Raw genomic sequence first — 115,343 nt, 5'->3', positions numbered from 1 at the left:
TCCGACCGGTGTGAACCCGGCGTCGAACATCGCGGGGCCCGTGTAGTAATCGGCGCTGACCACCCGTTGCGGGTTGGTGGGCACTTCCACCTGCCCCAGAGCCGTGTTGATGGTGCGCATCGAACCCTCGGCCGATTCACCGGAGCTGGTTCCGCAGGCCGTGAGCAATCCGATCCCCGCCAAGGCACCGGCTCCGAGGAAACCGCGTCGGGTAAGTGCTGCGGTAATGCGAGCGAATTCGGCATCGGTGTCAGCGGTGGGCAATAGAAGTGATGTCATGAAAGTGCCTCCAAGGCGCCGGTTTCGAGTTCGTTGAGCCAGTTGATTGCAGTGCCGTAGTCGGTGACCTGAGTGCTGATTCCGAATACCCGGCCCGAAGCTGCTGCCGGAATGCGGCTCCACAGCGGGCTGGCGAAGACGGATTTCATTCCTGCAGAATCAGTTCCGTTCGGCTGCTTCGGGTAGATGACGACGGTGACGTCCCGCAGCATTTCGAGTTGTTCGAGCGGGAAGGCTTCGAAGCCGGTGGCTGGGCGCAGGTCCGGGATGAATTCGCCGCGGGTCACGTTCAGGTCGGCGAGCATCGCGCCGGTCACTCCGGTTGGATACAAGATGGAGAAGTGCCCTTCCGAACCACCGATAGCAACCTGGGCCCACCGATTCTCGCCAAGCTGCGCGGCGTATTCGGTGCGGATTCGCTCTTGCATCGCCTGATACTTCTCGCGATTCGACGTCAATGCCGAACCCTTGTTGACCGCGTCTGCGACACCCTCGGCGACAGCGCGCCAATCCGATCGGTTCGCGCCCGAATACACCGCTGTCGGAGCAATTTTCGAGAGCTCGCGGAACATGTCCTCGTCGATCTCGTACGCATCGCCGACGATGAGATCAGGCGCGGCAGCCACGACGGCTTCGCGGTTGACCTCGAGGAAAACCCCCACCGTGGACAAGCCGTCGATGAACTTCTGCTGTGTTGGGGTGAACTGGTCGATGTACGCGCTGTAGTCGAGCGTCGCGACGGGTCGGGCGCCGACGGCTTGCAACTGCCACGGGGTGTTGTAGGAGACGGCGACGATGCGCTGCGGATCAACGGGAACATCCACGGATCCGTAGTGCGTCTGCACCGTCCGAGTTTCGCCTTCCGCACCGTCACCGCCGTCCTCACTGCTGCATCCGGCAAGGGCGAGCATGGACAGTGCGGCGGCACTTCCGCCGAGAAAGCCGCGTCGAGTCAGGGCAGCGGTGATGCGAGCGAACTCTGCATCGGTATCTGGAGTCGGTAACAGGAGTGATGTCATGGGTTTCCTGACGGTTATCCGAATTAGGGCTACCTAAAATTACTCTCACCTGCGCCGTTACGGTGAAGCCTCTTGGCCAAGACGTATCTCTTTCGCGCCAAGCCGCCAATCGTTGAACTGGTATTACCACTTGACCTCTTACCGATAAGCGCGTTACGGTCGGTACATGTTTCAACCCGTTGCACGTACCTCGGCCTCCGGCGCAGTCTTCGACCAGATTTCGGTGAAAGTGCTGGCCGGAGAGCTGGCTGCGGGTGAGGCACTACCCAGCGAGCGCAAGCTCGCCGAGGCATTCGGCGTCTCGCGGCCCGCAGTCCGCGAGGCAATTCAGAAGCTCGCCCAGGCCGGGCTCGTCGAGGTCCGCCAGGGCGAGTCCACGTCGGTGCGCGATTTTCGACGCCAGGCCGGACCCGAACTTCTCCCCCAGCTGCTGGTGCGCGACGGCGTCCCCGACCTGAGCGTGGTGCGCAGCGTCCTGGAAACTCGCGAGTTGATGGGACCGCAGATCGCTGTGCTGGCCGCCCGTCGCATCTCCGCGGAATCCGCCCGAGAACTCGACGCGGCCGTTGATCAACTAGGCGCCACCGAAGATCCAGTGGAGCTGCAGGACCGCGCTCTGGCGTTCTGGGACGTCGTCGTCGACAGCGCAGATTCCATTGCCTTCCGTTTGATCTTCAACAGCCTTCGGGCTGCATACGAGCCGGCTATGACTGCACTTGCATCCGTCATGGTCGCCGAAGTCGGCCAGACCGACCTGTATCGAAAACTGGCCTCCGCCATCACTTCACACGACGAGCCAACTGCCGAGACGTCAGCCGCACAGCTCCTTCACACCGGCACGACGGCAATCGGCGACGCTCTCACCTTCCTGGAAGGACTGAAACCATGAGCAAGCCTCTCACTCTCGCCGATGCGGCACGGACGTTCCGCAAGTCACCGACGCCGTGGATGATCGGCACCATGCTGCTGGCCGCCGCGGCGGCGCGCATCGCAGTGGGCAACTGGCAGATCACCGACGCCCTCGTTCCGCTCGTGATGCTTGCCGCATTCCCCTTCGTGGAGTGGATCATTCACGTCTTCGTTCTCCATTGGAAGCCGCGAACCATTGCCGGCGTCACACTCGATTCACGGCTGGCGCGCAGCCATCGGGAACACCACTTTGCGCCGCGAACCGTCTCACTCATCTTCATCCCGTGGCAGACGCTCCTGATCGTGATTCCCGTTCTGACAGCCGTCGCCCTCCTGGCATTTCCCCGCGTCGAACTCGGTCTGACGTTCCTGACCTGCATTTCCGTGCTCGGCCTCGGTTACGAGTGGACACATTTCCTCATCCACAGTGACTACAAGCCGAAAACTGCTCTCTACCGGTCGGTTTGGCGCAATCACCGCAACCACCACTTCAAGAACGAGCACTACTGGTTCACCGTCACCACCGCGGGAACTGCCGATCGCGTACTGGGCACGTACCCCGATCCCAAATCCGTCGAGACCTCCCCGACAGCCAAGAACCTGCACGGCGCAGCGTCCAAGCTGTGAAGGAAGACCGATTCCTGGCCCCCAGCTGGCAATGAACTTGAACTTGCCTGTGTATCAGCAATTTTCGTTGAAACTCGTCAGAACCGTGCTTAGTGTCGATGGAGTCAGAAGTTCGAAAACGCTGTAACCGAAGGACACAACACATGTTCAACGATGTATTCAACAACGTCATCCACCCGATGGTCACGAACTTCCAGCAGTTAGGCCCCCAGCAGTTCATTCCGCAGCAGTTCATCCCACAGGGAGTGTTCCAGCAGGCGCCGCAGGCAGCAGAGCAGGCAGTGACGATCTTCGGTAGCTGATACCGCAATCCACAGATAGCGCCACTCAGGGGTCGTCCGTCCAATATGCTGGACGGACGACCTGAGTGCCTCCGCCTGACAAGGATCCCCATGACCGCGAACACCCCCATCCACGCTTTCACCGACGACGCCATGGGCGACCTCGACGCCACCGGCGTCGCCGCCCGGATCGAATCAGGCGAGGTGACCGCACGGGAAGTCATGGAGGCATCGATCGCCCGCGCCGAGGCAGTGCAGGGGCAATTGAACGGTCTGGCCTGCACTGATTTCGATCGTGCCCTCGCCAGGAGCAACCGGCCCGCCAAGGGCGTCTTTGCCGGTGTCCCCACCGCGATCAAGGACAACACCGACAGCGCCGGCCTTCCCACCCAGCAGGGCAGTACCGCCTTCACCGCGATCCCCGCCAAAGCCGACAGCGATTTCGCGAAGCAGTTCCTCTCCACCGGGGCCATTTCGATCGGCAAGACCCGACTGCCCGAGTTCGGGTTCAGTGCGTCCACCGAATACATGACGGAAGAACCCGTCCACAACCCGTGGAATACGGCGTACTCGTCGGGCGCTTCCTCGGGAGGCGCAGCCGCGCTTGTTGCTGCCGGCGTACTCCCGATCGCGCACGCCAACGACGGCGGTGGATCGATTCGCATTCCCGCCGCTGCCTGCGGACTCGTCGGACTCAAACCCACTCGCGGACGCACCATCGCCGATCCGGCCGACAAGTCGATGCCGATCCGGTTGATCGCCCAGGGCGCCGTTACTCGCACTGTTCGCGACACTGCACGATGGATGTCTGCGGCTGAGAACTACTACCGCAATCCGCGACTCGCACCGGTTCGCTTGATCGAAGGACCCAGCTCAACCCGCCTGCGCGTCGGCGTGATCGCCGATTCCGTCACCGTCACCAAGACGGACGACGAGACGCGCAAGTCCGTCGAAGCTACGGCCGAACTCCTTGCAAGCCTTGGCCATCATGTCGAGGACGCAGCACTGCCCGTCGGCCCCGAATTCATCGACGACTTCAGCATTTACTGGGGCTTTCTGTCGTTTGCCATCTCCACCGGTGGCAAACAAATGCTCGGACCCGACTTCGACAAGTCCGGCACCGACAATCTCACCAAGGGCCTCTACACGCTGTACCGGAAGAACCTGGTGAAGACGCCGCGCGTGCTCTATCGTCTGCGACGGCTCCAGCAGCAGTACAGCGCCATGTTCTTGAAGTACGACGTCGTGCTCTCGCCGGCTCTGGGGCACACCACCCCCGAGCTTGGATACCTCTCTCCCGCTCAGCCTTTCGAGGAGCTTTTCGACAAGCTGATCGCGTACACATCGTTCACGCCACTGAACAACATTTCCGGAGGTCCCGCGATTTCGCTACCGATGCATCAGACCAGCAATGGTTTGCCGTTGGCTGCGCATTTCTCCGCCGATCTCGGCGACGAGCGCACGCTCCTCGAATTGGCCTTCGAACTGGAAGAGGCTCAGCCCTGGAGAAGAATCCAGGACTGAGCCCCACCCGATAAATACCCTCAGTCTCGCGGTAATCCGAGCATGCGCTCTCCGATCACGTTGAGCTGCACCTCGGTTGTGCCACCGTAGATGGTGGTGGCACGGCCCGAAATGAGTTGCTCCATCGCCTTGTCGCTTGGCTGACCTGGGATGCTGACCGCTCCGGCAGCACCCAGTTCGGCGACGACGAACTCGGCGATCGACTGGCTGATCTTCATCGCCAACAGCTTGCCGACGCTCGACGTCGTACTCACGTCGATTCCCGAAAGTTGCTTGAGCACAACGCGGGAACCGATGAGATCGATCGCCTGACTCTCCGCAACCAGCTCGCCGACACGGTAGCGTCCGATCGGGCTCAGGTCTGCCGACTTCGCGAACTTCAGCAGATCGGAGTCCGAGGCGTACGCCTCCATCTTCTGGCTGAGCGCGACGCGCTCGCCGGCCAGCGTCGTCCGGGCGACGTTCCAACCGTCGTTGACCTCACCGACCACGTTCTCGTCGGGGATGAACACGTCGTCGAGGAACACCTCGTTGAACAGCGCCGAGCCCGTCATCTCACGCAGCGGGCGGACGGTGATGCCCGGTGTCGACATATCGAGCACGAAGTAGGTGATGCCCTGATGCTTCGGCTTGCCGGCGTCCGTGCGGGCGATCAGCATTGCCCAGTCGGAGAACTGAGCAACCGTGGTCCAGATCTTCTGACCGGTGATCTTCCAACCGCCGTCGACCTTTTCGGCCTTCGTCGACAGTGATGCGAGGTCGGAACCAGCACCGGGCTCACTGAAGAGCTGGCACCACACCAGCTCACCCTGCAGGGTCGGTACTGCCAATTCCTGCTTCTGCTTGTCCGAACCATGCGCTACGACGGCCTGCACGGCCCAGGTGCCCATCAGGAGCTGCGGCATCGAGATACCGGCAGCCTTGATCTCCTGGGAGATGACGATCTGCTCGAGCGGAGCGGCGCTGCGCCCGTACGGCTTCGGCAGGTGCGGCTGAACCCAGCCGCCGTCGCCGAGCGCGATCAGCTGGTCGTCCTCGTCGAGCTCGACCAACTTGGCAAGCTCGGCCGCGATGCCGCCGCGGATCTCCTCTGCCTCCGGCGGCAGTTCGAGAACCGAAGCCCGGCTGACACCGTCAAGTGCTTGCTGCGCAACACGATTGGCTCGATCCTCGCGGGTGCCGAGAATGCCGCGGATCGAGAGCGCGCGCCGGTAGTACAGGTGGGCGTCGTGCTCCCACGTGAAGCCGATGCCGCCGTGGACCTGCACACAATCCTGCGCTACCTGCACTGCGGCGTCCGGCACGATGACTGCTGCGATATCGGCGGCAAAATCTGCCGTGTCGTCGCCCTTGTCCAATGCGCTTGCCGCATCCCACACAACGGCGCGTGCCTGCTCGAGCGCAATGCCCATCTGCGCACACTTGTGCTTGACGCCCTGGAACTGGCCGATGGGTCGCCCGAACTGCACGCGTGTCTTGGCGTACTCCGACGCAGTGGAAACGCACCAGGACATGACGCCGACGTCTTCGGCGCCGAGAACGACTGCGGCAATGGACCGTACCCGCGCCTCGGTGAGACCGTCGAGTATCCGTTCGGCGCTGATCTGAACATTGTCAGCTTCGATCCGCGCACTACCGCGCAGCACGTCGATGCTGTCCTGAACGGTGATCGCGACTGCGCTGCTCTCGAGCACCGCGTAGCGAACGCCCTCGGGCAACTGGATCGGAACCAGCAGTACGTCGGCGTGCTCACCACCGAGCACACCGTCGAGTGCGCCCGTGATCTTGTACCCACCGTCCGACGACTCGGCCGCCAACGGTGCACCCAAGGCGACTGCTGCCGTACGACTTCCGTCGATCAGACCGGGCAGGAACTCGGGTCCCGCCTTGGAATCGGCGACACCGAGAACGGCACTTGCCAATACCGTCGGAACGAACGGGCCGGGAGAGACTGTGCGGCCCAATGCTTCCAGTGCCACTGCCAAGGTCAGCAGGCCGGCGCCGTGACCACCTTGCTCTTCCGGAACCGCGAGCCCGAGAAGGTCCTGCCCGACGAGCGCCGTCCAGAACTGGGGGAACTTGTCCTCGGTCCGCGACTCCACGGCCGCGCGCACCTGCTCGGTGGTGATGGTGCGCTCGGCGAAGGAGCGCACCGAATCTGCAAGCGCGGTGTGCTCCTCACTCAGCCCGAGACCGAGTTCGTATGCGTTGCGTGCCATGCGCTTACAGTCGTTCTGCGAGGTCGGCGGTGGTCCAGGGACCCTCGCTCTCGATGGTGTTCACACCGTGCCAGCCGGCGAGTTCCGTGATGGCCCCACCCTGAACGGCATACACCTTGCCGGTCAGCTTGCAGTCCGCTGCCGCTAGATAGGCCACCAGCGGGGAGATGTTGGACGGCGCAAACGCGTCGAACTCACCCTCGGGGACCTCGGCGGCGAACAACGCGCCCATACCGGGTGTCGCCAGCGTCAGCCGAGTACGCGCGATCGGCGCAATAGCGTTGACACGCACGCCGTATCGATCGAGCTCGTCAGCGGCCACCAGAGTCAGGGCTGCGATGCCCGCCTTGGCGGCGCCGTAGTTGCCCTGGCCCGCGTTGGGCATGAAGGTACCCGAAGCCGAAGCGGTGTTGATGACCGAAGCGTTGACGGTCTCGCCTGCCTTGCTCTGGTCCTTCCAGTACGCGGCAGCGTGGTGCAGCGTCGCTGCGTGCCCCTTGAGGTGCACGGCAATGACTGCATCCCACTGGCTCTCGTCCATACCCGCGATGAAGGCGTCACGAAGAATGCCAGCGTTGTTGACCAGGACGTCGAGTCGGCCGAACTCACTGACGGCCTGCTTGACGAGGCCCTCGGCACCGTCCCAGGTGGCGATGTTGTCGGTGTTGGCAACGGCCTTGCCGCCTGCGGCAACGATCTCGTCGACTACCTGCTGCGCGGGGCCGGCATCTGCACCGGAACCGTCGTTTGCGCCGCCGAGGTCGTTGACCACGACGCTCGCACCCTCACGAGCGAAGAGCAGCGCATGCTCACGGCCGATGCCGCGTCCTGCTCCGGTGATGATCGCTACGCGACCGTCGAGACTTCCCATCAGTTCAAATTCCCATCAGTTCAGTTGTCGGACATGAAGACTCATTTGTCGGCGATGACCGCGAGGCCGTCCTTGATGACCAGGTCACCGACCGCGCTGGTTTCGTACGAGTACGACGTGGCTCCGTCTGCCGAACCCGACTTGTAGAACACCGTCTCGATGTCCTGGGTCGGGAGCACAGGCTTCGCGAATCGCACTGCGAGACGGCGCAACCGCTCGGTCTCGCCGCCTGCCAGTTCGGTCAGGGCTCCCCACGACGTGAACGCCATCGTGCACAGTCCGTGGTTGATGATTCCGGGGAGCCCGGACATCCGAGCGATCTCCTCGTCAAGGTGGATCGGCATCGGATCGCCGGAAGCCGGTGAGTACCGGAACGTCTGGTCCTCGTCGATGTGCTGATTCACCACCGCTGCGGGACTACCAGCGCGAAGAGCGTCGTCGAATCGGTGTTCGGGAGCCTTCTCGCCCAGTCCGGGGCCCGCGTCGACCTTGCGGAAGAACGCTGTCATCCATTGCTCGTTGACCAATTCACCCTTGTCGGTTTTGGTTTCGACGTAGATGACGACGGTGGACCCGTTGTCCCGGCCCTCGAATCCGATGGGCTTGGCGCGAGCGACCAGATGGTCGCCAGGGTAGATCGGACGGTGGAACAGGAAGTCCTGCTCACCGTGAACGAGCTTCATCAGCAGTTCGACCGGCGCCACCGACAGCGCAGCGGGTGCCATCGACATGAAGACGGGAACCACCGCGAAGACCGGCGGAGCGATCTCGCCCTTCAGATGTCGCTCGATGGGATCGTTGGTGGCAGCGGCGTATTCGGCGATACGCTCGGCTGTCACCTCGAAGTGCTCCGGATCAGTCCATACATCCAGTCCGGAAGTATCGAATTCGACCGCGTTGATCTTCGGTGTCGTCATCGAGCGTTATCCGACCAGCTCGGCGAACTTCGCCAGCGAGGCCTCGAGATCAGCCTTGGCGTTCTTGGCGACTGCCTTGCCGATCGGCCCGACGATCATGGTGCCCTTGAAGCTGGCGTCGACGGTTGCCTTCGAGCCCGCACCGTCGGCCTCGACCGAGAGGATGAATTCGACGGTGACGCCGGCCATTCCGGTTCCGGCGATCTTCACCATCTTCGGAACCTCGACCTCTTCGACGGTCCACTCGATCTTGTTGGCCATACCCATCACGGAGACGACCTCGGTGAACTTGGCGCCCAACGCGACCTCGGTGGGGAGTTCACTCTTCCAGCCCTGGTGAATGGTGAGCCACTCTTCCCAGCGCGACAGGTCGGAGAGCGCATCCCAGGTCTTCTCGGGGGATGCGGGCAGTACAGCGGAGACGGAAACGGAAGCCATGATGAAACTCCTAGTGGGTAGCTAGCGGGTTGAGGGTGTGATTCAGCGTGCGTAGGGCTTGTATGCGGTCACGACAACTGCACCGCCGAGTCCGATGTTGTGCTGGAGGGCGACCTTCGCGCCGTCGACCTGACGCTTGTCCGCGGTTCCGCGGAGCTGCCAGGTGAGTTCGGCGCACTGCGCGAGGCCTGTTGCTCCGAGGGGGTGGCCCTTCGAGATAAGGCCGCCGGACGGGTTGACCACCCAGCGTCCGCCGTAGGTGGTGTCGTCGGCGTCGACGAGCTTGCCGCCGTCACCTTCGGCGCACAGTCCGAGCGCCTCGTAGGTCAGCAACTCGTTGGTGGAGAAGCAGTCGTGGAGTTCGATGACGTCGACGTCGTCGGCGGTGATCCCGGCCTGGGCGTATACCTTCTCGGCGGCCTTGCGGGTCATGTCTGCGCCGACGAGGCTGATGGCGCTCTTGTCCTCGAAAGTGCTGTTCATGTCGGTGACCATGGCCTGCCCGACGATCTCGATCGCCTGAGCAGCGAGGCCGTGCTTCTCGACGAATGCTTCGCTGGCGATGATCGCCGCGCCGGATCCGTCCGAGGTGGGCGAGCACTGGAGCTTGGTGAGCGGCCCGTGAATTTGGCGCGCTTCGAGGATCTGCTCGAGGGTGTACTCGTCCTGGAACTGGGCGTACGGGTTGTTGAGCGAGTGCTTGTGGTTCTTGACGGCGATCTTCGCGAACTGCTCGGCAGTGGTTCCGAAGCGTTCCATGTGCTCGACGCCCGCGGCGCCGAACATGTACGGAGCGGGCGGCATCGCGAACTCCTGAAGCTCGGCCAGAGCGAGGAGGTGCCGCATGAGTGGCTGTTCGCGGTCGTCGTAGGTGGATCCGAGGGACCCGGACTGCATCTTCTCGAAGCCCAGCGCGAGTGCGCAGTCGGCCTGGCCACTCTTGACCGCCTGCGTGGCGAGGTAGAGCGCGGTCGATCCCGTCGAACAGTTGTTGTTGACGTTGACGATGGCGATGCCCGTCAGACCCAGCTCATAGACAGCCCGCTGACCTGCGGTGGACTCGCCGTAGACATAGCCGACATATGCCTGCTCGACCTCGGTGTAGTCGATACCCGCGTCTTCGAGCGCCTTGGTACCCGACTCGCGTGCCATATCCGGGTAGTCCCACTCGCGGGCTCCCGGCTTCTCGAACTTCGTCATGCCGACGCCGACGACAAAAACCCTGTTACTCATTGCCACTCCTGAAGAGAACGGTATCTGTGTGTGACACGCTGTCCCACCAAAGTATGTGAGACATCTTGTCCAGTCAATGGCGGGGTGAGTATCGTTCGATTTATGACAAAAACAGCCGAGTCGGCGCAGCCCGACGGGCGCAGCACTCGCTGGAACGATCACAAGGAGCAGCGCAAAGCGCGGATCCTCGACGCAGCACTCGATGCAGTCAACGAAGGTGGCGCCGACGTCGGCGTCCAGCAGATCGCCGAGCGCGCCGACGTCCCCCGCTCTGTTGTCTACCGGATTTTCAAGGATCGAGCCGACCTCGACGAGCAGCTGCGAGTCCGCATCCTCGAGATGATGATGACCGACCTGGCCCCCACTCTCACGCCGCAGGGCACCGTCGGCGAGGCCATCTCACGGGCCGTCGAGACCTACCTCCAGTGGATTGTGAAATATCCACGACTGCACCACTTTTTAGGCAAGGGCTCGCCGAGTACGCGGGCCACCGGTTCGAAAGTGGTGACCGGAACCAAGACGGCAATCGCCGTCCAATTGGGAAATTTGTTGGGCACGATCCTCACCAGCCGTGGCAAACCGTCGAAGATGGCTGAGCCCTTGGCTTTCGGCGTCATCGGATTGGTCGACGTCAGCGTCAACCGTTGGCTCAGCCAGCCGGGTTCCGATGTGACCAGTGCGGAATTGGCCGAATTCCTCGAACGCTCCATCTGGCAAGTCCTCGACGGCAATCTCCGGAGCATCGGTGTCGACATAACGCTGTCGACCCCCATCGCCGACCTGTGACAGTCACCGAACTACCCTGGACACTCGACGGACGGGGACTTCAACTGATCCAGGTTCCATCACTCGCCCTGCACGCACTGGGTGAAGACAACGCCACTCTTGCAATGGAACTCGCACCCAACCTCCTGACCCCGTATCTCCTCGGCGAAGAATGCCAGGGCTTGTGGCGCTACCGGAGCAAGCAGATAGCAGAGAATCCCCTCGACAGCGCGTGGATCACCCGCATCGCAGTCGATGCCCGCACCTCGACGCCGGTGGGGTTGGCCGGATTCCACGGTCGCCCCGATGCGCGCGGGATGGTGGAGGTCGGATATCGCATCGACCCGGCGTTCCGGCGTCAGGGCTACGCACGAACCGCCCTCGAGATACTTCTCGACGTCGCAAGTCGCGAATCCGAAGTACACACCGTTCGAGCGACCATCAGTCCGGACAACATCGCATCACGAAATCTGATCAGCCAGTACGGTTTCAACGAAGTCGGTGAGCAGTGGGACGAAGAAGACGGTCTGGAGACCATCTTCGAAGTCAGTGCCTCTCCGGAACCGTGACAGCCGTCAACCCGCTGGTTTTATCCGTCCAGTGAATGGCACGGTCCTCCAGCATCACCGGCGTCCACAACCTGTATGTCTTCACCTGATGGTGATGACGACACAGGCATTGGAGGTTGCTCGCAATGGTCCACCCACCACGTCTCGGATCGGAAGGATCGAACTCGGTGATGTGGTCGAGTTGGCACCTGTTCGCGGGCACCGAACAACCAGGGAACCGGCAGTGACCGTCGACGGCCCGCACCAATGCGGCCAGAGCCGCTCCCGGAGCATAGGTCAGCGCGCCGGGAGGTGGATCGTGCTGGGCGCCGTGCCCATCCGATCTTCGAACGATGTCCGGGGATCGCGCGACCAACCGTTGCATTGCCCGAATCCGATCCCCGCAGCCGTTCGGTTCGCGACTTGGGCGATCACGTCGGGTGACAAGCGGCAGGACAGTGGGAGCATGCTGCCGACGCGGTCGATTCCCCGCGACCTGGGCGCGGAAATCGACGAACAAGGCCTGCCAGGTGGAATCAGCGGAGAGCTCGCGAGCAAAATCAGGATCGATCGGCCCGTATCCGTCGATGCTCGCGGGATCTGACGTCAATCCGAGGAGCGTCGCCAGATCACACACGATGTGCAACAACGGCTTCCGACGTGAGGATGCAGTCGATCGAGCTGCTGGGGATACTGCCTCGCACGTTTCGCTGCCACACTGGCAAGTCAGCCCCTGTTCGCCGTGCAGGAGAGCTACCAGTGCGTCGGCCCTACGGGTCGAGACATTTCGTGGATCGTGGTTGCAGACGCTTCCGGCGGCCTCGTTGATCAGGCCAAGCGCTTCGACGGCCTCGGTCGCACTGAGTGTTGCCTGCAACTGGGCGAGTCCGTGACGGTCTGCACGCGTGCGAACATCGCGGTGTTCCAGCATCTTCCGGCGACGTTCGGCGGCAGCATCCGGATCGTAGGCAAAAAGCTGGCGCTCGATGTCGCGCTCCAGTTGCCCGGGCGGAAGACGGTGCGCCGAGGCAAGTACCCGGCGCTCGAGTGCTGCGATCGCCTCCGGATCGGCCCCGGTGAGTCCGTCGACAATCTTGCGCACACGCGCATAGTCCAGCTCGCCGGCAGCGAAGGCGGCCTTGGTGAGCGGAAGGAACTCCCGTAGGGCATCACCGATCTCGATGTGGACTTCGGCAGTACGACGCGAGCACGTGAGCATGACCGCGATCTCGTTGCACGCGATCCGCCACGCCTTGTCGACATCACCGGACACGTCGAGTTCGGCGTTGAATCTCGACTCCGACAACATGGATGCACCGAGCACCTTTTGCGCGGCTAGCATGTTCTCGCTCTGCGCCGTCGCAAAGAGCATGTCCGGTAACACGAGTGGGTCGACGACAGGACGGCCGTCATCGACGGATGTCCCCACACCGCTCGTCAATCCATCATCGAACATACATTCGATAATAGACCCACCCACCGACAAGAAAGCTAGAGTGCCGGTTTGTATCCCTTACCCTGCATCCACGCCAGCACGTCCAACACCCTGATGACCGGAACGGATTCGTCGAGACCTGCTCGTGCACGTAGATCGAGGAGTCGACTCTGCAACTCGTCTTCCCGTATGGCTACGCGAACGGGTTCCAGGTGGGCCGACTTCGTTCCCAACTCCCGCCCGATGACGTCGTCGTAGATCGGGAAGAGTCGCGGACGCTTGCGCGCGATCAGTTTGGACGCCATGGTTCGCCCGACGCCGTGAATCTCTCGAAGCGCCGTCTCCAACCGCCACACCGGAGATTCCGGAGTGAAGGGATCGGCTTCGTTCGACAGATCGCGATCCGGGCCCACGTCCGCCAGGAGTCGGTTCAGTTCGGCATTGTTCTCCCCGAGCAGGAAGAAGGCTCCTTGCGCCGGAACCTGAACCGACAGAAGCGTCACCGCAACAAGATCTTCCGCGGTGAAGATGTTCGCATCACGATCGCGATTGCCACTGGGATCCCAGGAATCCCACAACGCACCGGTTCGGAGATAACCGGTCTTTCGGAGCGGCCTCGTGAAATATTCCTGCAGCACGTCGACCGCGCCGGCATCGTCCCCGTCTCGCAGCACACGCGGGAGTCGGATGGGCAACTGATCAACCATGGTCGAGCGACCTTTCCAGTACATATTTGGCGAACCCGGCGTTGTGATACTGCCGAAATGGGCCCTTGCCCTTGGCAACAAGATGCTCCGCGAGCGGACGAACCGTCGTCATGTCGACGGGCAGTTGAGCAAACTGTTCCAACGCATCCGAGTCCTCGAGACTGCAGTCGATCACGGTCCCGTCGCTGTCGGCGGACGCCAACTCGGTGCGTCTGATGGCGACCAGATCGTGCTTGGCGTCGAGTTCTTCGATGCTGCAGCCGGTTCGCGATTCCAGTGCCGAACTGGATACGTACACGGACATGACGTGCTCGATCGGCTTACCGCCGACCAGATGGCACTCGACGCTCAGAATCTCCATCGGACCGATATTGAGCGTGAACAAGCGATGGCGCTCCGCGGATCGGTTGGTCGACGGCAGGCAACTGATCGTCCACTGTTCGATCTCGACGGCGGCCGGAGCGTCGAACGCGTAGGAGAGAACCTCGGCAATCAGCTCGGCAAGATCTTCGAAGAGAGGGTCGCGCTGCAACCGCTCGAAATTCTCGACAGAAGCGGCGGGACGCACAGGCGCCTTGCTCACGCAGGTCCCCTCTCGTCCGGTGCTTTGCTCTCAGACCTCGCGTCCAAGGTACTCAGCCCTACGCGGGTCTCGCGCGTTCGCCCTCACATACACCCTCGCGTTATGGTTCTCGACACGTACCACCGCCTTACCGATCGCTAACTCGAGGAGCACACGAAGTGGAAATCAAGGGAACCGCAGCACTGGTCACCGGAGCGGCATCAGGCCTCGGCGCCGCAACAGCCAAGCGCCTCGCCGACGCCGGCGCTACCGTCTTCGGCCTGGATCTGCCCGCGTCGATCGAGCGCGCAGGCGACAACGTCCCCGCCGGCGTCACCCTCATCCCCACCGACGTGACCAGCGGCGAAGAGGTCGAAGCAGCGATCAACCAGATCGTCGAGTCGGGCTCCCCGCTGCGCATCGTCGTCAACTGTGCCGGTGTCGGCTGGGCCGGACGCATCCTGTCCAAGAAGGGTCCGCACGACCTCGAGCTGTTCCGCACGGTCATCACCGTCAACCTGCTCGGCACCTTCAACGTCATGCGCCTGGCCGCCGACGCCATCGCCAAGACCGAGGCCGTCGACGAGTCGGGCCAGCGCGGCGTCGTCATCAACACCGCTTCCGTTGCTGCCTTCGAAGGCCAGATCGGCCAGATCGCGTACTCCGCCTCCAAGGGCGGCGTGCACGGCATGACGGTTCCGGCTGCCCGTGACCTTGCGCAGTTCGGCATCCGCGTCAACACGATCGCTCCCGGCATCATCGACACCCCGATGCTCGCAGGCGTCACCGACGAGTACCGCAAGGGCCTCGAGGCCGGCGTTCCGTTCCCGTCGCGCCTGGGCCAGCCGTCCGAGTACGCGCAGCTCGCGCAGATGATCGTCGAGCACGACTACCTCAACGGCGAGACCATCCGCATGGACGGCGCACTGCGCATGGCGCCGCGCTAACCTCCCTGCTGTGCGCCTTTATTAACCGCCCGCGGTTAATAAAGGCGCACAGTTGTCAGAACGAATGAAAATACCCACCGTTGGAGTGGGCAGTTGCGCTGAGGTACTCGGCCACTTCCTTCGCCGGCATCGGTCGGCTGATGTAGTAACCCTGAACCAATTCGCAACCGGCGGTAAGCAAGAGCCTCAGCTGGTCGGCCGTCTCCACGCCTTCCGCCAATGACTGCATACCGAGCGCCTTCGCCACCTCGACCACCGAAGTGACAACTGCCGAATCACCCTCGCTCAGTTCGGTGATGAACGACCGGTCGATCTTGAGGATGTCCAACGGCAGTTTCTTCAGACTCTCGAAAGACGAATAGCCGGTTCCGAAGTCGTCCAGGGCAATCGCAATTCCGGTGGCACGCAGGCGATCCAACTCGGCGACGGCAAGCTCCTCCACTGCTCCCGTCTCTGTGATTTCCAGCTGAAGCCGTTTGCCGGAAAGACCGCTTGCCTCCAGCGCATCGTTCACGGCCGATCCGAACCCGGACGACATCAGTTGCACCGGAGAGACGTTCACCGTCACGTAAGTGTCGTCGGGCCACGTCGCGGCTTCGGCGCACGCCATGTTCAGTACCTGAAGCCCCAGAGGGACTATCAGGCCGGTCTCCTCCGCGACATCGATGAAAATGTGCGGTGCAAGCACGCCCCGCACCGGGTGATTCCAGCGAAGCAGTGCCTCGAAACCCTCGACGCGGCCGGTGTCCGCACGAACCTGCGGTTGGTAGTACAGCTCGAACTGCCGAGACTCGATCGCAAGCCCAAGTTCTTGCAGGGCCGATGCTCGCTCCCTGGCCCGCGCCCGCAGCACCGGTGAGTATCTTCCTACCCGGTTCTTGCCGGCGGATTTTGCCGCATACAGCGCCAGGTCGGCGGACATGACAAGCGTGTCCGCGTCTTCGGAATCTGCGGGTGCGCCGGCATAGCCGATCGATGCACGAACCTCGATGCGATTCCCCCGCACGTAAAACGGCTCACGCAATGCATCCAGATAGCGAGCGAACACCTCTCCGCCGTCCCCTGTTCCCCGCAAGACGACGCCGAATTCGTCACCACCGATTCGCGCACACATGGCGCCGTCGACCACCCGATTGAGCCGTGCAGCAACGGAAATCAACAATTTGTCACCGACAGGGTGCCCTAACGTGTCGTTCACCGACTTGAAATTGTCCAGGTCGAGGATTCCGACAAGGACTTCCTCGCCGGTTCGGACGGTGCCGAGCGCGTCGGACAGCTCCGAGCCGAACGTCCGGCGATTCGGGAGCCCGGTCAGTCCGTCGGTTGCAGCAAGCCACAAAATTCGCCGCTCGTAGTTGTACTTCTCGGTGATGTCCGAGCCCACGCCTCGCCAACCCACGAACTCCGTGGCCTCGGATAGCCTGGGATGACCCGACAGAGACCACCATCGGTCGACGCCGTCGACACGAACGGGAATGACGACCTCTCGAAACGGCATGAGGCGGTCGAGGTGATCTCCGATGACCTGGACCGCGGCTCGGCCACTCTTCGTCGAACCCACGTCGAGCCGATCCAACAATCCGCGCAGCGACAGGGTTCGCAAGTCGGAGACGGGAACTCCCGAGATCTGCGACAGCCGAGCGGAGGTGTGCGACAACGTCCCGGTGGTGTCGACTTCCCACAGCCAGTCGCGTGACCCACCCTCGAAATCGTCGAGAAGCAAACTGACCGTCTGGCGCTCGGCAGCAGCCTCGAACTCGGCAAGACAACGACTTCGGAACGACGCCCAGAGGTACACGACGCCGATAATCAGTGTCACCGAGTACACGACCAACTGGAACGAGAGGACAGCGTATTCCGTGGTTCTCTTGGGCAGGATAACGACGAGCAATCCGATGCTGTGCACCAGAATCCACGCTACCGCTATCGACCGAACCGTCGACAATGCTACGGCGCCGGCGCCCATGACTCCGGCGAATGTCGCTATAAGCACAAGCTTTCGCGAGTTGTCCGTCACGGGAAGCATCGCGGCGGCGAGAACGACAAGCAGAAGCCCAAGGAGGATCACCTCGAGCATGAGCGCCCAGTAGTCGTACCTCGTCGTATGTTTGGGCGTGTACCGGCCCTTCAGGACGACTCGCGGTATCCAGACGCGCACCGAATTGAGGACGACCAAGAAGGCCGCAGAACCCCAGATCACCCGAAACTCGTTGTGACCGGGGGGTACGACATACACAAGCAAAGCGCACACGCTGAGTACATTGACCATGTTGGCCAGTGGCGCGACCGTCGTCACCTGCAGTATCTGGCGTGCGAAGAGGTCGCGCCGCTCGACGTCAGACAGTTCGGCGTCGCTCGCACTCGAAGTCAGCCTGCTCAGCATGCAACACCCTCCATCGTGGAGCCGACCAGATGAAGGTAGCGCGGATGCGGGTTCCGGACACACGATGACGAGAAACTACGAGTTGAAACATACTGTTCAATAGGATGTTTCAGACAATCGCGACAGAACGGATCAGCACTACAACTCGGAAGCCAGCGGAATTTCCTTCTCCGCGCGGTCCGTCATCCACTCACGGAGGACCTTGGTGGCAATGACGTCGTCCTCGTTGTACTGCAGGATGCGTGTCCGCTGCGTCTCGTCCGGCTCACCGTCGTAGCCGACCGCCTCGCGGTACCACGCCATCGACGCTTCACCCCCGGCCTCGGCGTCACGCCAGTTGAAGCCGGCGACGGGCGCAATCTTCTTGAGCCCCTTGCCGTTCGGGCAGATGAACTGATCACTCACTGCTTGATAAATGTCGACCCACTGCGGACTGTCGATGAACTCGCGAATCTCGTCCTTACTCGGAATCCCGGGTTCACCGGCAAACCTGCGCGCCGAGTCCAACAACCACTTGTCCTCGGCTGAACGCGAATAACAGTATGCGGCAAAGGTTTTACCCGAAGCAGCGGCCGCGGCACGCTCCGCCATCAGCCAGCCCCAGAACTCTGCGAACGACCGCGCCTCGTCACGCGTCGGCAGCGGATCCCACGTCGCAAATCCTCGATACATCGAGAAGCCACCGACATTGAGCAACGTCCCCCACAGGTACGCGCCGTGCTCCTGATAGCTCTCCATGTCGACGTCGATCTCGATGTCCGCCCGAGTCACCGAGATCTTCTCGAACCGCCGCACCAACGGAGCATCTGCCAACCACGCCTTGGCGATCACGACTGCGTCGTCGAAATTTCCGTGCGGCCAATCCTCGAGCGGCTCACCGTCCCAGGCGGCCAGCTGATCGATCGTGTTGCAGCCGACGTCGCGCAGAAGCTCGGCCCGCGATCCGACAGCCACCAGGCTGACGTCGCGGTTGCGAACCAACTCCTGCTTGCATTCGGTCCACCACGGGCACGACTTGCACTCGCTCACCTGTGACGGAGACGTCAGCACCTCACCGCGGGCCACAGCGATACGGTCGGCGAAACGCTTGTCGTAATCGTCGAGAATCGCGCTGAGGTCGTGGACGAGGATGCAGTCTCCGTTGTATCCGATCGCGCCTGCCGTCAGCGACGGGCTCGCCAGCCCACGACGCTCGAGCATCCGATAGACCTGCGCGACGCGCATCTGATCGCGGACCTGACTGCGGACCTTGCGTTTGGGATCGGCCGCTGGCTCCCATTCGAAGAGCCCCGAGGTGATCGCGCCCTGGCCGGGATCGGTCACCTTGTGATTGACGACAATGACGGGGATGTACCCGCCACCCTCGTCGTCACGGATCAGCATTTCGCAGCGGCCCTTGCGTCCGGTGTCGCGCTCGACCGGCAAGACCGCGCCCCAGATCCGGTCTGCGCCGGCCTCACAGGCAGCCAAGGTGTCGCGAGCCTGAGCCGACGCCGATTGATCAGGGTTGATCTTCACCCAACGCTCGGGAGCAGCGCCGATCACGAGTTCGGCGATCTCCGCGCGCTTCGCGATCGCGGCATCCTGGCGCTGCTTGACGCCGGTGTCGACGGGCTCCGAAGCCGATTTCCCGGGAAACAACCCGTCCAGACGCACCCGATGACGGCATCGGGTCAACGCCCCCGAATCGATGATCGGGAGCTGGGGCGCGGGGTTGTTAACGGAACACACGATGACGAAGATTATGTGCTCCCCTAGGCTGAAGCCGAAGCGCAGGTACCTGGCAACACACAAACACCTGGAAACGGGGTCCTTTTCGATGGGGTTGTTCAAGAAGCGAAAGTCTCGTGCCACCCGCAAGGCGGAGGCAAAGGCTCTCAAGCACAAGGCTGAGGTCGAGGCGAAGCTCAACGCCAAGAGCCAGCGTAAGCGCGACAAGGTCGAGACCAAGTCGCTCAAGAAGCTGGAGAAAGCCGAGATCGAGTCACAGCACAAGATCGAAAAGGCGCAGATCGCGACCCTGAAGGCGCAGGAGAAGGCCGCTGCGAATCAGGGCCTGACCGTCGCCAAGGTGCGTAAGTACCTGGGAGTGGCACGTCTGCTTGCCCCCGTTCTCCTGCCGATCGCTTACCGCGCAGCCACGGCGGTGCGCGCCCAGCTCGACACCACGCGTGCACAGAAGATGGGCATCGCCGTCGACCAGCTCGGTGACTACACCGGTCACGGCGCGAAGTTGAGCGCTCGTATCGCCGGCGCCGAGAGCTCGGTCACCGAGATCCTCAGCCGCAAGCCCGACGACGCGGAGACGCAGCGTTTCGCCGCCGCCATCCGTGAGCGCCTCGGCGACCTCAGCACGGCAGTTCGCGCTGCCGAGCAGATGCCGCAGGCTCGCCGTAAAGCAGCTCACCAGGCGATTTCTTCCGAACTCGACGGCGTCGAAGCAGATCTGCTCGCACGTCTCGGCGTGCGCTAGACCTGAGAACGCCAGTGAGAGCAGCCGAGCAGACCGCGACCCTCCGGGGGACAGCTGTCGGTTCCGCTTCGGCTGCTCTCGCTGTCGCCGCGCACGGGATCGGCGGAGGCGAGCTGCCACAGTCGTCGTCGCTGACCCTGCTGCTCGCCGTCTGCGCAACCGTCGGCGCCGTGACGGCCACCCTTCCCGCCCTCTCACGGGGGCCCGCTGCCTTGATCGTTGCTCTGGGTCTGGGTCAGTTGGCCGCGCACACCACCATGACGCTCTCCGAGCACGCTCATTCGCCCGCTCCGGGATTGGTGATGCTCGGTGCTCACGCCGGTGCCACCGTCGCTTGTGCGGTGGCGGTCCTGGCCGCCGAGCGCCTCTACCGAGTTGTCACCCACGCTCTCCACGTCGTCCTGGCGTCTCTGGCTCCCGCCGCTGTCACTTCCCGCGGCCACACCGTCTCGACCGGAATCCATCACGGACCTGTCGACGCTCTACTTCGCGCCAGCATCTCGCGGCGCGGTCCTCCTGCCCTGGTCTGAAGATTCGTAGAATGCCCCCCTTCACCAGACCAAGAGGACACTTCCCGACATGAAGAACACCTTGATTTCGCGCGCGGTTGTCACGACCGTCGCTACCGGCAGCGCCGTGCTGCTGGCCGCCGGAATTGCTTCAGCACACGTCAGCGTCGTCGCACCAGGAGCTGCGCAGGGCGGATACTCCGTTCTCACGTTCCGCGTGCCCACCGAATCCGACACCGCTTCGACCACCAAGCTGACGGTGGCGCTCCCCGACCTCAAGTCGGCACGCACCGAACCGATGCCCGGCTGGACCGCCGTCGTGGAGAAGGACCCCACCTCGTTGGTCGCCAAGTCAGTGACGTGGACCGCCGACCCCGGCGTCGGAATCGCCCCCGGCCAGTTCCAGCAGTTCGTCCTTTCTGCCGGCCCGCTGCCGGAGCAGGACGAGGTCGAGTTCAAGGCCGTCCAGACGTACAGCGACGGCAACGTCGTCAACTGGGATCAGGAAGAGCTTGCCGACGGCAGCGAGCCGGACAAGCCCGCCCCGACGCTGACTCTCGCCGCGTCCACCGGCGATGCCCACGGAGCCCCCTCTGCCGATAACACTGCCGAGACGTCCGCCGCATCCGAAGCCTCTGACTCTTCGTCGGACAACACCGCCCGCTGGCTCGGCGGCGTCGGCCTGGTGCTCGGCGCGTTGGGCGCTGCACTCGGCCTCGGCGCACTGGTCAGGAGCAAGCGCTGATGAGTACCCGGATCAAGGTCATCGCCGTCGGCATGCTCGCGATGCTGGCCACGATGCTCGGAATGGGCACGGCCAGTGCACACTCCGCGGTGGTCGGCTCCAACCCGGAAAACGGTGCGTCCATTCAGGTTGCGCCTGACACGGTTTCGGTCACGTTCAACGAGGCTCTGCAGGCACAGTTCGCGGCGCTGACCGTCACCGGTCCCGACGGCAACCTCTGGACCAAGAGCGATCCGTCCGTCGAAGGACCCACTGTCAGTGCAGACCTCGGCGATCTCGGGCCGACCGGCGTCTACACCATCGCGTACCGAGTCACTTCCGCCGACGGTCACCCCGTCAACGGAACTCTGACCTTCACCCTCACCGAGGCGGGGTCGGGCACTCCCGGCGCTGCTGCTGCGTCGAGTACGGGTGAGTCGGAGTCCGGCAGCATGCCGGTGTGGATCTTCATCGTCGCCGGCGTCGTCGTGTTCGGCGGTGCGCTGTTCTTCGTGCTCCGTAAGCCGAAGTCGAGCTGATCGCGTGACGGGTACGGCAAACAGGTGGTGGTTGCTGTTTGCCGTACCCACAGCTCTGCTAGGAGTCCTGATCGCCTGGGCCCTCGCCAGCCCGTCGGGACCCGAATCGTCGAGCACGGTCCGCGTTCTCGCGATCGGATGTGGTTCGTTGACGCTCGGCATCGCGACGCTCGCCTGGATGGGCCGCAGCGAACGCCGCCCGGCAACAACCCCCGCCGTCATGTGGACTCAGCTCACCGCGGTGGCAGCAGTGTGGCTCGTCGCCGAGATCACGCTCCTCGTGCTCAATGCCGCAGCGGCCGACGGCGCCCCGGTCACCTCGCTGACCATCGGGCACTTCGGCGCATTCGTCTCCGAGGTCAACGTCGGCCGCGTCGGCGTCGCGATCATCGCGTGCGCGTTTGCCGTCGTCTGTTACGGCATCTACGGATTCACCAATCCCGAGACGGTGCCCGTCGCACCGGCATTGGTCGTCTCCGCGTTGGCGCTCGCTGCCCGCCCGATCACCGGGCACATGGCGCAGCAGAGCTTCGGATCGATCCTCGACGCCGTTCACGTCCTCGCTGCGGCCTTGTGGTTCGGCGTGCTCGCCGCACTCGCGCTTGCCGTACCGTCGCGCGGTGCCTGGGCGATCTGGTTGCCCAAGTACTCCGCTCTCGCCTGGCGATGCGTCCTCGCGCTGGTCGTCACCGGTATCGTCAACGCCGTCGTGCGACTCGACTCACTCTCCGCCTTCTACGACACCGCATACGGCCGGGTGATCCTCGCCAAGATCGTGGCGATCGGACTGCTCGTCGCCCTGGGATGGTGGTGGCGCCGGACATGGGTGGTCGCGAGCGCTGCACACCGCATGAGTTCGGACGGATCTCTGCGTCGCGCCATCGGTGAAGTTGTCTTCATGGCCATCGCATTCGGGCTTGCCGCGGCCCTTGCGACAACTGCGTAAGACGTGCCTCAGCGCGACATTTCGTGACCCGCACATTTAACGTTTCACGTCGAGATTTAACCTCTACGTGAGTTTATTTTCCCAGCTTGCGGCGGTTTCCGGCCCCCCTTAGCGTTGCTCGCATGACGGAGGCCCAACGCTCGTTTCTCGTCTGCGCTTCGCAGCGCAGCGGCAGTACTTTGCTGGTCGAATCCCTGCGAGCAACCGGGGTCGCGGGTGAGCCGGAAGAGTTCTTCCAGTACCTCCCCGAGACCTCGCGATCACCGCAACCGAGGCAGTGGTTCGAAGACGTCACGGACGAGTCCGTCCTGGGTCTGCTCGCCCCGTTCCACCCGGGCACGCCGGACACTCGCACCTCCGAACAGTGGCGCACACAACTTCTCGAACTCGGCCGAACCCCCAACGGAGTCTGGGGTGGCAAGCTGATGTGGAACCAGACGCCGCTCCTACTCGATCGCGCGGCCGGATTGCCCTGGCGCAGTGGGACGGACCTACGTTCCGCACTCCACGACACCCTCGATCACGACCTGCAGTTCATCCACGTCTATCGAGAAGATGTCGTCGCTCAAGCTGTGTCGATGTGGCGCGCCGTGCAGACACAGGTTTGGCGCGACGACGCGACTCCACCGAATCTCTCGGACGGTGCGCAGTACAACGCAGTCGGAATCGCGCACCTGGTGACGATTCTCGGTGAGCAGGAACGCCAATGGAAGCGCTGGTTCGAGGAAGAGGACATCTCTCCCATCGAAGTCGGGTTCCGCGATCTCACCGAAGACCCGCAATCCGTGGTCGCAAAAACCCTCATCTCCCTCGGCCTCGACGGACAACTGGCCCCGCCACCGCCGCTGCGTCGTCAGAGCGACGGACGATCCCGCGAATGGGTGCAGCGTTATCGCATCGACGCCGAACAGAACGGATATCCCGTCACATGAGCACCGTCACCGATGTCGTCGACGAACTCCGAGTTCTCGAATCCGAAGCGGTTCACATCATTCGAGAGGTGGTGGCAGAACTCGAGAGACCGGTCCTGCTCTTCTCGGCCGGCAAGGACTCGATAGTCCTGCTTCGTCTGGCCGAGAAGGCGTTTCGGCCCTCCCCACTCCCTTTCCCGGTCCTGCACGTCGACACCGGTCACAATTTCGAGGAGGTCATCGAATTTCGCGACCGCCGAATCAAGGAGGGCGGGCACACACTTCTGGTTGCTTCCGTTCAGGATTCGATCGACCAGGGCAGAGTGCAGGAGTCGACCGAGACCAGCGGATCGCGAAACCGCCTGCAGACCAGAACCCTGCTCGACGCTCTCGAAGCTGGAAGGTTCGACGCCGCGTTCGGCGGCGCCCGCCGGGACGAGGAACGTGCGCGCGCCAAGGAAAGAGTCCTCAGCTTCCGTGACGAGTTCGGCCAGTGGGACCCGCGAGCGCAACGGGCCGAACCGTGGTCGCTCTACAACGGTCGGATCAGACGCGGCGAGTCCGTTCGTGTCTTCCCGCTGAGCAACTGGACCGAGCTCGACATCTGGCGCTACATAGCCCAGGAGGAACTGGAACTGCCGTCCATCTATTTCGCGCACCAGCGGAGGGTATTCGAGCGCGACGGAATGCTCCTCGCTGCTTCCGAATTCAGCACCGACGCCGAGAACGCCGCGGCAACGACCGAGTGGGTGCGATATCGAACCGTCGGCGATCTGACCATCACCGGCGCCGTTCGATCGCACGCCACCACTATCGACGACGTCGTCACCGAAATCTCGGCCGCGACGGTTTCCGAACGAGGCGAGACTCGCGCAGACGACCGAACGTCGGTCGCCGCGATGGAAGACCGAAAGCGTGAGGGCTACTTCTGATGACGACCACCATCACTCGCCAACTCCTGCGACTGGCCACGGCGGGTAGCGTCGACGACGGCAAGAGCACGCTGATCGGCCGACTGTTGCATGACACCGACAGTCTGCCAACCGATCACCTCGATTCCGTCACCGACGAGTACGGTGTCGCCGACCTGGCTGCACTCTCCGACGGACTACGTGCCGAGCGTGAACAGGGCATCACGATCGACGTCGCGTACCGATTCTTCTCCACTCCGACCAGAAGTTACGTACTCGCCGACACCCCGGGGCACGAACGCTACACGCGCAACATGTTCACCGGAGCATCCAACGCTCACGTAGCGGTCCTGCTGGTCGACGCGAGGACCGGCGTGCTGCGTCAGACGCGTCGGCACGCCAGAATCGCCGCACTGCTCGGTGTTCCGAACCTTGTAGCCGTGGTGAACAAGATCGATCTGGTGGACTTCGACGAAGCGAGATTCGCTCAGGTGCAGGAAGAATTACGGGCCTTGGCGCGGCAAGTCGGACGCGAGGACGTACTCGCCATACCGGTCTCCGCGAAAGCCGGCGACAATGTCGTGACGCGGTCCGAGAACACCGCGTGGTACGAGGGGCCGACACTCCTCGAGTACCTCGAAGGCGTCGAACTCCATGCGCCCGCGACCCACATCGAGGAGCTTCGACTTCCCGTGCAATGGGTTTCGCGCCCCGATCCGCAGAATCGTCGCCGGTACACCGGCCGGATCTCGGCAGGCACACTGAGCGTCGGAGACGAGGTAGTGGTCCTGCCGTCCGGATCGAAGAGCACCGTGATCAGTCTGGACACTCTCGACGACAACCGCAGTACTGCCGTTGCACCACTGTCGGTTTCGGTGGAACTGGCCGACGACATCGACGTCGGACGTGGCGACGTTCTGGTCAGTGGCGGTGCGCAGGCTCATTTGCCGGTTCTGGCCCGAGAACTCGAAGCCACCATCTGCTGGTTGTCCAACACACCGTTGCGCGCGGGCGATCGGATAGCGCTCAAACACACGTCCCGGACCGTGCGAGCGACCGTCCAAGAACTGCACACCCGTCTCGATCCTGAAACGCTCGACGAGCAGGACAGCCCAGTCGAACTGGGACTCAACGACATCGGAACGGTCACGCTCCGAACCAGTTCCGTGGTGGTCGCCGACACCTACGACCACAATCGGGACTCTGGCGCCTTCATCCTGATCGACGAGCAGAGCAACGACACCGTCGGCGCCGGCACCATTCTCGAACCACGCGTCGTCGTTCCCGGCGAGCAGACCCGCAACGACATCAAGTGGCATCCGTCCTCACTCGAACGTCAACGGCGATGGGCGTCTACCACCCAGAGGGGCGCGACGATCTGGTTGACCGGCCTACCTGCATCCGGAAAATCCACCGTCGCAGTCGCTGTCGAACGTGCGCTCGTCGACGCGGGACGCACCGCGTATCTGCTGGACGGTGACAACGTCCGCCACGGTATCTCCGACGATCTCGGGTTCTCGCCGGGAGACCGAGCCGAGAACATCCGACGCGTCGGGCATCTCACTCGACTGTTCGCCGACGCCGGCGTGGTGGCGATCGCGTCGATGGTCTCGCCACTGCGTTCGGATCGAGCAATTGCGCGCGCGCTCAACGAAGCTGCCGGGCTCACCTTCCTCGAAATTGCCGTCACCACTCCCGTCGAAGAATGCGAACGTCGAGATCCCAAGGGCCTGTACGCTCGTGCGCGGGCGGGTGAACTGAAGGGGCTCACCGGAATCGACGCGCCTTACGAGACGCCGGAGGAGCCGGACCTGGCATTCGACACAACCGGCGCTGACATCAACGAGCTGGTCGAGCGGGTCATCGCATTGTTGGAAGAGCGCGAAGCCGCAAGGCCCTAGGGGTTTTCGGTGTCCGACTCGAGGTAACCGCGGTCCGCACTGTAGGCGGACCGCACGTTGGGTCGGACACCGATCTTCTCGAGGTACGCCGCCATGCGGTGCACCGCCATCGCGCTTCCCAATGCCTCGTCCGGGAGACGATCGTCGGTTTCGGCGCGCCACGTGTGAAGCTGCGAGGACAATTCCGCCTGTATTGCCGAGACTTCCGGTCGATCGATCAGATTGATCTTCTCGTCCGGGTCGGCACGGAGGTCGTACAGCTCCCGGGGTGCGCGTACCGCAAGATGCTCGGTGCCGAGCGCTTTTCCGGAAAGACTGTCCTCGATGTCGAGCGGTAGATCCAGAGCCGGGCGGACGGCGTAGTTCTCGATGTAGCTGTAGTCCTTGGTTCGCACCGCACGAATGGGATCGAAGCTGTCGTGAAAGGTCTTCTCCGTGAACAGGGAAGTACGAACGGGTTCGGACGGCTCGGTTCCGCGGTCGACGAGGGCATCGGCGTGCGAGCGCCCTTCCACCTCGGTGGGGACGTCGATTCCGAGCAGATCGAGAATGGTCGGAACGAGGTCCACACCGCTGAACAGTGTCTCGTATTCCTTTCCGCCACTGCGATACCGCGCGGGAGGCCGAGCGATCAAGGCAATACCGGTGCCCGGGGCGTAGAGCGTCGACTTGGCGCGCGGGAACGCCGCGCCGTGATCAGTGAGGAAGAAGACCCAGGTGTTCTCGTCGAGCCCCTCGTCCTCGAGGGTCGCGAGCAGTTCCCCCACCGCGGCGTCGGCCACCTCTACGCTGCCGTGGAATTCGGCCAGATCCTCGCGCACCTGTGGCACGTCCGGAAGGTATCCGGGGACCTCCAGGGCTGCGGTGTCCGCCGGGGTATAGCGATCGGCGGGGTACGGGCGATGCGTTTCGAAGAATCCCGTGGTGAGCAGGAACGGCTCGGGCGGGAAGCGTCGTAGCCAGTTCTGGGCACGCGGAACCACGTAGTCGCAGAACGAGTTGGTGACGTCGTACTCGTGATAGCCCAGTCGCTTCGGATACGCAGTCTCGTGCTGCATGCCGAACAGCGAGGTGTACCAACCGTTGTCGGAGAGGATCTGCGGGAGCGTCTGCACCTCCGCGTGGTACTCCCAGCCGTGGTGCGCCAACCCGATCAGACCGTTGTTGTGCGGATACCTGCCCGAGAAGAGCGATCCGCGCGAAGGCGAGCACAGCGGCGCCGTCGCGTGTGCGTCGGTGAACCGGATGCCTTCTGCCGCCAGCCGGTCGAGATGGGGGCTGTTGACCCCGGCGACACCGTAACTCGCGAGGTGCCGCCCCAGGTCGTGCCAATGAATGATCAGGACGTTATCTCGCGCAGCCGACACGTGGGCAAGGCTAGTTGCCCCGCCCACGTGCGGCAACAGCTCGAATCAGCAGGATCTCAACTGTTTCTGCAGAGTTGTCTGATCCATCCGCGGGTATCGGCCGGATCGATGACGTCGTCCAGTTCGAACGTGGTCGCCGCCATCAGCGCCTTGCCCTGTGCGTAGGCCAGTTCCACGAACTGACCGAACAGCGTTTCCCGAGCCACCGGATCTTCGACGGACTCGAGTTCCTTGCGGAAACCGAGACGCACAGCACCTTCCAGACCCATCGGCCCGATCTCGCCCGTCGGCCACGCGACCGTGAACTCGGGGGCGTGGAAGGAACCACCGGCCATTGCCATGGCGCCCAACCCGTAACCCTTGCGCAGGATGATCGTTCCGAACGGCACGGTGAGGCGAGCACCGGCAATGAAGAACCTGCCGAACCTTCGAACCGTCGCCTCCTCCTCCGAATCCGGGCCCACCATGAATCCCGGTGTGTCGCACAGCGTCACCAGAGGGATGCGGTGCGCTTCGAGCAGTTCCAGGAAATCCGAAGCCTTGTCCGAGGCTTCCGCGTCGATCGCGCCGCCGAGATGCTCGCTGCTGTTCGCCAGCACACCGTACGGAACTCCTTCGACACGAACGAGTGCGGTTACTACACCGCGTCCGTAGTCTCGACGCAGTTCCAGGACGCTGTCGACGTCCGCGATTGCGTCGATCGCTCCACGAACGTCGTACGAGCGCAGGCGATTCTCCGGCACCACATGCCGCGAGAGCCGCGGATCCGGAGCGGTCCACTCTCCGCTCGCACCCTGGAAGTAGCCGAGGTACTGCTTGGCCAGCGCCACCGCATGAGCGTCGTCGTCAGCGACCAGGTGTACGACGCCGTTGCGGCGCTGCACGTCGATGGGGCCGATGTCCTCGGGGCGAAAGTTTCCGAGCCCGCCGCCCTCGACCATGGCAGGACCACCCATCCCGATGTTGGCGTCCGGTGTCGCGATCAGGACGTCGCACGCGCCGGCCAGGGCCGCGTTGCCTGCGAAACAGCGCCCGGACACGACGGCGACCATGGGCACCCGCCCGCTCAGCGCCGCCATGGCGCGGAAGGTTCCCAGCTCGAGGCCCGCCCCGGCGCCGGCGTCGGTGTCACCGGGGCGACCGCCGCCACCTTCCGCGAACAGCACCACCGGAACTCGCTTGCGATCGGCGATCTCGAGTAGGCGGTCGGTCTTGGCGTGATTACGCATGCCCTGGGTACCGGCAAGCACCGAGTAGTCGTACGAGATCACGACACTCTCGCCGCCGCTGATGGTCGCCACTCCGCCGATCAACCCGTCGGCAGGAGTGTTGGCGATCAGGTCTTCCTCGCTGCGTCGACTGCGCTGCGCCGCCAGCGCGAGAGCGCCGTACTCGACCAGGCTGTCGTCGTCGACCAGATCGTAGACGTTCTCGCGAGCAGTCCGGCGTCCCAGCTTGTGGCGCTTCGCCACGGCTGCGGGCCGGGCCGGGTCCAGGGTCACCTCGTGGCGAGCGATGATTTCGGCGAGGTCGGGACGGACGTCGTCGAGGTCCACCTCGTCGACCTCGGCGAGCTTCGATCCCGCGCTTGCGCTACGAACGACGAGCAACGGTTCGCCAGCACCCACCGACCTCCCCGGTGACGACAGGACCCGGACCACTTCGAGATCACCGGGCGCCGAGAGTACATGCTGCATCTTCATCGCCTCGAGGACGGCAACCTGTCCACCCGCATGGACGCCGTCACCGACTGCGGCGAGTTCGACGACGATGCCCGCCATCTGTGCACGGACCACATCCTCGTCCGGTGCCACGTCCACGTTCGAGGAAGGCGTTTGTGGGCCGGTTTCGGGAACGAGGTCCGCCAACCGCGAACCCAACCAGTCGACGTCGACCAAGCCGTCACGGAAGTCCTTGTCCGACAGTATCGCCTGCAGGAACTCGATGTTGGTCGCCACGCCGTCGATGGCGAACTCATTCAAAGCAGCAATCGACTTACGCACCGCGGCAGGGAAATCCGATCGACGCGTGTGGGTGATCACCTTCGCCAGCAGCGAATCGTAACGTGCACTCGGCGAGAGCCCGACCGCACCGAAGGTGTCCACTCGCACACCGGGCCCGCCCGGAGGAGTGAAGGTGTCGAGCGTGCCCGACGACGGCAACGCATTGCCGTCCGGCGTCATGGTTTCCATGTTGACGCGAGCCTGGATCGCGATTCCCGACGCGTTTGCCACGGATCCGACTGTCGCCGAATCCTTCTCGACAGCGGTGATTCCGGTTGGCAGGTCCAGGCTCTCGAACGGGACTCCGTCCGCGATCGCGAGCTGCACGGCGACGAGGTCGACTCCGGTGACCTCCTCGGTCACCGTGTGCTCCACCTGAATTCGGGGATTGACCTCGAGGAAGACGAATCCGCGTTCCTCGACGAGGAACTCGACCGTCGCGATGCCGCGGTAGCCGACCTCGGCGCACAGCCTCGCGGCCGCAGCGTGAAGACGCTCGCGCAGGGCCCCCGACAGCCCCTGCGCGGGCGCAACCTCGATCAACTTCTGATGCCGACGTTGGACGCTGCAATCACGGTCACCCAGAGCGAGCGCGTGGGTTCCGCCTTGCCCCGGTGCCGCCACGATCTGCACTTCGATGTGCCGAGCGTGCTCACTGAGTACCTCGGCGAACAGTGCCGAACTGCCGAATCCCGACTGGGCTTCGGTCGCACACACACGGTACGCGTCGTCGAGAGCTTTCGGGTCGCGCACCGCGCGCATGCCGCGGCCACCGCCGCCGCTGAGTGCCTTGATCATGATGCCGCGCGGGTTGCGCTCGAAGAATTCGCGCACCTCGTCGAGGTCGGCGTCCGCCGATGTCGACGGCAGAACCGGCACGCCGGAGTCAACGGCCGCGGTGCGGGCACTGGCCTTGTCGCCGAAAGTCCGGAGAACCTGGGCGTCCGGGCCGACGAAGGCGATGCCGGCCTCTGTGCACGCCTGCGCGAATTCGGCGTTCTCACTGAGGAACCCGTAACCCGGGTGCACGTGCGTGGCGCCCGTTTCGGCCGCGATCTTCAGCAGTGCGCTCTGATCGAGATACGCGGAGGCACCGGACGCTCCGAGCGGCACCGACTCCGTGGCCGCCGCGACGTGCGGACTGGACGCGTCGTCCTCGGCGTACACCGATACCGTCTCGATCCCGAGTTCCCGGGCAGTTCGAATGATCCGCAGCGCAATCTCGCCGCGGTTCGCAATCAGCAGTCTCACTTGTCCCCCTGAGTGCGCTCGAACAGATCGCCCTTGCGCACCTTTCCTGTCGCAGTCATCGGAAGCGCCTCGAGCACTTCCACTTCGGGCACCTTGTACGTGGCCATGTTCTCCTTCGCCCACGAGACGATCTCGTCGGCCGCGGTGTCGGAACCCTCGACCAGCTGGACAAACGCAAATGCCACCTGTCCCTTGTCCGGGTCCGGTTTCGGCACCACCGCAGCCTTTTCGATCGCGGGATGCAGCATCAGCAGCGCCTCCACCTCGGAGGGAAAGACACTCATGCCGTTGGTCTTGATCATTTCCTTGTTTCGCGCCAGATAGTGCAAACCGCCACGCTCACTGAACTTTCCGACGTCGCCGGTCTGCAGCCAGCCGTCACGGATGGCGTCGGCGGTGGCCGCCTCGTTGTGGTAGTACGCGGAAAGGATCGACGGGCTGCGCACGATGATCTGCCCGTGCTCGCCGACGGGAACCGGCCGGCCGTCGTGATCGACGATCAGAACGTCGGTGCCGGGCACCGGAATTCCGCAGAACACCGGCTCGCTTTTCAGGTCGTAGTCGCCGTCCTGGAAGCCGAGGGTGATCGTGTCCGCGGTGTGGGTTTCGGTCATGCCGTAGCTCGCTTCGCGCAGAACGCCGCCTGTAGCCTCGCGCCACCGCTGGCGCGTGGCCGGATCGAGTTTGAGAACGAACGAAACTGCCATGACGTTCCGGAGTGTCGAGAGATTTCGCTCCGCGAATCCTGGCGTGTCCATCAGTTCGACGTAATTGTCGACAGTTCCGACCAGCGAGGTCACGCCGTAAGCCTCGACAGCGTTGAGCGTGGTCTCCGCATCCCAACGATTCAGCAGGACCACGGTTCCGCCGTTGACGAGCGGAACCAGGATGCCGAAGTCCTCACCTGCGATCCAGAAGATCGGCAAGAACACCAGGGACACCGGCGGATTGGCACCCACCTGGTCACCGCCCGCAAGCGTCGCGGTGGCCGCGGTGTAAACCATGTGGCGCTGAGTGTGCTCACAGCCCTTGGGCATTCCCGTCGTTCCGCCCGTGTAGTTCAGGGCGGCGAGGGAATCGAGTTCGGTGGCGACAGGAGTCGCCCGCTCACTGGTGATGATCGACTGCCAGTCGCTCAGGCGCGGATCGTCGACCTCGAAGGGCAGTTCGACGGTCGGGATCGCCGTCAGCATGTCCGACACTGCAGTCTTCGCGACGTGTTCGAGTGGAGTCTGTGAGCGAACCTTCTTCACCAACTTCGAGAAGGTGTTCTGCGTCAGTAGGACCTTGACGCCGGCATCGTTGAGTTCGTGAATCAATTCGTGTTCACGGAAGAGTGGATTGATCGGCACGTGAACCGCACCGACCTTGAGAATGCCGAGAATCGCGATATGGAACTGAGGGCAATTGACCAGGTGAACGCCGACGCGATCGCCGCGTTCGACTCCGAGTGACAGCAGCCATCCGGCAAAACGATCCGAAAGCTCGTCGTATTCGGAATACGTGATGACCCGACCGTAGAAGACGATGGCAGGAGTATCCGGCCGCTCGATCGCCCAATGCCGCAAGTAATCGACAAGTCCCCCACCTTCGAGCGGATACTCGACGGCGCGGGGAATGCCGGCGGGCCAATGCGCTTGTTGCAGCGCAGAGATCTCCGCCAGAGCCGCTTCGAGCACGTCTTGTTCTGCCACCGATCACTCCATTCGTAAAAGAAATCTATTTCGACTCTTCGAACCCGATCAACCGCTCGGACATCGTCGTCATATCTGCAATGAACTGGTTCTGCTCTTCGACACTCGCCTTACTCAGTCGTGCTCCACCGGCCATCTGTGCATCCGAGATCATCTGAACGAGCACCGGGGGCGAAACGCAGGGATCTACGTCGTGAACCTGTCGAATCCGTTCGACAAAGCGGACGTAGCGGCTCACGAGCTTTTCGCGAACCGCCGACCAACTGCGCTCGACCTCGGAATCCACCCGCGCCCGATGCTCGATCACCGCGAGCAGGTCACCGTAGGTGTACACGGCCGTGATGAACGCCGACGTGGTCGTTCGGAGAACTTCGCGTAGATCCTCGGCCGCCGGGCCCTCCATGTGCTGAGCGTCGAGGAAGCGTCGGCACATCATCTCGGCGACGGCGCGGAAGACCTCGTCCTTCGACGAGAAGTACGCGTAGAAGGTCGCCCGGGACACATCAGACCTGGTCGTGATCGTCTCGACCGTCACGGCGTCGTATCCGAGTTCGCCGAAGCAGAGGGCAGCGGTGTCGAGCAGTCCGGCACGGCGTGGACCGTCGCCGAGTTTGCGGGCTGTCCGCGCTCGCTCCTGCGTTTCGCTGGTGGTCACCGTCACAGTGTGTGTTGACGTTGACGTCAATGTCAAGAATCGCGGGCCCGACGCCCCACTTCGGCTTTTTGTTCGGGTCACCCTTTCACACCCCGCATATCGGGTGTAAGACTCTGCCTCTAATGTTTTTCGCCTTTCCCAGAAGGAGTCAATTCCGTGCCGGAAGAATCCGCCTCGCCCTCCTATTCCACAATCAAGGAAACAGTTGCAGCTTTGATGCCGGCACTGGAGTCGGAACTCGTCGAACTTGTTCGTATTCCGTCGATAGCAACAGAAGGTTTCCCCAGCGAGCCCCTGTTCGAGGCTCACGACCTGATCGTTTCTCTATTGGAGAAGTCCGGAGTCACGAAGATAGAGAAACTCGAAATAACAGGTAAAACTGCGCCGGTCATCATTGCAACAGTTCCCGGTCCAGAGGGAGCCCCGACCGTATTGATGTATTCGCATTACGACGTCGTTCCCGCCGACGACGTCGAACTCTGGGATTCACCGCCTTTCGAACCGAGCAAGCGTGACGGCGCGATTTACGGCCGCGGTACGGCAGATTCGAAGGCAAACGTCATCGGCATGATCGGCGCGCTTCGCGTCTTCGACGGAAAGCCGCCAGTGACGGTCAAGCTCGTCATCGAAGGCCAGGAAGAATTCGGCAGCCCCTTCGACAACTATCCGCCGGAAGCCCCCGAATTGTTTGCGGCCGACGCAATGGTCATCGCCGACGTCGGGAGCGTTCGACCCGGATCACCGACCCTGACCGTCGCACTGCGCGGATCGGCCCAGGTGATCGTCGAACTCACCACTCTCGGAGCCGACAAGCACAACGGCCTCTACGGCGGCGCCGCACCGGACGCCCGCCTCGCGCTCATCCGCGCACTGGCGTCGCTGCACGACGACAACGGTGACGTGGCGGTCGACGGCCTCATGCGCGAACCGTGGACCGGCAGTTCATACACCGAGGACGAGTTCCGCACCCTCGCCGAGATCCGTGACGGGCTTCCGCTGCTCGGAACCGGCGGCATCGGCGAACGCATCTGGTCGGGCCCGGCCATCACCGTGACGGGAATCGACGCTCCCCCTGTGGACGGTGCGGTCAACGCCGTCGCAAGCACGGCCCGCGCCGTGATCAATCTGCGCGTACACCCGCGCCAACCTGCCACCGAGGCGCAGGCTGCTCTGGTCCGGCACCTGGAAGCCCTGCGCCCCTTCGGTTTGCAACTGACCGTCACCGCGGGAGAAACCGGCGACGGGTTTGCGGCAGCCGAAGGTGGACCGGCCTTCGACGCGGCATTGTCTGCACTATCGCAGTCGTGGGGTGAGCCGGCCGGGCTGATGGCAGGCGGCGGCTCGATCCCCCTCGTGATGGCCTTGGATACAGCAGTGCCCACCGCCGAGAAGCTGTTGTTCGGCGCCACCGACGGTTACGCGAACATCCACGGCCCCAACGAACGCGTCCTGCTCGACGAGCTCGAGAAGGCCGTCGTCGCCAAAGCACTGTTCTTCCAGGAGTACGCCGACACCTTCGAGGGGAAGAAATGAGCACCGAAACCGACACGGGGTCCGCACCTACTCCGGCCAAGAAGAAGTTCGAGTTCCCCGGCGCGGTCACGATGCTCGCGATCGTCACCGTCCTGGTATGGATTGCAGCACTGTTCATTCCGGCCGGACGCTTCGGCGTCGACGTGGACGGCTCACCCGTTCCCGGCAGCTTCGAAACCGTCACGTCTCCGCTGTCGTTCTGGGAACGAATCCAGCAACTGATCCTCTCCCCCGTCAACGGCCTCTACGGCGTCCAGGATTCGATCACCGGGTTCGTCGACACCGACAACATCGGACGGCTCTTCGGTTCGGTCGGCGTAGTCCTCTTCATCATGGCGCTCGGTGCGTTCATCTCGGTCAGCTTTGCCACCCGCAGTCTCGAAACCGCTGTCTCCCAACTCGCTACCAAGCTCAGCGACAAGGGCTGGTTGCTCATCACCGTCATCATGGTGCTGTTCTCGCTGCTCGGTTCGACGATGGGCTTCTCGGTCGAGACGTTCGGCTTCTACGCCCTGCTCATACCGCTGATGACGGCACTGGGTTACGACCGCATGGTCGCGGCCACCATGATCATCCTCGGCGCTCTGGTCGGAAACATGGCGTCGACCGTCAATCCGTTCTCGATCGGCGTCGCCTCCGGTGAGGCAGGCGTCTCCATCGGTGACGGCATCGTGCTGCGCGTGATCCTGTGGATCGTATTGACCGCTGTGGCAGTGGTATTCGTTCTCCGCTACGCCGCAAAGGTGAAGAAGGATCCGTCCAAGTCGCTTGTCGGTTTCGACATCGCGGACGACGAAGACGAAGAGTCGGCCGAGCCGGTGGACATCGACGGCAAGCTCACCGGAACTCAGAAGCTGGTACTGCTCATCACCGGACTCACCTTCGGACTGATGATCTTCTCCGTCATCCCGTGGTCGAGCATCTTCGGCGCCACCGCCGGTCCGGCCGAGTACGACGCGTACCACGTCACGGCAACCGAGCCCTACTGGTTCGAGTTGAACTGGTGGTTCCCGCAATTGGCGATGTTGTTCATCCTCGCCGCCGTTCTCGTCGGCATAGTCGCGAAGATGGGTGAGAAGAAGATCGTCTCCCTGATCACGCGTGGAGCCGGCGACATGGTCGGACCGGCGATCGTCATCCTGCTCGCTCGCGGCGTTTCGGTGATCATGACCAACACCGAAACCCTCGACACCATCCTCAACGCGATGGAGCAATTGGTCAGCGGCGCTTCGGCGGGGGTCTTCGCGATCCTGGTGATGCTCGTCAACATCCCGCTGGCGTTCCTGATCCCGTCCAGTTCCGGTCACGCCACCCTGGCGATGCCGCTGCTCGCGCCGCTGGGCGACTTCGCCGGAGTCAGCCGAGCACTCGTCATCACCGCCTTCCAGATGGGCCACGGCCTGATGCTGATGGTTGCCCCGACCAACGTCGTCGTTGTCGGCGGGTTGGCCATGGCGAAGGTCGGCTACGACAAGTTCCTGCGCTTCGTCTGGCCACTGCTACTGATCAACTTCGTGATCGTTGTCGTGGTGATCGGCGCGGCAGCGGTATTCGAGTAGTTCAAGCGTGGTGGGCCTCGCGTGCCGCCGTCTCCAGACGGTCGGTGTACTCGGCCCACCACGCCTCATCGCCGGGAGCCAGATTGTTGTCGCCCGCCTTCATCCCAGCGGCGCCGTCGATCAGCTCCCGCACGATGTCCGCGTGGCCGGCGTGCCGATGGATCTCGGTGACAACGTGAACGAGTATCCGGTGCAGTGTGACGTCGCGACGATCCTCCGGCCAGTGCTTCACGAAGCCGGGGGCGTCCAGATCGTGCTCCTCGATCGTGGCGTCGGCGAAAGCCCAGGTGCGGCGATAGGTTTCGACGATGTCGGCAGTGGACTCGTCGGCGCGGGCCCACATGTCGACGTTGAGTTCCTCCGAACGCAACCACGCGGGGAGATCGGGAACCCTACGGCCGAACGTCGGACCGAAATACCCGAGCTCGACGCCGATCATGTGTTTGACCAGACCCAACAAGTTGGTCCCTGTCCGGGTCATCGGGCGCCGAATGTCATACTCCGACAGCCCGTCGAGCTTCCAGACGAGCGCATCACGTGCTGCCTGCAGGTACCGCTGGAGATCTTCCTTTTCCGAGTTGGTGGTCATGAAACCAACCTAAACCGAGTGGAGCAGACATTGACAGCGGTCGAGGATCTGACCGAGGTTGCCTCCCGGGCCGTCGCCGCCGAGCGTGACGCCCGGTCGGTGCGCTGGCACAACCCGGCAGCCGTCCGCAAGGCTGCCGCGGCCGTCCGTGATTCGCTCGACGACGAACGATCAGCGCTGAGCCGACCGTCGTACAGCGGGTTGTCACCGTCGCCGCACATGGCGCGCCAACTCGAACTGATCACGACGTTGCAGCCGCCACTGCCCGCCGACGCCGGCATCGGCACCGCCGCGCAGGCCGAGGCCGACGCCGTCGCCGCGGTGACCACCGCACGGATAGCCTTGCGCGCCGCCCACCTTGCGGTTCTCGAAGCACGCGTCGCCGCGCTCGATGCCGGTGACACCGATACCGTCGCCGCCGCGATCCGTGGTTACGTCCCGCTGAACTCGGGCAACCCCGTCGTCCGGCATGTGCAGGATCTCGGCTCCCGGATCCGTGAGGAAGCACGGCACGTGGTGAGTGGTAAGCCTCGGTCGATCGCTTTTCGGCTGGGGCTGAGCCTCGGAATGGGCTTGGCGTACCTGGCATTCATTCGCCTCTTCCAGTGGGACACCAAGGAAGATCGACTGCCTTACCTTGCGCTGTATGCACTCTCGGGTGTGGTCGGAAGCGTCGTGTGCACCAATGCGCTCAGCTTCGACGCCGGCCGCGTCCGTGCTGCGTTGTCCGGTGGAACCAGACTCTGGCACGTACTGGTCGCGAAAAACGCGGTGATGCTGCTTCTCGTCGGCAGCGCCGGGTTCCTGCTCAGCGCCGTCCTCGCGTGGCGCTCCGGAAGCAGTGCCGACCTGGTGAAGGCGTGCGGCCAGGTGCTGACCATGATCCTGCTCTGGTTGGGCGTCGCGAACGTGATGTCGGTGAGCTTGCCGCTGCGAGCAGAACCGATGACGGCGCGGCGCCACGACAGCACGTGGAAGCAGTTCCTGCTGTCCTTCGTCATCTCGTACGGTGTCGGACTGATCGTCAATCTGATGCTCTACTGGCGCGTCTGGGCAAAGACGACGCTGCTCGAGCAGATGGGCGGTCCGTGGATTCCGGTCCTGCTGCTCCTCGCGAGCGCGGCCGCGACGTGGCTGTTGCTGACCGTGCTGGCCGTACTCCTGGCCGAGCAACCGCGCTTCCGGCGCGCCTTGCACCGGGAGATGGTGGTCTACCGCGAAGAAACCAACCACTTGCAGGCGACCATTCAGCACAATTCCGGCTAATGTAGCCGTGCGTGGCTGATCCGGGCACGTCGCGAGTACACGCAGTGTCGAGGAAGGCGTGACCCATCATGTCCGTAAAGCCTGGCGCGGCCGCCACAACGGCCGCCGTGAGCACCGCCTCCTGGCTACCACTCATCGTGGTGGTCCTCACCCAGATTCAGGCGTCGTTCGCCGTCAACGCCCTGACCGTCTCGATGGCCGGCATCACCACCGATCTCGACACGCCCGCAACAAGTGTCGGCACCGCGATCACCGCGGGCACCTTCGCCATGGCTGCCTTCATTCTGTTGGGGGCCAAGATCGGCGCCCGTTACGGAACGCGTCTGGTCTTCCAGATTGCCGTCGCGATTCACGGCCTCGCAATGGCCGCGGTCGCCCTGAGTCAGAGCCCGGCAATGCTGTTCGTGGCGCAAGCTGCATCCGGCGCCGTGATCGCCCTCATCGCTCCCGCATTGACGGTCTTCATCGCCACGAACTTCAGTGGCGATCAGCAGGCAAAGGCCATCGGTTACCTGGCAGCAGCAATCCCGGCGGCCGGTGTGCTGGCGCTGCTCATCGCCGGTTCCTTCGCGACGACGATCGGGTGGCGATACTCGTTCGCCCTCGTCGTGGCTCTCGCGGTGGTCAACCTGATCCTGAGCTTCCGGGTCAAACCTGTTCCCCCGCAGAAGGACATCACCATCGACTGGGCCGGCGCCGCCATTGCTGCCGTTGCCGTCATCCTGCTCAGCTTCGGTTTCAGCGGCCTGAACTCGTGGGGCGTCATCCTGGCCACCGACGCTGCGCCGTTCTCGGTCATCGGTGTTTCACCCGCGGCCATCCTGATCGTCCTCGGCACCATCTGCGCGCAGGGATTCTTCCAGTGGACGCGAAGCCGCAAGGCGCAGAACAAGCCTCAGCTCTTCAACCTCGACGTCCTCAAGACCGGCGCCGAGCGCGCCACCACGATCTGCATGGCGACGATGATGTTCGTGGGAACCGCGGCCAACTTCCTCATTCCGCTGTACATGCAGATCATCCAGGGCCGCAGCAGCTTGCAGACGTCGTTCTCGATCATCCCGTACACACTTTCGATCTTCATCGCGAGTACCGTCGTCGCGCGTCTGTACAAGACGTACTCCCCGCGTCTGATCGCACGAGCCGGGTTCGTCGTCGTTGCCGCTGGACTCATCTTGTTGGCCTTCACCATTCGTGGCGACTGGCATCAGATCTTTGTCGTCATCGGACTGATCACCCTCGGCCTCGGGCAGGGCGCCATCGTTGCGCTGGTGTTCAACACCCTCCTCACCGCAGCCCCCAAGGAACTGGCCGGCGACGTCGGTGCCTGGCGGGGACTGGTACACAACATGTCCGGCAGCGTCGGCATCGCGGTGGCCAGCGTGTTCGCCGTCGGAATCCTGGGTACCCTCGTCAGCTCGCAGCTGATCGACAACCCCACCATCCCGGCATCACTCAAGGTCGAGTCCGGGATCAATCTCGACCAGGTCAACTTCGTCCCCAACGATCAACTCGTCGTGACGCTCGAAAACACCTCGGCGACACAAGCACAGATCGACGAAGCCATCCGGATCAACACCGAAGCGCGCTTGCGCGCCCTGCGAACCTCGCTACTCGTCCTCGCCGGACTCTCCCTGCTCGCCATCATTCCGGCCGGCCGCATGCCCGACGAAGTACCTGCTCTGGAAGAACCGCAACCCACGAAGGGCAAGAAGTAACCGATGTCCAACCAAGACCAATTCGGTCCGATCGAATACGTTGCCGTCGAGTTTCCCGGCGGTGCACCGACCTCCGCAGGATTCGAGCAGCTGCTCATTCTCGTCGACTCCGGCGTGATCCGCATCCTCGACCTCGAGTTCGTCACCAAAGCCGCCGATGGATCAGTGGCCGTCGTACCGGCATCGACCTTCGAACTCGCAGATTTCGATCTGGCGCAGTTCGACGGCGCAGCCTCCGGACTGCTCGACGCCGGCGACATCGCCGCCGTTGGTGACGAGTTGGCCACCGGTAGCGTTGCCGCCGTGCTCGTTTACGAGGAACTGGCCATACTGCCGGTGATCGACGCGTGGACACGCAGCGGCGCAAAGATTGTCACCGAAGGTCACCTGAGCTTGGACGAACTTGCCACCGCACTCGACAACACCGCACCAGGCAATACGGAGAAGGACGCATGAGTTTCTTGAGGCGAGCCGGCCGGGTAGCCGTCGCAAGCTCCATTCACGGCAATGTTCAGCGCCGTCAGCGGACCCGTTGGGCCGCCGAAGATCAGGCTCGCGCAGCGCAGGCCCAGCCGGTGCCTCCGATTCCCGATCTACCACCCCTGCCACCGCAGGCAGCTCCGGCAGCTCCGGCAGCTCCGGCAGCATCGATGGACTTGAAGCTCGAACAGCTCACCAAGCTGGGCGAACTCAAGAATGCGGGAGTATTGACCAAGGCCGAGTTCGAGACCCAGAAGGCGCGCATCCTCGCCTGACCTAGCTGGGCCGCCCGAGTGCAAAAGCCATGACGGGAAGCTGCGTCGTCGCGAGATTCAACAGAGATGCCACTCGCGCATCCGTGAATCCTGCGATGGCGCAGCCCACAAGTCCCATCGCCTCGGTCACGAGGTACAGATTCTGAACCAGCACACCGGCATCCACGTGCATCGTGCGGTAGTGCCGCATCGCGTACTTCTCGAGCGGCGCTTCCACGTCGGCAACCACAAACAGAAGAACCGGGAACACGTCGACGAACTCGGGTTGGAGAAGGCTCGCTCGAAGGTGCTCTCGCACGTCGCCTGGCCGGACAGCTTCGGCACGGCCTCGGGCATATCGGTATACCCCGGCTCCGAGCTCGTCTCCGGGTCGGCTGAGAACAAACGACAGCGTCAGTTCGCGCATCCCGCCCGCCGTCGGGCTGCTGACAACACTGTGGTGCAACACGTTTGACAGCTCGCCTGCTCGGAGTGCCGTCTGTGCGGGGTCGTAGCGGCTCCGCCGTGCCTGCAAGACGTCCGCGAACCCGCAGGCCGGCAGTGGCGTCGCGGCCGGCAGTTCCACGGATTCACACGTCACCGGCGGCAGTCCGTGCTCGTCGAACGGTAGCTCCGACGGACTCACCGTCCGGTCCAACACTGCATGCAGCGATACGACGGCCTCGATGCGATCGAGTGCGGTCACGAACCCGGGTGCAGCAGGCGAGACACCTCGCCGGCCCCGTCGATCGAGACCAACTCGCCGGCGAACCACGCCTCCGGAACGGCAAAGATCGCATTCGACGCCGCGGCGGGGGTTCCGGCAAATGCCGTCCGCGCAGCATCCAGGGTGGATTCCCGAGCCGACTCGGTGGAGTAGACGACGAGGACAGCCTTCGGCGACTTCGCGAGCACCGATTCCGTGGCTACCTGGCCGAAGTACTTTCCGTCGGGAAGGTCGTTCTCGAAAAGATTGCTTCCCCCGGCGGCCTCGAGCACACTGCTGTAGAGGCCCCTGGCCAGAGCATAGGACTGTCCCTCCGAAACCTGAACCATCACAGTGGGAACCGGCTCCTGCCCGGCGACAGATGCCTCGGTTGCTGCGAGGGACTTCTTGCCGTCGGCCAGGAGGGTTGCTGCCGCGTCACTAGTTCCGGTCAAGGCGCCGAGACCGTCGAGGTCGGACCAGACGTCGTCGATCCGCCCCTCGGTGACGGCCTTGTGGCAGTAGCCGCTGTTCACGAAGATCGGGATGCCGAGGTCACGCAATTCGTCCATGGTCTGCAATCGGTCACCGTCGAACCAGTATTCCCCGTCGGAGACGATCAGATCCGGACGGGCGTCGAGCAATGCTTCTTTCGCGGGAACTCCGGTGCTCAGTACCGGCACGGCCGCGAACTGATCAGCGAGTTCGGGGCTGGGAGGAGAGAGGTCGGTATTCGATTGTCCGACAATGCGGTCGGCGGCGCCGAGCTGAATGAGAAGTTCCGTCATCGACGGATACAGCGAGACAATCCGCTCCACCGTCTTGGGCACCGTGACCTCGCGATCACAATTGGTGACGGTGATCTTCTCGGACGACGACGCCGCCGAATCCGCCGTGGAGTTTCCGCATGCGGTCAGTACTGCGGTGGCGGTAACGGCCGAGCACAACAGCGCGGCAGTACGTATCGAGGATTTCAAGACACTGCTTCTTTCGTGTGTAGGAGCGGAGGGGCGAACGAAAGCAGGGGGCGCCCGGTCAACGGATGAGTGCCGAGATGCACCTGAACCCCGAATACTTCGGACAGCAGGTCCTCGGTGAGGACCTCGGCCGTTGGTCCTGTCGCGACAACTACCCCGCCGGAGAGCAGACAGACGTAGTCGCAATACGCTGCGGCCAAGGCGAGTTCATGGATCGCGACAATCGTCGTGGTACCGAGTTCGGCGACCAATTCCATCAATTCGAGTTGAGCACGGATGTCGAGGTGGTTGGTGGGCTCGTCCAGGACCAGCAGCGACGGTTGTTGAGCGATCGCCCGGGCCAACATCACACGCTGCTTTTCTCCGCCGGACAGTTCGGCGAAGAGACGTGATCCAAAGCCCTGCATGCCGGTTCGCACCAGTGCTGCGCTGACGATGTCTCGGTCGATCTCACCGAGTCGAGAGAACGCGCTGTGATGCGGCGTCCGACCCGTTGCAACCACCTCGCGGACACTGAACGAGAAATCGGATGAATGCTCCTGCCCCACAACACCGATGATGCGTGCCGCCGATCGAGGCGAGAGATCGTCCCAAACATTCACCTCGTCCACCTTCACGATTCCGCTTCGAGGCTTCATCGAGCGATACAACGCGCGCAGGAGGGAGGACTTTCCACTGCCGTTCGGTCCGACGAGTCCGACCACGCTTCCCTCGGGCGCTTCGAGGTCTACACCCGAAACCACGAGGCGTCCGCCCCGAACGACGTGAATTCCGCTGGCCGACAATCTCATGACTGCGCACCGCCGTCCCGTCGAAGCAACCAGAGGAAGAACGGTGCACCCAATCCGGCGGTGATGATCCCGAGTGGTAATTCGTTGGGCGCATCCAACATCCGAGCCGCAAGATCGACGATCACCAGGAAGGTGGCACCAACCAACGCGGTCGCGGGGAGCAGCTTGCCGTGATCGGAACCGACCAGAAGTCGTACGGCGTGCGGCACGAGCAGCCCCACGAAACCGATTCCCCCGGCGACGGATACGACAACCGCGGTCAGCAACGACGCGATCACCAGTAGTAGCAACCTGGTACGGCGCACGTCCACGCCGACCGATTGCGCGCTCTCGTCTCCCATGGCCAACGCGTTGAGTTGGCGCGATTGTGTCAACAGAATTGCCGCACAGACGGTGATCACCGCGGCGGGCACACCGAGATCCGACCAACTGGCCCCGCTCACCGAGCCCAGCAACCAGAAGAGCACTCCCGAAAGCTGACTCGGATCGGCGCGCAACTGCACAAAACTTGTTGCAGCCGAGAGCAGATAGCCGATGGCAACTCCGGCCAGGACCATGCGCAGCGGGACGAGCATTCCCTCTCGCCGACCCAGTACGAGAACCGCGATCAGGGAGATCATGGCCCCCAGGAAGGCTGCCACCGGGACACCGATCGACAGGCCGGTGCCGATGCCGGTCGTCATGATCAGTACTGCACCGAAGGATGCTCCGGAACCCACGCCCAGAATGTACGGATCGGCAATCGGGTTGCGCACCAACGCTTGCAGCACGGCGCCGGCCAACGACAATCCGGCGCCCGCCAATGCCGCAATCAGAATGCGCGGTACCCGCAATCCCCACACGATCCGATCGAGCAGCGGGTCGACCGGCGGACCGCCGACGTGTGCGTACAACACCGCGAACACGTCGGCAAAGGACACCGACGCGGCACCCGACCACACCGCGACGGTGGAGACCGCGACAAGCACAACCGCCGTGGCCAACAGAAACGGGACGTACCCGCGCTCACCGACGGGATGTGGACACGACGGCACTCGTGGTGCTGCCTCGCTGGTCAGCGTCATCGCACTCCTGAGTCGGTGGGGTTCGCAGTCATGAACAGGTGGATCTAACCATAACGACAGTCGTTTTCATTAATAGTCACATGCTCATTTGTGCGGATAAGGGTCGGTCCGCAGCGCGCTCGCCCACGCGAAGAGCGCCCCGACCAGCGCAAAGATGCACGCAACGAGGTAGGCGGTGCCGATGTCCCAGCGTCCTGCGATTGCCCCGGCAATCAAGGCGCCGACCGGCGAACCACCCCAGGCGACCATCCTCGCCGTGGTGTTCACGCGCCCCTGCAGACGATCTGGAGTCAGGCGCTGACGTGCACCGATGCCATTGAGGATGGTGACGGTCGCACAGCCGGAGTAGACGACGAGCGCCGTGATCGCGGCGCCGGTATTGCCGGTTGTCGCAACGACGAACAGCACCACCGGGCCGATGGTCAGCGCCCCGACCGTGATCGCCCCGACCGGCCACTGCGCCGGTAGGCGTGGGAGCAAGACTGCCCCGACCACTCCACCCACGGAGACGGCCGTCCACACGGCGCCGATCATCGGACTCGACGTCGAAATCCCAAGCCTCTCGGATGCGTACACCACCAGGAGCGCCGTAACCGCACCCTGCGTCAGCGAATTGACGAAGCCGACGCCGGTCAAGGCCCGCAGAAGCGGCGACTGCCAGAGGAAGTTGAGGCCTTCGCGTATGTCACGCGCAATTCCGGTTCCCGACTTCTTCGGCGCCGCAGGAGTCATCGAAAACGAGGCTCCGATCGAGGCCATGGCCAGCCCGGCCAGTACGTAAGCCAGTGCATCAGCACCCAATGCGTAGGCCGGGCCGATCGAGGCCACAAGCACGCCGGCTATCGCCGGAAAGACAACATCGATCAGCGTGCTGGACGTCCACAGCGCGCTGTTGGCCGCCGGTATCCTCTGCCGACCGACCAGAGCAGGCAGCGCTCCGAAAGCAGCGGCGTCGAACCACACGAAACACGTTCCGATGCACATCGATACGCCGACGGCATGCCACGCCGTCAATACGCCGAGTGCCTGCGCTGCCGGAATACTCGCCAAAGCAAGTGCAGCTAGGGCCTGCGCACACAGGATGACCGTCCGCCGGTTGACTCGGTCTGCCACGGCGCCGGCGAACAAGCCGAACACGAGATACGGCAGAACCGTCCCCGCAGCCGCGAGCGAGGTGAGAAACGGAGACCGGCTGATGTCGAACACCAGGATCGGCATGGCCACTCCGGTGACCGCCGCACCGGCTACGGCAATCGTACGAGCCGTGAAGAACAATCGAAACGATCTGTCCCGAAAGACATGTGGTTGCGCTTCGACGGATCCCGTCGTCGGGGTCTCGCTCATGTATGCACTCTCTTGTACCTGTTGCTCTCCGTGGCGATCTTTCGTACGGTGGCATCGTAATGGAAATGGTTTCCATTACGGAAGGGATGACAATGAGCAACATTTCGTTCGACAGCATCTCCAACTCGGCTCCGGCCAATGCACTCCAGGGCGTCGGCACCAACGCTCTCGTCGACAACCCGTTCACCTTCGAGCCGGTTGCCGAGGCAACGTCCGCACACGCCCTGCAGGGTGTGGGCACCAACGCCCTCGTCGACAACCCGTTCAGCTTCCAGAGCTGAAACCTCCCCTGATCCAGACTGTTTCGACAGTCTGATCTGCCGATGACCCCGCCCGCATCCGACTCGTCGGGTGCGGGCACCGACAAGGAGATCCGTGTACGCCCTCGCCGACGGACACCAGCTGTATCCGACCACGGACGGTGTTTGGCATTACCTGACACCGGACGAGAACGCGGTCACGATCGGCGCGCCGGCCGAAGACCTCGCGGAACTCGACAACTTTCTCAGGCGCTCTGGTTCGGTGCTCGGCCCGGGAGCTATCGAGATCGCCGACGCCCTCGTCTCTCGCGGCGTGCTGGCTGTTCCAGGTCAAGTGCCAGAGATTCCGCGCCCACAGCGTGTGCTGATGGACGGGATCGGGCCCGTTGCCGATGCTTGCATCGCCCTGCTCTCCAAGGCTCTTCCGCATCTCGAGGTCGTATCCACTACTGCGCCAATCGAAGACGACGTTGCGTCGTCGGACCTCGTACTGTCGGTTGCCGGTGATCCTCCTCACGACGAGTGGTCGGAACTCGATACCTGGTGCCGCCGAAACCAAACACCGTGGCAACGCGTCCACGCGGAGCTGGGTGAGATCTGCATCGGACCCTTCTTCGACGGTATCGGCAGCGCAAGCTACCGGGACATCTGCGGTCGACGGCTTGCCGCGTCGCGCGTCCCGGATCATCTGCAGGCACTGTGGAATCACCTCGCCGGCAGCGAACCTCGCCCGCTCGAACTTGAACCCACCGCAGCCGCAATGGCCAGTGCGCTTGCATGTTCGGACGTCGTGGCTGGTGTACATGGCGCACCGCCATCACACCTTCACCACCAGATCCGGATGAATCCGCGAACCCTCATGATGACTCGCCATCCCGTGCTACCACTGCCCGGCGGCGTTCTCGAACCCGCGCCGACGCTCCGGTGATCTCACTCGGCGTGAAGATCCCGGCAGCAGACGGTTCTTCGTTGGCTACGGATGTGCTTCTCCCACCGGATTCTTCACCGCGGGGACTGATCGTGATCCGCACCCCGTACGGGCGTGGATGGCATCTGGCGGAGGGGCTCGAATGGCGATCACGAGGAATTGCCTTCATCTGTCAGGACGTACGTGGACGGCACGATTCCACCGGATCTTGGGTACCGTACGTCCACGAGCGCGAGGACAGCGCCGCCCTTGCCGAGTGGCTGCAGGATCAGCCGTGGACACCGGAGTGCGTCATCGCAAGCGGGGCTTCGTATGCGGCCGGAACCGCCTGGGCATTTGCTGCCGAGACCAACAGCGCCGATCGGTCATTTCGTGTAGACGGCGTCGTCTCCAAGGTGCCGACCATCGGAAGCGACCGCGTCAAACGTGATCCCTCGGGGATACTTCTCCTCGCCGAGCATCTGGCGTGGTGGGGCGAGCACGGAGATTCGTCTTCCTCTCGTGAGGGTTTCATCCCTGAACTGATGCGTTCGGATTCGTCTTTGCTGGAACATCTCCCGGTGCAGTCGATGATCGAGGAGGTCGGCCTGACCTCCGATTCACCGGGCTGGTTGACGCCGATCCTTCGCGCTCGTAAACGCGAAGACTTCGGTGGCGATGATCTGGTGTCCGCGGACGAACTCTCCGAACTCGACATCGCCGGGCTGCACATCGGCGGTTGGGACGATGCGATGATTCGGGAGACACTGCGGCACTTCACGTCCGTTGGGCGCGGGCCGCAGAGTTTGATCGTGGGCCCCTGGGCGCACGACCTCCGCCCTGGAATGGTCGGCGAGACAAGTTTCGGCCGCCTTCAGGTCGAGTGGATGGAATCGGTATTCGCTGCGCGGCCCCTGACCATCAATCGGGTATTCGACCGGGGTGTCGGCGAATGGTCGACCGAACCGTTTGTCACGGGTGCGAATCGCGTTCATCTCGAACCAGATCGGAAGGATGCGGCCTGCAGCTTCCTGTATGACGCCTCACGGGACCGAAACAACTGTGTTGTCTTGACTTTCGATATCAAGCACGACTCCGTACTCTCCGGAACACCATCGGTGGAGCTGAAAGTGTATTCACCCGAGGGCGAAGCCGATTGGATCGCCGAACTGAGCGTCGTCGATCCCGCTGGAGTTACCAGATCGATCGCACGGGGCGCGGGTGTCAGCCTGCAGCCGACGATGGTGACAATCGATCTGGATCCCGTGTTGCACACTGTGCGCGCGGGTGATGTCTTGACGCTGCGGATCGCCGGCTCGGACTTCCCACGACTCGCACGCAATCTCGGAGACGGTGATCGCTATCGAGGAACACGCAGTACCGCACTGCACCAATCATTTTCCGGGTCGTTGACCCTGCCGATACGCGGAGGAACTGCCGGTGGATGACTTGCTGGTCGACGACCGGAGCGGCGTGCTGACCTCACTGGAACCTCACATTCGCTCGGACATGCCGACAGGCTGGGTCGGTTGGGCCGCGAGGGTGGCCGACACCAGAAACTTCGGCGGCAGCGGTTCACTGTTTCGCGCGGACCCTTACGGATTCGGGGCTTCGATACGCAACGACGCAGCGGCCCGCGGGGCGGCAACCGGTGAGGCCGTCGAAAGATATTGCGGCAACGTGGTCCCCGAAGATCTGGTCCGCAGCAGTGCGTCAGCGCTGGAACTGGCCGGCTCACGGGTCGTCGATCCGGCGAAATTTGCGTTGTACAGCGAGGATCAGTACCGCCTTCCCGGATTCCCCTTTGTTCCCTTCACCTCTGATCTGAACATTCGCTGGGCATTGGGTCACACCATGGACGAAAAGGTGCCCACCTACGTGCCTGCGGCCCTGACTTATCTCGGGTACTACACAGGCACCCGTCGCTACGAGCCACCGATCGCGTCGTTGCAGTACGCCGGAATCGCAGCGGGACGCTCACGCGACGAGGCCGAGATGTCAGCTCTGCTGGAACTTCTCGAACGCGATGCCACCGCGCTGTGGTGGTGCGGGGACCGGTCACAGCCGGCGATCGAGCTTTCCGACTGGGAGCGGTTGCCTGCGCACCGCCAACTCGGGGATCTGGAGAGCCAGACCCGGAGCGTTCGAGTGCTGCTGCTTCCCTCCCCCTTCGGCATTCCCGTCGCCGCAGCGTGGATCCGCGATGACCGACGTGGACTGGTCGCGCTGGGCACAGCTTGTCGACCGACGGTGGAGGCGGCAGTCTCGAAGGCGCTTGTCGAGGCGTATGCCGTACTTGCCATCACGATCGACCTCGCCGACCCCGACGGGCCGACCTGGCGCAGCGTGGCGGACGGAACGCTGCCGGCGCACCTGTACAAACCCTTTCGGGCCGACCGTCGTTACCGGGACGAGTTCGATCCGCAATGGAAAGACATCGTCGATCTGCCGACCGTCGCCCAACTTTATCTCGATCCCGTGATGGCCCTGGCCGCAGAGGAACATCTCTTCGACTACACCGAAACACTCTCGGTATCAGAGATTCCCGACGAAGCGCCGTTGGATCTGGCTTCTCTCGTAGCGCTTCTGATGTCACGGGGACACCAGCCGATTTCCGTCGATCTCACCACCGGCGACATCTCGATTGCCGGGTTGCACGTCGTCCGCATCCTGACTCCGGGCCTGTACAACAACGCCCCGGCAGCCTTTCCCCTTCTTGGAGGTAGCAGATTGACCAGCGCATCGACCACCCATCTGCATCTGCCGGTCCCTCTCGCATGAGATCTTCGCTCGTCGACCGCCGAACTGGGATCATTCGAGAGTTGGTCGACGCCGTTGTTCCCCAGCACTTTCCGCCCGAGTTCAAGCTGATTCACTCGTATGTCAGTGATTCAGCACGCTTTACACCCTGGTCCAGCGACTCGGCGGGCGCCGGATATTGCTTCGATCTGGGTGACCGTGCGCGGCCTACCCCAGCTGCGATAGGCGAAGCGGTGGAACGGTATTGCGGCAACATCGTCGCCAAACCGATCGTCCGCGGGTCGGCCGATGCGTTGATCGGAGCAAGCATCGACCTGTCACAACTCGCGCGTTTCGACGCCGCCCAGTACGCGCGGCCACAGTTCCCGTTCGTCGAACCAACCGACGATCTGGAGATGGACTGGACTCGCGGAGCCGACCTGATCACGGGTTCGGATATCTGGGTACCGGCCGAACTCGTCTGGGGTTCGTATCCTCATTTCGTCGCCCGGACGGGTCCGGCGATCTCTCCGGTAGCTCAGGCGGGTCTCGCCGCCGGTCCCACGACGGAATTCGCGATACGGAATGCACTGCGCGAGATAGTCGAGCGCGACGCGATGACGTTGTCCTGGAACGGAAGACGCGGCGTTCGGATCGTCACCGGCATTCCCGAGGTGCTTCGGCGACTGGGGAATCACGACAGCCTCTCGACCAGGTGGATTTCATTCGAGAGTGATTTCGAGATCCCCGTCCTGGGCGCCCTGGTTTGCGACGGACTCACCGGATACTCGACCATCGGTACCGCCTGCCACGAAGACGCGCAGACGGCTGCGTTCAAGTCACTCGGCGAAGCGCTTCAGCTGCAACTTCTTTCCGCCGACTACGACAACCCGCAGAGCGGCATCGGTCGAGCCGCGGCATCCCCGACCAGTCCGCTTGCGCCTTGGCGAGCTGACCGAAGCTATGCAGGCGCCTACCGATCGGATTTTGCCGACGTGATGGACTACGGATGCCACTTGCAACTTCACCTGGACCCGGAGATCCAAGCACGATTCGAGAGTGAGCTGGTCGGTGCCGTCGTCGGCGAGGTGGGACTCGACTCTCTGACGTCACCCATCGACACCGAAAGCGCACTGACAGGCTCGGGTTTCAGGCCGGCATGGGTCGACCTCACCACAACTGATGTTCTCCGCGCCGGCCTGCATGTCGTCCGCGTCGTCGTACCCGGTTGTCTCACCAATGCGGCCGCCGGATTGCCGTTTCTCGGCTCGCCCCGACTAGTGGACAGTCTTGCCGGACGATCGGCTCGCACCATCCCATTGCCGCACTGACAGTTCGGGAACCGCCGCTTGCAACGACTCGGTGGTTTCCACCGCGTGGAACCACGTCGGCTTCGAGATCGCGGCATCCCGAATCACCTGCACGGCGCGCGCGGCGATAGCTGCCGTCGCGACCGACTGGCTACGCCCCGAAACCCACAGCGCCGGGCCGGTATCCGCTCGGGCCATCGCTACCCAACGATCCGAGCCCCACAGCTTCTTCGGCACGACCTTCTGTAGCGCGGGTGCCCACGTCATGGCCGCAAGTCCGAGCGTCGCGGTGGACGTGTCCAATCGCAGGTACGTCCTGACCGGAACACCGAGGTCTCGCGTCAACGCATGCTGGTCCGAAAAGTCGGCCCGCACAGCAGGACCGGTGCGGTAGCCGGTCGCATCGGCCGGTATTCGAAACGTCTTCATCCCGGTGTAGTTGCGGACCGATCGTCCGTCGGGATCAGAAAACCTCGTGCCCAACATCCCGTACGTCCACGCCGTTGCGGCCGGCCCGTGTAGTTCTCCACCGCCGAGACCGATCAGGATGTCCACGGGTCCGTCGCCGAGTCGATGCGCCTCGGTTGCAAGGACACTGGTCAATCCCGGCGCCAACCCGACGCCCATCAGAACGGGTCCGTCGACCGCTTCCAATTCTTCGCAGTAGCTCGAGGTCGCCGTGATGTCGACGAATGCCGCCCCACCGCGTGCCGCTTCGTCGGCCAGGCGAACATCCTCGAAACCCGACGCATTCACCACGACATCGAAGTCTCGAACCACAGTCGAATACGCGCCTGGTTCTTTAAGATCAACGACGACGTCCGCGCGGGCAGGGTCACGGCCGGCGGAGTACGCGGAGATTTCGGGGACCTTCGCGAGTTGTTTCATCAGGGGAATCCCGACGGCACCGTAGCCACCGAGTACAAGAACCTTCGTCATTACTTCGCCTCCCGAGTCGCTAGAGTTCGACTCTAGAGTTAGACTCTAATCATGACTGAGGTTCTTCGGGAAGACACGTCGGCGCGGCGCAAGATCATCGAGGCAGCGCGTGAGGTTTTTGTCGATCCCGGCTACGCGGCCGCCACGATCAAGCAGCTTGCCGCGGCGGCGGGCGTGTCGGTGCAGAGTGTCTATTTCGTGTTCGGCAACAAGCCGAGCGTGCTGTCAGCACTGCTCGACGTGGCCGTTGCGGGCGACGAGGAAAAGACGGCAACTCTCGACCGTCCGTGGGTGGCGGCAGCACTAGGCGCCCCACATCCACTCGGGCAACTCCGGATTCAGGTTCACCACGGACGGCTCATTCTGGAGCGCACCGCAGACATCCTGTTGGCACTGCGGGCTGCCGCTTCCGCCGACGAGGACGCCGCCCGTCTGTGGCAAATCAACCGCACTCAGAGACGCACGGTGCAGGAACATCTGATGGTCGGCATCGTCGAAAAAGCGCCAACCGTCGACCTCGAAACAGCCGTGAACGTCGCACTCACGCTGCTCAGTCCCGAGACCTACACAGACCTCGTGGTCGGCGCGGGTTGGACCGGCCAACAGTACGAAGAATGGGTGGTCAACACCCTTGCCGCCACCCTCGGCCTGGACCGAACCGTCAAATCCCGGAAGTAGCTGGGATTACTTGGTGGGCTTGTCGTCGATGTGCCGTGGGTTGTTCCACAGGCGCTCCGTCAGATCGTGGAGGACGGCAAGGGTGATCGTGTCGTCGTCCCGTCGGAGCAGAGACTGGCTGACCGTCGCGCGCACCAACGTGGAGTCGGAGTGCACGAACTCCTTGACCGAGCCCGGCTCGGAACTCAGTTCACGATGGGCCTGCTCTGCACTGACGTCGTCGGCATCCTTGTCGTAGAGGATGTCCTGCAAACGCAACGCCGAGACGGCCTTCTTGGGATATCCCAGCATGTCAGCGAAGGACGGATTGGCAAAAACGATGCTGCCGTCGCGGTGAACGGCCATGACCGGCACCGGAAGCCTGTCGAGGAGAATCAGGGCAGGCATCTGCTCCAGATCCGCAATCGGCGATTGTGGCGGCTGCGCAACGTTGCGGCGGCGTTCCATAACACGTCCTCTCAAGTTGCCCGAGTCGACAACAGTCTAACTGCCCAGCAAATCGCGGGTTGACTTCCCGCCCGGATGCAGTGACGAATGCCCGAATCGTGCCCGCCTGAGTCACGCCGCGAGCGCCTCCTGATCCTCCGCCAAGGAACCGTCAACAACACGATAGACAGTATCCATCCGAGACAGGTGACTTCGGTCGTGTGTCACGAGAAGGGTTGCCGCCTCGCGTTCCCGCACCACCCCGATGATCAGATCCATGACAGCGGCACCGCGCTCCTGATCGAGCGCACTCGTGGGCTCGTCGACCACGAGAAGCTGCGGATCGTTCATCAATGCTCGCGCGAGATTGACGCGCTGTCGCTGCCCGCCCGACAGCTGGGACGGCCGTTTTCCGCTCTGATCCGCGAGCCCGACAGCGTCCAGCAAATCCATCGCTTTTGATTTCACGGCCTTGCGACGGGCCCGTGACGTGAACACGGACTGCCCCAGATGCGCCATCACCTCGAGCTGCTCCAGTGCAGTCAGCGAAGACACCAGGTTCGACTGTTGGAAGACGATGCCGATCGACGAGCGTCGCAGCTCCGACGCCGCCCGCCGACTCAGCGCAGCGATGTCGGTGCTGCCTTCCGGCGTCCGGAGATAGACGTGCCCGGAATCCGGACGGATCAGCGTCGACGCCACCGCCAACAGGCTGGACTTGCCCGAACCCGAGGGCCCGGTGATCGCGGCGATCTCGCCGCGGTGCAGTCGCAGAGACACGTCGTCCAGCGCCGTCACCCGCGATTGCCCATCGGGAAACGTCAGATCGACGTTCTGGATGTCGAGAACTGTGGTGCCGGTTGTCATGGTCATCGTGCGCTCCCCAATGCTGTGAGTGGATCGGTGGTCGAGAGGAATCGAAGTGCAAAGGCCGCGCCGAGCAGACCGAGCCCAATCAATGCCACGGCAGGTACGACGGTGGTGGATGCGTCCAGGACGAACGGCATGGCGTCACCGATCAGCGATCCGGCCACGGCCGTCAGCCCGATTCCGACGGTGACGCCGGCGATCAGAACGATGAGCGCCTGACCCAGTGCGTCGCGCACCAGCGAACCGGTAGTCGCACCGAGCGCTTTCAGCGTCGCGATGTCCGGAGTTCGCTGGATCGTCCACACCGTGAAGAACGCACCGATCACCAGGGCTGAGATCGCGAACAACATGAGCGTCATCAACGTCAACGACCCGTTCTCCGACTTGTACGAACCGATCGCGTCGAGCGAACCGCTGACCGTCGTCGACGTCGTCGCAGCCGCCTTGTCCGTTGCGGAAGCGTCAGAGGCTCCGGTGACAGCCAGTACTGTCGCAACTCCGCCGCGTGGATTGGCCGCCTGCCAGTCGTCGAGCGTCATCCAGACGACGGGCGAATGGCTGTACCAGTCGTCACCGCGAACGGCGCTGACGGTGAACTGCTTCGTACCGACGCTCACCTGATCGCCGGCGCCCGCCCCCAGTTCGCGGGCGGCACCTTCGCTCAACACCACAGTGCCTGACGCCGACGGCGTCACGTCACCGAAACCGCCATCAGCGCCGAACAGGGCCACCGACTTCTGATTTCCGTCGGCCAATCCCGCTTTCCCGCGACCGATTCCGATGGGATCGACGTCCTTCGACGTGGAGGTCCAAGCGTTGACCTGGTCCTGCGTGAGCGCCGACTCGTCGAACGACGCCCCGGCTCCGGTGTCGGCGAACACCACCGTGTCGGCATTCATGGCCTCGATGGCCGACACGTTCTGATGGCGAAGTCCTGCAGTCAACCCGCTGAGAAAACTGACCAGAAGTGCAACCAACAGAACCACGACGGAGATCAGCGCGAAACGACCTCGCGCTGCCCGTAAGTCCCTCATTGCGACAAACACTGTGAATTCCTTTCCTGTGCTTGCCTCTACGCTCTCGCGGATGCAGACTCTTTCCATCGCACCTCGGATCGACATTCCAGCGCTCGAAAGAACCATCCCGGTTTACAACTTTTGATGGATGAACCAGGCCCGAACCTCGCTAAGCTGGGCGAGATGCACCGATCGCCGCTCACGCCTGTCTTCGCCGGCCTACAACTGGGCCTGCATGTCCTTGTCATGGCGCTGGCCGGTGTGGTGTTTCTTCGAGCGCTGATCGACGAATCCGACCTGACCGCAACAATCATCGCGTTGGCCGTGATCTTTGTTGCCGTCTATCTTTTCGGGGTCGCCAAAAGGCTGCGCGGCAACGCTGCCCGCTGGTGGCTGGCCGTGCTGACCCTCGTCTGGATCGCGACGATGGCGGTATCCGCCGACGCCGCCTACCTCGCGTTCGGACTCTTCTTCCTCTATCTCCATATTCTGCGACGCCCCTGGAGTCTTCTCGCCGTCACCGCGGCAACGGCTGTCGCCGTGGTCGGCACCGGCCTGCATCGTGGATGGACGATTGCCGGCGCCGTCGGCCCGATCATCGGCGCTGCCGTAGCGGTTGCAATCGGCCTCGGATATCAAGCGCTGTACCGCGAGGCAGCCGAGCGCGGTCGTCTCATCGACGAGTTGATGAATACTCGTGAAGAATTGGCGTCGACGTCCCGCGATGCCGGAAAATTCGCGGAACGTGAAAGACTCGCCGCCGAGATTCACGACACCGTGGCCCAAGGACTTTCGAGCATCCAGATGCTCCTTCACGCTGCCGAACGCGCCGATCCGGACAGCCCGGCCATCCGTCAGATCAGCCTCGCACGGGAAACTGCCGCGGACAGTCTTGCCGAAACCCGCCAACTCATCGCCGAATTGACACCCGCGGCCTTGGACGGTCAGTCGCTCGCCGACGCGCTTCGTCGAATCTGCGAACGCGCGAGCAGTCCTGAACTGGAAGCGCGCTCCGTGGTCGAAGGCGAGGCAGTCCGGCTACCGATGCCCCTCGAAGCAACATTGGTACGCATCGCTCAGGGCGCGGTGTCCAATGTTCTCCGCCATGCGGATGCAACCAGAATGGCTGTGACACTGACCTATTCCGATGACACCGTCAGCCTCGACGTGGTCGACAACGGTCGCGGTTTCGACGTGGCAGTTCTCGAACGTGGCCCAGCGGAATCTTTCGGCCTCAATGCAATTCGCCGGCGCGTCGAACTGCAGGGCGGGACTTTCTCCATCGAGTCCGAGCCGGGACACACGGCCGTCGCAGTGACGTTTCCTCTCGAAGTCGGCGAACCGTGATCCGCCTGCTGCTCGCCGACGATCACGCGATCGTGCGCGCCGGGTTACGAGCGCTGCTCGAAAGCGAAGCCGACATCGAGGTAGTCGGCGAAGCGGGCACCGCCGAGGAAGCCATAGCCTTCTGCGCCACCACGCCGGTCGACCTCGTGCTCATGGACCTGCGATTCGGCCCCGGGAAGACGGGCGTCGACGCCACCCGCGCGGTGTGCGCGCTGCCGAATCCGCCGCACGTACTCGTCGTGACCAACTACGACACGGATGCAGACATCTTGAGCGCTGTCGAGGCCGGGGCCAGCGGGTACTTACTCAAGGACACACCACCGGTCGAGTTGCTGTCAGCCGTCCGCGCCGCTGCGAGCGGGGACAGCGTTCTCTCCCCCGCCATCGCGTCGAAGCTCATGACTCGGGTACGCAAACCCGAAACCAGCCTCAGCCCAAGGGAAATCGAAGTTCTGAAGTTGGTGGCGGCGGGTCGCTCCAACCGAGAGATCGGCAAAGAACTGTTCCTGAGTGAGACCACGGTCAAGTCGCACCTGGTTCACATCTTCGGCAAGTTGGGAGTGAAGTCGCGGACGTCGGCGGTAGCTCGTGCGCGGGAGCTGGGTTCGATCTGACATTTGCCCGAATTGTCGAAAGTAGCTGGACAGCAGCAATTTTCGCTCACAATTCTCTTGTTTTCGAAACTTTGTTCGATTAAACTTTGAGCATGGACAGTCGGGGAGCGTGGCAACTGGATGGCGAGGACCTCAAGGGTGAGGTTCTGGATCTGGTGCGCGCCCGGCACGAGTTGCAGTCGCGGATGGTGTTGCTGATCGTGGAGATGTTTTCCCGGGAGGTTCTCGGTGGGAAGGGTTTTCGGGCGATCGCGCAGTGGTTGCACGGGTCGACGAATCTGGAGATCGGTGAGTGCAGCCTGCTCGTCGGGTTGGCGCGGTTGTTGATGCTCGAACCTGTTGTCGCGGATGCATTCCATCGCGGTGACGTGGATGCGTTGAAAGCCCGTCAGGTGGCGTCGTTTTGTCAGCATCCACCCAAGAACATGACGCCGGCGGACGTGGACAAGGCCCGCGGGATCTTGCTTGGCCTGGCGTCGAAGAACATCGCCGATTGTGATGCGGTGCGGGCGGCGATCCGGCGGATCGAGAAGCAGTACGGAAAACGCGAGGACGGCGTTCCGGTTGGTGAGGATTCGGAGCGTAACGAGTTTTACGCCTCGAAAGGCTTGTACGGGCGAGTGTCGGTGAAGGGTGATTTGGATGCGATCAACGGGGCCCGTCTGATCACGTTGCTGTCGAGCCTGTCGGCGCCGACGCCGGAGAAGGACGGCGTCAAGGACACGCGTACTCCGGCATTACGACGGGCGGACGGGTTCTGCGAACTACTGCGGCGGTACGAGCGGGCGGGGTTGGGTCCGATCGAAGGCGGAGTGAAACCACACATCACGGTGACCGCGTCCGCGAAAGACATGACAGATCTGCAGTCCTTGAAGGACTTGCTGCCGTCCACTCAGGAACTCGGGTTCGCGTGGACGGATTGGGTGGGCCCGATCAGCATCGACACCGCCCGGATGCTCGCCTGCGACTGCACCGTGACGCGGATTTTGTTGGACGAGAATGGTGTTCCGCTCGACTGCGGCAAGGAAGCGAGAACGGCGACAGTTCCGCAGCGGCGGGCGTTGGCGGTTCGCGATGGTGGGTGCGCGTTTCCGGGGTGCGGAACACCATCCGGGTGGTGCGATGCCCACCATATTGTTCACTGGAACGATGGCGGCCCAACAGATCTCGACAATCTGATCTTGTTGTGCGGTCATCACCACCGGACGCTGCACCACACGGAGTGGCGGGTGGAGATCGGCCCCGACCGAAAAACAGTGTTCTACCCACCCATGTCGATCGATCCGTATCAACAGCCGATCGGCGGGAACAGCCCACCGACAGCGGCGTGAACCGACATAACTGAAAAGGCCAGCGTGTGCACCGGGGAAGAATCATGCCCCGGGGCATACGCTGGCCTTTTCGGCTGCGCTCGATGTCCGTCTTGCGACAGCATCTGTCTCCACTTCGACACGCCGGACCCATAGGGTCGAGGCATGTCTTTCTGCGAACCCGCCCGCGTTGTCACCGTCACGTCCCTGACCCCGCACATGCGGCGAATCAGCATCGAGGCAGAAGGCGACTGGCACTGGCCGACCGGCGGGCAGGGCGACGAGCGCATCGACCTCGCGTTCCCGAAACCCGGTGAAACAGAAGCAGAATACGACTACTTCAACAATCCCGACTACGGCAAGGCCGATCTCGGAACCGAGCCACCGTGGCGGCACTACACCGTGCGCAAGGTGCACGACGGCGGCCGACGTCTGGACATCGACTTCGTCGTGCACCCTGGCGGTATTGCAGCGGATTGGGCCCTGCGGGCCGAACCAGGTCACCTACTAGGCGTCTTCTGGTCGGACAGTTCGCGGTCCCACTACCAAGCACCGGCGGGTCCTCGCTGGCAGCTGCTGGTCGCAGACGCCACGGGTCTCCCCGGACTGGGCAGGATTGTCGAAGAACTTCGTGAAGGCGATGTCGCACAGGCGATCATCGAGGTCGAAACCGAAGAGGATCGACAGGAATTTGTCACTCGCGGCGACGTCACGTACACGTGGCTCGTGGGGAGTGGCCTCGGAAAGGCGCCGAGCGCACTGTTCGAGGCTGTGGAGAAGGTCGAGTTTCCCGAATCCGAATCGGCCGACATCTACGCGTGGGTGGCGTGCGAAAGCGCAACCAGCCGTCGTATTCGTAAGCATCTGAGGGAAGTTCGAGGAATAGCTCGCGACAAACACAATGTTGTCGGGTACTGGCGAGAGGGCGCCGACGGCCACGTTTCCGGCATGAACAGCGAGGAAGTCACCGTCGGCGCCTGAGCGCCGTGATCACTCTGCCGGCAGCGTGTCGGTAGATTCTGTGTGAGCCTGCTGCGCGTCAGCCGGCTTTTCCGCCAGCATCTCGAACAGTGCTCGGCGTGCCTCGGCGAGAATTGCCTCGGCCTTGGCTACCTGCTCAGCGGTCCCACCTGCGGCTACCGCGACAGCGGCACCTCGGAGTAGGCCCACCGCGGGACGGAGCGCTGCGCCGGCTTCACCGAAACCCGGCCGACCGTGTCCGCGCTGGTCAAGTCGACCGCGCCGGCCTTCGGGGCGTCCTTCTGCTCGGTCTTCGAAGCGACCCTCGGGTCGCTCGCCCTCGAATCCTCGACGGAAACCGTGTCCACGATGCGGGCCTCGGCGGCCATGCTCGCGACGTTCTTGCATTTCTGGGTTGTTGTGTGGGGCGTACATGTTGTCCTCCTGGACTGTCTGTGTTTGTTTGACGTATCGACGATATATCGACAATAGATCGAACGCAAGGGTTCGTAGAATAATTCCCGCACCCTCGTCCGGATACGCTGAAGCCGTGAACACGGATCTACAAGCCCAGGCCGCGGACGTCCTACGCCGCCTCGCACTCGACGAATCCCTGAAAGAACGCACCATGGCGGACGCCGCGACGGCAGCACTCGCACGGAAAGTCGCCGCTCGCTACATCGGCGGCGAAACCATCGACGACGCTTTCGACCGACTCCCCTCGATCTTCGCGCGAGGACACAAGGCGAGCATCGAATACACCGGAGAAAGCGTCCGGGATCCCGAACTCGCGAACGCCGAAACCGATGTGTTCGTGGAATTGGCGGAACGGATCGGAACGTCGGGCGTCGACAGCACCGTGTCGTTCGACCTCTCGCACATCGGCTTGGTCATCGATCCGGAGCAGTGCTTTCGCAATGTCGTGCGCCTGGCCGAGACCACGGAACGCGCCGGTGCCGAGCTGATCATCTCTGCCGAAGCGTCCGACCGCACCGACCTGGTCCTCGACATGCACGCGCGACTGGCCGAGCGCTTCACTCATGTGGGGATCACCGTTCAGGCCCGACTGCACCGCACGGCAAAGGATCTCGCCGCTCTGCTGGACCGACCCGGCCGCATCCGTCTCGTGAAGGGCGCCTTCCTCGAAGCCGAGTCCGTCGCCTACCCACGCGGTAGTGCCGAACTGCGCAGCGCGTATCTTGACTACGCAGCCCGAATCGTCGACTCGGGTCACCAGGTCTCCATCGCGACACATGACCGCGACATCCTCGAAGCACTACGCGCCGAACATGATTCGAAGCTCAGAGGCGAGCACGTCGAGTTCGAGATGCTGCTCGGCCTCGGCACCGAGCAACTGGACGCACTCCGAGGAGCGGGCTTCACCACACGCGAATACGTCATCTTCGGAACACAGTGGTGGCTGTACGTACTCAATCGCATCGCCGAAGAACCGGAGCGTGTCTACACCGCGCTCATCGACGCTGCGCTCATCAGCACTGCAAACTAGATCTCCAACAACAGAAGTGGGACCGCACTCGAATCGAGTGCAGCCCCACTTGTGTCAGTTTCTAGCTCTCCAGAAACGCCTTGATGCGCGCCAGGGTGGTTTCCATTCCGGTCTGCATCAGCTGATCTCGACCCCGACCGAGTAGGCCGCTACCCGACATCATGCGCACGTAAAGCGCAGGCGTCGCATAGATCTCACGAGTCTCGGTAAGCACGGTGCCCGTTCCCGAAGGCTCGAGCACATAGGTCCACCGCGCTTTCGGCTCGTCCGATTCGAAGGAGAACCTCCGGCAGTCGACCACGTCGACCACCGTGCAGTGCGTGCTCCACCGAATCAGACCATGCTTGTTGGTGCCCTTGAACTTTGCACCCACAGTGCCCGGAGTTCCGGAAGTCCATGTTCCACCGGTATTTTCAGGACTGAAGCGACCCATACCTTCGATGTCGCTGACAACCTTCCACACCGATACTGGCGTTGCCTCGATGTACGCGCTGGCGGTTTCCACCCGTTACCGGCCCGGAACCCAGGACATGATCTTGATGGCGTGAGGCATGAGCTTTGCCCACACCTTGGCCGGAAGTCCGCGCGGTCCACCGAGATTCATGACGCGAGTGGTGGCAACGGTCTGCGGTTCGGTGTACTTGATCAGCCCCTCGGCGCCGTGACGACGACCGACGCCCGAGACACCCATACCGCCCATCGGTGCTGCGGTGCTGCCCCAGGTCGGTGCGTAACCCTCGTCGACGTTGACGGTGCCGGCGTGGATGCGCGCTGCGATGGCTTCACCGGCAGCCTTGCTTCCCGCCCACACACTGGCGTTGAGGCCGTACTCGGTGTCGTTGGCCGCAGCGATGGCCTCTTCGACGTCCTTGACGGGGTAAATCGAGACGAGCGGCCCGAAGGTCTCGTCGCGGTAGCACTCGGCGTCTTCGGGAACCCCGGTGAGCAGGGTGGGCTCGTAGAACAGCGGTCCGATGTCCGGCCGAGCCTTGCCACCGGCAATGACGGTGGCGCCCTTGACCACTGCGTCATCGACATGAGCGGAGATTGCCTTGACCTGCGCCTCGGAGACGAGGCTGCCCATCTCGATTCCGAATTCGTATCCGGCGGCGAGGTTCATCTTCTTGACGCGGTCACCGAACATGCGGATGAACTCGGGTGCGATGGACTCTTCGACGTAGATGCGCTCGATGGAGATGCACAGCTGACCGGAGTTGGAGAAGCACGCACGCACAGCGGCGTCGGTGACCTCGCGCAGGTCTGCGCCGGCGGCAACGATCATCGGGTTCTTGCCACCGAGTTCGGCGGAGAAGCCGATCAGTCGACGGCCGGCCTGCTCGGCGAGGAGCTGACCGGTCGCGGTGGAACCGGTGAACATGAGGTAATCGGTGTTCTCGACCAGGGCGGTGCCGACGACGGAGCCCGGCCCGGGAACCACGGCGAAGAGGTCGCGAGGCAGACCCGCCTTGTAGAGCAGTTCGACGCAGGCGAGCGCGCAGTACGGTGTCTGGCTGTCCGGCTTGAGGACAACGGCGTTACCGGCGAGCAGCGCGGCGATGGCGTCGGACACGGCCAGCGTCATCGGGTAGTTCCACGGCGAGATGACGCCGACGACACCCTTGGGCTGGTAGCGGACGACGGTCTTCGTCAGGCCCGGGAGCATGCCGGAGACGCGACGCGGACGCAGCAGCTTCGGAGCCACACGTGCGTAGTGCCGCGACGTCATCGAGATGTCGAGGACTTCTTCCTGAGCTGCGGTACGCGACTTTCCGGTCTCGGCCTGAGCCATGTCCATGAGGGCGTCGCGGTTCTCGAGGATGAGATCGCGGTAGCGGTGGAAGACGGCGGCGCGATCGAGGACGGAGCGCTTGGCCCATTCCTTCTGGGCGACGCGGGCACGGGCGATGGCCGCAAGTGCGTCGTCGGCGGTGCCGACGGGGATGGTCGCCAGCTCCTTGCCGGTGAACACCTCGGTGATGGACTTCGTCGGGCGATCGGCAACATTGTCGATGGCGATCAGATCGGCGAGCCGCGAGAAGGTCGCAGCGGACGGAGCTGGCATTTCAGTACCCCTACTGGTGAGTAGTTCTTGGAGTTACACACAACTTACCCCGTCGGTGGTACCGATCACAGTGCCGAATCAGACAGAGTCAACCAATACTGCCTCTTTCGGACGTTTTGCGATCAACAACGACATGACTGCAGCGATCGCGCAGAGCGCGCCGGCCACCAAGAAGGCAGCGTCGTACGAGCCGATCTGATCACGAACGAGACCGGCCAAGAAGGCCACCAGACCCGCACCGATCTGGTGCGATGCCAGCACCCAACCGAACACGATGGGGGCGTCGGCGCCGAAGTGTTGACGGCACAGCGCGACGGTCGGCGGAACCGTCGCCACCCAATCGAGCCCGTAGAAGATGACAAACGCGATCATCGGTGGATTCACAGTGTTGGCGAGCAATAACGGCAGAAAGAGCAGCGAGATTCCGCGGAACAGGTAGTAGATGCCGAGAAGTTTTCGCGAGTCCATCCGGTCGGTGAACCAACCCGAAGCAATGGTGCCGACCATGTCGAGGATTCCGATCAACGCCAACAGGGACGCGGCAGTCGTGATCGGCATTCCGTGGTCGTGCGACGCCGGGACGAAGTGCGTGCCGATCAGGCCGTTGGTGCTCGCGCCGCAGATCGCAAAGGTACCGGCGAGAAGCCAGAACACCTTGGTCTTCGACGCCATCACCAGCACCGAGATCGCCCGGCCTCCGGCACCGCCGCGCTGGTAGACAGGCTTGGCTGGTGGGGCGTAATCGGCGGGCGCGCCGTAAGGCGTCGTACCCACGTCTGACGGATAGTTACGCAGGAACAGCAGAACGAACGGCACAACGGCCAGTGCGGCAAACGAAACTGTGAAGGCGACGCTCTTCCAGTCGTACGTTTCGGCGATCTTCGCCAGGACCGGGAGGAACACCAGCTGACCGGCAGCACCACCGGCCGTCAGGATGCCGGTCACGAGACCACGCTTCTCGACGAACCAGCGATCGACGACGGTGGCGACAAACGCCAGCGCCATCGAACCGGTACCGAGACCGACGAAGACACCCCACAGCAGAATGAGCTGCCAACTCGAGGTCATGAAGATGGTGAGACCACTGCCGAGCGAGATGAGCGCCAACGCCGAGGTGACGACCGCCCGGATACCGAACCTCTCCATCAAGGCAGCAGCGAACGGCGAGGTCAACCCGTACAGAATCAGGTTGACCGAGACGGCCGCCGAGATGCTGGCGCGCGACCACCCGAAATCTTCGTGCAGCGGATCGATCAGCACCGATGGGGCAGCGCGGAAGCTCGCCGCACCGACCAACGCCAGGAACGCCACGATCGCGACGGACCAGGCGCGGTGAAAGCGCGGCGGGCTCACCTGCTGTTGGCCTGATTCGGGGAGAGCGGTCTCAGAAGTCACATAGAGAATTCTGCAGTTCGGATTCGATCGAGAACAGTGGCCAGATTGCCAATATATGAAAGAATCAAGCCATGTCTGGTCCGCATCGCGTCGTCGTACTGGCTCTGAATGGAGTCATCCCCTTCGAACTCGGCATCCCGGCGCGCATCTTCGGACGTGCCCTCGACGTCGAGGATCGGCCGCTGTACGAGATCCTGACGTGCACCGTCGACGGCAATCCCGTGCAGACCGACGCAGACTTCAGCATCTCGGTCGACCACGGGAGCGAGTTGCTCGCCACCGCCGACACCGTCGTCATCCCCGCGTCGTACGAGTTGGGTCCGGCCTACGAAGACGGTTACCTCTCCCCCGAGTTGGCCGCAGCTTTCCAACACATCCGGCCGGGCACTCGGCTGGTCTCGATCTGCACCGGGTCGTACATCCTCGCCGCGGCGGGTTTGCTCGACGGACTCCGCGCCACGACGCACTGGCGTAACACCGACCATTTCCAGCGTGTCTATCCCAAGGTGAACGTGGATCCGGACGTGCTGTTCGTCGACGAAGGCCACATCCTGACCTCGGCCGGGGTGGCGTCGGGAGTCGACCTCTGCCTGCATATCGTCAGGCGTGACCACGGTATGGAAGTGGCGAACACCGTCGCGAGGCGTTGCGTCGTACCGCCGTGGCGCGACGGTGGCCAAGCTCAGTACATCCGACGCCCCCTGGCCGACAAGCCTTCGGAATCGACTGCCGACGCTCGGCACTGGGCCCTCGAACATCTCGACGACCCGATCACCCTGGCGGACCTGGCGACGCGCGCCAACATGAGCGTCCGCACGTTCAGCCGTCGATTCCGCGACGAAGTCGGAACCACACCGAACCGCTGGTTGACCAGCAGACGTGTCGATCGGGCGCGGGAACTACTGGAGGAATCCGATCTGTCGATCGATGCGATTGCTACTCGAACCGGCTTCGGGACTGCGACATCCATGCGTCAACACATGAACGAGGCGCTCGGCGTTTCACCGAGCGCCTACCGACGCACGTTCAAGGCACCGGTGTAAGCGGCAGTACCAGGCACTATCCTGGATGCCATGGCCGAACAGACTCGCCCGAACTTTCCTCAGTACTGCGGATACCTCCTGGGGAAGACGCTCCCCGACCGGTATCAGGACTGGGTACGGAACGATCTGGTCGGCCCGGGCGCCCAGGCCCGCTACATCATCCGCTTCACCGTGCCGGCGACGCTGATCCTTCTGCTGTTCCTCTTGATCCCGGGACCGATCTGGATTCCCTTGGCCATGATGGCCTTGTTGCTCATCCCGCTCGCGTACTTCGTCGTGGCGCTCGGGACGATCTACCGCCGTCACCGCCTGCTGAGCCACGGACTCGATCCCGAACTGCTCGACGAGAAGGCCCAGCGCCGTGCCGATCGCACTCGCGAGGACTACGAGAAGCGGCACGGTCGCTGAGCACCCCTCAGCGGAACATCGTCACTGCGGCCTTGGCGAGGACCTTCGGATCCTTCTCGTAGTGATGCATCTTGGTGAGCTTGTCTTCTGGAATCCCCAGGAACTTGTAGACGGCTACCTGAGCGCAGCGCACCGAGTACTGCTCGGTGAACACCATGTCGAACGGCAGCTCCGCGAACTGACTGATGAACGCCAGGTTCTTGGAGTGCTTCGGCACCACCAGCGGCCGGTCGCCGACGGCGCGCCGATTGAACAGCGCACTGGCGTAAGGCATATGGCTGGGAATCGAATTCACGACGCTGTCCATAATCTCTTGTCGACGCGCGGCGAGCGCACCGCTCTCGTCGAGCGCCTCGAGGTGTCCGAGCGTCTCTTCCAGCATTTCCCGCCCGGTCATCTCGATGAACGGCTTCTTCACGTAGTCGCCGTCCTTGCGCGGGAACAGACAGTAACCCCAGAAGACTCCTTCGTTCTCCTTCTGCGCGTGGTAGTGCGGCTGATGGTGGACCACGATCGAGAGAAGCACGTTCGAGTCCACGAATGTGTTGAGCGCATTTCCGGGGAGCTGCTTGGTGATTCGGGAAATCTCGTTGATGAGCTCGTGTGACGAAGTGGTGACGGTGAAGCTGGTCCACTCACTCTGCGCCCGGTCCCCGAAGAACTTGTCGGGATTCCCGAGATCGTAGAAATGCTCGGTGGCCTGCTTCCACAGCAGCGCACTCGGTGCGTATCTCATGTCTTCGACGATCGGGGTATCCAGATCGCCGATCGAAGAACTGTCGGTGATGCTGCCGTTGGTGTCGAAGACGAAATCGCCCTCCGCCACGTCGATTCGGCCCTTCTCACCGGTGCGGACGTTTTCGTAATCGAGTCCCGTCACGATGATCTCGTCTCGTAGCGGGGTGTCCTTGAACACGAACTCCGTGATCTTCAGTTCGTTGACGAACTTCACGCCCTTGCCTTCGAGGAAGGCCCGCATCGGCAAGATGATGCTCTCGTACTGGTTGTACGGGGATCTGGTGACACCGGCAAGAGTTTGAATGCGACTGAACTCGAGAATCATTCGGTTCATGTACCGGCGCAGCTCCATCGCCGAACTCACCCGCTTGAAAGCAAATGTGGTCTCCCACATGTACCAGAAGTTGGTGGTGAAGAAGTGCGGAGTGTCCTCGAACCACTGCTCGATACTGATGTCGTCGAGTTTTGCCTCGTCCGACTCCGGCATCGTCATCAGCTTCGTCAACAAGTACCGATCCTTGTTGTCGAATTGCATGTGCTTGTAGTCGTTTTCACCCTTGTTGCGAATGCCGTCGCGATCGATCAATCGTGCGACGTCGTGCGTTGGATGCGCGTGGTCGAAATCGAGAATGTCATCCGTCACCGATTTTCCCGGGTTGTCCAGCGACGGAACCACACTCAGCACGTCCCAGAGGTTCTCATAGGTCTCCTCGTTGAGCATGCGACCGCCACGATTGATGAAGCCCGCGTCGTTGCCCAGCTCGCGATGACCGTACTGGTGCTGGAAGGTAGCGGCAGATTCGCCGTCGTTCGCTCCATGCATGTCCAGCCCCATGATGGTGATGTCCTCACCGCTCCACTCACCGTCTCGAATCAAATAGACGGCAGCCGAGAGGTTTCCGATGCCGGCACCGATCATGTAGGCCTTGTGAGACAGCTTGGAAGACATTGGGTTTCGTTCCTTACTCGAGTCGCGGTACGGATACCTTCCAAGCATGGACCCCTTTGCCCGCTGGCGCATCACCCGAACCGGATGACGTCCGTCACGGTCGCTGAAGGCGCACCAGATCCAGTGCAAAACGCGCGTAGTCGCGTGCAATTTCCTCGGGCGTTTGTGGTCCGCTCGGCCGATACCATTGCGCGACAGAGACACACATCACGACTATTGCACGCGCGGCCTGTCGCGGCCGATCCGTCCCGAACACACCGGCAGCGATTCCGTCGTCGACCTGCTTCGTCATCAACCATTGCTGGTAGTTGCGTGATTCCGTGATGCGCAATCTGTTCTCGGCTGTGAGACTGCGCATTTCGCTGGCACCGAGAAATCCTTGATCACGCCGATAGATATGGAACAAGGTCACACATTCGACGAGGAAAGCCAGCCTTTCGGAGGGACTTTCGCCCTCGTCGATTGCCGCCAACGATCTCGTGTTGAGTTCATCCATGGTGAGGTCGAGAATTTCGGCCAACATCTGTTGCTTGCTGGAATAGTGGTGATACAGACCCGGAACACTCATCTGCGCACGTTTGGCGATCTCACGCATCGCAGCGCCGTGATATCCGGTCTTCACCATCTCCGCGAGCGCTGCAGCCAACACCGGATCGAACGAACTCGGACCGAACCTTCGCCACTCGTTCGGGCGAAAATGTGCGTCCGGGTCGGCGTCGTCGCCTCCCCATCGCGGCTGTTCCGGCGGACGCACTATCGCAGCCGGGAGCAGAGCGTCGAAACGCACTCCGAGAATCCCGCCGATTGCCGCCAACCGGTCGACGCTGACTCTGGTCTTTCCGGTCTCGACAGCGCTGAGGGTAGCCGGGCTGACATCGAGACGCCTGGCCAATTCACGCAGCGAGAGCCCGCTGTGACGCCGCGCTTGCCGGATCGACGCTCCGATCAGGACGGCATTCTCGAATTCGGTCACAGTGTTCAGTATTCCCGAACATTGGATTTCCAACAATGCGATGACCACGGCAATCGGTGAACCTGTTGACTACTGATTATCGGCCTGAACATGATGTGGATCACAAAGACCCAGGTCCGCCCGAGCGATCGTTCGGTGTCGGTAGCGAGAGGATCGAATCACCATGACCGAGGCGCCATATCTTGGAGAACTCCTGCGCGACGCACCCAGCAACTGGGGCAAGTGGGGAGAGTCCGACGAGGTCGGTTCACTGAACTACCTCGACGCCGGACAGGTGCTTCGTGGCGTCGGAACCATCAAGCAGGGTTCCGTGTTCACACTCCAACGTCTTATCGGCGATCCCAAGGGTGATCCGGTCTGGCCGGGCCGGAGCCCCGCCGAGCGCACACAGATCTTCGACGAGAGCAGCTGGGACGGCGACGACGCCCCCAACTTCCCCGGCGGCCTGCATTACGCGGACGACAAGATCGACGCGTTCCTGCAGGGCTCGACGCAGTACGACGCACTCGGCCATGTCTGGTACGACGGCGCCCTGTGGAACGGATACTCCGCTGATACCACTGTCGGCGGCCTGGAGAAGGCCAGCGTCGAACCGATTGCCGACCGCGGCGTCGTCGGACGCGCAGTACTTCTCGACATGGCGAAGTTCCGCGGCAAGGAAAACCTCGACAAGGCCGAAACCTTCACGCACCATGATCTTTTGGCCTGTGCCGAAGCGCAGGGCGTCACCATCGAGAAGCGTGACATTCTCGTCATCCGCACCAACTTCCTCAAGCTGTTCTTCGACCAGGGCGAAGCCTTCTACGAGGGCTTCTGCGAGCCCGGCCTGATCTACAGCCCCGAACTCGTCCAGTGGTTCCAGGACATGGAGATTCCGAACCTCGTCACCGACACCATTGCCAACGAGGTCACCACCGACCCCGAAAACGGTGTGGCACTGGTTCTCCACAACGCATTGATGCGCAACCTCGGAGTGGTATTCACCGAGATCTGCGATCTGGAGAAGCTGGCCGCGGACTGCGCGTCCGACGGCCAGTACACGTTCTTGTACGTCGCCGCACCGCTCAAGGTTGCCAAGGCCAGCGGCTCTCCCGTGAATCCGGTTGCCATCAAATGACATACGAAGATCGCCCTTGGTTGGCGTTGTACCGCAACGACGTTCCCCCCGACATCGACGTCGAACAGCCCACAATGCTCGAAATGTTGGCAGCGGCGGTCCGCTCTGATCCGGACGCCACGGCTGTGAAGTACTTCGACGGTCAACTCAGTTTCGCTGAAGTGGATCAGCAGAGTGACGCCCTGGCCCGCGCACTACGAGCAGGTGGTCTGGCGAAGGGAGACCGTGTCGCTCTGTTCCTCCAGAACGTTCCGCAGTTCGTGCTTGCGCTCGCCGGAATCTGGAAAGCCGGCGGCGTCGCAGTCTCGATCAATCCCATGAGCCGTGAACGAGAACTGGGATACCAACTCGAAGATTCCGGAGCAGCGGTTCTGATCGCTCTCGAGGGGCTCTACGAGTCCGTCGGCCGCAATGTCGTCTCCGACTCGCCGGTCAGGCGAGTTATCACCACCTCGGAACTCGAGTACCAAAGTCGCAACGATCCGAGGATTTTCGACGGAATTGTCAAGAAGGATCTCGGTACCGACGATCTCGCGACGCTGATCGACGAACATCGTCTCGGCGATCCGATCACCACTGACGCTGCACCGGAAGACATTGCGGTACTGACGTATACGTCGGGAACCACAGGTCCGCCGAAGGGAGCGATGACCTCTCACGCGAATATGACCTTCAACGCCCAGGTGTACCGGGACTGGTTGGGGCTCACCCCGAAAGACACGGTTCTCGGAGTTGCACCGCTCTTCCACATCACGGGGTTGATCGGTCACATCGCGGTGTCCGTCCTGGCGAGAATGCCGCTGGTGCTTGCCTATCGCTTCCAGCCCGAGGTGATGCTCGACGCGATTCGTGAGCACCAACCGACATTCACAGTCGGCGCCATCACTGCTTTTACGGCACTGCTCAACACTCCGGGTTGCGCGCCGGAAGACTTCTCCTCCATGCGGTTGCTGTATTCCGGCGGCGCACCCATCTCGCCGACTGCCGCCGAGGCCGTCCGCGCCATGACCGGTGCTGCGCTGCACAACATCTACGGGCTGACCGAGACCACGTCGCCGACCCATGCCGTTCCCGTTGGTGCGGATACGCCGGTCGACCCCACATCCGGAGCACTGTCTGTCGGCGTTCCCGTACCCAACACCGTGGTCCGCATCGAAGACGAGGGCGGTGCGGTCCTGGCGATCGGAGAGATCGGCGAACTGGTCGTCCGAGGTCCACAGGTGGTGCGCGGTTACTGGAACAAGCCGGAGGAGAGTGCGTCGGCCATTCGCGACGGGTGGTTCCACACCGGCGACGTCGGTTTCATGGACGAAGCCGGCTGGTTCTACGTCGTCGACCGTAAGAAGGACATGATCATCGCGTCCGGCTACAAGGTGTGGCCACGCGAAGTCGAGGACGTTCTTGCCGAGCACCCCGCAGTCCGTGAGGCGGCAGTCGTCGGGATCGCCGACGAATACCGCGGTGAGACGGTGAAGGCGTTTGTCAGCCTCGTCGCGGGGGCGTCCGTCACCCCGGAAGATCTGATCGATCACTGCAAGCAGCGGATGGCGGCGTACAAGTACCCACGCTCCGTGGTGCTGGTGGAGGAACTGCCCAAGACCGTCACCGGCAAGATACTGCGACGGGAACTGCGCACGATCTCTTGATCGCGGGGCAGCGGGCGGACTTCGCGGTCCGCCTGCTGTCTGATCGCGCACAGTTTCCGGTCGACCGCGCCATTGGGGTAATGGAACAGTAATATGTGCTGAGTACCCACGGACAAACGGGAGACATCAGTGAGCAAGTTCGGACGTAAGAAGCAGCCCACGCCCAAGAGCTACCAGTGGCTGGCCATGACCCTCATCGCTTTGTCGCTCTCCGTGTCGATCGGGATTGCCGCCAAACCCTCCTGAGCTCTGCGAATCCGAAACTTGTAACCCCGCGTCCATCTCCACATGGGCAAATAGGTGCAATTCGGACGCTTAGCTGTTCTAACTTTCCTTCCGTCGTGTCACCTCGGCACCGACGGAGAGGATCAACTCACCATGCGAAGCTCACGCTTCGGCGTGCTGGCCGCTGCCGGCGCTGTCGGACTAGTGCTTGTCACCAGCAGCGTCCAGTCCATCGCCACGGCGTCACCGTTCGGTTCGCTCGACGCCGGTTCGAGCTCCGGTTCGACAGAGATACCAACCGTCAGCGACGGCGGCTTCACGTCCAAGACGCCCTACACTCCCGGCCAGCGCATCGCCGACTATCAGGCGCCGCCGACGGGATACTCCCCCGTGTACACGGAAAGTGTTGCGCGCCATGGTTCCAGAGCACTGTCGAGCCTGAAGTACGACGACCTGAGCCTGCAGCTGTGGGAAATCGCCGAAGCCGAGAACGCATTGACCCCCGTCGGCAAGGAATTCGGCCCGGCCCTCCGTGATCTCATGGCCGCCAACAAGAAGCTGGGGTACGGCAACCTCAGCGGACTCGGGATTACCGAACACAGACAGCTCGGCGCGCGGGTCACCGAACGCCTCCCCCAACTGTTCGACGCCATCGCAGCGCAGCAGGGCACCATCACCTTGACCTCGTCGGGTGTGGACCGTGCCGTGGACAGCGCCGAGAACTTCGCGCAAGGGCTGACCGGTGCGTTTCCAGCCGTCGCCGGCGATGTTGCGCCGGTGACCACGGATGCCGACCTTCTCTACTTCCACGACTCGGATGCAAACTCCGACTACAAGGACTACGAAGAGTCCGATCCTCGACTGAAAGCCGTCGACGACCAGATCGCCGATCTTCTCCGCACCCGCGAGGTCTCGCGGCACATAATGCTCAGGCTCTACTCGGAGGACTTCGTCAACCGCCTGAGCGCGGGCGAGTTCTCACTCGTCGACCGCGGCAAGGGTTCCAGCACGATCGACAACGAAGTCGACGCCGCGTACATGCTGTACAACACGTACATCATCACTCCGGGCATGGCCGGAGAAGGCAAGTGGAATTTCGAGCGGTTCATCGAACCTGCTGACGCGCAGTGGCTCGCATACACGAACGATGCCGAGGACTTCTACGCCAAGGGCCCGGGCTTCACCGGTGAGGACGTCACCTACCGGATGGCAATCGTCCTGCGCGACGAGTTCCTGCGCGGCCTGCAGAAACACACCGGCGACGACGCCGTCCCGGGAGCGGATTTCCGGTTTGCACACGCAGAAACGATCATCCCCTTCGCGGCACTCTTGAAACTGCCGGGAAGCACCGTCTCGCAGGCGGAGGGCGACCTCTACACCTATGCGAACAACCCCTGGCGCGGATCGCAGGTCAGCCCGATGGCTGCCAACGTGCAGTGGGACGTGTACGCCGGACCGGAGGGTAAGCGTCTGGTCCGAATGCTCTACAACGAGCGCGAGACAGCCTTTGCTGCCCCGTGCGCTCCGGTGAGCGCCGGAAGTTTCTTCTACACGCCGGACGAACTGGCCCGCTGCCTGCCGGAGATTTCACCGGCACCCTGAGATCCGGCAACTCGGGATCCAGCCAGCGGTCGACGAGGGCGCGACCATACCTGGTGCAATGCCAGCATGCGCGCCTTCTCGTCGTCTTCCATCAACAAGGCGTCGCAGATCCTCACGATGACCGGAGCCGAAACACCAACGGATGTACCCTGTTCCAGCCGCTGATAGTGATTGAAACTGATGTCGGCAATCTGCGCGACATCGCGCCGACTGAGGCCGTGCATTCGGCGAGCACCCTCGCAGCGCATGCCGACCTTTTCGGGCGCAAGACTGTTTCGTTTTTCGACGAGCATCTGGCTCATCAACTGACGCGCGCTCGACCCGTTCACGTCGCCACCTTTTCCATCCCTGAAATATGCTTTCACCTAACATGTTTCAGAATATGGGATGGGACGGACCCGGCGGTATCTCCGAGATGACAGATAATCACGCGATACCGCCAACCCTGTGCCCGTCCAGGCCGCGACGATGAGGCTCAGGATCAGGCTATGAACCTGCCGATCGTCGGATTCGACTGGCAGATGGGACTACTGCCCCAGTTGATCGAACCGAACGCCGTCGCAACGACATTGCCGACGCCGGTGTTCACCGTCGCGGACAGGTACGGATAAGTACCGACCAGGTCGACGATTCCGGACTTGCCCGTGTCGGTGTTGACCCACGCAACAGTCACCTGACCCGCCGCCGGGATGGGTGCAGCGGCCGGGAACGAATCGAAGCGAATGTCACCCTTGGCGATGGGCGGATTGGATTCTGGCCCGGACTGGCCGGTGAGCCCGGTCAACGAGGCCAGCGACCCCTGATTCGGACACCCGATAGTGACGGCGGCGCCGCCGAAAGGGTGGGGCGGATCAGCCGAGGCGACTCCGGCGAACATGACGCTCGCGGCAATCGGTAGTCCGATGGCCGCAAAAACCCCGGCCGTGCGTGTGACGCTCATAGCTGCTCCTCGGGTCGACAACACTTTCCGGATACCCCTGGTACAACGCCCGAAACGAAGGAAAGACGACTATTCACACCCCCTAGACAACGCGTGTTGTCAGAACTACAGTCGGTGGTGCAGCTCACACCTACCTCTGCCGCGCGCAGACCAGTCCCAGGGAGTGTTCAGATGAAGCGCTACGACCTCCGCAGTCGCACGGATCAACTCGATCCCGAAACCGATTACGAAGAGATGTCGCGCATTCTCGCGGCGCAAGAGTTTCCCTGGGACATCAATCAGGCGCTCAGCTTCGCACTGTTTCGTACGTACGCTGTCCCCTCGATCGGCAAGCTCCTCTTCTCCACAGGCGAGTTCACCGACAAGGTTCAGAAGCGCTACGACGACACCAGCCTGATCCTCGACGCCATCCTCGAGCACGGCCTCAGCAGCACCGAAGGCCGCAAGAGCGTGCGTCGAATGAATCAGATGCACGGCTCGTACGACATCTCCAACGACGACATGCTCTATGTCCTGGCCACCTTCGTCGTCACGCCGGTCAGATGGCTCGACGAGTACGGCTGGCGGAAGATGACCGACAACGAGATCGTCGGGTCGACGAATTACTACCGCCACCTGGGTCGGTACATGAACATCAAAGACACTCCTGACACCTACGAGGGCTTCGTCAAACTTCTCGACGACTATGAGCGCGAACACTTTTCATTCGATCCCGGCGCCCGAGCCGTCGCTGATTCCACCCTCGACCTGATGTGCACCTTCCCGCCCAACAACCTGGCACCAAAGGCTCTGGTCAAGGGATTCGCCTTCGCGCTCATGGACGATCACCTACTCGACGCCTTCCACTACAAGCACCCGAGCACTGCGATGCGCGTCGTCTCACGCGGTGCGCTGAAGGTCCGCGCGCGCCTGCTGCGGTTCTTCCCCGTGCGTACGAAGCGGAAATTCGCCCGCGAGCTGCCCAACATCCGCAGCTACCCGAACGGTTACAAGGTCGAAGACCTCGGCACCTTCCCCACGGGATGCCCGGTCAAGCACCTGCAGGCAGACCAGCAGGCCCAAGCGTAAGCAGGTTCCCATCGTGGAGTGGTGGAACTCCTGGCACCCGGGCTGATTCGCGTTTCTCATGCCTAGATGAGGGAGGAGTCGCGACCAGTACGACGAAGGGTGATCAATTCATGGTTCGTCTCGGCGTCGTGTCGACGCTCCTCTTCTTCGAACTCCATCAGCGCATAGAACCTGCGGGCGCGATCGTTGAGGGTGTAGACCTCGAGTGTCACCTCGCCATGCATGGTTGTGGCGTGTTCGACCAACGCCCGCCCGACGCCCAACCCTTGTGACGCCGGCGCGACGAACAGTCCCCCGATTTCGGAGCCGATCATTCCCAACAGTCCAACGACAGCGGAGTTGTGCTCAGCGACCCAATTGTCGGCCTGAATCAGATAAACCTCTCGCATCTTCTGCTCGCGTTCGCCCGTCCCCTCACCCGCAAGGAACGGATGGGCTTCACGGGCAGCGCGCGACCACAGGTCGACGACCACATCCTCATCCGAGGATACGTAGCGGCGAATGATCAGATCCTGGTTCACAATCCGACCATACCCTCAGGCGTCAGCGCACTGACCGGGCCGAAAGTGTTCAATTTTCGGATCCACGCAGGACGACCACGACGTAAATCAGTGGAACAATTCCATTCGTTGCCGCTCCGCAGTTACCGCGTTGTGCAAGGGTTGTCCGATGACTGACGGTGATCCGACAACTGAGCGTGGAGGTCCGGCATCCTGGTGGAAGGTGACAGCGATTGTCACCGCAGTGCTTGTCACTCTCACATGCGGCGTCATCGTGTGGTCCTTCATGCCGCCGGTTGTGTACTTTCCGTTCTTTGCGCTCGCAGCCTCAGTACTGCTCGGTTTGGGCGGAGTGTGGTTGATACTCAGCCTGATTGGCTGGATGAAGTACAAAACTCTGCGTTTGAGCACGATCGCGCCGGTGATCGTGCTCGTCACCGGTGCGCTCGTGACCTTGTCCGTCCCTTCGCATGTTGCGTTTGCATTGTCGAAAGATTCGCTCGAAGCAGTGGCCGCGGATTGCCAGAAGTCGTTGGAAAACCGAACAATTGGTGTCTACCGGGTCCTGCAGGTCTGGCCCGTCGGCAACGGGTGCCGCTTCCACATCGAGGGCGGTCTGATCGATTCGATCGGATTGGCGTACTTACCCGACGGCGCACCATATCTCGGCAAGCCCCGCCGCGACGGCGAGATCGGATACCAGGAGTTCGACGGCGACTGGTACTCGTTCGTTCAAGCGTTTTAGCGGCGCGCAACTAGTCGACGAGCTTGGCCTTCAGAAGCGCGATCGTGTCCGGAGTGAGTCCGAGACCTTCGGTGAGATAACCGTCGACGGTTCCGTAATCGCTGGCTATCTGCGCGAGTCCAGCTTCCAGGTACGAAGCGTCGACACCTAGGGCCGGTTCGAGATTGGTCGCCACCTGCGGGCTCAGGGCCTGAGAGATCTGCGCAAGGATCTTCTCGTTGGTCGCCTGAAGGTAGGTGTTGCTCAACAGATAGTCGTCCATGATCGTCTGGGCGGGGACACCGGCGATGGTCTGCAGCAACACCGCGGTCCAACCCGTGCGGTCCTTGCCTGAGGTGCAATGGAACAACTGCACCCCGTCACTCGCAGCGATGTCCGAGAGGACCTGCTTGAAGCCGGCACGGCGAACGGGATCGGTGACAAAACTGCGGTTGGTGTCGACCAAGAACTGCTTGGCCTCCTCCGGCGACTTGATCGTCGTCGCGAGCTGGGTGAGATCCCTGAACTCGATGGGGATGTTCGTGTACGTCACACCGTCCGGGAGTTTGTCCGCGCCACCGATGAACGGGTTGGAGATCTCGGTTGCGCCGCGCAGGTCATAGGCGTCGGCAAGTCCGAGGCCGGTGAGCGTCGCCTTGTCTGCGTCGCTGGTCGCGGTCAGCGCATTGGACCGGTAGATGACGCCGCGCTTGAGGTGCGAGCCGTCGACGGTGGCGTATCCCCTACCGTCATTGCCGGCGACGTCGCGAAAGTTGGCCACGGAGGCCAAGTTCGGTGTCGGCGCGAGCACAGGATCGAGCGAGCCGAGATCGACCGATCCCGCGTTGAGAGAGCCCAAGTCGAGCGGGATGGCCGTGGCGGGAGCGGCAAACAACAGGCCTCCGGTGACAACAAGTGCGGCGGACTTCGCACCGCGAGCGAACAACATTCGTGAGCGTGTGGACATGTGGCAGTACCTCTCTCTGTGGTTTGGGATTTGTGGTGTGGTGAGCTGGAGTTACGGTGCGACGTCACCGATTCCGGTGAACCCGTATCGCTGGTGAGGTCCGATGACTGCTACCTCGAACAGGCCTGTCCCGGTGCGGGTTACGCCGTCCTCGACGAGGGTGAACCGAGCCAAGTTGTCGACCGGGCACAGCATCTTCTTCCACGGTTCGATGTCCGAAACCTTTTCCCGCAGGCCTTGAACCACCAGTTCGCCTTGCCACATCCCGTGGCGCCAATCCTGCTCGAGTCCGTAGCCCGTGCCGACACCGATGTAGTTGGGCAGTATCGGTTCGCAGGTGATCTCCAGGATGTGGTCGGATTCGCCTGGTGCACCGGGGCGCCGGAAGTACAGAGTTCCGCTCTTCACCTCGCGAGTACCGGAAATGAAGGTGAGCTGGTGGTCCGGTCGACCCAACCACTCCGACTCGCGCGAGCGGTCCGCCCAGACGCGAGTCGCATCTTCGAGGATTCGGCGTCCCTGCTGATCTTCTTGAACGATCGTGACGATGGTGAAGTCGCCGAATTGCATGATCGAGTAAATCCAGAAGAAGTTCTGACTGCCGGCTATCGCCGGATCTGCCTTGCGTCCAGGCGGTTCCGCTTCGCCGACCGGTCGCACACCCCAGGACCGATCGCGATTACCCCGCCACGTCTCCGGGGTGACCGGGATGGCGTCGCCGTCGACGGTCAAGGATCCGGACCATGCTCCGGTCTGCACGAATCGTTGAGTATCGAAGGTGACTCGTTCGAGCTGGCGATGGAAATGCCTGGCCTCGAGATTGGCGGGGCCGTCGGATTCGAAGGTGAGGTCGAAGCTCAGGTTCGGCGCTTCGGGACTCGGGTCCAACACCACCCGTAAGCGGTGCAGGCCCTCCATGATCTCGATCCTCAACGGGCCCACTGACAGGTCCATACGATCGTCGCCCAAGGCGCGAGATGCCCGGAAGACTATGTGGTCATCGCCGCGCCGAAGAACCGCAAAGCCGTCGCATACACCAAGATTGGGGTACTGACCGAGACCGATGATGAGAAACAGTGGCTCGGTGTCGCCGTCGACGCCTGCATGGCAGTTGAAGTAGTAGCGGTCGTAGAAGTTTCGATCCGAGGTGCCCACGTGGCGGATGGTCTCGGCGATCTGATGTACCGGGTAGTCGTCGAGCGGGGACAGTGTCATCGTGCATCTCCTGTTGTGAGCGGGGATGTTGCGAGCGACTCCCAGTAGGTGCCGTCGAGCATGGCTTCGAGTGTCTTGTGGTGCAGGATCATCTCGTCCGGGTTGTCGGGGAATTCGGCCTGACCGAAAGCCACTGCGCGACTTTGGACTCGGAACATGATCACCGCGTGCCGCAGCGCGGCGTAAAGGATGTAGAAATCTAGATCCACAACCTGGTGGCCCGAAAGCGAGCGGTAGGCATCTGCCACGTCCTCGCGACGAAGGAAGTCCGGCATTCCGGGGAGTCCGGCCATGGCAGCGAGATCCTCGAAGAACCTGTGCTGGAAGATCATCCAGCCGAGGTCCAGCTCACGCGGCCCCAGTGTGGCCATCTCCCAGTCGAGGACCGCCGCCGGCTCGAAGTCGCGGTAGATGACATTTCCGATCCGCGAGTCACCCCAGCAGAGCACTGCGGAACCGGCATCGGCGGGGAAGTTCGCTTCGATCCAGTCGAAACCGCGCTCGATCAACGGAGATCCTGGTCCGTCGGCTGTTGCCCACTCGTAATAGCGCCGCTGGTCGTCAAGGTGCGCGCGAAGTGCTTCTGCCCCAGTCGGTTCGGCACCATCGCGGCACAACTCGGGGAGTGCGAGGTGCGGATCGGCCATAGCGTGTAGCTCGGCGAGCACCCGGACCGATGACTGCTGGAGTCGAGAACAGTCGTCGGCCGAAGCTTCCGAGAGCCAGGATCCGAACGTGTACGGCATGACATCGGGCGGGATTTCGCCCTCACGCCGTTCCATCACGAAGAACTCGCCGCCGAGCGCGTCCGGGTTGCTCTCGGACCAGTACACCCGCGGGATCGGCACCGACGTGTGAGCGGCGACGGCGCTCATGACCCGAAACTGCTGGTCCAGGTTGTAAGACGGAAAGATCGGTACCGCACTGTCCCGCGGGGCGATACGGGCGACCAAGCGATGCTCGGCTCGAATCCCGTCCTCGATCCACGTCGCATCGAAAAGCACAGTTTCGTTGGACATGCCGTTCGCGGCCGGCACCTCGACCGAGGTCACGGAAGGTTTCGAGCCTCGCCACAGCACGGTCGCGAGCCAGCCTTCGAGGCTGCGCCGCATCTCCGCCGGGTCGTTGCGGGATTCGCCGGGCCTGGCAAATTCGGCGTAGTCGGGATCTTCGCCGGAGGTTTCTGTTTCGGTTCGAAGGTTCATCACCACTCCTCGTGGTTCGGTGGCGCCGATGCGCACGTGCCGATTGTCGATACAATATGTATCGACTAAAGCCGTGACAGAATGTAACGGCCATCACAGCGATACCGCAAGGGATTTGCCCAAAATGTCCAAAGATTCCGAAACTCAGCACCGCCTGGGCCCGCAGCGAAACCCTGCAATCGACGACGCAGTACTGGACGCGACCAGGCAACTGTTGGAAGAAAAGGGGTACGCGGGCACGTCCATCGACGCCATAGCCACGCGTGCGGGAGTAGGACGTCCAGCCATCTACCGTCGGTGGCCGTCGAAGGCACACATCGTCAACGACGCGATCTATCCCGTACTCGACGTCGAACAGGGCGCGGACATCGACACCGAACTCGGCACCGAGGGCACGATCACGGATCAGATCCGCGCGCTGGTGCACGGCGCGGTTGCTCTGTTCGCAGCTCCCGCCACACGAGCCGCTGCTCCCGGATTGATGAGCGAAGTGCGAACAAACGCGGAATTACGCGACGTTCTCGTGGTGCGGCAACTGGCTGGAGTCCGCGTCGAGCTGAACCGTCGACTCGAGGCGGCGAGAGAGCGCGGCGACATCCGAAGCGGCGTCGACGCCGACGCTCTTCTCGACATCATGGCTGGCGCGGCCATCTTTGCGATGTCGGTTCGCGACGTCTCGGACCCGGGACCGTTTGCCGATTCTCTTGCCGACATAGTGCTGAACGGCATACTCCCCGACGACAACTAGGCCCGAGCCCCGCCGACTATCCTGTGGGGCATGACCGAGCCTGTAGCGACCGCTGACCTTGCCGACGAGATCGGACCCGACATCCGTAGCTGCGACACGCAGTTCACCCAGTTCGGTGGACGTGAAGTCTTTGCCGGCCCCATCACCACCATCAAGTGCTTCCAGGACAACCTGCTCGTGAAGCAGACCCTCAGTGAACCGGGCAACGGCGGAGTCCTCGTCGTCGACGGTGACGCGAGCATCCACACCGCCCTGGTCGGCGACATCATTGCCGGCCGCGGCGTCGACAACGGTTGGGCCGGTGTCATCGTCAACGGAGCCGTCCGCGACTCCGCGATCCTGCGCACCCTCGACATCGGCGTCAAGGCTTTGGGCACCAACCCGCGCAAGAGCACGCAAACCGGTTCGGGCGAGAAGAACGTGCCGATCGAAATCGGCGGAGTCACCTTCAACCCCGGCGAGATCGTTTACAGCGACCAGGACGGCGTCGTCGTTCGCGAAAGCTAGCCAGAAGTCGCGGGATCAGGCGGGGGCTTCCACTTTGGCGGCCATCCCGCCGATCTCGACGACATCGCCGTCACGAAGCTGGCGGCCCCGACGATCTTCGACCTCACCGTTGACCGAAACCATGCCGTCGGCGATCACTTCCTTGGCCTCCGCGCCCGATTCGATGAGGTTCGCGAGCTTGAGAAACTGACCGAGCCGAATCATTTCGTCGCGGATGGGTACTGCTGGAATGTTGTCGGTCATGTCAATCATCTTCCTCCTCCCACAAAACTGGACACGACAGACCACACTTAGCGTGAGGATCTGATCGACCGGTAGGAGAGGAAGCTCGATGGCACCATTGACCGAGGTATCGGACACCACTGCAGAGTTGGTGGAATCGCCACCCGAAAATCCGCGCCAGGCGCGTCGATTCCGCAAAGGGCGGTTCAGCCAGGTTCCCCATATCTCGGGACTGATCCTCGGAGTCTTCTCCGTACTGGTGTTCCTGTGGAGCATCTCGCCGGTACTGCGGCACATCCTCCGCGTCCCACGCGAATACATCGACAGCTACTACTTCGACGCACCGGATACGAGCCTGTCGTGGGCGCTCGTCGTCGCCCTGCTCGCCGCCGCCCTCGCGAGCCGCAAGCGCATCGCCTGGTGGCTGTTGACGATCTACCTGTCACTGATCACCCTCACCAACATCGCCTCCGCGATCGTCGACAAGAACCCGAACAACGCCGTGGCCGTTGTCGTTCTGCTTGTCGTGATCGGAATCCTCATCGCGGCGAGGCCCGAGTTCTACACACGCGTACGGCGCGGCGCCGGCTGGAAAGCACTCGGCGTGCTGATCGGCGGCATGGCTGTCGCGACCGTGATCGGTTGGGGCCTTGTCGAACTCTTCCCAGGTGACCTACCGCAGAACCAGCGATTCCTCTGGGCCCTGAACCGCGTCACCGCGGCAGCTTCGGTCGACAACGAGGTGTTCGACGGCCACCCGCGCGTCTTCGTCAACACGGTCCTCGGTCTCCTCGGTGCCATCGCGCTCCTCGCCGCCGTCATGACGCTCTTCCGCGCGCAACGCTCCAACAACGCCCTCACCGGAAACGACGAGTCCGCGATCCGCGGGTTGATCCAGAACTTCGGTGCCGACGACTCTCTCGCTTACTTCGCCACCCGCCGCGACAAGGCGGTCATCTTCGCGCCGAGCGGCAAGGCCGCGATCACGTACCGCGTCGAGATCGGCGTCTGCCTCGCCAGTGGTGATCCCATCGGTGATCCTGAAGCGTGGCCGCACGCCATCGAAGCGTGGCAGGGGCTCGCGTCGCAGTACGGCTGGGCGACGGCCGTCATGGGCGCCAGCGAAACCGGGGCGACGGCATACAAGAAGGCGGGCCTGAGCGTCCTGCAGCTCGGCGACGAAGCGATCCTGCGCACCCGCGAGTTCAATCTCAACGGACGCGACATGCGCCCGGTGCGCCAGGCCGTCACTCGCGTGAGGCGTCACGGCGTCACCGTGCGGATGCGACGCCATCGCGACATCCCGCCCGAGGACATGGCGGCCGTCATCATCCGCGCCGACGACTGGCGCGACACCGACACCGAGCGCGGCTTCTCCATGGCGCTCGGCCGACTGGGCGATCACCTCGACGGCGACTGCCTCCTCGTCGAAGCCGTCATGGGTGAAGGCACCGAGGACGAAAGCGTCGTCGGCATGCTCTCGCTCGTGCCGTGGGGACCGAACGGTGTTTCGCTCGACCTGATGCGCCGTAAGCCGACGGCGCCCAACGGTGTCGTCGAATTGATGGTCTCGGAGTTGGCCACACGTTCGGACGAGATCGGCGTCGTGCGAGTCTCGCTCAACTTCGCCGTGTTCCGCTCGGTGTTCGAGGAAGGTTCGCGCATCGGCGCCGGCCCGATCCTCCGCATCTGGCGCTCGGTGCTCGTCTTCTTCTCCCGCTGGTGGCAGCTCGAAGCGCTGTACCGCTCGAACGTGAAATACCAGCCGGATTGGGCGCCGCGCTTCCTCTGCTTCGAGGACAACCGCGAACTGCCGCGCGTCGGATTCGCGTCGGCCATCGCCGAAGGCTTTGTGGTGCTGCCCAGTTTCGGGCGCAAGTCCAGCCAGGTCGTCAAGCACACCGGTACGCATGCGGCAGTGCCCGCAGCTCTGGTGACGTCCGAAGGACTGCACGCCGACGGCAGCCCGCCGGACTCGGCGCCGACGTTCACGACCAACGGTCCGCGTCGACCCGAGCAGGTCCGCGTGCGCATGAACAAGCTCGCGCAACTGGCCGACGAAGGGATCGCCGCCTACCCCGTCGCCTATCCACCGACGCACACGATCGCGGCCGCAGCGAAGTCACCGGAGGGCACCCGCGTGCGCATCGCGGGACGCCTCCTGCGGGTCCGCGACTACGGCGGAGTGGTGTTCACGGACGTGCGCGACTGGTCCGGCGACATTCAGGTCCTGGTCGACCAGGACAACGTCGGCCGCGAGAAGCTGGCGGAGTTCGCTGCCGAGTTCGATCTCGGTGACCTGATCGAAGTCAGCGGAACCATCGGGCGCAGCCGCAAGGGCGAGCTGTCGCTCATTGCCGTCGAGTGGCGCATGAACGGCAAGTGCCTGCACCCGCTGCCGGACAAGTGGAAAGGCCTCTCGGATCCCGAGACCCGCGTCCGCCAGCGGTACCTCGACATCGCCCTCAACCCGAAGGCCCGCGAACTGCTCGAGGCCCGAAGCGCCGTCGTGAAGTCGCTGCGCGATTCACTCGGTGGTCGCGGATACCTCGAAGTCGAGACCCCGATTCTGCAGCAGGTGCATGGCGGCGCGAATGCCGCTCCGTTCCTGACACACATCAACGCGTACAACCTCGACCTCTATCTCCGCATCGCACCCGAGCTGTACCTGAAGCGGTTGTGCGTCGCCGGTATGGAGAAGGTGTTCGAGATCGGCCGCGTGTTCCGCAACGAGGGCGTCGACTTCAAACACAATCCCGAGTTCACGATCCTCGAGGCATACGAAGCCCACAGCGACTACGAGGGCATGATGCGGATGTGCCGCGAGCTGATCCAGGCGGCGGCCGTCGCAGCATTCGGTCGCGAGATCATCATGCGTCCCGGCCCGGACGGCGAACTGGTCGAGGTCGACATCTCCGGTGAGTGGCCGGTGAAGACGATGCACGGCGCCGTCGCCGAAAAACTTGGTGTCGACGTCTCCCCCGAGACAAGTCTCGAAGACCTGCAGAAGTTGTGCGACGCCAACGAGATCCCGTACCAGTCCAGCTGGGATACCGGCGCCATCGCGCAGGAAATGTACGAGCATCTGGTCGAGGACTACACGGAGTTTCCGACGTTCTACACCAACTTCCCCACCTCGATGTCGCCGCTCACCCGGCCGCACCGCAGCATCCCCGGCGTCGCCGAGAAGTGGGACCTGGTGGCGTGGGGCGTCGAACTCGGAACCGCATACAGCGAGCTGACCGACCCTGTGGATCAGCGCAACCGGCTCACCGAGCAGTCGATGCTCGCGGCCGGCGGCGACCCGGAAGCGATGGAATTGGACGAAGACTTCCTCCAAGCCCTCGAACACGCGATGCCGCCGACGGGTGGTCTCGGGATGGGCGTCGACCGAATCGTCATGCTGATCACGGGTGGCAGCATCCGCGAGACGCTGGCCTTCCCCCTCGCGAAACCGCGTCAGTAGTCCGGATTCTCGCGTGCCGGAATTGTTCCACGTGAAACCACCGGGCGAGATCTTGCAGGTCGGCGAGAGCCGACTGCATGTTCTTGCCGAGGGCGACGGCCCCGTCGTGGTCCTGTGCGGTGGGCTGGCGGGCAATTGGTTCGACTGGGATGACTGCGCGCGTCATCTTCAGTCGGACCACACCGTCGTCCGCTTCGATCGCCCGGGCTTCGGGCTCAGCGAGCCTACTTCCGAAGTTCCGACCGTCCGCGGCGAAGCTGAGCGGATCCGCGACGTGCTCGACACTCTGGGACTGAGTGGTCCGGCCGTGGTGGTCGGCCACTCCATCGCCGGCTTCTACGTCGAAGGCTTCGCGCGCCTGTTCCCCGATCGGGCGGCGGGGATGCTGCTCCTCGATTCCAGTGCCGAGAAGGAGCCGAAACGTCTTTTCCCCCGCGACCTGCTGCTGATCGCCTCCCGGGCCGCCGCGGCTTCGTTCAGCACCACCGGGCTCCAGCGACTCCTCGGTACGACGACGCGCAAGATCCTCAACCAGTCCGTGCCGCCGAGCGGGTCGTCCGAAGCCACTCTCGAATGGGTGCGGAAGATCTACCGCGAGCCTCATTATCTGGAAGCGGCGATGATCGAATACGTCGCGTACACCGATATGGCGCTGGAGCTCACCGCTTTACGACGCTCGAGCAAGCATCCACTGCCCGACATCGACCTCAGCGTCGTTGCTGCACACACTGGCCACACCACTCCCTGGTCCATCGCCTGGATGGCAAAGCAGCAGAAACTCGCCACCTACCTCGGTGGGAGTTTTCACGTCCTGCGCCCGGCGCATCACCACGCGATGATCGACCAACCCGAGGAGTTGGCGAACTTGATTCGGCGCCTCACGCAGCCGAACCGTCGGGGATGACACTTAAAGTTACAACTCGGACAGTAGCCGGATCATTGCTAGTCTCGGACAGCTTCTGCTTTCTACGACAGGCTGACCATGGACCGTTCGACACGTCGGGTGCGCTCGTGCCTGATTTTCGTGGCGATCCTCGTTGTCGCCCTGGCGGGCATCGCCGCCCGTCCGCCCGGTTTTCTGTCGACCTTCTGGCCCGCCAACGCGATCCTTCTGGGCATTCTCCTCCGTAACCCGCGCTCGTTTGCGCCGATCGGACTCGCTGTCGGCGGCGCAGCGCTGCTGACGGCGGATCTTGCGACCGGAAGCCCCGTGCAGAGGGCCTTCGAACTGAATGCGATCAATCTGGTCGGCGTCACGACAGGATTGATCGCCGCGAACTTGCTCGGCTGCTTTCCACGGCGAATCTCCGAGACGAAGTACACGGCCAGAATCTTCCTCATCTCGGTTCTGGCGTCGTTCACGGCCGGGTCCGCCAGCGCACTACGCACTCAACTCCACGAAGGAAGCGGTGCGGCAACGGAATTGGTGGGGTGGTTCTTCGCCGACCTGTGTACGTATCTGATCGTGCTGCCGATCGTTCTGTCGGCACCGACGCTCGAACACATTCGAAGAACCTGCGGGCCGTCCGTGCGGCAGAGTCTGCGCTTGAGGCGGCTCGCACAGATCCTGGCGCCTCTGGCCGCTCTCCTGGCCTGTCTGCCACTCGCCCTGGAGGTTCAGGGAGCCCTTGCGCTGCTGCTGCCGATGCCGGCGCTCCTGTGGTGCGCAATGCGTGTCTCACTGTTCAGCACTTCACTCCTGGCAGCCGGATGGAGCGCGTGGGCACTGGTCATGGCGGGTAAGGGACGTCTGGCACTGGCAGATCCGGTGCACCTACTCAGTGAGGGGGTGACCACCCGGATCTCCGTCATCTTGATGGCACTCTCCCCCATCGCCGTAGCCGTCGCCACTGGCGCACAGCGGCGCGCCGAGCGAGAACTCCAACGCATCGCCGAATGCGACGCCCTCACCGGAACGCTGAGTCGCCACGCGTTCTGGACCCAATCGCAGGAACTCCTCGACGCCCAGCACGCGGCGCAACGACCGATCGCCGTCATGATGCTCGATCTCGACCACTTCAAATCGATCAACGACAACCTCGGCCACCTCACCGGCGATTCCGTCCTCGAACAGTTCGGAAACACCCTCCTCGCCGCTACCGAAGGGCTGGGACTCTCCGGCCGACTGGGTGGTGAGGAATTTGCCGTCGCCGCCGCCGACTGCACCTTCGAGGAAGCCATCCAGCTCGCGGAGCGCATCAGAGAGGCGCAAGAGGCCCACGCGCGATCCATTCGCGGTTTCGCGGGAACGGTCAGTATCGGCGTCGCCTGGGCCGATCGCGCGATGCCGGGCATGGAGACTCTGCTCGATATCGCCGACAACGCGATGTACCAGGCAAAACGCGACGGCCGAAACCTCGTGGTGGCGTTCGATCTCTACATGGCAAGGTGACGTAGGTGCAACTACTCCTGATCCGACACGCGCTCCCCGAACTGGCCGAGGTCACCGAAGGCCGCGCAGATCCCTCGCTGACCGACGAAGGTCGTGCCCAGGCACTACGGCTGCCCGCAGCACTGGCGCCGTACCGGATCACCGGACTCTTCAGCAGCCCGCAAAAGCGCGCACTCGAGACCGCAGCCCCGGTAGCGCAGATATTGGGCCTTCCGGTCACCCAGCGCGAGGGTCTGGCGGAATACGACTACGAGCAGCCGCACTACATCCCGATGCACGAGGTCCTGGAGCGGGCGCCGGAAACCTATGCGCGCATCAAAGCCGGCTGGCTCCCCGAGTCGGTGGACGGCGACGCCTTTCGTGCGCGAGTCCTCGGTGCGATCGACGAGATAGTCGCGGCAACGGACAACGACGCCACCGTGGCGATCTTCTGCCACGGCGGCGTCGTCAACATCGTTCTGCAGGAACTGCTCGGACTGGAGCGCCCGTTGACCTTCCCGATCGAGTACGTGTCCGTCACGCGCATTCTCGTGTCGCGAAACGGAAGCCGCAGGGTCGGGTCGATCAACGAAACCGGTCACGTACGCAACATGCTTCGCGTGTAGTCACACGTTGTGGCACGCCACCTGATGGCCGCCCTCGACGAGACGCAGCTCGGGAACTTCCTCGGCGCAGAGATCAGTAGCCAGCGGGCACCGCGTGCGGAAGCGGCAGCCACTGGGCGGATTGAGCGGCGAGGGCAGTTCGATGACCTTCTGCTCGACGTTCTGCGCCGCGGTGACGGTGGCGTCGGGATCGGGAATCGACGCCAGCAGTAGCTGCGTGTACGGGTGCAGCGCGCGGTTCTGCATGTCTTCTGCGGGAACGATTTCGCAGACGCGGCCCAAGTACATGATCATCACGCGGTCACTGATGTTCTTCACGACGGCCATGTTGTGCGCAATGAACAGCAGCGACAGCCCGTGACGCTTCTTCGCGTCCTCGAGCAGGTTCAGAATCTGCGCCTGCACGGAGACGTCGAGACTCGAGACCGGCTCGTCACAGATCAGGACCTTGGGGTCGAGCATCAATGCGCGGGCGATGCACACGCGCTGGCACTGACCACCCGAGAGTTCGCGTGGGGTTCGGTCCCACACCATGTCCGGGTCCAGCCCGACCTCGGCAAGAACCTCGCGCGCCCGAGCTTCGATGGCGGCCTTGTCTTTTCCGCCCCAGATCGACGGACCCTCGGTGATGAGAGCTTTGACCTTGCGTCGTGGGTTCAGCGAGGAGATCGGGTCCTGGAAGATCATCTGCAGCTGAGTGCGGCTGCGACGCAATTCTTCCGCGCCCAGTGCCGTCATTTCCGTCTCTCCGAGGCGGATCGAGCCCGACGTCGGTGAGGGCAACTGCATGATCGCCCGGCCCGCCGTGGACTTGCCACAGCCGGATTCACCGACCACGCCCAAGGTTTCGCCCGGCGCGACGGTGAAGCTGATTCCGGACACGGCGTGAACCGTCTGCCCCTTGCCGACGTTGAATTCGACGACCAAGTCCTCGACCGTCAGGGCCGCGTCCACCGTCTCAGGCTTTCTGGTATCCACCGATGCAGTCATCAGACCATCTCCTTCACCGCGAGCGTCAGGCCCGCTGCGGTAGTGCCGGCCTTCTCGTTGGCGACCAATGCCGTTGTGCCTTCAGGAGTGTCGACCGGGTAGTGGCACGCGAACGTGTGGCTTTCGGTTGTGTTGTCCCCCGGTCCGCCGGGAGCCAGGGCCGGGTCGCCGGTCAGGCAGTCGTCCTGGGCGTACCGGCAGCGGGCGGCGAAGCGGCAACCGGTGATCGGCTTCGTCATGTCCGGGAGCCCACCCGGAATTGTTTGCAGCACTGTGTGCGTCGGTGATTCGAGTCGCGGAATCGCGGCCATCAGCGCTTCGGTGTACGGGTGGCGAGGACGAGTGAACAACTCTTCGGTCGCCGACGTTTCCACGACGGAACCGGCGTACATGACCGCAACACGGTCCGATCGACCCGAGACCACACCGAGGTCGTGGCTGATCAGAATGACGGCCATGTTGAGCTTGTCGTTGAGTGAGGCGAGCAGATCGAGAATCTGCTTCTGCACCGTCACGTCGAGAGCGGTGGTCGGCTCGTCCGCGATCAGCAGTTTCGGCTCGCAGGCCAGGGCCATCGCGATGACCACGCGCTGTCGCATACCGCCCGAAAGTTCGTGGGGGTACTGGTCGAGCCGACGCTTGGGCTCGGGGATACCCACCATCGACAGGAGTTCCGCTGCGCGATCGCGGGCCGCGTCCTTCTTCAGACCCAGGTGGAACTTCAAGGATTCGGTGATGTGGGTACCGATGCGCTTGAACGGATTGAGCGAGGTCATCGGATCCTGGAAGACCATGGCGATCTCGGGTCCCCAGAAGTGCTTCATCTCCGACTTCTTCATCGTCGACATGTCGCGGCCGGCAAACGTCACCGTCCCGCTGATGTCGAGAGCCGGACCCTTCTGGAGCAGTCCCATGATGGTGCGCCCGAGAACCGACTTGCCGGAACCGGATTCACCCACGATGCCGAGAGTCTCGCCGGCGGAGACGTGGATCGAGACACCGTCGACTGCTCGCAACTGGCCACGGGGAGTGGCGAATACGGTTCTGATGTTGTCCGCCTGCAGCAGCGGAACGCCGTTCTGAGCTGAAGTGGTCACAGCTTACTCCGATACTTCTCGCCGATGAGGTTGAAGGAGAACACCGTCAGGAAGAGGAAGACGCCTGGTACCAGGACGATGAACGGATGCTTCTCCACGATCCCGCCCTGACCTTCCGCAATCATGTTGCCCCAGGTCGGATCAGGTTGTGCGATACCGAGTCCGAGGAAGCTCAGTGATGCTTCCGCGACGATCAGGCCGGAGACGGCCACCAGGCCGAGCGCGGCGACGGGAACGAGGACGTTGGGAACCAACTCGCGCCAGATGACGCGCCATTTGGTGGCGCCCATGGCTCTCGCGGCAAGCACGAACTCCCGTTGGGCGACGACGATGGTGTTTGCCCTGGCGATTCGAACCATGCTGGGAATGCAGAGAATCGACAGTGCGAGGGTGATGTTGCGCAGGTTCGACGTGAGCACCGCGGCCAGTGCGATGAGCAGCACCAGAGAAGGAATGGCCAGCAGCGAGTTGGTCAGGATTCCGACCACGGCGTCGACCTTGCCACGGAAATAGCCGGCCATGACGCCGATGGTGCCACCGATGATCATGCCGATCAGCACGGCGCAGATGGCGACAGTCAAGGAGGCGCGAGCACCGAACAGGGCGCGGGCGAGGAGGTCGAGACCGAAGTTGTTGGTACCCAACGGATGATCGGAGAGCAGGCTCGGCGAGGCGAAGCCCGGCTCGGCCAAGGTCTTGACCGTGTCCTTGTACTCACCGAGTGGCAGCAGCGGCGCGAAGATCGCGGCCAGGATCAGCGCGCCCAGCCAGATGCACGCCAACCAGTACGAGAGATCGAACTGACTGCCCCACTTGGACGTACCGAGTTTGCCGAGACCCTTGAAGAGGAAAACCAGGGCAACGAGCGCGAGCACGATGCGGACGGTCATCATGATCGCTGAACCGAAGAGTGCGGTGCCGAGCAGCGCAACGCCGACCACTGTGAGAATCGATCCGATCAGGACCAGATTCTTGGGCTGTTCCAGCGTCTCGACGGGACCGGGAGCCAGCAGGACTGTCTGCTGCCGGTATGTCATCACCTCGGACGGGGCCGGCGACGGAGCCGCTCCGTCTGGCGTCACTTCAGACATGGACACGACGACTCCTCGGGTCAAGATAGGTGTACAGAACATCGATCGCACTGTTGACGAGGACGTAGATGACCGCGATCACGACCACCGCGCCGAGCAGCATCGGCGAATCACCCTGCTGCGCTGCGCGGACGATGAGCGTGCCCATTCCGGGCAGCGAGAACAGCGTCTCGACGATCACGGTGCTGCCGATCATGCCGCCGAGAGCCAGACCCATCATCGTGATGAGCGAGAACGACGACGGGCGGAGCGCGTCACTGAAAAGCACTCGCAGCGTGGGCATTCCCTTGGCCTTCGACGCGAGGATGTAATCCTCACGGAGCGTCGTCACCAGGTCGGATCGGAGAACGCGAGTGAACATCGCCATCTCGAGGAGGCTGATGGTGATCGCGGGAAGTATTGCGTGTGAGAGGTTTCCGGAGAGGCTGTCGCCGATGCGCACCCACTGTGATCGCGGGAACCAGCCGAGCCAGTTGACGGTGACCATGATCAGCAACAGACCGGCGAGGAAGCTCGGGACGGAAAGAACACCGAACGTCGCGGCGCTGATGACGCGATCGATGACGCCGCCTTCGTGGTGCGCCGACCACAGTGCGAGCGGAACTGCGACGACGAGTGCGATGACCAGACCCATCACTGCCAACTGAACGCTGACGGGGAGAGCGGAACTGATCGCGGTGAGGACATCCTGCTGCGGGGGAACGAGCGAGTTGCCGAGGTCGCCCTGGAGAGCGCTGGTCAGCCAGTCCCAATAGCGAACCAGGAGTGGATCGTTGAGTCCGAGCTGCTGCCGAACTTCCTCGTACTCGGCAGGCGTTCGGCCTTCACCGAGAACGGAGACAGCGGGATCGCCGGGGATCAGTGATGCCAGCACGAAGGTTCCGAAGCTGACGATCAGGATCACAATGACGAGCTGGCCCAATTTCTTACCTATTGCGCCGATGTTCATCGATTTCGTCTCCTTCGGACAGCGAGCTCGCAATACACAGCAGTTCCTCTGATTTCATTTCTTCGTTCGCAGCCGGCCCCGATCCGCTGCAATACGGGCGCGGGGCCGGCTGTGAACTTCAGGCTCTCTAGGACTTCCAAGCTCCGTCGAAGAGCACGATTCCGTCGAGGCTCTGCTCGAGTCCGTGAACGTTCTGGTTCCACACGTCGAGTGCGGCGACGTTGCCCCACACCTGCCACGGGACGGTCTCGTTGGCGCGTTCCTGGATCTGGGCCAGGACTGCCTTCTTGTCCTCGTCGGTGGTTGCAACGCCCAACTTGTCCAGGAGAGCATCCATTTCGGCGTCGGAGTAGCCGGTCGCGTTGTTACGGCCACCGGACTTGATGCCCGTGTACAGACGCTCGTAGGGATCGGCCTCGGCGAGGCTCAGTGCTGCGGTGCTCATGTCGTAGTCGTGATCGGCGTACATCCGCTTGACCAGATCACCTGCACCGGTGACGTATTCGATCTGAGCGTCGAAGCCGACTGCGTTGAGCATCGCCTGGATGGCCAGAGCCGTCGCCTGTGCGGACGGTTCCTGGATGGAGAGGAAGGTGATCTTTCCGTCGTAGCCGTCGGCCTTGGCCTGATCGAGCAGTTCCTTCGCCTTGGCGGGATCGACGCCGATCGGTGCGACGTCGTTGTGCCAGCGCGAGGTGTCCTGGAAGATCTCCTGGCCGGGCAGTCCCTTGCCGTTGTTGACGCGGGTGTTGAGCGTCTCCGGATCGACGGCCAGCGCCATCGCCTGGCGGACACGGACATCCGAGCCCGGGCGGCCCGGGGCCATGTTCACGTTGGCGATGTAACCGAGCGACGGGATGTCGACGAAGCCGGGGTAACCCGACTCGATCAGATCCAGGATCGGGGTGAGCGTACGCATGTACGCGGCGTCGATGCCGCCCGTCTTGAGTGCTTCGGCGGTGGGCTGAGCGCCGACGATGCTGATCAGCTTGAGCTTGTCGATGTTCGGTGCGCCGTCGTAGTAGTCGGGGCGAGCAGCCAACAGCAGTTCCTCGTTGGGAGCGAACTTCTCGAGGGTGAAGGCGCCGGCGCCGATCGGGGTGAACTGGTCACCCTGCTGGGCGCTCGGGGCGACGATCATGCCGGGTCCGGTGGCGAGCATCGACTGGATGCCTGTCCACGGATCAACGAGGTTGAAGACTACGGTCGTCGCGTCGGGGGTGTCGATCGAGGCAACCTTGGAAGCCCACAGGCTCGACTGAGGTCCCTTGTTGGTGACGTAGCGGTTGATGCTGTCGGCGACGGCCTTCGAGTCGAGAGCTGTGCCATCGCTGAACTTCACACCGTCGCGGAGCTTCAGCGTCCAGGTCTTGCTGTCCGAACTCGCTTCGAGCGACTGAGCGAGCTTGGGCTCGAACCTCTGCCCGATGGGGTCGTAACGCATGAGCACGTCGTAGATGGCGCTGAGCTCGCTGCCACCGGTGGCGCCGGCAACCTGAGCCTTCGCGGGATCGAGAGTCGTGACCGCCGAGTAGCCGCTGAACGTCAGCGTGCCACCCTTGGTGGGAGTGCCGGGATCGGCCTGCTCGTTGACCATGCCGATCTTCAGTGAGGAACCGGAATCAGCGGATTCGCCGCCGCCATTGCTCGAGCCGTTGTCGGCGCACGACGCCAGGAACATACTTGCGGTGATCGCCAGCGCAGCCGCAGCCAATCTGCGACTTCCGCGGCGGGAACTACGACTCATTCGAATGCCTCCAAGGCGGGGTAAGACCGTGACGTGATGTTGAACACGAAACAGTCTGTGATGGGAGGCACAGAAAATTGGATCGAGTCTCGCTCAGTGGAATCGGTTAAGTTGCAGGCCTCAACAGTCAGGTAAACCGACCCTGGCCAGCGGTTACCTTCGTGGACAGCAGACCAGCCGGTCTAGTCCCGGTCGAGCGTCGCTTCCTCGAGATCGAGCTCGCGAAGTACCTTCCGGAGGACCTCGTCGTCGATCCGGCCGGCATCGCGTTCGGCGATGAAGACGCCTCGCTCGGCATCGATCATCTCGAGGCGCAGCGAGCGGAAGGCGTTCGACGGGCTCTCCCCCAGATCCTCGTCGCTGCGTCCCAGTCGCTCCCACGCCGAGTTCGCGCGGTGGGTGTTCCAGCTTCGCAAGATGTCCGCGGCACGATTGCGGACCTGAGGGACGTCGTCGGCGTCGGCTCCGACCAATTCGTCCAGCCGCGCCGCAGCGGCCCGTGCAGCCTTGTCCTGGGCTGCCGCCTCGGCGCGTGCGTCGGACTGCTCTTCGTCCCCCTGCACGCCGAGGACACGGATCACCCACGGCAACGTCAGGCCGTGCAGCAACAGCGTGCCGACCACGACGACAAACGTCAGGAAGAGGATCAGCGACCGCCCCGGGAAGTCCTCACCACTGTTGACCGTCAGCGGAATGGCGAAGGCAGCTGCCAGCGACACGACCCCTCGCATACCGGCCCACGACACGACGAACACCGCCCGCGCCGAAATCTCCGGCTCCCTCGCTCGAATACGCGGCGACAGCCAGCGCGGTACGTACGTGAACGGGAACACCCAGGCGATTCGGACCACCACGACGGTCACGAGAACGGCAACCGACGCCCAGACGACGATCGAAGTGCTGTACCCCTGCAATCCGTTGACGACGCTGGGCAATTGGAGACCGATCAACAGGAAGACGAACGACTCCAGGATCAGGTCGACGGCCCTCCACACTGCCGTGTCCTGCAAACGCGTCGCATAACTCGCACGGGTGGAGCGCTGGCCGAGGAACAATCCGGCTACGACGACCGCGATGACGCCCGACGCGTGGACCTCTTCCGCAGCCAGGTAGGTGAAGAACGGCACCACCAATCCGATTCCGCTCTCCATCACCGGATCCTGGAGCTTGCCGCGAACCTTCGAGATGACGAACCCCACCGCGAGGCCGATCACCGTTCCACCGACCGCCGCGACGAGGAAGGTCTCGAAGCCGCCGATCAGCGTCGCACCCGTACCGACGGCAGCCGCGAGAGCGACCTTGTACGCCGTCAGAGCGGTGGCGTCGTTGAGCAGGCTCTCCCCGCCCAGCAGGGTCATGATCCGGCGCGGCAGGCCGAGCTTGCGTCCGATTGCGCTCGCGGACACCGCGTCCGGCGGCGCCACGATCGCGCCGAGAACCAGAGCAGCCGCTATCGAGAACTCCGGCACGATCAGGTAGGCGACAAAGCCCACCGCAGCCGTCGTCGCCAGGGGAAGCCCCACCGCGAGAAATCCGATCGGACGCAGATTCGAGCGCAAAGCCAGGTATGAACTGTCCAGTGCTGCCGAGTACAGAAGTGGAGGCAACACGACGAACAGGACGAGGTCTGGATCGAGTTCCAATTCCGGAACACCCGGTATCTGACAGGCGATCAAACCGACCAGGACGAGGATCAGCGGCGAAGACAGCCCGAACCTTCGCGCGACCGCCGCCACCAGCAACGCCGCTACTACAACCCCCAGTAATATGCCGTTCACCCTGGCAGCATGCAGTATGGAAGGCGATGAAGAAAATCCTGAAGCGAGCAGCAGCTCGCACACAGCAGCCCGCACCCGCTCCCACCGGTTGCGAGGAACTAACCAATGCGCCCGAAACGGACCCGGCGGCGCTTACGCCCGGCGTCTGCCAGGAGTGCGCCGAGTTGGGCGAGGATAACTGGTCTCACCTGCGCATGTGCCTGTCCTGCGGCCACGTCGGATGCTGCGATTCCAGCCCTCATCAGCACGCCACCAACCACTACCGCGAAACCGGGCACCCGGTCATGCGCTCACACGAGCCCGGCGAATCCTGGCGCTGGTGCTACGTCCACGACCTGATGGACTGACCGCGCGCGACTGGCGGTGCACTGCGCATAGTGCCCACCTGTCACGGCGCACAGCCCTCGGTGTTGCGCACATTGCTCAATCCACCGGGTAGCTATTGCTCAATCTGTATGCCGATGATGGACTTTGACGCAGAATCTGCACAACAGATCGACAGGTGCGGCTGGACTTTGCCGCACCGAACGGTTCGGCCTCAGGAAGTCCTGCCAAACATCACAACCACATCGTCGGCCCCACGATCTGGGGTACAGGCGGTGCGGTGATCGATGTCCACTACTGAAGGCAGGACCGGCCGTGAACAGCCCCAACATCGACCAGAACGCTCCCGAGTCACTGGCGGAGATCGAGAAGCGCGTTCTGTGGTTGTCGACCGCGATGATCCATCACGCCAACCGTGTCCGTCCGAATCCCAGCGGGCTCAAGGTCGGCGGCCATCAGGCCTCGTGCGCGTCGATGGTCTCGATCATGACGTCGCTGTGGTTCGGCCAACTTCGTTCCGGCGACCGGGTTTCCGTCAAGCCGCATGCGGCGCCGGTGCTCCACGGCATCAACTATCTGCTCGGTGAACTCGACGAGTCCTACCTGACGACTCTGCGCGAATTCGGGGGCCTGCAGAGCTACCCGAGTCGATCGAAAGATCCTGATCCGGTGGATTATTCGACCGGTTCGGTGGGCATCGGCGCGACGGCTCCCATCTGGGGCGCCATCGCTCGCCGATACGTCGACGCCTCCCTCGGCGGCGCCGGAACCGGGCGTCAGTACTCCCTGGTCGGTGACGCCGAACTCGACGAGGGCGCGGTGTGGGAAGCAGTTCTCGATCATTCGGTTGCCGAACTGGGTGAGATCGTGTGGATAGTCGACCTCAACCGCCAATCACTCGACCGGGTGGTGCCGAACATCGCGGCAACCCGCCTGGAGCGCATGTTCTCGGGTGCCGGCTGGCAGGTCATCACCGTGAAGTTCGGTGCGCTGCTGGAATCACTGTTCACCCGGCCGGGCGGCACCGCGTTGCGCGAACGAATCCTGGACATGCCGAATCCGGAGTACCAGCGCCTGCTGCGATGCACGGCCGACGAGGTACGTCTGAGACTGCCCGGCGACGCGGCGGACGCCGACGCGATCACGGCGCTGATCGACGACCTCGACGACGCCACGGTGCTCGAAGCCATCCGCAATCTCGGTGGCCACGACCTCGACGCTCTGCGAGAGGCGTACGCACAGATCGACGACACCCGTCCCACCGTGATCATCGCGTACACGATCAAGGGTCGGGGTCTGCCGACGCAGGGTCATCCGCAGAACCACTCGTCGCTGCTCACCGCCGAGCAGTTCGAGCACCTGGCGTCGGAACTCGGCATGGATCCGTCGAATCCCTGGGAACGGTTCGAGACCGACAGCCCGTCCGGCCGCATCTGCGCCGAAACCGCTGGGCGCCTGGCTCGCCCGAAGGTGGAGCATCTGGTGCCCCCGGCAGTTCCGAAAGACATCGGCCGTACGCCCTCCGGCACGTCCACCACTCAGGCAGCTCTGGGCCGGGTACTACTCGACCTGAGCCGCGAAGCGCCGGACGCCGCGAAACGTGTTGTCACACTGAGCCCGGACGTCAGTTCCACCACCAACCTCGCAGGCTGGCTGAACAAGGTCGGCGTGTGGTCCCCCGACGAGCGGCACAACTGGTTTGCCGACGACGCCGAAACGATCATGCACTGGCGTGAGAAGCCCACCGGTCAGCACATGGAACTCGGTATCGCCGAGACCAACCTGGTCGGGTTGATGGGCGAACTCGGTGCGACCTGGAGTCGTTGGGGCCAGCCACTCTTCCCTATCGGCGTGATGTACGACCCCTTCATCGAGCGGGCTCTCGAACCGTGGTCATACGGCATCTACGCCGGTGGACAGTCGATCATGGTCGGCACTCCGTCGGGCGTCACCTTGGCCGCCGAAGGTGGTGCGCACCAGTCGATCAAGACCCCGTCCATCGGACTGGAACAGCCGGGTTGCACCAGTTTCGAACCGGCATTCGCCGTCGACGTGGAGTGGACGCTCCTCGACAGCATCGGACGCCTGGGCCGACCAGACGGCAGCTCGTCGTACCTGCGCCTGTCGACCCGTCCGGTCGATCAGGCCCTGGCCGCGGTACCGACCGATCCGGCTGCGCGAGAACGCCGTCGACGTCAGGTGGTGGCCGGCGCGTACACACTGCGGCACAACCCTGATCCGGCCGTCACCCTGGTCGGCATGGGTGCCACTGTCACCGAAACACTGGTCGCAGCCGAAAGACTGGGCGAGCAGGGCATTTCCGCCGACGTCGTCTGCGTGACCAGCCCCGGCTTGCTCTTCGAAGCACTCCAGTCTCGGCGCGGTCTCGCGGACGGTCCGTCGTGGATCCTGGATCAGGTCTTTCCGAGTAGCCGGTCCGCGCCGATGGTGACCGTTCTCGACGGGCACCCGCACACCCTCGCGTTCCTGACGGGAATCAACAACGTTCCGGGTGCTGCGCTCGGAGTGAGCCGGTTCGGTCAGGTCGGTTCGCTCGAGGACGTCTACCGATACCACGGCCTCGACTCCGACAGCATCGTCCGCGCTGCCCTCGATCTCACTTCTTGATCTATCCCACTCTCTGATGCCGAGAAGCGTCCCCGCAGGGACGCTTCTCGGGTCCATTCAGTCATTCAGGTGTCTAGTTCTTCCAGGCCTTGTCGAAGAACATGATTCCGTCCAGGCTCTGCTGAATGCCGTGGACGTTCTGTCCCCACACACCGAGCCACGGGGTGTTGCCGTAAACCTGCCACGGCACAACCTCATTGGCGCGCTCCTGGATCTTGGCGAGCACCTCGATCTTCGAGTCGGTCGACGTCGCGACACCCAATTGATCGAGCAGCGTATCCATCTCGGGGTCGGAGAAGCTCGTGGCGTTGTTCCGTCCACCCGACTTGAGATTGGAGTACAGACGCTCGAAAGGATCGGCTTCCGCGAGGCTGGCGGAACCTGTTGCCATGTCGAAGTCGCGGTCGGCGTACAAACGCTTGACGACGTCGGCAACCGAGTTGACGTACTCGATCTGGAAATCGAATCCGACGGCGTTGGCCATCGACTGCAGTGCGAGAGCCATCGCCTGCGCCGAATTCTCCTGCAGCGTCAGGTATGTGATCTTGCCGTCGTAACCGTCAGCCTTGGCCTCGTCGAGAAGCTGCTTCGCCTTGGCGGTGTCGACGCCGATCGGAGCGACGTCGTTGTGCCAGCGAGAGGTGTCCTGGAAGATGACCTGCCCGGGCAGACCCTTGCCCTCGTTGAGTCGGTTGTCGAGTGCGACGGGATCGGTTGCGAGCGCCAATGCCTGACGGATGCGCACGTCGGCACCGGGACGACCGGGTGCCGTGTTCACCAGCGACAGGTACGACAGCGACGGAATGTCGACGAAGCCCGGGTAGCCGGAGTCGATCAGATCCAGCACGTTCGGTAGCGACCGCATGTACGCGACGTCCGTGCCGCCGCTCTTGAGCGATTCGGTGGTGGACTGCGAACCGACGATGCTGATCAACCGCAGCTTGTCCACGTTCGGGGCACCGTCGAAGTAGTCCTCCCGAGCGTCGAGGATCAATTCCTCGTTGGGAGCGAACTTCTCGAGGGTGAAGGCACCCGCGCCGATCGGGGTGAACTGATCACCTTGCTGGGCGCTCGGCGCGACGATCATGCCGGGGCCCGTCGAGAGCAGTGACTCGATACCGGTCCACGGGTCGACGAGATTGAAGACGACCGTCGACGGATCCGGAGTGTCTACCGACGCGACCTTCGACGCGTACAGACTCGACTGCGGTCCCTTGTTGGTGACGTAGCGATTGAGGCTCGCCGAGACGGCCGCCGAATCCACCGGCGTCCCGTCGCTGAACTTCACACCGTCACGCAGTTCGAGGGTCCACGTCTTGAAGTCGGAACTCGGCTCCATCGACTCTGCGAGCTTCGGAACGAATTCCTTGGACGCCGGGTCGTACCGCAGGAGCGTGTCGTAGATCGCGCCCAACTCCGAACCGGCGACCGAACCGGCGATCTGAGTCTTCGCCGGATCGAGATTGGTGACGGCGGAGTACCCGCTGAACGTGAGGGTGCCGCCCTTGACCGGATCGCCCTCGCCGGACTGCTCGTTGACCGGGCCGATGGACAATCCCGAACCGGAGTCCGGTGCGTCGCCGCTCCCACCCCCGTTCCCGCTGTCAGCGCACGACGAGACGAACAGGCCGGCGGAGACTGCCAGCGCGACGGCGGCAACCTTGCGGTGACCGCGCCGAGAACTGCGACTCATTCAAAACCTCCAGGTCAGAAACTGTGATGTGAAGCATTGTCGAGACAGTTTGTGACTTAAGGCACAGGTATTAGTCGCAGGTCCCGCTCAGTGGAATGGAGCGCGACGATTGGTCAGTTTTCGAGCGACATTCACAGGTCAGACCCTTAGCGAAGGTCAGGAATTCATTCTGATTCAGGCGCCTTTCAACGGATGAATCGCCGGAGCGCCGTCGAGAAGTGGTCCGGCGGCGGCCAGCGCGGCCTGCAGATGCGGGGACTGCATGTGAGCGTCCAACTCCTCCTGCCCGCGCCAAGTTTCGATCGTGACGAACGTGCCGGGCGCAGCCGCTGACTCGAACAACTCGTACGACACACAGCCGTCCTCGGACCGACTCGCCTCCGCGAGAGTTGTCAGAGCCGATCGGACGTCGTCCTCGGAACCGGACTTGGCCGGGATGGTTGCAACTACACGAAGCTCGCTCATCGGATACCTTTCGCAGAGGGGAAGTCAGCTAGAGACACACGCCACAAACGTACACACGAAAAGGGCAACCAATGGGGCTACTCAAGGACGTCACCGGCTGGCGACGCGGAACGAAGTTGCAGCGTCGACTGCGCGATCTCACCGGCACGCTGGTGGTGATCACCGGTGCGGGCAGCGGCATCGGGCGTGAAACGGCCCTCGCCTTCGCCGCCCAGGGAGCTATCGTCGTGGTCTCCGACATCAATCTTGAAAGCGCGCAGGACACTGCGGCACTTGTAAACATCCCTTCGCAAGCGGGCGGCGCCGAAGCAGTGTTCGGTGGCGGTGCCCACGCCTATCAGGTGGACGTGTCCGACGAACAGGCCGTGATTCGGTTCGCGGAGACCGTCGCGGCACATCACGGCGTACCGGACATCGTCGTCAACAACGCCGGAATCGGGTTCTCGGGAACGTTCGCCGACACCGAGCAGCGCCAGTTCGAGCGCGTCATGGACATCAACTTCTGGGGAGTTGTCTACGGCTGCCGGGCATTTACCCCGATGATGATCGACCGGGGAACAGGTGGGCACGTCGTCAACCTGTCCTCGGCCGCCGCGTACACACCCCAGAAGGCACTCACCGCGTATTCGACAAGCAAGGCAGCGGTATTCATGCTCTCGGATTGCCTACGGGCAGAGCTGCTTCCACACGGCATCGGCGTCAGCACCATCTGTCCCGGCCTCGTTCACACGAACATCCTCAAGACCACCGAGTTCGCCGGCACGACCGCCGAGGAGCAGCTCGAGAACCAGACCAAGGTCGACAACTTCTACCGCAAGCGGAACTTCACTCCTGATCGAGTGGCCAGTGCCATCGTGAAAGCGGTTCGCACGAACAAGGCCGTCGTACCCGTGACCGTCGAAGCCAAGCTCGGACGCACCATCAGCCGGTTGTCTCCCGGGTCGATGCGCGTCGGAGCTCGGTTCGAGATCTAGGTCAGCTTCCGAAACTCAGGCTGCCCGTGAAACCCTGCTGCACATCGGCTTCCGAGCGGGGAAGAACCTCGTAGGTGCTGGCGTACTGGCCACTGAAACCGGTGACGGTGATCGGGCGTCCGACGGCGACGGCATCGACGTCGATTCCCGTCTGTGTGTTGACGAAGATGACGGTGTTTCCCTCGGCGCCCGAGACCAGGATCTTGTGACCGTACGGCAGATCGTCGACGACGGGTCCGCTCACGATTCCGGACACCGTCACGAGACGACCTTCGCTACCCTCACCGATCGCATTGAGGGGCAGTCGCGCCGGGCTGATCTGGGAGGTCGTGCCGATTACCTCGACGGCAGTCGGGCGGACGACGAGCAGGCCTTCCTGATCCGCGAGGACTCCGGTGACCTGAACCTGATCGCCGAGAGCAATCCCGGAGTTGTTCGGATCGCTGATGTAGATGCCCGAATTTCCGCTCTGGAGACCAAAGCCCTTGTCGTAGAAGCTGGATTCGAAGACTCCCGACGGCGTAGTCGCGGTTCCCACGACGGTGACCGTCGTTCCGATGGCCTGCGCACGGGCTGCCGCGATGGAGTCCGCGGACACCTCACCGACGACTGCCGCCGGCTCCGCCGTCGCTGCAGTACCGACAAACATGGTGGCTGCGGCCGCAACTGCCAGTGCCGTCACACCCCGGCGCAGGACCGGACCGGCAAGAACGCTGTCTCGAAACATGTTTGAGGACTCCCCTGTGATTTCGTGGCCGCGCAGGTCCTCCTGATGGAGTCCGCCTTCGCCCACCCTGAGGCACAGGTTATTACAGGTCGGACGCCGCAGCGGTGGTGACATTCCGTCACCACCGCTGCTTCAAGGCATCCGAGTTTTCAGGAACCGGAGCTTCCGGACGAACCGCTCGAGCCACTGGAACCGCTGGATCCTGTTCCGCCACCGAGATCGTCGAGAGGATCGCTACCGGTGAGGCCGCCCGGGTACAGGTAGGCGTCGGAGATCGTGCTGAGCGAGGTTCCGGACGTGGCCGGTACCTTTGCTCGCCAGTTGACGATCGGGTTCAGCACTCCGAACGGTCCGCAACCACTGGCGGCGGGCAGCGCGAAGCCGGTTGCCTCGTTCCCGACCGGGCTCACCTTCAGCGCAGTCGACGGCAGCACCGTGTAGGTCGGTACCACCGACGGGTCAGGCGCGAGACGAAGATTCACCGGCGCCGCCGCGGAACCCAGGTAGCAGTTGTCACCGAGGAACGCGTTGTTGATCTTCATCCGCACCGGGATGCTCAGATCCATGTCGGTGATGATTCCGTTGAGGGTCGGCGCAGCCGTTGCCTCCACTTCGGCCGTTACTGCGGCCAGGCCGAAGAGATTGCCGAACGGAAGATCGATTCCCAGGACTCCACCCGGAACGGTCAACGGCTTGGAGTAGACACCGTGGTGTCCGTCGTCGCGCGGGAGAAGAACGGTGGACTCACCTTCACCGGAGCCGGCCTCGGCGGCGATGATCATGTCGCCTTTTCCGATCGGGAGGTTGAAGCCGTTGTTGTCGAAGGTTCCGCTCTGAACCACAACCGACACACAGGATTCTGCAGTAGCCGGACACACTGCGGCGCCCGGTACCGAATTGTCGACCGGGTCCTGAGCCGAGGCCATCGGCGCCGCGAACGCGAGGACCGCACCTGCGGTACCTGCAATGACGGCCACGCGCGTGCCGAGACGTCTGTTGCCGTTCTTGTGAGATTTCTGCACTGATTTCTCCCTGCCGTTTATGTGATGGGGGACGAAACTCGCAGTCATTGCTTGTGTTTCGACCGCCGCCGACAAGGTCTTTGCGGTGTGCTCCTACTCACAAGTAACAACTGAACAGATGTATATCACAGGACTTCGACTTAAAAACAGGGCAAAAGGGAGTTTCCTTAAAACGGACAAAATAAGCGGTACGGTATGTAACACTCACGGGTGATGAACACGAACAGACTGGTCCTCTGCGTCGCGGCAGCGGGCCTACTCCTCAGCGGCTGCAGCAGCCAATCCGACAGCGACGCATCGGAATCCACTTCTGCCGCCACCAGCACGTCGGTTGCGGCGACGTCGAGTTCGACTGCCCCCAGTACGCTTTCCGAGCTGCCGACCAGCCCGCTCGCCGCAACAACTCCGGAAGCCGCGCCGAGCGTCGTCGAATCGACGCCCCCGCCGGTATTGCTACCAGTAGCGCCAGCGGCCAATGCGCCGATCGACGCCCGGTCACCGGAAGAGATCGTCGCGAACGCCGGAGAGAAGGGGCAGCGGTACATCGCCGCGCTGCGTCTGGCCGGGATCCCGCCCGCCGGAATGGATTCCGCAGAGATCCTCTACGCCGACGGCACCTGCAAGGCGCTCGCTGACGGTATGCCTCGGTCCGAAGTGCTGGCGGAGTTCAACTCCGTCGGCGAGGTGTACTCACAGATCACGCCGATGTCCTCGCAGCGCATTGCCGAGATCTACGTCGACACGGCCGAGCAGACGTACTGCTGATCAGGCCTTGCCGGCCAACCAGCCGTGCAGCCAGGATGTAGCCGAATTGCCTGCGCCGTCAACGACGTAACGCGTGTAGTCGGTGTGGACCTGCGAGCCGTAGAAGTCGACCAACTGATCGATGCGCCGCGAGTTCGCGCCCGGATCGAGCTGGGCCATCAAAGCGGGGAGACCGCCTGCGGTGATCAGATCATTGACGATCACGGCGGCCTCGTCGCGCAGCGCGAGCGCACTGGCCGGAGTGGGATCGGACGCCTGAGCCATGAATCCGGCCAGACGCATCACGAAATCGTCCTTCGGCGTCGAGCAGTACAGGTCACCGACCGCGCAGAGCGTCACCGTTTTGCCTGACAGCCAACCGAATCCACCGATGCGAGGGCCGCTGGCACCGTTACCGCCGACAGCGGGGCCGATCAGGACGTCGGACTCGGAACGACGGGGATCTGACAGCAAGCCGACGCCCTCGACGCGAGTCGGGGGGACCACGCCGATGCCGGTTCCGATCTCGGCGGCGAGATCGCCTGCCGCGTCGGCACCCTGGCTGTATCCGACGATCGCGAAGCGAGTGTCTCCGCACGAGGCAGCCATGGCACCGATCATGCCGCGGGCATTGTCGACAGCCTGCTGCTTCGACTTGGCGTAGACGTTGGACTCCCACGGGAAGGCCGTCGCCGAGTAGGTGACGTAATCGGTGCGAACGGAGCCCGGAAGCCCGTTGGTCACCGGGGCGAGCATGCCGGCGCCGGGCCTGGTGCCCGAGGGCTCCCACGTTCCCGGGATGGCCACGACGTACAGGCTGGGGCAGGGATCAGCCGACGCCACGGGAGCACTGACAACCGGTACCACTACTGCCGCAGCAAGTGCCGACAACACCGCAACGAGACGCCTCGCACGCATGAAACTCCCCTGTTTTACCTTCAGCAACCCATACACCACTATCGGTGCTCCGGAATCATACTGTCTGGGCGTTGTGTCTGTCCGATGCACGATTGATGAAGGTTTGTTACAGATCGTGCGAATTGCTTGCAGAAACAAAGCCGCACCCCACCGAATGCGGTGGGGTGCGGCTTTGTGAGAGCCTCTAGCGCTGCGGAGCCGCTGTCGGGTGGATCGGTGACGGAAGGGCCGTGACACCCTCGAGGTAGGTGTCCACAGCGGCTGCTGCGGAACGTCCCTCGGCGATGGCCCAGACGATCAGGGACTGGCCGCGGCCCATGTCGCCGGCCACGAACACGCCGTCGACGTTGGTGTTCCACTTCGACGTGCGGGCGACGTTGCCACGCTCGTTCAAGTCGACACCGAGATCGGTGAGCAGACCCGGCTTCTCGGGACCGACGAAGCCCATGGCCAGGAGCACGAGATCGGCTTCGAGCTCGAAGTCCGAGCCCTCGACCTTCTCGAAGCGACCCGACTTCATCTCGACCTCGTGAGCCTTGAGTCCGGTGACCTTGCCGTTTTCACCGACGAAGTTCTCGGTGTTGACGGAGAACAGACGCTCGCCGCCCTCCTCGTGAGCCGAAGCCACGCGGAACATGAGCGGGTACGTCGGCCACGGAGTCTGCTCGGCGCGAGTCTCCGGCGGACGCGGCATGATCTCGAACTGGTGGACGCTGGCCGCACCCTGACGGTGCGAGGTGCCGAGGCAGTCCGCTCCGGTGTCGCCGCCGCCGATGATGACAACCTTCTTGCCCTCAGCGGTGATGGTGGGAGCGTCGAGGTCACCCAACTGCACGCGGTTGGCGATCGGCAGGAACTCCATCGCCTGGTGGATGCCGTCCAGTTCGCGGCCCGGGATCGGAAGATCGCGAGCTGCGGTGGCGCCGCCGGCCAGAACCACTGCGTCGAACTGCTCACGCAGCTCGTCCGCGGTGATGTCCACGCCGACATTGACGTTGGTCTTGAAGACGGTGCCTTCGGCTTCCATCTGCTCGAGACGGCGGTCGATGTGCCGCTTCTCCATCTTGAACTCGGGGATGCCGTAGCGCAGCAGGCCGCCGATGCGGTCTGCCCGCTCGAAGACCGTCACTGCGTGACCGGCGCGGGTCAGCTGCTGCGCTGCAGCCAGACCGGCCGGACCACTGCCGACAACTGCGACCTTCTTGTTGGTGGCGTGCGCGGCGCGAACCGGCTTGACCCACCCTTCGTCGAAGGCCTTGTCGATGATCTCGACCTCGACCTGCTTGATGGTGACCGGATCCTGGTTGATGCCCAGGACACAGGACGCCTCACAGGGTGCGGGGCACAGACGACCGGTGAACTCCGGGAAGTTATTGGTCGCGTGCAGACGCTCGATGGCGTCGTGCCAGTGGTCCTTGTAGACCAGGTCGTTCCACTCGGGAATCAAGTTTCCGAGAGGGCAACCGTTGTGGCAGAAAGGAATTCCGCAGTCCATGCAACGGCTGGCTTGGGTCTTGAGGGTTTCCTTCGGGAACTCCTCGTAGACCTCTTTCCAGTCGAGCAGGCGCAACGGCACCGGCCGGCGAACCGGAAGTTCGCGCGACGTGTGCTTCAGGAAGCCGCTTGGATCACCCACGAGCTGCCTCCATAACTGCCTCGTCCACGTTCTTGCCATCCTTCTCTGCGGCCGCGATGGCCAAAAGAACCTTCTTGTAGTCGCGGGGCATCACCTTTGCGAAGTGACCCACCTGCTGCGACCAGTCAGCGAGGATGCGCGTGGCAACCTCGGAGCCGGTTTCGTCGCGATGACGTTCGATGGCGCCCTTCAACCAGGTGAAGTCGTCGCCCGAAAGATCCTCGAGGTCCACCAGTTCGGTGTTGAGGTTCTTCTCGAATGCCTTGTCGGGGTTGTAGATGTACGCGACGCCACCGGACATGCCGGCGCCGAAGTTACGTCCGGTGGCTCCGAGGATGACCACCTTTCCACCCGTCATGTACTCGCAACCATGATCGCCCACACCCTCGACGACGGCAGTGGCGCCGGAGTTACGGACTGCGAAGCGTTCGCCGACGACACCGCGAAGCAGAGCCTCGCCGCTGGTGGCGCCGAACAGGATGACGTTGCCACCGATGATGTTGTCTTCGGCGACAAAGCCTTCCGCTGCATCGAGCGGCGGGCGTACGACGATGCGTCCACCCGAGAGGCCCTTGCCGACGAAGTCGTTGGCGTCGCCGTGCAGGCGCAAGGTCATACCGCTGGGCACGAAAGCACCGAAGCTGTTACCGGCGGAACCGGTGAACGTGATGTCGATGGTGCCGTCGGGCAAGCCCTCTCCACCGAACGCCTTGGTGACCTCGTGGCCGAGCATGGTGCCGACCGTGCGGTTGACGTTGGTGATCGCGGACTCGAAAGAGACCGCCTCACCCTTGTCGAGTGCGTTGCGGGCCGAAACGATCAACTGCTGATCGAGCGCCTTGTCGAGACCGTGATCCTGCGTGCCGGTGCAGTGGACGTCCTGGTCCATGAACGCGGACTCGACCTGGGTCAGGATCGGCGACAGATCGAGATTGCCTGCCTTGCTTCCCTTCCAGTGATCGAGAGCGCGCGTGGTGTCCAGCATGTCGACCTGGCCGACGGCTTCGAGCAGCGTGCGGAAGCCGAGTTCCGCGAGAAGCTCGCGAACCTCTTCGGCGATGAACATGAAGAAGTTCTCGACGAATTCCGGCTTGCCGCTGAAACGCTGACGCAGCAACGGGTTCTGCGTCGCGACACCGACGGGGCAGGTGTCGAGGTGGCAGACGCGCATCATGATGCAGCCCGAGACCACCAGCGGTGCGGTGGCGAAACCGAACTCCTCGCCGCCGAGCAGGGCAGCGACGACGACGTCGCGACCCGTCTTGAGCTGGCCGTCGACCTGCACGACGATGCGGTCACGGAGACCGTTGAGCAGCAACGTCTGCTGGGTCTCGGCGAGGCCGAGTTCCCAGGGTGCGCCCGCATGCTTGACGGAGGTCAGCGGGGTGGCACCGGTGCCACCGTCGTGACCGGAGATCAGAACGACGTCGGCATGTGCCTTGGAGACACCGGCCGCGACCGTTCCGACGCCGACCTCGGAGACCAGCTTCACGTGGATGCGGGCCTGCGGGTTGGCGTTCTTCAGGTCGTGGATCAGCTGAGCGAGATCCTCGATCGAGTAGATGTCGTGGTGCGGCGGCGGCGAAATCAGCCCGACGCCAGGCGTGGAGTGCCGAACCTCGGCCACCCACGGGTACACCTTGTGCGCCGGAAGCTGGCCGCCCTCACCGGGCTTGGCTCCTTGCGCCATCTTGATCTGGATGTCGGTGCAGTTGCTCAGGTAGTGCGAGGTGACACCGAAGCGGCCCGACGCGACCTGCTTGATGGCACTGCGACGCAGATCGCCGTTCTCGTCCGGCGTGAAGCGCGACGGATGTTCGCCGCCCTCACCGGAATTGGAGCGGGCGCCCAGACGGTTCATCGCGATGGCGAGAGTCTCGTGAGCCTCGGCGGAGATGGAGCCGTAGCTCATCGCACCCGTCGAGAAACGCTTGACGATCTCGCTGGCGGGCTCGACCTCGTCGATCGAGATCGACGGCCGCTTGCCGATGTTGAAGTCGAACAGACCACGCAGAGCGGCAAGGCGCTCCGACTGGTCGTTGACCATGGTCGTGTACTCCTTGAACACCTCGTACTGACCTGTGCGAGTTGCGTGCTGGAGCTTGAAGACCGTGTCCGGGTTGAACAGGTGGTACTCGCCTTCACGACGCCACTGGTACTCGCCGCCGACCTCGAGCTCGCGGTGAGCGCGCTCTTCGGGGCGATCGAGGTATGCGACGGCGTGACGTGCTTGGACGTCGGCTGCGATCTGGTCGAGGCCGATGCCACCGAGCTGCGACTGCAGACCGGTGAAGTACTCGTCCGTCAGCTCCTGCGAGAGGCCGATGACCTGGAACAGCTGAGCACCGGTGTACGACGCGAGCGTCGAGATGCCCATCTTGGACATCACCTTCAGGACACCCTTGCCGGCTGCCTTGATGTAGTTCGCGATGCCTTTCTCGAGGGTCAGACCCTCGAGCTCGCCGTTCTGCAGGAACTCGTCGATGGTCTCGAAAGCCATGTACGGGTTGACCGCTGCGGCACCGAAGCCGATGAGGAGCGCCATGTGGTGCACCTCGCGGGCGTCGCCGGCCTCGACGATGAGGCCGACCTTGGTGCGCGACTTCTCACGAACCAGGTGGTGGTGCACAGCCGAGGTGAGGAGCAGCGACGGGATCGGTGCGTAGTCCTCGGTGGACTCACGGTCCGAGAGCACGACGATGCGTGCGCCACCCTCGATTGCCTGCGAGACCTGGTACTTGATGCCCTCGAGCGCACGACGGATGCCGTCGCCGCCTTCCTTGACGGGGTACAGGCCACGGATCACGACGCTGCGGAAGCCCGGGAATTCGCCGTCGTCGTTGACGTGAACGAGCTTCGACAGGTCGTCGTTGTGCAGGATCGGCTGCGGGAGCGCAATCTGCTTGCAGGAGTCCGCATTCGGGTGCAGCAGGTCACCCTCGGGGCCGATGGTCGCGCCGAGGCTGGTGACAACCTCTTCACGGATCGCGTCGAGAGGCGGGTTGGTGACCTGAGCGAAGAGCTGCGAGAAGTAGTCGAACAGCATCCGGGGACGTGACGAGAGCACGGCGATCGGAGTGTCGGTACCCATCGAGCCCAGTGCCTCGGCACCGGAGAGAGCCATCGGCTTGACCAGCAGGTTGACCTCTTCGTTGGTGAAACCGAAGAGCTGCTGACGCAGCACGACGCGCTCGTGCGACATGTACGTGTACGGACGGTCCGGCAGGTCGTCCATGTGGATCAGACCTTCGTCGATCCACTGCTGGTACGGGTGCTCGGCAGCGAGTTCGTTCTTCAGTTCCTCGTCGCTGATGACCCGGCCCTGCGCGGTGTCCACGAGGAACATGCGGCCGGGCTGGAGGCGGACCTTGCGGACCACAGTGGACGGATCGATCGGCAGAACGCCGACCTCCGACGCCATGACGACGAGGCCGTCTTCGGTGATCCACAGACGCGACGGACGCAGACCGTTGCGGTCCAGCACGGCGCCGATGACGGTGCCGTCGGTGAAGCACACCGACGCCGGTCCGTCCCAGGGCTCCATGAGGGCCGAGTGGTACTCGTAGAACGCCCGACGAGCGGGGTCCATGCTCTCGTGCTTCTCCCAGGCTTCCGGGATCATCATGAGAACTGCGTGCGGCAGGCTGCGGCCGGCGAGGTGCAGCATTTCGAGCACCTCGTCGAAACGAGCGGTGTCACTGGCGCCCTGGGTGCAGATCGGGAAGATCTTGTCCAGGTTCTCGCGGCCACCGAAGACGTCACTGTCGATCAGGGACTCGCGAGCGCGCATCCAGTTCTCGTTGCCGGTGACGGTGTTGATCTCACCGTTGTGAGCGACCCGGCGGAACGGGTGCGCCAGCGGCCACGACGGGAACGTGTTGGTGGAGAAACGCGAGTGGACCAGGCCCAGTGCGCTCTCGACACGATCGTCCTGCAGATCGAGGTAGAAACCCTTGAGCTGCGGGGTGGTGAGCATGCCCTTGTAGACGAACGTCTGGCCGGACAGGCTGGGGAAGTACACGGTCTCGCTACCCGGGCCACCCTTGCCGGCGCCTTCGGAGCCGAGTTCGTGCTCGGTGCGCTTACGCACCACGTATGCACGACGCTCGAGATCCATGCCGGTGTACTTGTCACCCTCGGAGCCGATGAAGATCTGACGGAACGTCGGCATCGCGTCGCGCGCCAGTGCGCCCAGCGAGGAGTCGTCGGTTCCGACCTCGCGCCAGCCGAGAACCTTCAGGCCCTCTTCGACGACGATCTTCTCGACTGCAGCAGCAGCCTCGTGTGCATCGGCGTCGCCCTGCGGGAGGAATGCGATACCGGTTGCGTACGCGCCTTCGGCGGGCAGCGCGAAGTCCACGACAGCTCGGAAGAACTTGTCGGGAACCTGCAGCAGAATGCCCGCACCGTCACCCGTGTTGGGTTCTGATCCGGCAGCGCCGCGATGCTCGAGGTTGACCAGAGCGGTGATCGCCTTTTCGACGATGTCCCTGCTGCGGCGACCATGCATGTCGACAACAAATGCGACTCCACAGGAGTCGTGCTCATTGGACGGGTGATAGAGGCCCTGGGGGCCTGGAAGTTGCTTCATACCCAGCCTTCGTATGCCATAAAGATGCACCGACGACCAGCAGCGCTGATGGCCATCAACTTGCAATGCAAGTCCTTCAAAGCACCGACACGACGATGTGTTCGGTACCACCGAAGTAGCCGCCCTGCGCAGACGCGATGGTGTGCGTTCTGGCACCCGGCGACGTGAGTCTTCGGTCGGTTGAAACTTTTGTGAGTCAACCGTGTAACGAAAACGATAATTCAGAACCCCGGCACGGGCGCAACTAAGGTAGCCCTATAATTGCTCTGAACTGCGGTGATGCAGGGAGCCAGAAGGCCCCTCGACAGATTTCGGAGCTGCGTCTGTGCAGAGAAGTTCCGATTCACAGGATACCGAATCCGCAGGAAACAGGCGCGATGGGCGATGAATGCAACAACTGGCCGCAGCGATAAGAATCAGCTGCGGCCAGTGCGCCTCGAACTGTAACAAAAGTTGATCGATCAACCAAGGTCTAGGCCTGAATTGTTTGCTCGCAGAATGCCATCGCTGTAATTTCCGTAGGCTCACCCTTGAGAAGACGGGTGGCGAAGCGCAAATGACAACAGCAGTAGTGGTGGGCAGTGGCCCCAACGGTCTCGCGGCGGCGATCGAACTCGCCCGCACCGGAATCGACGTCCATGTCATCGAGGGTGCGGACAAGATCGGCGGTGGCACCCGCAGTAGCGAATACATAGTCGACGGGCTCGTCCACGACGATTGCTCCGCCTTCCATCCCACCGCTTTGGCTTCTCCCTACTTCAAGGAACTCGACCGCGAATTCGGGCTCGCCAAGCATGGCCTGACGTGGCTGTGGCCCGAGATCGATCTGGTCCATCCACTCGACGACGGCACCGCCGGGGTTCTGTGGCGCGACATCAACCGGACCGCTGAAGGACTGGGTGCCGACGGTAAGCGCTGGCTCGACGTCTTCGGATACCTATCCGAGAACTTCGACGAGTTGGTGCAGGACGTCTTCCAGCCGATCGTCCACGTCCCGAAGCACCCGCTGATGCTCGCCCGTTTCGGGACAGGTGCTCTGCTTCCCGCGACGGGTTTCGCGCGGATGTTCAAGACCCCACAGGCGCGGGCACTGTTCGGCGGCGTCGCGGCGCACATGTTCGGGACGCTCACCCTTCCACTCTCCAGTGCTGTCGGCTCGATGCTCACAGCGGCCGCTCATGCTCACGGTTGGCCTGTGGCGCAGGGTGGTTCAGGATCAATTGCTGCGGCGCTCGCGTCGATCCTGCGCAGCCTCGGTGGCACCATCGAAACCGGGAACTGGGTGACCAACTACCCCCAGATCGCCGACTACGACATCGTGATGCTCGATATCGCACCAGACGCGGCCGGTCGTCTGCTCGACGGCCGGCAGCCCGACCGCATCGCACGGGCCTACCGCAAATTCCGCTACGGCACCGCCGCCTACAAGGTCGACTACGCTGTGCGCGGTGATTCCGACGGAAGCGTCGTGCCGTGGACGAATCCGCATGCCCGCAAGGCCGGCACCCTGCACCTGTCCGGGACGATTTCGCAAACTGCTGCTGTCGAACGCCAGACCGTACGGGGTCAGATGCCGGACAAGCCCTTCATTCTGTTGGGCCAGCAGTTCTTGGCCGACCCATCCCGATCTGTGGGAGACATCCATCCCGTGTGGGCGTATGCGCATGTGCCGCACGGCTATCCGGGGGACGCCACCGATGCGATCTCGAGTCAGATCGAACGCTTTGCGCCGGGGTTCCGGGACCGGATCGTGGGCGTCAACGTGCGCAATGTGCCGCAAATGCAGGCGTACAACCCCAACTACGTGGGTGGCGACATCTCCGCGGGTGCGAACACGGCGCGGCAGATCATCGCGCGCCCCCGGTTCGGGCTCGACCCCTATGCCACCGGCGCCCCGGGCGTGTACCTCTGCTCTTCCGCAACTCCCCCGGGCGGCGGGGTCCACGGGATGGGTGGGTTCAATGCGGCGCGGGCGGCGCTGAAGTCTCAGGGCTGAGGCGTCCCAAGCCCCGTTCGACTAAGGTTGACCAACCGATATGTGACACAACGAATTACAGACTTAGAGAAAGAACTCAACCAATGGCGCGGGCGCAGACAATCCAAATCCACCTTCCGACTGGTAACCCCGCCGGCATCCGGATTGCGAGCATCACCACCAGAACCGTCCGCGTCTTCGAAGTTCCTCGCCCACTGCTGAAAGACTTTCTGGGCCGCCGAGAAGCCTCCCAGGTCGGTGTCTACTACCTCTTCGGCGACGACACTGATGGGGCACCCAAGGCATACATCGGCCAGTCGGGCAACGTCGGCGCACGCCTTCAGCAGCACGCGGCATCCCCTAAGAAAGAGTTCTGGACCAAGGCGATGGTCGCTGTTTCGCTCACTAACGAGTGGACCTCCACTCACGTGGCCTACATCGAATGGTTGTCGATCGACAGGGCCTCCAAAGCCGATCGGTACGCGCTTCAGAACGGCAATCAGGCGTCGAACCCCCATACACCGGAGCCACTGGAAGCCGATTGCTTCGAATACCTTGAAACGATCGCGGTATTACTGGCAACTTTGGGCGAACCCATCCTCGAGCCGCTCCGCAGAACTTCCGCAACAGTCGATGCGACTGATCAAGGGAATGTCGCTGACCAACTCTTCTTCCACAAATCTGGATGCGAGGCGGCGGGTTACATGACGCCGGAAGGGATGCTCGTGTGCGCCGGTTCGAAAGGGCGACCCGAGATGAGCGAAAACGCGGACTCCTGGACTATCCGCACTCGCGAATCTCTGCAAGCGGACGGCGTTGTGACAATCGACGGCGCTGAACTGGTGTTCGTCAAGGATCATCTTTTCAAGACTCCTGGCGGAGCCGGCGCGATACTCATTGGTCGCCGTACACAGGGGCGAGAGGGATGGAAGAACGCTGCGGGACTTTCGATCAATCAGATCGAAGCCCTAGCTCTGTCCGAAGACGTTCCGGCTGGGACCTGAAGGCCAAGTCCGAAATGTCGTCCCCATGGGGACGACATTTCGGATATATCGCTGCTTAGTTGCTCGGACACCACTTCAACGTCACGGGAGTCAACTCGCCAGATTTCGGATCGAAGGGGATTATGCGAAATTTTCCTGAGCTCTGATCAACATCGCCGTCATCGTTGAATTCGATTCCTGACCAAATCCCCATTATCGACGAATCAGCATGCACTCGCGCATGCTCAACTTCACGCTGCGTCACCAAGACCGCAGCGCCAAGTGTCTGTGTGCCTTTCGCTTCCAAGAACAGGATTTTTCCGTCCTTTTCCGCCGTCGCATCGAATGGGTTACCAATCCGGGTATCCGTTATCTTCCACCCACGTGAGCGGTAGTGCTCCATCAGTCGATCTTGTGCAGCGTCCTCAATCTTCTTTCGGAGCACCGGATCCAATTCGCGTCCCTGTATCGCCCCGCGGCCGGGCCGACCTTCACATTCGACGTCAAGGCTGTCACAGTGCTGCGACCACAACTCTTCCAGCTCCAACGTCGCGGCCGCCGTAAGGATTATTCCGCCACCTCGAGGGCTCCAATGCTGTTTCGGCATAGCTGCTTCCAGGTCCGCGGTCGGCAGCATATCTTCGATCGCAAGGACAGTGGACCATTCGATTCGAACATAGTTCGCCGAGCGCGAGGACCCATCCCAATGGTCGTCTTCGTAAACTTCGCTGGTTACCGAGCCACAAGCAACTATGCCTCGGCCGTGTGCCCCCTGACGAAGCAGGAAGACCCGGTCCTCCGGATCGACCCCGCTCTTTCGCCCACCGGTGGACCAACTGTCCGGCACGCTCTCGCCCATCGCGGTCCGTTCTATGGCGTCGTAATAATCAGCGCCCCAATCCCATTGATCTGGATTCCACGTCACGATCAGTGCTCCACGACTATCAAAAACTTCCATAGAGGTCTGGTCCAGATTGAGCGTATTGATCACCGTCTCCGATTGCGGTGGAATCTCAGCGAGATTGCCGCGCGATCCGCCTTGGCGGGCCTTGTCGTAAAGTGCCGCTTGCTGTGCATTCTGTTCGTGGAGACCGCCAGAGCGGATCACATAGGCTATCCGCCAGTCATTTCCTGTTCGCCGACCAATAACCTTTTGCTTGCGTGGGTACTTGCTCTCGGTTCGGGCATGCTCCTCGATACGCATAAGATCTGATGACGTTGCCACCGGCGACGACCCTGGCACGCAATAGTGCTCGAACGTCTCCCACCATCCGTACAAGATTTCCTCCACGATATTCGGATCCACTGCAGATGATCGCGGAGACAGCGCCAAAAGTGCAAATATCTACGACCCCATGACCGGCAAAGCCACAAAGCCACAACGCCCTAATCACCTACTTCATTTCCGCAATGGACCACGAGACCCCGCCGGCATCGTGAAACAAATATTCGCGTCCATACAACTGATATGTAGAGAAATTTGTCAAGGGACAGGTGGAAACGGCCTCGGGAACGGCAGTTCCCGAGGCCGTTTCCGTTTCGGTCGACGGACATGAAGAACGGCGGGTGACATGTCGATATTCAC

At 63.0% G+C, this 115,343-nt stretch carries 105 protein-coding genes (1 of these 105 running past the window's edge); 51 read left to right on the top strand and 54 right to left on the bottom strand.

All coding sequences use genetic code 11. The features are described 5' to 3' along the window. Together ATN38_RS22255 and ATN38_RS22250 are read right to left on the bottom strand one after the other, a co-directional pair. Nucleotides 1–279, bottom strand: the start of a protein-coding gene (locus ATN38_RS22255; RefSeq protein WP_218748684.1) for an ABC transporter substrate-binding protein. 735 nt of this gene lie to the left of the window's left edge; only the first 279 of its 1,014 coding nucleotides appear in the window; it begins with the start codon at nt 277–279; its stop codon lies off the left edge, out of view. After that, nucleotides 276–1,298 (bottom strand): ABC transporter substrate-binding protein, encoded by a 1,023-nt coding sequence (locus tag ATN38_RS22250; RefSeq protein WP_218748683.1) that lies wholly within the window; start codon nt 1,296–1,298, stop codon nt 276–278. The genes ATN38_RS22255 and ATN38_RS22250 overlap by 4 nt, the downstream gene beginning before the upstream one ends. 166 nt (nt 1,299–1,464) lie before the next feature. Here ATN38_RS22250 and ATN38_RS22245 point away from each other — a divergent pair, with 166 nt between their 5' ends. From ATN38_RS22245 to ATN38_RS22230, 4 genes are all read left to right on the top strand, one after another. Beyond that, nucleotides 1,465–2,187: a FadR/GntR family transcriptional regulator gene (locus tag ATN38_RS22245; protein ID WP_030535852.1), complete on the top strand. Its 723-nt coding sequence runs from the start codon at nt 1,465–1,467 to the stop codon at nt 2,185–2,187. After that, entirely contained in the window at nt 2,184–2,834 is a 651-nt protein-coding gene (locus tag ATN38_RS22240; protein ID WP_020968076.1) for a sterol desaturase family protein, read from the top strand. Before ATN38_RS22245 ends, ATN38_RS22240 begins: the two co-directional genes overlap by 4 nt. Before the next feature lie 143 nt (nt 2,835–2,977). After that, the gene (locus ATN38_RS22235) at nt 2,978–3,136 is read left to right on the top strand and encodes a hypothetical protein (RefSeq protein WP_003944172.1); all 159 of its coding nucleotides are present in this window, start codon (nt 2,978–2,980) and stop codon (nt 3,134–3,136) included. Between the two features lie 90 nt (nt 3,137–3,226). Beyond that, entirely contained in the window at nt 3,227–4,639 is a 1,413-nt protein-coding gene (locus ATN38_RS22230; RefSeq protein WP_218748682.1) for an amidase, read from the top strand. A 20-nt stretch (nt 4,640–4,659) separates the two neighbouring features. Here the strand turns inward: ATN38_RS22230 and ATN38_RS22225 are convergent, their stop codons facing one another. The 5 genes from ATN38_RS22225 to ATN38_RS22205 are packed head-to-tail and all read right to left on the bottom strand — an operon-like array spanning nt 4,660 to nt 10,317. Continuing rightward, nucleotides 4,660–6,858, bottom strand: a complete 2,199-nt coding sequence (locus tag ATN38_RS22225; protein ID WP_042453232.1) for an acyl-CoA dehydrogenase — start codon at nt 6,856–6,858, stop codon at nt 4,660–4,662. A gap of 4 nt (nt 6,859–6,862) precedes the next feature. Next, the gene (locus ATN38_RS22220) at nt 6,863–7,729 is read right to left on the bottom strand and encodes an SDR family oxidoreductase (protein WP_007735961.1); all 867 of its coding nucleotides are present in this window, start codon (nt 7,727–7,729) and stop codon (nt 6,863–6,865) included. Nucleotides 7,730–7,770: 41 nt separating this feature from the next. Further along, complete coding sequence (locus ATN38_RS22215; protein ID WP_042453234.1) at nt 7,771–8,646, bottom strand: MaoC/PaaZ C-terminal domain-containing protein; 876 nt, start codon at nt 8,644–8,646, stop codon at nt 7,771–7,773. A 6-nt stretch (nt 8,647–8,652) separates the two neighbouring features. Beyond that, complete coding sequence (locus ATN38_RS22210) at nt 8,653–9,084, bottom strand: SRPBCC family protein (protein WP_030535858.1); 432 nt, start codon at nt 9,082–9,084, stop codon at nt 8,653–8,655. Nucleotides 9,085–9,126: 42 nt separating this feature from the next. After that, entirely contained in the window at nt 9,127–10,317 is a 1,191-nt protein-coding gene (locus ATN38_RS22205; RefSeq protein ID WP_042453235.1) for a lipid-transfer protein, read from the bottom strand. A 102-nt stretch (nt 10,318–10,419) separates the two neighbouring features. On the opposite strand from ATN38_RS22205, the gene ATN38_RS22200 reads away from it, so the two are divergent. Both ATN38_RS22200 and ATN38_RS22195 read left to right on the top strand, forming a co-directional pair. Further along, nucleotides 10,420–11,103, top strand: coding sequence for a TetR/AcrR family transcriptional regulator (locus ATN38_RS22200; protein WP_042453238.1), 684 nt, complete (start codon nt 10,420–10,422; stop codon nt 11,101–11,103). After that, the gene (locus ATN38_RS22195; protein ID WP_042453240.1) at nt 11,100–11,651 is read left to right on the top strand and encodes a GNAT family N-acetyltransferase; all 552 of its coding nucleotides are present in this window, start codon (nt 11,100–11,102) and stop codon (nt 11,649–11,651) included. Before ATN38_RS22200 ends, ATN38_RS22195 begins: the two co-directional genes overlap by 4 nt. On the opposite strand, the gene ATN38_RS22190 is transcribed toward ATN38_RS22195, so the two are convergent. From ATN38_RS22190 to ATN38_RS22180, 3 genes are read right to left on the bottom strand one after another with little or no spacing between them, the layout of a single operon-like run. Then, nucleotides 11,629–13,086: an HNH endonuclease signature motif containing protein gene (locus ATN38_RS22190; RefSeq protein WP_042453242.1), complete on the bottom strand. Its 1,458-nt coding sequence runs from the start codon at nt 13,084–13,086 to the stop codon at nt 11,629–11,631. The genes ATN38_RS22195 and ATN38_RS22190 overlap by 23 nt on opposite strands. Nucleotides 13,087–13,121: 35 nt before the next feature. After that, on the bottom strand, nt 13,122–13,772 hold the full coding sequence (locus tag ATN38_RS22185) for a DUF6308 family protein (RefSeq protein WP_042453244.1): 651 nt from the start codon (nt 13,770–13,772) through the stop codon (nt 13,122–13,124). Beyond that, nucleotides 13,765–14,355 (bottom strand): hypothetical protein, encoded by a 591-nt coding sequence (locus ATN38_RS22180; RefSeq protein ID WP_042453246.1) that lies wholly within the window; start codon nt 14,353–14,355, stop codon nt 13,765–13,767. The genes ATN38_RS22185 and ATN38_RS22180 overlap by 8 nt, the downstream gene beginning before the upstream one ends. A gap of 158 nt (nt 14,356–14,513) precedes the next feature. On the opposite strand from ATN38_RS22180, the gene ATN38_RS22175 reads away from it, so the two are divergent. Further along, nucleotides 14,514–15,281 (top strand): SDR family NAD(P)-dependent oxidoreductase, encoded by a 768-nt coding sequence (locus tag ATN38_RS22175; protein ID WP_003944195.1) that lies wholly within the window; start codon nt 14,514–14,516, stop codon nt 15,279–15,281. A 55-nt stretch (nt 15,282–15,336) separates the two neighbouring features. Here the strand turns inward: ATN38_RS22175 and ATN38_RS22170 are convergent, their stop codons facing one another. Next, a complete protein-coding gene (locus tag ATN38_RS22170) occupies nt 15,337–17,664 on the bottom strand; it encodes a bifunctional diguanylate cyclase/phosphodiesterase (protein WP_116057471.1) in 2,328 nt (775 codons plus the stop codon). 138 nt (nt 17,665–17,802) lie between these two features. Beyond that, nucleotides 17,803–19,359, bottom strand: coding sequence for a TM0106 family RecB-like putative nuclease (locus ATN38_RS22165; RefSeq protein ID WP_116058240.1), 1,557 nt, complete (start codon nt 19,357–19,359; stop codon nt 17,803–17,805). A gap of 124 nt (nt 19,360–19,483) precedes the next feature. Here ATN38_RS22165 and ATN38_RS22160 point away from each other — a divergent pair, with 124 nt between their 5' ends. The 8 genes from ATN38_RS22160 to cysC all read left to right on the top strand — a co-directional run bounded on the left by ATN38_RS22160 (nt 19,484) and on the right by cysC (nt 26,578). Continuing rightward, the gene (locus ATN38_RS22160) at nt 19,484–20,137 is read left to right on the top strand and encodes a DUF6474 family protein (RefSeq protein WP_003944178.1); all 654 of its coding nucleotides are present in this window, start codon (nt 19,484–19,486) and stop codon (nt 20,135–20,137) included. 14 nt (nt 20,138–20,151) lie between these two features. Beyond that, entirely contained in the window at nt 20,152–20,667 is a 516-nt protein-coding gene (locus ATN38_RS22155) for a hypothetical protein (RefSeq protein ID WP_003944165.1), read from the top strand. 49 nt (nt 20,668–20,716) lie between these two features. Further along, entirely contained in the window at nt 20,717–21,391 is a 675-nt protein-coding gene (locus ATN38_RS22150) for a YcnI family protein (RefSeq protein ID WP_003944147.1), read from the top strand. Then, nucleotides 21,391–21,909, top strand: a complete 519-nt coding sequence (locus tag ATN38_RS22145) for a copper resistance CopC family protein (protein ID WP_003944137.1) — start codon at nt 21,391–21,393, stop codon at nt 21,907–21,909. The genes ATN38_RS22150 and ATN38_RS22145 overlap by 1 nt, the downstream gene beginning before the upstream one ends. A 4-nt stretch (nt 21,910–21,913) precedes the next feature. After that, on the top strand, nt 21,914–22,855 hold the full coding sequence (locus ATN38_RS22140; protein WP_116057472.1) for a copper resistance D family protein: 942 nt from the start codon (nt 21,914–21,916) through the stop codon (nt 22,853–22,855). Between the two features lie 122 nt (nt 22,856–22,977). Continuing rightward, complete coding sequence (locus tag ATN38_RS22135; RefSeq protein WP_007735934.1) at nt 22,978–23,787, top strand: Stf0 family sulfotransferase; 810 nt, start codon at nt 22,978–22,980, stop codon at nt 23,785–23,787. Next, complete coding sequence (cysD, locus tag ATN38_RS22130) at nt 23,784–24,698, top strand: sulfate adenylyltransferase subunit CysD (protein ID WP_047272728.1); 915 nt, start codon at nt 23,784–23,786, stop codon at nt 24,696–24,698. The genes ATN38_RS22135 and cysD overlap by 4 nt, the downstream gene beginning before the upstream one ends. Further along, nucleotides 24,698–26,578 (top strand): adenylyl-sulfate kinase, encoded by a 1,881-nt coding sequence (cysC, locus tag ATN38_RS22125; protein WP_118604948.1) that lies wholly within the window; start codon nt 24,698–24,700, stop codon nt 26,576–26,578. The genes cysD and cysC overlap by 1 nt, the downstream gene beginning before the upstream one ends. On the opposite strand, the gene ATN38_RS22120 is transcribed toward cysC, so the two are convergent. Genes ATN38_RS22120 through ATN38_RS22105 form a run of 4 tightly spaced genes read right to left on the bottom strand, consistent with a single transcriptional unit; the run spans nt 26,575 to nt 33,554 of the window. Further along, the gene (locus ATN38_RS22120; RefSeq protein ID WP_118604951.1) at nt 26,575–27,945 is read right to left on the bottom strand and encodes a sulfatase; all 1,371 of its coding nucleotides are present in this window, start codon (nt 27,943–27,945) and stop codon (nt 26,575–26,577) included. The genes cysC and ATN38_RS22120 overlap by 4 nt on opposite strands. 56 nt (nt 27,946–28,001) lie before the next feature. After that, nucleotides 28,002–31,199 (bottom strand): carboxyl transferase domain-containing protein, encoded by a 3,198-nt coding sequence (locus ATN38_RS22115; RefSeq protein ID WP_218748681.1) that lies wholly within the window; start codon nt 31,197–31,199, stop codon nt 28,002–28,004. Further along, nucleotides 31,196–32,893 carry an AMP-binding protein gene (locus ATN38_RS22110; RefSeq protein ID WP_218748680.1) on the bottom strand — a complete coding sequence of 566 codons (1,698 nt, stop codon included), beginning with the start codon at nt 32,891–32,893 and terminating at the stop codon, nt 31,196–31,198. Before ATN38_RS22110 ends, ATN38_RS22115 begins: the two co-directional genes overlap by 4 nt. Nucleotides 32,894–32,918: 25 nt before the next feature. Next, nucleotides 32,919–33,554: a TetR/AcrR family transcriptional regulator gene (locus ATN38_RS22105; RefSeq protein WP_218748679.1), complete on the bottom strand. Its 636-nt coding sequence runs from the start codon at nt 33,552–33,554 to the stop codon at nt 32,919–32,921. Nucleotides 33,555–33,704: 150 nt separating this feature from the next. Between ATN38_RS22105 and ATN38_RS22100 the strand changes: the two genes are divergently transcribed. Together ATN38_RS22100 and ATN38_RS22095 are read left to right on the top strand one after the other, a co-directional pair. After that, nucleotides 33,705–35,081 carry a M20/M25/M40 family metallo-hydrolase gene (locus ATN38_RS22100; RefSeq protein ID WP_080726737.1) on the top strand — a complete coding sequence of 459 codons (1,377 nt, stop codon included), beginning with the start codon at nt 33,705–33,707 and terminating at the stop codon, nt 35,079–35,081. Beyond that, nucleotides 35,078–36,640, top strand: coding sequence for a YfcC family protein (locus ATN38_RS22095; RefSeq protein ID WP_218748677.1), 1,563 nt, complete (start codon nt 35,078–35,080; stop codon nt 36,638–36,640). The genes ATN38_RS22100 and ATN38_RS22095 overlap by 4 nt, the downstream gene beginning before the upstream one ends. 1 nt (nt 36,641) lies before the next feature. Here the strand turns inward: ATN38_RS22095 and ATN38_RS22090 are convergent, their stop codons facing one another. Further along, on the bottom strand, nt 36,642–37,229 hold the full coding sequence (locus ATN38_RS22090; protein ID WP_003944177.1) for a DinB family protein: 588 nt from the start codon (nt 37,227–37,229) through the stop codon (nt 36,642–36,644). 18 nt (nt 37,230–37,247) lie between these two features. On the opposite strand from ATN38_RS22090, the gene ATN38_RS22085 reads away from it, so the two are divergent. The 4 genes from ATN38_RS22085 to ATN38_RS22070 all read left to right on the top strand — a co-directional run bounded on the left by ATN38_RS22085 (nt 37,248) and on the right by ATN38_RS22070 (nt 40,965). Continuing rightward, a complete protein-coding gene (locus ATN38_RS22085) occupies nt 37,248–38,495 on the top strand; it encodes a hypothetical protein (RefSeq protein WP_218748675.1) in 1,248 nt (415 codons plus the stop codon). A gap of 68 nt (nt 38,496–38,563) precedes the next feature. After that, a complete protein-coding gene (locus ATN38_RS22080) occupies nt 38,564–40,210 on the top strand; it encodes an MFS transporter (protein ID WP_054188693.1) in 1,647 nt (548 codons plus the stop codon). 3 nt (nt 40,211–40,213) lie between these two features. After that, nucleotides 40,214–40,666, top strand: coding sequence for a DUF6325 family protein (locus ATN38_RS22075; RefSeq protein ID WP_218748673.1), 453 nt, complete (start codon nt 40,214–40,216; stop codon nt 40,664–40,666). Next, on the top strand, nt 40,663–40,965 hold the full coding sequence (locus tag ATN38_RS22070; protein ID WP_218748667.1) for an SHOCT domain-containing protein: 303 nt from the start codon (nt 40,663–40,665) through the stop codon (nt 40,963–40,965). Before ATN38_RS22075 ends, ATN38_RS22070 begins: the two co-directional genes overlap by 4 nt. A gap of 1 nt (nt 40,966) precedes the next feature. On the opposite strand, the gene ATN38_RS22065 is transcribed toward ATN38_RS22070, so the two are convergent. From ATN38_RS22065 to ATN38_RS22045, 5 genes are all read right to left on the bottom strand, one after another. Continuing rightward, the gene (locus ATN38_RS22065; RefSeq protein ID WP_030535875.1) at nt 40,967–41,650 is read right to left on the bottom strand and encodes a SagB family peptide dehydrogenase; all 684 of its coding nucleotides are present in this window, start codon (nt 41,648–41,650) and stop codon (nt 40,967–40,969) included. Beyond that, entirely contained in the window at nt 41,647–42,627 is a 981-nt protein-coding gene (locus ATN38_RS22060) for an ABC transporter substrate-binding protein (protein ID WP_064113842.1), read from the bottom strand. The genes ATN38_RS22065 and ATN38_RS22060 overlap by 4 nt, the downstream gene beginning before the upstream one ends. Next, entirely contained in the window at nt 42,624–43,418 is a 795-nt protein-coding gene (locus tag ATN38_RS22055) for an ABC transporter ATP-binding protein (protein ID WP_042920629.1), read from the bottom strand. The genes ATN38_RS22060 and ATN38_RS22055 overlap by 4 nt, the downstream gene beginning before the upstream one ends. Beyond that, nucleotides 43,415–44,482, bottom strand: coding sequence for an iron ABC transporter permease (locus ATN38_RS22050; RefSeq protein WP_047272720.1), 1,068 nt, complete (start codon nt 44,480–44,482; stop codon nt 43,415–43,417). The genes ATN38_RS22055 and ATN38_RS22050 overlap by 4 nt, the downstream gene beginning before the upstream one ends. Before the next feature lie 84 nt (nt 44,483–44,566). Next, nucleotides 44,567–45,826 carry an MFS transporter gene (locus ATN38_RS22045; protein WP_054827487.1) on the bottom strand — a complete coding sequence of 420 codons (1,260 nt, stop codon included), beginning with the start codon at nt 45,824–45,826 and terminating at the stop codon, nt 44,567–44,569. A gap of 92 nt (nt 45,827–45,918) precedes the next feature. Between ATN38_RS22045 and ATN38_RS22040 the strand changes: the two genes are divergently transcribed. The 5 genes from ATN38_RS22040 (at nt 45,919) to ATN38_RS22020 (ending at nt 51,063) form a co-directional block, all read left to right on the top strand. Beyond that, nucleotides 45,919–46,107: a streptamidine-related RiPP repeat protein gene (locus ATN38_RS22040; protein WP_047272767.1), complete on the top strand. Its 189-nt coding sequence runs from the start codon at nt 45,919–45,921 to the stop codon at nt 46,105–46,107. Nucleotides 46,108–46,201: 94 nt separating this feature from the next. Then, the gene (locus tag ATN38_RS22035) at nt 46,202–47,014 is read left to right on the top strand and encodes a hypothetical protein (protein ID WP_218748666.1); all 813 of its coding nucleotides are present in this window, start codon (nt 46,202–46,204) and stop codon (nt 47,012–47,014) included. Nucleotides 47,015–47,025: 11 nt separating this feature from the next. Further along, on the top strand, nt 47,026–48,441 hold the full coding sequence (locus tag ATN38_RS22030) for a CocE/NonD family hydrolase (RefSeq protein ID WP_308256448.1): 1,416 nt from the start codon (nt 47,026–47,028) through the stop codon (nt 48,439–48,441). Then, complete coding sequence (locus ATN38_RS22025; RefSeq protein ID WP_218748665.1) at nt 48,434–49,774, top strand: YcaO-like family protein; 1,341 nt, start codon at nt 48,434–48,436, stop codon at nt 49,772–49,774. The genes ATN38_RS22030 and ATN38_RS22025 overlap by 8 nt, the downstream gene beginning before the upstream one ends. Continuing rightward, a complete protein-coding gene (locus ATN38_RS22020) occupies nt 49,771–51,063 on the top strand; it encodes a YcaO-like family protein (protein WP_218748661.1) in 1,293 nt (430 codons plus the stop codon). Before ATN38_RS22025 ends, ATN38_RS22020 begins: the two co-directional genes overlap by 4 nt. Here ATN38_RS22020 and ATN38_RS22015 read toward each other — a convergent pair. Continuing rightward, the gene (locus ATN38_RS22015) at nt 51,010–51,981 is read right to left on the bottom strand and encodes a hypothetical protein (RefSeq protein WP_218748654.1); all 972 of its coding nucleotides are present in this window, start codon (nt 51,979–51,981) and stop codon (nt 51,010–51,012) included. The two genes, ATN38_RS22020 and ATN38_RS22015, sit on opposite strands and share 54 nt — an antisense overlap. Before the next feature lie 51 nt (nt 51,982–52,032). On the opposite strand from ATN38_RS22015, the gene ATN38_RS22010 reads away from it, so the two are divergent. Next, a complete protein-coding gene (locus ATN38_RS22010; protein WP_003943606.1) occupies nt 52,033–52,659 on the top strand; it encodes a TetR/AcrR family transcriptional regulator in 627 nt (208 codons plus the stop codon). A gap of 6 nt (nt 52,660–52,665) precedes the next feature. Here the strand turns inward: ATN38_RS22010 and ATN38_RS22005 are convergent, their stop codons facing one another. The 3 genes from ATN38_RS22005 to ATN38_RS21995 all read right to left on the bottom strand — a co-directional run bounded on the left by ATN38_RS22005 (nt 52,666) and on the right by ATN38_RS21995 (nt 55,001). Next, the gene (locus tag ATN38_RS22005; RefSeq protein ID WP_003943598.1) at nt 52,666–53,106 is read right to left on the bottom strand and encodes a PAS domain S-box protein; all 441 of its coding nucleotides are present in this window, start codon (nt 53,104–53,106) and stop codon (nt 52,666–52,668) included. 111 nt (nt 53,107–53,217) lie between these two features. Then, the gene (locus ATN38_RS22000) at nt 53,218–53,958 is read right to left on the bottom strand and encodes an ABC transporter ATP-binding protein (RefSeq protein ID WP_003943539.1); all 741 of its coding nucleotides are present in this window, start codon (nt 53,956–53,958) and stop codon (nt 53,218–53,220) included. Then, on the bottom strand, nt 53,955–55,001 hold the full coding sequence (locus ATN38_RS21995) for an ABC transporter permease (RefSeq protein ID WP_042920776.1): 1,047 nt from the start codon (nt 54,999–55,001) through the stop codon (nt 53,955–53,957). The genes ATN38_RS22000 and ATN38_RS21995 overlap by 4 nt, the downstream gene beginning before the upstream one ends. Nucleotides 55,002–55,115: 114 nt before the next feature. On the opposite strand from ATN38_RS21995, the gene ATN38_RS21990 reads away from it, so the two are divergent. The 4 genes from ATN38_RS21990 (at nt 55,116) to ATN38_RS21975 (ending at nt 59,223) form a co-directional block, all read left to right on the top strand. Next, nucleotides 55,116–56,318, top strand: a complete 1,203-nt coding sequence (locus tag ATN38_RS21990; RefSeq protein WP_003943587.1) for a sensor histidine kinase — start codon at nt 55,116–55,118, stop codon at nt 56,316–56,318. Then, entirely contained in the window at nt 56,315–56,932 is a 618-nt protein-coding gene (locus ATN38_RS21985; RefSeq protein WP_003943536.1) for a response regulator transcription factor, read from the top strand. Before ATN38_RS21990 ends, ATN38_RS21985 begins: the two co-directional genes overlap by 4 nt. Before the next feature lie 92 nt (nt 56,933–57,024). Further along, complete coding sequence (locus ATN38_RS21980; RefSeq protein ID WP_218748653.1) at nt 57,025–58,263, top strand: HNH endonuclease signature motif containing protein; 1,239 nt, start codon at nt 57,025–57,027, stop codon at nt 58,261–58,263. Between the two features lie 144 nt (nt 58,264–58,407). Then, nucleotides 58,408–59,223, top strand: a complete 816-nt coding sequence (locus ATN38_RS21975; protein WP_007735878.1) for a siderophore-interacting protein — start codon at nt 58,408–58,410, stop codon at nt 59,221–59,223. A gap of 9 nt (nt 59,224–59,232) precedes the next feature. Here ATN38_RS21975 and ATN38_RS32935 read toward each other — a convergent pair whose 3' ends face one another. Further along, on the bottom strand, nt 59,233–59,637 hold the full coding sequence (locus tag ATN38_RS32935; RefSeq protein WP_238565274.1) for a hypothetical protein: 405 nt from the start codon (nt 59,635–59,637) through the stop codon (nt 59,233–59,235). A gap of 115 nt (nt 59,638–59,752) precedes the next feature. Between ATN38_RS32935 and ATN38_RS21965 the strand changes: the two genes are divergently transcribed. Then, nucleotides 59,753–60,709, top strand: a complete 957-nt coding sequence (locus ATN38_RS21965; protein ID WP_054827482.1) for a proline dehydrogenase family protein — start codon at nt 59,753–59,755, stop codon at nt 60,707–60,709. A gap of 61 nt (nt 60,710–60,770) precedes the next feature. On the opposite strand, the gene ATN38_RS21960 is transcribed toward ATN38_RS21965, so the two are convergent. From ATN38_RS21960 to ATN38_RS21950, 3 genes are all read right to left on the bottom strand, one after another. Further along, complete coding sequence (locus ATN38_RS21960; protein ID WP_030536658.1) at nt 60,771–61,214, bottom strand: SRPBCC family protein; 444 nt, start codon at nt 61,212–61,214, stop codon at nt 60,771–60,773. Nucleotides 61,215–61,217: 3 nt separating this feature from the next. Then, on the bottom strand, nt 61,218–62,771 hold the full coding sequence (locus tag ATN38_RS21955; protein WP_003943578.1) for a succinic semialdehyde dehydrogenase: 1,554 nt from the start codon (nt 62,769–62,771) through the stop codon (nt 61,218–61,220). 78 nt (nt 62,772–62,849) lie between these two features. Continuing rightward, nucleotides 62,850–64,166, bottom strand: a complete 1,317-nt coding sequence (locus ATN38_RS21950; protein ID WP_030536659.1) for an MFS transporter — start codon at nt 64,164–64,166, stop codon at nt 62,850–62,852. Nucleotides 64,167–64,237: 71 nt separating this feature from the next. Here ATN38_RS21950 and ATN38_RS21945 point away from each other — a divergent pair, with 71 nt between their 5' ends. Together ATN38_RS21945 and ATN38_RS21940 are read left to right on the top strand one after the other, a co-directional pair. Next, nucleotides 64,238–65,209 (top strand): GlxA family transcriptional regulator, encoded by a 972-nt coding sequence (locus tag ATN38_RS21945; RefSeq protein ID WP_073512951.1) that lies wholly within the window; start codon nt 64,238–64,240, stop codon nt 65,207–65,209. A 30-nt stretch (nt 65,210–65,239) separates the two neighbouring features. Then, nucleotides 65,240–65,617, top strand: a complete 378-nt coding sequence (locus ATN38_RS21940) for a DUF5313 family protein (RefSeq protein ID WP_003943558.1) — start codon at nt 65,240–65,242, stop codon at nt 65,615–65,617. A 7-nt stretch (nt 65,618–65,624) separates the two neighbouring features. Here the strand turns inward: ATN38_RS21940 and ATN38_RS21935 are convergent, their stop codons facing one another. Both ATN38_RS21935 and ATN38_RS21930 read right to left on the bottom strand, forming a co-directional pair. Next, a complete protein-coding gene (locus ATN38_RS21935; protein ID WP_073512952.1) occupies nt 65,625–67,352 on the bottom strand; it encodes an oleate hydratase in 1,728 nt (575 codons plus the stop codon). Between the two features lie 46 nt (nt 67,353–67,398). Next, nucleotides 67,399–68,277, bottom strand: a complete 879-nt coding sequence (locus ATN38_RS21930) for a TetR family transcriptional regulator (RefSeq protein ID WP_244993210.1) — start codon at nt 68,275–68,277, stop codon at nt 67,399–67,401. Between the two features lie 163 nt (nt 68,278–68,440). On the opposite strand from ATN38_RS21930, the gene ATN38_RS21925 reads away from it, so the two are divergent. The 3 genes from ATN38_RS21925 to ATN38_RS21915 all read left to right on the top strand — a co-directional run bounded on the left by ATN38_RS21925 (nt 68,441) and on the right by ATN38_RS21915 (nt 72,867). Continuing rightward, nucleotides 68,441–69,394, top strand: coding sequence for a cyclase family protein (locus ATN38_RS21925; protein WP_003943547.1), 954 nt, complete (start codon nt 68,441–68,443; stop codon nt 69,392–69,394). Then, the gene (locus ATN38_RS21920) at nt 69,391–71,040 is read left to right on the top strand and encodes a class I adenylate-forming enzyme family protein (RefSeq protein WP_218748652.1); all 1,650 of its coding nucleotides are present in this window, start codon (nt 69,391–69,393) and stop codon (nt 71,038–71,040) included. The genes ATN38_RS21925 and ATN38_RS21920 overlap by 4 nt, the downstream gene beginning before the upstream one ends. Nucleotides 71,041–71,418: 378 nt before the next feature. Beyond that, a complete protein-coding gene (locus tag ATN38_RS21915; protein ID WP_218748651.1) occupies nt 71,419–72,867 on the top strand; it encodes a histidine-type phosphatase in 1,449 nt (482 codons plus the stop codon). On the opposite strand, the gene ATN38_RS21910 is transcribed toward ATN38_RS21915, so the two are convergent. Further along, entirely contained in the window at nt 72,813–73,196 is a 384-nt protein-coding gene (locus ATN38_RS21910) for a helix-turn-helix domain-containing protein (protein ID WP_218748650.1), read from the bottom strand. The two genes, ATN38_RS21915 and ATN38_RS21910, sit on opposite strands and share 55 nt — an antisense overlap. Nucleotides 73,197–73,348: 152 nt before the next feature. Further along, on the bottom strand, nt 73,349–73,807 hold the full coding sequence (locus ATN38_RS21905; protein WP_003943607.1) for a hypothetical protein: 459 nt from the start codon (nt 73,805–73,807) through the stop codon (nt 73,349–73,351). A gap of 171 nt (nt 73,808–73,978) precedes the next feature. On the opposite strand from ATN38_RS21905, the gene ATN38_RS21900 reads away from it, so the two are divergent. Further along, nucleotides 73,979–74,875, top strand: a complete 897-nt coding sequence (locus ATN38_RS21900) for an oxygenase MpaB family protein (RefSeq protein ID WP_007735854.1) — start codon at nt 73,979–73,981, stop codon at nt 74,873–74,875. Between the two features lie 62 nt (nt 74,876–74,937). Here ATN38_RS21900 and ATN38_RS21895 read toward each other — a convergent pair whose 3' ends face one another. Next, nucleotides 74,938–75,396, bottom strand: a complete 459-nt coding sequence (locus ATN38_RS21895) for a GNAT family N-acetyltransferase (RefSeq protein WP_218748649.1) — start codon at nt 75,394–75,396, stop codon at nt 74,938–74,940. 148 nt (nt 75,397–75,544) lie between these two features. On the opposite strand from ATN38_RS21895, the gene ATN38_RS21890 reads away from it, so the two are divergent. Then, entirely contained in the window at nt 75,545–76,120 is a 576-nt protein-coding gene (locus ATN38_RS21890; RefSeq protein WP_064113858.1) for a hypothetical protein, read from the top strand. A gap of 10 nt (nt 76,121–76,130) precedes the next feature. Here the strand turns inward: ATN38_RS21890 and ATN38_RS21885 are convergent, their stop codons facing one another. Genes ATN38_RS21885 through ATN38_RS21875 form a run of 3 tightly spaced genes read right to left on the bottom strand, consistent with a single transcriptional unit; the run spans nt 76,131 to nt 79,486 of the window. Next, entirely contained in the window at nt 76,131–77,066 is a 936-nt protein-coding gene (locus ATN38_RS21885; RefSeq protein WP_218748648.1) for a tyrosine-protein phosphatase, read from the bottom strand. 51 nt (nt 77,067–77,117) lie between these two features. After that, complete coding sequence (locus ATN38_RS21880; protein WP_218748646.1) at nt 77,118–78,281, bottom strand: hypothetical protein; 1,164 nt, start codon at nt 78,279–78,281, stop codon at nt 77,118–77,120. Next, nucleotides 78,278–79,486: a phosphotransferase family protein gene (locus ATN38_RS21875; protein ID WP_218748644.1), complete on the bottom strand. Its 1,209-nt coding sequence runs from the start codon at nt 79,484–79,486 to the stop codon at nt 78,278–78,280. Before ATN38_RS21875 ends, ATN38_RS21880 begins: the two co-directional genes overlap by 4 nt. 124 nt (nt 79,487–79,610) lie before the next feature. On the opposite strand from ATN38_RS21875, the gene ATN38_RS21870 reads away from it, so the two are divergent. Continuing rightward, a complete protein-coding gene (locus ATN38_RS21870; protein WP_042453334.1) occupies nt 79,611–80,234 on the top strand; it encodes a TetR/AcrR family transcriptional regulator in 624 nt (207 codons plus the stop codon). 30 nt (nt 80,235–80,264) lie between these two features. Further along, complete coding sequence (gene rraA, locus ATN38_RS21865) at nt 80,265–80,741, top strand: ribonuclease E activity regulator RraA (protein ID WP_003943552.1); 477 nt, start codon at nt 80,265–80,267, stop codon at nt 80,739–80,741. Nucleotides 80,742–80,756: 15 nt separating this feature from the next. On the opposite strand, the gene ATN38_RS21860 is transcribed toward rraA, so the two are convergent. Further along, nucleotides 80,757–80,984, bottom strand: coding sequence for an RNA-binding S4 domain-containing protein (locus ATN38_RS21860; RefSeq protein WP_003943569.1), 228 nt, complete (start codon nt 80,982–80,984; stop codon nt 80,757–80,759). Between the two features lie 88 nt (nt 80,985–81,072). Here ATN38_RS21860 and lysX point away from each other — a divergent pair, with 88 nt between their 5' ends. The 4 genes from lysX (at nt 81,073) to ATN38_RS21840 (ending at nt 87,426) form a co-directional block, all read left to right on the top strand. After that, nucleotides 81,073–84,429 carry a bifunctional lysylphosphatidylglycerol synthetase/lysine--tRNA ligase LysX gene (gene lysX, locus ATN38_RS21855; RefSeq protein ID WP_003943575.1) on the top strand — a complete coding sequence of 1,119 codons (3,357 nt, stop codon included), beginning with the start codon at nt 81,073–81,075 and terminating at the stop codon, nt 84,427–84,429. A gap of 13 nt (nt 84,430–84,442) precedes the next feature. After that, on the top strand, nt 84,443–85,333 hold the full coding sequence (locus tag ATN38_RS21850; protein WP_081305484.1) for an alpha/beta fold hydrolase: 891 nt from the start codon (nt 84,443–84,445) through the stop codon (nt 85,331–85,333). A gap of 78 nt (nt 85,334–85,411) precedes the next feature. Next, on the top strand, nt 85,412–86,821 hold the full coding sequence (locus ATN38_RS21845) for a diguanylate cyclase (protein ID WP_003943555.1): 1,410 nt from the start codon (nt 85,412–85,414) through the stop codon (nt 86,819–86,821). A gap of 5 nt (nt 86,822–86,826) precedes the next feature. After that, complete coding sequence (locus ATN38_RS21840; RefSeq protein ID WP_003943544.1) at nt 86,827–87,426, top strand: histidine phosphatase family protein; 600 nt, start codon at nt 86,827–86,829, stop codon at nt 87,424–87,426. Here ATN38_RS21840 and ATN38_RS21835 read toward each other — a convergent pair whose 3' ends face one another. The 6 genes from ATN38_RS21835 to ATN38_RS21810 form a co-directional block, all read right to left on the bottom strand. Beyond that, nucleotides 87,427–88,416, bottom strand: a complete 990-nt coding sequence (locus tag ATN38_RS21835) for an ABC transporter ATP-binding protein (RefSeq protein ID WP_063315311.1) — start codon at nt 88,414–88,416, stop codon at nt 87,427–87,429. It abuts the gene before it with no gap. Further along, nucleotides 88,416–89,513 (bottom strand): ABC transporter ATP-binding protein, encoded by a 1,098-nt coding sequence (locus ATN38_RS21830; RefSeq protein WP_003943600.1) that lies wholly within the window; start codon nt 89,511–89,513, stop codon nt 88,416–88,418. The genes ATN38_RS21835 and ATN38_RS21830 overlap by 1 nt, the downstream gene beginning before the upstream one ends. Then, complete coding sequence (locus ATN38_RS21825) at nt 89,510–90,604, bottom strand: ABC transporter permease (RefSeq protein WP_230359944.1); 1,095 nt, start codon at nt 90,602–90,604, stop codon at nt 89,510–89,512. The genes ATN38_RS21830 and ATN38_RS21825 overlap by 4 nt, the downstream gene beginning before the upstream one ends. Continuing rightward, nucleotides 90,597–91,553 (bottom strand): ABC transporter permease, encoded by a 957-nt coding sequence (locus tag ATN38_RS21820; protein WP_003943571.1) that lies wholly within the window; start codon nt 91,551–91,553, stop codon nt 90,597–90,599. Before ATN38_RS21820 ends, ATN38_RS21825 begins: the two co-directional genes overlap by 8 nt. Nucleotides 91,554–91,680: 127 nt before the next feature. Next, nucleotides 91,681–93,300 (bottom strand): ABC transporter substrate-binding protein, encoded by a 1,620-nt coding sequence (locus ATN38_RS21815; RefSeq protein WP_063315312.1) that lies wholly within the window; start codon nt 93,298–93,300, stop codon nt 91,681–91,683. A gap of 182 nt (nt 93,301–93,482) precedes the next feature. Next, a complete protein-coding gene (locus ATN38_RS21810) occupies nt 93,483–95,078 on the bottom strand; it encodes a Na+/H+ antiporter (RefSeq protein WP_030536674.1) in 1,596 nt (531 codons plus the stop codon). 26 nt (nt 95,079–95,104) lie between these two features. On the opposite strand from ATN38_RS21810, the gene ATN38_RS21805 reads away from it, so the two are divergent. Together ATN38_RS21805 and ATN38_RS21800 are read left to right on the top strand one after the other, a co-directional pair. After that, entirely contained in the window at nt 95,105–95,425 is a 321-nt protein-coding gene (locus tag ATN38_RS21805; RefSeq protein WP_003943615.1) for a UBP-type zinc finger domain-containing protein, read from the top strand. A gap of 292 nt (nt 95,426–95,717) precedes the next feature. Continuing rightward, a complete protein-coding gene (locus ATN38_RS21800; protein ID WP_030536675.1) occupies nt 95,718–98,030 on the top strand; it encodes a pyruvate dehydrogenase in 2,313 nt (770 codons plus the stop codon). Between the two features lie 73 nt (nt 98,031–98,103). On the opposite strand, the gene ATN38_RS21795 is transcribed toward ATN38_RS21800, so the two are convergent. Further along, nucleotides 98,104–99,723, bottom strand: a complete 1,620-nt coding sequence (locus tag ATN38_RS21795; protein ID WP_042453342.1) for an ABC transporter substrate-binding protein — start codon at nt 99,721–99,723, stop codon at nt 98,104–98,106. Nucleotides 99,724–99,897: 174 nt separating this feature from the next. Continuing rightward, nucleotides 99,898–100,188, bottom strand: coding sequence for a putative quinol monooxygenase (locus ATN38_RS21790; RefSeq protein ID WP_003943546.1), 291 nt, complete (start codon nt 100,186–100,188; stop codon nt 99,898–99,900). 71 nt (nt 100,189–100,259) lie between these two features. Here ATN38_RS21790 and ATN38_RS21785 point away from each other — a divergent pair, with 71 nt between their 5' ends. Continuing rightward, nucleotides 100,260–101,162 carry an SDR family NAD(P)-dependent oxidoreductase gene (locus ATN38_RS21785; RefSeq protein ID WP_003943614.1) on the top strand — a complete coding sequence of 301 codons (903 nt, stop codon included), beginning with the start codon at nt 100,260–100,262 and terminating at the stop codon, nt 101,160–101,162. A gap of 1 nt (nt 101,163) precedes the next feature. On the opposite strand, the gene ATN38_RS21780 is transcribed toward ATN38_RS21785, so the two are convergent. After that, complete coding sequence (locus tag ATN38_RS21780) at nt 101,164–101,889, bottom strand: hypothetical protein (protein ID WP_209921730.1); 726 nt, start codon at nt 101,887–101,889, stop codon at nt 101,164–101,166. 149 nt (nt 101,890–102,038) lie between these two features. Next, nucleotides 102,039–102,911, bottom strand: coding sequence for a hypothetical protein (locus ATN38_RS21775; protein ID WP_064442914.1), 873 nt, complete (start codon nt 102,909–102,911; stop codon nt 102,039–102,041). Nucleotides 102,912–103,124: 213 nt separating this feature from the next. Between ATN38_RS21775 and ATN38_RS21770 the strand changes: the two genes are divergently transcribed. Next, nucleotides 103,125–103,676, top strand: a complete 552-nt coding sequence (locus ATN38_RS21770) for a DUF732 domain-containing protein (RefSeq protein WP_218748641.1) — start codon at nt 103,125–103,127, stop codon at nt 103,674–103,676. Here ATN38_RS21770 and ATN38_RS21765 read toward each other — a convergent pair whose 3' ends face one another. The 3 genes from ATN38_RS21765 to gltB all read right to left on the bottom strand — a co-directional run bounded on the left by ATN38_RS21765 (nt 103,677) and on the right by gltB (nt 110,800). Continuing rightward, nucleotides 103,677–104,573 (bottom strand): cutinase family protein, encoded by an 897-nt coding sequence (locus ATN38_RS21765; protein ID WP_007735797.1) that lies wholly within the window; start codon nt 104,571–104,573, stop codon nt 103,677–103,679. It lies immediately after the preceding gene. 184 nt (nt 104,574–104,757) lie between these two features. Further along, entirely contained in the window at nt 104,758–106,209 is a 1,452-nt protein-coding gene (locus tag ATN38_RS21760) for a glutamate synthase subunit beta (protein ID WP_003943594.1), read from the bottom strand. Beyond that, nucleotides 106,202–110,800 (bottom strand): glutamate synthase large subunit, encoded by a 4,599-nt coding sequence (gene gltB, locus ATN38_RS21755; RefSeq protein WP_031332633.1) that lies wholly within the window; start codon nt 110,798–110,800, stop codon nt 106,202–106,204. Before gltB ends, ATN38_RS21760 begins: the two co-directional genes overlap by 8 nt. A 556-nt stretch (nt 110,801–111,356) precedes the next feature. Between gltB and ATN38_RS21750 the strand changes: the two genes are divergently transcribed. Together ATN38_RS21750 and ATN38_RS21745 are read left to right on the top strand one after the other, a co-directional pair. Next, on the top strand, nt 111,357–112,796 hold the full coding sequence (locus tag ATN38_RS21750; protein ID WP_218748636.1) for an NAD(P)/FAD-dependent oxidoreductase: 1,440 nt from the start codon (nt 111,357–111,359) through the stop codon (nt 112,794–112,796). A gap of 83 nt (nt 112,797–112,879) precedes the next feature. Further along, nucleotides 112,880–113,779: a GIY-YIG nuclease family protein gene (locus tag ATN38_RS21745; protein ID WP_003943609.1), complete on the top strand. Its 900-nt coding sequence runs from the start codon at nt 112,880–112,882 to the stop codon at nt 113,777–113,779. 55 nt (nt 113,780–113,834) lie between these two features. Here ATN38_RS21745 and ATN38_RS33225 read toward each other — a convergent pair whose 3' ends face one another. Both ATN38_RS33225 and ATN38_RS21735 read right to left on the bottom strand, forming a co-directional pair. Next, a complete protein-coding gene (locus tag ATN38_RS33225) occupies nt 113,835–115,049 on the bottom strand; it encodes a protein NO VEIN domain-containing protein (protein WP_037130959.1) in 1,215 nt (404 codons plus the stop codon). 103 nt (nt 115,050–115,152) lie between these two features. Continuing rightward, nucleotides 115,153–115,343: hypothetical protein (locus tag ATN38_RS21735; protein ID WP_218748634.1), on the bottom strand; the 191-nt coding region annotated here is incomplete at its 5' end.

This window comes from Rhodococcus sp. FH8, assembly GCF_019266085.1.
Classification (GTDB): Bacteria; Actinomycetota; Actinomycetes; order Mycobacteriales; family Mycobacteriaceae; genus Rhodococcus_F; species Rhodococcus_F qingshengii.
The sequence above is the reverse complement of the archived record's forward strand: the minus strand, read 5'-3'. Positions and strand labels throughout refer to the sequence as shown.

Bases quoted from the DNA above. Each gene is read 5' to 3' on its own strand.
- ATN38_RS22250 (WP_218748683.1), bottom strand. From the start codon at position 1,298: ATGACATCACTCCTGTTACCGACTCCAGATACCGATGCAGAGTTCGCT.
- ATN38_RS22245 (WP_030535852.1), top strand. From the start codon at position 1,465: ATGTTTCAACCCGTTGCACGTACCTCGGCCTCCGGCGCAGTCTTCGAC.
- ATN38_RS22240 (WP_020968076.1), top strand. From the start codon at position 2,184: ATGAGCAAGCCTCTCACTCTCGCCGATGCGGCACGGACGTTCCGCAAG.
- ATN38_RS22235 (WP_003944172.1), top strand. From the start codon at position 2,978: ATGTTCAACGATGTATTCAACAACGTCATCCACCCGATGGTCACGAAC.
- ATN38_RS22230 (WP_218748682.1), top strand. From the start codon at position 3,227: ATGACCGCGAACACCCCCATCCACGCTTTCACCGACGACGCCATGGGC.
- ATN38_RS22225 (WP_042453232.1), bottom strand. From the start codon at position 6,858: ATGGCACGCAACGCATACGAACTCGGTCTCGGGCTGAGTGAGGAGCAC.
- ATN38_RS22220 (WP_007735961.1), bottom strand. From the start codon at position 7,729: ATGGGAAGTCTCGACGGTCGCGTAGCGATCATCACCGGAGCAGGACGC.
- ATN38_RS22215 (WP_042453234.1), bottom strand. From the start codon at position 8,646: ATGACGACACCGAAGATCAACGCGGTCGAATTCGATACTTCCGGACTG.
- ATN38_RS22210 (WP_030535858.1), bottom strand. From the start codon at position 9,084: ATGGCTTCCGTTTCCGTCTCCGCTGTACTGCCCGCATCCCCCGAGAAG.
- ATN38_RS22205 (WP_042453235.1), bottom strand. From the start codon at position 10,317: ATGAGTAACAGGGTTTTTGTCGTCGGCGTCGGCATGACGAAGTTCGAG.
- ATN38_RS22200 (WP_042453238.1), top strand. From the start codon at position 10,420: ATGACAAAAACAGCCGAGTCGGCGCAGCCCGACGGGCGCAGCACTCGC.
- ATN38_RS22190 (WP_042453242.1), bottom strand. From the start codon at position 13,086: ATGTTCGATGATGGATTGACGAGCGGTGTGGGGACATCCGTCGATGAC.
- ATN38_RS22185 (WP_042453244.1), bottom strand. From the start codon at position 13,772: ATGGTTGATCAGTTGCCCATCCGACTCCCGCGTGTGCTGCGAGACGGG.
- ATN38_RS22170 (WP_116057471.1), bottom strand. From the start codon at position 17,664: ATGCTGAGCAGGCTGACTTCGAGTGCGAGCGACGCCGAACTGTCTGAC.
- ATN38_RS22160 (WP_003944178.1), top strand. From the start codon at position 19,484: ATGGGGTTGTTCAAGAAGCGAAAGTCTCGTGCCACCCGCAAGGCGGAG.
- ATN38_RS22150 (WP_003944147.1), top strand. From the start codon at position 20,717: ATGAAGAACACCTTGATTTCGCGCGCGGTTGTCACGACCGTCGCTACC.
- ATN38_RS22145 (WP_003944137.1), top strand. From the start codon at position 21,391: ATGAGTACCCGGATCAAGGTCATCGCCGTCGGCATGCTCGCGATGCTG.
- ATN38_RS22135 (WP_007735934.1), top strand. From the start codon at position 22,978: ATGACGGAGGCCCAACGCTCGTTTCTCGTCTGCGCTTCGCAGCGCAGC.
- cysD (WP_047272728.1), top strand. From the start codon at position 23,784: ATGAGCACCGTCACCGATGTCGTCGACGAACTCCGAGTTCTCGAATCC.
- cysC (WP_118604948.1), top strand. From the start codon at position 24,698: ATGACGACCACCATCACTCGCCAACTCCTGCGACTGGCCACGGCGGGT.
- ATN38_RS22095 (WP_218748677.1), top strand. From the start codon at position 35,078: ATGAGCACCGAAACCGACACGGGGTCCGCACCTACTCCGGCCAAGAAG.
- ATN38_RS22090 (WP_003944177.1), bottom strand. From the start codon at position 37,229: ATGACCACCAACTCGGAAAAGGAAGATCTCCAGCGGTACCTGCAGGCA.
- ATN38_RS22080 (WP_054188693.1), top strand. From the start codon at position 38,564: ATGTCCGTAAAGCCTGGCGCGGCCGCCACAACGGCCGCCGTGAGCACC.
- ATN38_RS22075 (WP_218748673.1), top strand. From the start codon at position 40,214: ATGTCCAACCAAGACCAATTCGGTCCGATCGAATACGTTGCCGTCGAG.
- ATN38_RS22070 (WP_218748667.1), top strand. From the start codon at position 40,663: ATGAGTTTCTTGAGGCGAGCCGGCCGGGTAGCCGTCGCAAGCTCCATT.
- ATN38_RS22055 (WP_042920629.1), bottom strand. From the start codon at position 43,418: ATGAGATTGTCGGCCAGCGGAATTCACGTCGTTCGGGGCGGACGCCTC.
- ATN38_RS22050 (WP_047272720.1), bottom strand. From the start codon at position 44,482: ATGACGCTGACCAGCGAGGCAGCACCACGAGTGCCGTCGTGTCCACAT.
- ATN38_RS22045 (WP_054827487.1), bottom strand. From the start codon at position 45,826: ATGAGCGAGACCCCGACGACGGGATCCGTCGAAGCGCAACCACATGTC.
- ATN38_RS22040 (WP_047272767.1), top strand. From the start codon at position 45,919: ATGAGCAACATTTCGTTCGACAGCATCTCCAACTCGGCTCCGGCCAAT.
- ATN38_RS22020 (WP_218748661.1), top strand. From the start codon at position 49,771: ATGAGATCTTCGCTCGTCGACCGCCGAACTGGGATCATTCGAGAGTTG.
- ATN38_RS22015 (WP_218748654.1), bottom strand. From the start codon at position 51,981: ATGACGAAGGTTCTTGTACTCGGTGGCTACGGTGCCGTCGGGATTCCC.
- ATN38_RS22010 (WP_003943606.1), top strand. From the start codon at position 52,033: ATGACTGAGGTTCTTCGGGAAGACACGTCGGCGCGGCGCAAGATCATC.
- ATN38_RS22005 (WP_003943598.1), bottom strand. From the start codon at position 53,106: ATGGAACGCCGCCGCAACGTTGCGCAGCCGCCACAATCGCCGATTGCG.
- ATN38_RS22000 (WP_003943539.1), bottom strand. From the start codon at position 53,958: ATGACCATGACAACCGGCACCACAGTTCTCGACATCCAGAACGTCGAT.
- ATN38_RS21990 (WP_003943587.1), top strand. From the start codon at position 55,116: ATGGATGAACCAGGCCCGAACCTCGCTAAGCTGGGCGAGATGCACCGA.
- ATN38_RS21980 (WP_218748653.1), top strand. From the start codon at position 57,025: ATGGACAGTCGGGGAGCGTGGCAACTGGATGGCGAGGACCTCAAGGGT.
- ATN38_RS21975 (WP_007735878.1), top strand. From the start codon at position 58,408: ATGTCTTTCTGCGAACCCGCCCGCGTTGTCACCGTCACGTCCCTGACC.
- ATN38_RS32935 (WP_238565274.1), bottom strand. From the start codon at position 59,637: ATGTACGCCCCACACAACAACCCAGAAATGCAAGAACGTCGCGAGCAT.
- ATN38_RS21955 (WP_003943578.1), bottom strand. From the start codon at position 62,771: ATGCCAGCTCCGTCCGCTGCGACCTTCTCGCGGCTCGCCGATCTGATC.
- ATN38_RS21945 (WP_073512951.1), top strand. From the start codon at position 64,238: ATGTCTGGTCCGCATCGCGTCGTCGTACTGGCTCTGAATGGAGTCATC.
- ATN38_RS21940 (WP_003943558.1), top strand. From the start codon at position 65,240: ATGGCCGAACAGACTCGCCCGAACTTTCCTCAGTACTGCGGATACCTC.
- ATN38_RS21935 (WP_073512952.1), bottom strand. From the start codon at position 67,352: ATGCTTGGAAGGTATCCGTACCGCGACTCGAGTAAGGAACGAAACCCA.
- ATN38_RS21925 (WP_003943547.1), top strand. From the start codon at position 68,441: ATGACCGAGGCGCCATATCTTGGAGAACTCCTGCGCGACGCACCCAGC.
- ATN38_RS21920 (WP_218748652.1), top strand. From the start codon at position 69,391: ATGACATACGAAGATCGCCCTTGGTTGGCGTTGTACCGCAACGACGTT.
- ATN38_RS21915 (WP_218748651.1), top strand. From the start codon at position 71,419: ATGCGAAGCTCACGCTTCGGCGTGCTGGCCGCTGCCGGCGCTGTCGGA.
- ATN38_RS21905 (WP_003943607.1), bottom strand. From the start codon at position 73,807: ATGAGCGTCACACGCACGGCCGGGGTTTTTGCGGCCATCGGACTACCG.
- ATN38_RS21900 (WP_007735854.1), top strand. From the start codon at position 73,979: ATGAAGCGCTACGACCTCCGCAGTCGCACGGATCAACTCGATCCCGAA.
- ATN38_RS21890 (WP_064113858.1), top strand. From the start codon at position 75,545: ATGACTGACGGTGATCCGACAACTGAGCGTGGAGGTCCGGCATCCTGG.
- ATN38_RS21885 (WP_218748648.1), bottom strand. From the start codon at position 77,066: ATGTCCACACGCTCACGAATGTTGTTCGCTCGCGGTGCGAAGTCCGCC.
- ATN38_RS21880 (WP_218748646.1), bottom strand. From the start codon at position 78,281: ATGACACTGTCCCCGCTCGACGACTACCCGGTACATCAGATCGCCGAG.
- ATN38_RS21875 (WP_218748644.1), bottom strand. From the start codon at position 79,486: ATGAACCTTCGAACCGAAACAGAAACCTCCGGCGAAGATCCCGACTAC.
- ATN38_RS21870 (WP_042453334.1), top strand. From the start codon at position 79,611: ATGTCCAAAGATTCCGAAACTCAGCACCGCCTGGGCCCGCAGCGAAAC.
- rraA (WP_003943552.1), top strand. From the start codon at position 80,265: ATGACCGAGCCTGTAGCGACCGCTGACCTTGCCGACGAGATCGGACCC.
- ATN38_RS21860 (WP_003943569.1), bottom strand. From the start codon at position 80,984: ATGACCGACAACATTCCAGCAGTACCCATCCGCGACGAAATGATTCGG.
- lysX (WP_003943575.1), top strand. From the start codon at position 81,073: ATGGCACCATTGACCGAGGTATCGGACACCACTGCAGAGTTGGTGGAA.
- ATN38_RS21845 (WP_003943555.1), top strand. From the start codon at position 85,412: ATGGACCGTTCGACACGTCGGGTGCGCTCGTGCCTGATTTTCGTGGCG.
- ATN38_RS21835 (WP_063315311.1), bottom strand. From the start codon at position 88,416: ATGACTGCATCGGTGGATACCAGAAAGCCTGAGACGGTGGACGCGGCC.
- ATN38_RS21825 (WP_230359944.1), bottom strand. From the start codon at position 90,604: ATGTCTGAAGTGACGCCAGACGGAGCGGCTCCGTCGCCGGCCCCGTCC.
- ATN38_RS21820 (WP_003943571.1), bottom strand. From the start codon at position 91,553: ATGAACATCGGCGCAATAGGTAAGAAATTGGGCCAGCTCGTCATTGTG.
- ATN38_RS21815 (WP_063315312.1), bottom strand. From the start codon at position 93,300: ATGAGTCGTAGTTCCCGCCGCGGAAGTCGCAGATTGGCTGCGGCTGCG.
- ATN38_RS21805 (WP_003943615.1), top strand. From the start codon at position 95,105: ATGAAGAAAATCCTGAAGCGAGCAGCAGCTCGCACACAGCAGCCCGCA.
- ATN38_RS21795 (WP_042453342.1), bottom strand. From the start codon at position 99,723: ATGAGTCGCAGTTCTCGGCGCGGTCACCGCAAGGTTGCCGCCGTCGCG.
- ATN38_RS21790 (WP_003943546.1), bottom strand. From the start codon at position 100,188: ATGAGCGAGCTTCGTGTAGTTGCAACCATCCCGGCCAAGTCCGGTTCC.
- ATN38_RS21785 (WP_003943614.1), top strand. From the start codon at position 100,260: ATGGGGCTACTCAAGGACGTCACCGGCTGGCGACGCGGAACGAAGTTG.
- ATN38_RS21780 (WP_209921730.1), bottom strand. From the start codon at position 101,889: ATGTTTCGAGACAGCGTTCTTGCCGGTCCGGTCCTGCGCCGGGGTGTG.
- ATN38_RS21770 (WP_218748641.1), top strand. From the start codon at position 103,125: ATGAACACGAACAGACTGGTCCTCTGCGTCGCGGCAGCGGGCCTACTC.
- ATN38_RS21765 (WP_007735797.1), bottom strand. From the start codon at position 104,573: ATGCGTGCGAGGCGTCTCGTTGCGGTGTTGTCGGCACTTGCTGCGGCA.
- gltB (WP_031332633.1), bottom strand. From the start codon at position 110,800: ATGAAGCAACTTCCAGGCCCCCAGGGCCTCTATCACCCGTCCAATGAG.
- ATN38_RS21750 (WP_218748636.1), top strand. From the start codon at position 111,357: ATGACAACAGCAGTAGTGGTGGGCAGTGGCCCCAACGGTCTCGCGGCG.
- ATN38_RS21745 (WP_003943609.1), top strand. From the start codon at position 112,880: ATGGCGCGGGCGCAGACAATCCAAATCCACCTTCCGACTGGTAACCCC.